This window comes from Roseburia lenta, assembly GCF_014287435.1.
Lineage (GTDB): Bacteria > Bacillota > Clostridia > Lachnospirales > Lachnospiraceae > Pararoseburia > Pararoseburia lenta.
The window spans coordinates 1-115,343 of sequence record NZ_JACOPG010000003.1 but is presented as its reverse complement, the minus strand read 5'-3'; the positions used below and the strand labels follow the sequence as shown (position 1 = coordinate 115,343).

The window sequence follows — 115,343 nt, the reverse complement described above, 5'->3', positions numbered from 1 at the left end:
CTTTTTCAAGCCCTTCTGGCGGATCAAGACATCGGTAACGAAATTGTAACGTCCCTCCTCATTACTCTGCTCTAACAACTCGATCAGGGTTCTGCGGCGGATCACATAAACACCGGTAGATACGATATCGGAGTCTGCAACCATAGGCTTTTCGTCAAACTCCATGATCCTGCCTTCCATATCCAGCTTGACCAGGCCGAAACGCTTTGGATCTTCCCACTCCGGCAGTTTTGCACAGACAACGGTAATGTCTGACTGCTTTGCGATGTGATATTCCAGGATCTCATTGAAATCCATCTTGGATACACAATCACCGCTGGCGATGACTACATATGGCTCATGGCGTTTCTTGAGGAAATCAATATTCTGCCACATAGCATCTGCCGTGCCGCGATACCACCAAGAGTTGTCTGAAGTGACGGTCGGTGTAAAGAGGAAAAGTCCTCCCTGTTTTCTACCAAAATTCCACCACTTAGAGGAATTGAGATGCTCATTCAAAGACCGGGCATTATACTGGCTCAGGACTGCCACCGTCTGAATGTTGGAATTGGTCATGTTACTGAGTACAAAATCAATACAGCGATAACTGCATGCTACCGACATTGCAGAAATGGCTCTCTTTTCTGAAAGGTTCTGCATTCTGCTGCTATTGCCGCCCGCTAAAATAATTCCTAATGCTTTCATGATGTTTCACCTGCCTTAATGATGTATCCGCCGCTTGGAAGTGCTGCGTCCGGATAATCGTCCATTGTTGTCTTACCCTTGATGGCTGTATTCTTTCCGATCTTTACATGCGGCGGAATCACAGAATGTTCCCCGATCGTCGCCAGTCCAAAGGCATAGATCTTTGCATTTAACTTGCTCTCGGCTTCTTCTCCCACACCGATCTCATCGCCCTCACCGATCGTACAGTTCTCTGCGATGATCGCCTTTTCCACATAGGCGTCCCTACCGATATAGGTATTTTTCATGATGATGGAATCCTTTAACACGGCTCCCTCTTCTACGGTAACGCCGGCACCAAGCACACAGTTGGATACCTGTCCGTAAATCTGCGCTCCTGCACCGATGATCGAGCGTTCCACCACTGCATCCTTTGCAATGTACTGTGGCTCGATGATGTCCTGCTTGGTGTAGATCTTCCAATATTCTTCATATAAGTTGAACTCCGGGATCAGATCGATCAATTCCATATTGGCTTCCCAATAAGATCCAAGTGTTCCGACATCTTTCCAATAATCATTAAATTCATATGCAAACAGTCGCTTGCCGCCCTCATGACAATAAGGAATGATGTGCTTGCCAAAATCACAGTTGCACTGATCTTTCATGGCGATCAAAGAATCCCGTAAGACCGGCCAACTAAATATGTAGATACCCATAGATGCCAGATTGCTTCTCGGATGCTCCGGCTTTTCCTCAAACTCTGTGATCTGCTTATCCTCGTCCGTCAAGACAACACCAAAGCGGCTTGCCTCCTCCATAGGAACCGGTATGGCTGCGATCGTCACATCCGCATTCTTTTGCTTGTGGAAATCCAGCATAGCCTCATAATCCATCTTGTAAATATGATCGCCGGATAAGATCAGAACATATTCCGGATTGTAACGCTCCATGTATTTGAGGTTCTGGTAAATGGCATTTGCCGTTCCTGTGTACCATTCACTCGTATCGCTCCTCTCATATGGCGGCAGCACTGCCACGCCACCATTGTTACGATCCAGATCCCACGGAATACCGATACCGATATGTGAATTCAGCACCAACGGCTGGTACTGGGTCAAAACACCAACGGTATCAATCCCCGAATTGATACAATTACTCAGCGGAAAATCAATTATGCGGTACTTCCCCCCAAAGGACACCGCAGGTTTTGCCACGTCAGAAGTCAGCACTCCTAATCTGCTTCCTTGTCCACCTGCCAGAAGCATGGCAATCATCTCTTTGCGAATCATAGTCTGTCACCTCACGTCTTTCCTCATGTCTGTCAGCTCACTTTATAGCCTTCCCTAAACTACAGGTGTAATTTGTATATAAAGTATAGCATATTGACTATTTTTTCTGCAACAATATTCCTAAATTCTTGTAATTTTCTGAAATTTTTTGGATAATTTATACAATTACAGGAACATCATTCCATATATCTCTCCTAAAATATGTTGATCCTGTCAAAAAAATGATAGGTTGTTGCAAATTAAAGAGAGAAAGTTATAATATAAGAGCAATATAAATAAGAAATCAAAGAAAACGGACGGTCAAAATTATGTATACAATAGATTTTTCAAAACCAACTTCAGTACACTTTATCGGTATCGGCGGTATCAGCATGAGCGGACTTGCAGAGATCCTTTTAAAAGAGGGCTTTCGTGTATCCGGTTCTGACAGCAAGGAGTCTCCTCTAACTCAGCATCTGACAGAACTGGGCGCACAGATCGCTTATCCGCAGGCGGCTGCCAATATCCCGGACGATACCAAGATCATCGTCTACACGGCTGCCATCCATCCGGACAATCCGGAGTTTATCCGCGCCAAGGAATTAGACGTGCCTATGCTGACACGCGCGCAGTTACTCGGACAGATCATGGCTCACTATGCCCGCTCGATCGCGGTTGCCGGAACCCATGGCAAGACAACAACGACCTCTATGATCAGTCAGGTACTCCTGTGTGGACAGGAAGATCCTACGATCTCTGTCGGCGGTATCCTAAAGGCGATCGGCAGCAACATCCATGTTGGCAACTCTGACCTCTTTATCACAGAGGCATGCGAGTACACCAACAGTTACCACTCTTTCTTCCCGAAATACAGCATTATTTTAAATATAGAAGCAGAACATCTGGATTTCTTCAAAGATCTGGCAGATGTGCGTTCCTCTTTCCACAAGTTTGCAGGCAATACCAAGGCAGACGGTGCTTTGATCATCAACGGTGAGATCCCGGACTATCAGGAGATCACAGAAGGTCTTTCCTGCCAGGTCATCACCTTTGGCTTTACCGATGCCTGTGATTATTATCCAAAGGACATTACTTATAATGAACTGGGTTGTGCCACTTTTACACCGGTACACAAGGGCGAGGATCTTCCTCGCGTGGCCCTTTCCGTTCCGGGTCTGCACAATGTCGGCAATGCCCTTTCCTGCATCGCGCTTTGTCAGGATATGGATCTTCCTTGGGAGCAGATTGCAGAAGGACTGCATCGTTTCGGTGGTGCTGACCGTCGTTTCCAGTACAAAGGCAAATTCCATGGAGCGACCGTCATTGACGACTATGCACATCATCCGACAGAGATCCGCGCATCTTTGAGTGCAGCGCAGAACTATCCGCACGAGCGTATCATCTGCGTATTCCAGCCGCATACCTATACACGTACCAAGGCATTCTTATCTGATTTTGCAGATGCACTTTCCCTTGCAGATGTAGTCGTACTGGCTGATATCTATGCTGCAAGAGAGCAGGACATTTACGGCGTAAGTTCCAAGGATATCCTGCGCCTGCTGGAAGAAAAACAGGTAGAAGCCTATTACTTCCCTTCTTTTGCGGAGATCGAGGACTTTTTAAGAGAAAAATGTATGAACGGCGATTTGTTGATAACTATGGGTGCCGGAAACGTTGTAAATATTGGAGAAGACCTCTTAAAATAAGAGTTATCCACATAATCCACAATTTTTGTGGGTAAGTTATCCCCACAGAATTGTGGATTATTTATGCCCTTAAGCCCGCTCTTTTTTGTACTTATCCACAAAAGTCAAGTTCCCGCCAACCCTTGATTTTACTGGATTTGTGGATTACTTTTTTCTTCTCAACCCATATTTTATATGCTATAATTCTGATTGCTAATGAAGAGAGGTTATGATATGACAGACATACAGATACATGTTGCCACAAGTCATCAATCCACTTGTGTGTCAAATACATTTATAGATTGTTTTATGCCGGATGCCAGCGGCGAGTTCGTAAAGATCTATCTTTACCTGCTTCGGGTACTTTCCTCAGGTGACAGACACTTTAATCCTTCTGCCATGGCGGACAAGTTCCACTACACGGAAAATGACATCCGCCGCGGACTTTCCTATTGGGAACAGATGCATTTATTGCAATTAGAATACAACGATGCCAATCAACTGACAGGCATCTGTCTTTTAGAACCGGGACAGGATGAGCATAAGGCTTCTGCGCCTACAGAGTCCTCTGCCACCATCAAGATGATGCTGCTTCCTTCTGACAGACAGGACAAGTCTGCGGCAGACCTAAATGTGCATCAGCCTAAGACAGAGGAAAAGGCTTTGCAGATCCCACCGGACGAGCCACGCCACTATTCGCCACGTCAGATCGCCGCTTTCAAAAAGCAGGATGATGTTGCCGAACTCCTCTATATCTCAGAGCGTTATGTCGGACATCCGCTCAACCTGACCGAAGTAGAAAAAATCCTCTTTTGGGCAGAAGAATTGCATTTTCCGGTTGATATGATCGAGTATCTTGTGGAATGCTGTGTAGAGAAGGGACATCCAAACTTCCATTATATGAACAAGGTTGCCCTGAATTGGAAGGAAAGTGGGATCTCCTCTTTGCAGGAAGCCAAGGATTCCACCAATATCCATTCACAGTCTTACTATGCGATCATGAAAGCTTTTGGTATTTCCGGTCGTAATCTGACCGAGCGCGAGACTGCTTTTATCAACAAATGGACAAGTTCTTACGGCTTTTCGCTGGATATCATCCGCGAAGCCTGTGAGCGCACGATCCGCAACACCGGCAAAGTCAATTTTGAATACGCCGACTCCATTCTGGGCAGTTGGAGCAAAAAGGGCATCCGCCAGTTGGATGACATCGCCCGCTTAGACGAGGCATTCGCTTCCGCCAAGCAGGCAAAGGTGGCTTCCGCTCCGGTCGCACGCACCAAGACCAACCGCTTCCACAATTTTGAACAGCGTCAATATGATGACGACTATTACGAAGCATTAGAACAACAATTACTGCGAAAGTAGAAGGATGGATCCATGGCACTGACCAATGCACAATATGACTCGCTCATGCGGGAATACAACAATAAACAAATGCGCAATCACCAGATCGTGATACAGCGTGAAGAAGAACTCTACCGGGCAGTTCCGGAATTGTCCCGATTGGATGATGAGGTCAGCCGCTTATCGGTTGAGAGCATAGACAGGCTTTTAAATGGCGATGCTGCCGGCTCTGCCGCCCTCAAGGAGAAGTTAGGCGATATCCGCAAGCAGCGTGAAACTCTTATCCAAGAGCATGGATATCCTCTGGATTATCTGACACCGCCATATGATTGTCCGCTTTGTCAGGATACCGGCTTTGTGGATGGCAAACGCTGTCGCTGTTTTGTGCAGGCATCCATTGATCTGGTCTACTCCCAGTCTCATTTAGACGACATTTTAGACCAGGAGAACTTCGACGTTTTCTCTTTCGACTACTACTCCAAAGACATCGTAGATGCCAAGTCCGGGCGGTCTTCTTTGGATTTTGCTAAGGATGCTTATGAAACAGCACAAAATTTTGTGCAGAATTTTTCTACAGAAGGTGGTAGTCTACTTCTGTATGGCGATACGGGGACAGGCAAGACCTTTCTTTCCAACTGTATCGCTAAGTCTCTGTTAGATCAGGGACATTCTGTGATTTATTTTACAGCCTTCCAGTTTTTCGATATCTTTGAAAAAGATGTCTTCCAGAAAGATGAAGACGCAATGGAGGCTCATGAGCAAATATTCCAATGTGACTTGCTGATCATTGACGATCTGGGTACGGAATTTTCCAATTCCTTTACGACATCCCAGTTATTCCTATGTTTAAATGAGAGACTATTGCGTGGCAAATCCACTGTGATCTCCACCAATCTTTCCATGAAACAACTGCGTGAGATCTACTCAGAACGTACATCTTCCCGCATTTTCAGCAATTATCAACCTTGTAAACTTTTTGGTGACGATATTCGCATCAAGAAAAAATTATCCAATAAATCATAACAAACAAAGGAGTAAAAGATTCATGCCAAACGAAGAAATCTGCTTAAAAGAAAGCACACCTGTAGGTACTTTGGGTATCATCCCACTGGAGAGTTGTAAGGAACTCGGTGCCAAAGTCAACAATTACCTGGTGAATTGGAGACAGGATCGCGATGCTGAGCATTACGATCACATCACACTTGCCGGATACAAGAGTGATTCTTACATTGTAAAGGCTGCTGTTCCGAGATTCGGTTCCGGCGAGGCCAAGGGTTCCATCTTACAGTCTGTCCGTGGACTGGACATCTTTTTGATCGTTGATGTAACCAACTACAGCCTGACCTATTCTCTCTGTGGTCAGACCAATCACATGTCACCGGATGATCACTATTCTGACTTAAAGCGTATCATCGCTGCTATCGAAGGTAAGGCAAAGAGAATTACCGTTATCATGCCATTCCTCTATGAGAGTCGTCAGCATAAGCGTTCTTCCCGTGAGTCCCTCGACTGTGCTATCGCATTGCAGGAACTGATCAACATGGGTGTTGACAATATCATTACCTTTGATGCACATGATCCTCGTGTGCAGAACGCTATCCCGCTTCATGGATTTGAGACAGTACAGCCTGCATACCAGTTTATCAAGAACATCTTAAAGAACGTCAAGGATATCCAGATCGACAACGACCACCTAATGATCATCAGCCCGGATGAAGGTGGTACCAACCGTGCCGTTTACATGGCTGGCGTGCTTGGTGTAGATATGGGCATGTTCTACAAGAGACGTGATTACAGCATGATCGTAGACGGACGTAACCCAATCGTTGCTCATGAATTCCTGGGATCTTCCGTAGAAGGAAAGGACGTCATCATCGTTGATGATATGATCTCTTCCGGCGAGAGTATGATCGATGTAGCAACCGAATTAAAGAAGCGTAAAGCAAAGAGAATCTTCGTTGTGGCAACCTTTGGTCTTTTCACCAATGGTCTGGAGAAATTCGATGAAGCCGTAGAAAAAGGCATCATCTATCGTGTTGTAACTACAAACCTGACCTATCAGACACCGGAACTTTTGAGCCGTCCTTACTATATCAACTGCGATATGAGCAAGTACATCGCTTATATCATTGATACTTTGAACCATGACTGCTCTATCTCCGGATTGTTAGATCCATACGAGCGTATCCACAAGGTCGTAAACAAATACAACAATGGCGAACTGTAAGATTCGTCCTTATAAGGCAAATAAAGAGGGCATCCCGGATATGGGATGCCTTCTTTTTGTCTGCATTTATATTCTTTAATTCTGTGAAGATTCATCGTCTGCTTCCAGATCATCCTCATCCGGCTGCTCTGCGCTTCCCGGCGTATCGGATACATAATTCGGATCTACGACCGTGAACTCATTGGATTCACGGAAGATTGTATTGCTGGATCCTACCTGGCATACCGTGATGGTATCGCCATTTTGTACCGCAGATGCCTTGATCGTCAGGCACTGCCCACTCTCGTAATTGGTCGTAACCTTTTCTCCATTGACATAGACTTTACTCCACTTGGTAAAGTTGGAACCATAAATGTGCAACTTGCCGTCAAAGAAGTATGCACGGTCGATCACAACATCAGATACACCCATTTCCAGATCGGTGGCAGGATATTTATCCTCGCCGTTATAAGCGTAGCGCTTTCCGTATAAGATATCATACTGCAGGGCTTCCAGATCTGTCATATATTCCGGTGTTCCGGCTCTGACACCTGCTGCTATCTTGCTCTGATGATAATTGGTCATGGTACCTTCATGGATACCCAGACGATTGAGATATTCAGAAACCAACTGATAAGAAGTCAGATCCTGATCCTCTTTTGACATGCCAAAGTTGTTCCAGGTGAAATATTTGGTCTGGAAAAGATCTCCGGTAGCCACTTCGCTCTCAGTCAATCCCATGGTCGGCAGATGATCGCCAAACATGATGACCAATGTATCTTCATCACGTTTACTCAGTTCCTCGATATAGGACTGGATAAATTCATCTACGTTGTGAATCTGGTTGATGTAATATTCCCAAGCATAGGTCTGTTCCTGGGTTTTACCCTCGCAGGTAACACCAATGGCAGGATTTTCAATGACCTTGTAGGTCGGATAATCACCATGTGCCTCTACGGTAATGGTATAGACGAAATCCGGTCCCTCGGTAGAGTCCATTGCCTCTGTGGTGGCAGGTGTTAAGATATCATCGGTCGGCCAGGAGCCCAGCGGTGTATAATCGGTAATATCCAACATTTCCTTACTCTGGAAAGTGTCAAAGCCCATCATGGAAAAGGCATTGGCACGGCTGTAGAAATTACCACCGTTATTGTGTACGACATGGCTGCTGTAACCAAGGTTGCGCAGATCGCCTGCAAAACTTTCACAGTCTGTCTTCTTTAAGATCGTCTTTTGCGGATATTCACCAGGTCCAAAGAAGCGGCAGGACATACCGGTCAGAACTTCAAACTCGGAATTGCAGGTGCCGGCACCGACAACTGGCACTGTCAGATGCCCGGTCGAGAAATTCTGTTCCAGATAATGCACATATGGGATCGGGTCCTCGGAAGTCTCGATAAAGTTTGCCTCACTGACATCAAAGAAAGACTCCAGAAGGATAACGACGATATTCGGTCGGTCTTCTTCCTTGATCGTGGATGCGCCCTGCTTGGTCTCGTCTACGATCGCAGAAATGGACTCCTGATCATAATTCTTAGGCTCGGACATACCACGATTAAAGATACTGGTAGAAAATCCATACAGATATCCATAATCCAGATAGCCCTGTGCTAAGTTACCAAAATAACAGGAAAGTACGCCCTGGCCCTGCAAAGTAGAAGTCGTCACCGGAACACTGGCAAAACATCCCACGATAAAGAGCAATTTGACCCAATACGGAAAACGCGGCTTTAACTTTTTGCCTTTGATAAAGATGCGAACCATCCAAAGTGTATATAATAAAAGTGCTACTACCGAAATGGCTGCCTGCTGCGAGGTAAAATAATTGGTATTCTGCATGGTAAGCAGATCACCGATCATGGAAATATCCGTAAATCCAAATGGTGTTACACGGTTGAGCAGGATAATGCAGTTGGTGATACCCAGTGCAACAAATACGGCACTGATACACATACGCATAAAGGTCTGTCTGCTGATAAGGTAACATAGAGAATAACACACAAAGATCAGATAGGAGTTATACAGATAGGCTCCGGTATGATTGGTGACAAATCCCCACGCTTCTATAAAAGAGTGACGAGACAACCATTCCATGACAAAACACATGATCAAAGATAATGGGATGTGCTCGATCAGAGAATAGCGGTTCAACCAATCGTTTATCTTTTGCAACCGCTCGTTTTCACGGATCTTTTGTACGAATTTCGGTGTCGGTATCCTGGACTTGACTGCCGACCACTTATTGCCAAGAGATTTAAAGAAACCTCCGATTTTTGAAAATACTGCTTTCATATTGCCTCCAAACAAAAATACTCTTTTGCGTCACATCTTTTAAGTATAGTTAAAAATGTGACAAAAATGTGAAAGTCCAAAATCGAACAAGACACATTTCGCAAAGAGTGATAAAATTATAGCATGTTGGCTTGTCATTTGCAAGGAAGCCAGCGAAACTAGAACATTGGCCCCCGGGTCATAGAGCATAAAATAGGGATAAGGAATTATGAAATTAAATTTTAGAGAAAAAGGTATACCAAAATGGATTCGTCATAGATTGTTGGTATTATTTCTTATATTTACAGGAGCACTGATCGTTTTCCAGATCCTCCTGAATTTGGGCGAGGAAGAAAAAAAGGTCACGATGGCAGAAGCTACACTTCCTCTTGTTGGTGTGCAGACTTACGATCACACCATGGGGGAACTGCATGGCTACCGTACCCAGATGGACGCCTGCTATATGCGTGATGCCCTGATTCCGCTTGACTCCAAGCGAAAAATGGATCTGACCATCAACACCTATGGCTATGATGTGGACAGCGTCTCCTATGAAGTGCGCAGTCTGGATACCCAGCGCAAGATCGCAGACACCAAGGTTTCCGATTGGAACAAGGATGGCAATACCTGGACCAAATCTTTACAGATTGAAAATCTGGTGGATGAGGGGCAGGAATACCTCTTTATCCTAAAATTACACTGTAAGAGTGATGATCTTTACTATTATACCCGTATCACGCTGCCTGAGGAGACCTACGCCAAGAAGTGTCTGGAATTTACCGATAGTTTCCATAACGTGTCCATGAGCGACCAATACGAACTCCTGGCATCTTATATAGAGCCAGCAGACTATACAGACAAAAACGATCTGGGTAACGTCAATATCAATTCTTCCATCGATCAGATCGGCTGGCGTGGATTTGCAGGCAAACAGGTGGGCGATCCGCTGGTATCCTTTACCGACATCAACGACACCTACGCTTCCCTTGTCTATACCTACCAGATGGCTGAGGAGGCTGACGGCGCGACCAATTATTATAATGTAGAAGAATATTATAAAGTCCGCTATACCGACCAGCAGATCTACCTGCTGGATTATCAGCGCAGCATGGAGCAGATCATCGATACGGCATCTGTGAACGTGAGCGGCAATATCTTATCGGTCGGCGTGACCAGTGATACTACCGGGTACCTGTCCAATGAGACCGGCACGATCGTTAGTTTTGTGCAGTCCGGTCAACTCTTTGAATACAACCAGAACAAGCAGACCTTTACCAAAGTCTATGGCTTTATTGATGATCCGACAGATGCCAGACAAAGTTACGGACAACACAATATCCGCATCTTAAATATTGATGAGACCGGAAATATGGACTTTGTTGTTTACGGCTATATGAACCGCGGTCAACACGAAGGCGAAAGCGGCATTGATCTCTACCATTATGACAGCATCAAGCAGGAAGCCATTGAACAGGTATTTATTGCGACCACACATTCTTATCAGATCTTAAACGCAGATTTCAGTGATCTGCTTTACGAAAATGCTGATGGTGACTTTTATATCATGATGGGCGGCACCCTTGCCAAAGTCGGTCTGGATGACCTGTCCACCAAGGAACTGATCACAAACCTGAAATCCGACCAGTATGCCGTGTCTTCCTCCGGCCGTTATGTAGCATGGATGACAGAAGATGATGTAGCAGACCAGATCTCCATCATGGATCTGGAAACAGAAAAAGTACGCACGATCGATGCTGCCAAGGGAACCAAGATCAAGCCACTGGCATTTATGACAGAAGACTTTGTATACGGGATTGCAAACGAAAGCGATATTTCAACAGATGCAGCCGGAAGTGCCGTCTATCCAATGGCAAAAGTCGAGATCATCGATACGTCCAGTGACAATTTCACACAGTTAAAAGAATATGCCAAGGACGGTATCTATGTGACCGGTGCGACCAAGTCCTCCTATACCCTTTATCTGGATCGCGTAACAAAACAGGATGGCACATATGTGACAACCACCCAGGATACTATAAAAGATACTGCAGGCGAGCAGAATAAGACGGTATCCCTGGTAAAGACTGCCAGCGATACGCAGGGGCTGGCTACAACCTATGTCATGGCAGATCTGGAAGATGGACAGTCTATCCATAGTCTGGCAGCCGGGGATGCAAGCCTGGCGACCATCAACGACACCAAGAGCATTTCTATTTCTACGACCGAGGAACAGGAAACCTACTTTGTGTATGTCGGCAACCGTGTTACTCTGACAACGCAGAACCTGAACAAAGCCATTATGGCTGCAGATGCGGATATGGGACTGGTCGTTGACAACCAGCAGCGCTATATCTGGAACCGTGGCAAGAAATCCTACGTCAACGCTTTCAACGACATTGAAGCCAGCGCATCCGACCGAAAGGCAAGCACATCCGCCGGCTGTATCAGCGCCATCCTGCAAAGCGAAGGCATCAGCGGCGAAGTACACGCTCTTTTAGACCGAGGCGAAACACCAATGTCCGTATTGCAGACTTCCCTCAAGGATAAACTGGTCTTAGACCTGACCGGATGTACCTTGAGCCAAGCATTGTATTATGTCAGTCAGGGAACGCCGGTCTATGCGAGAACCGGGGATGACGCCGCCCTGCTGATCATTGGCTATGATGCCGCCAATATCATCGTTTATCATTCCGATACCGATCAATACACCAAGATGTCGACAGACAATGCATCTCAGGTCTTTGAAAGCGCAGGAAATGTATTTATTAGTTATGTAGATTAAAAGAGAAGGTTTGGCAAATAAAAACTTTGTCAAACCTTCTTTGTATTTTATATATATTTACGATCGATATTGATTGCTATAAAGTACTCTTTGCCGATTTGCTCCGAGACTCTCTTTTGCAGTTGCACTGTGATCTCATGTTCTGTCATCTTGACCTGATAAGGCACGACCACATCAAAGACCAGATTCGTATGCGTATGTCCGAAAACAACTCGAAAATCGTGAATAGAAGCCTTTTCATTCCAGTCCTCCACGATCTTTTTTACCGACTCGCGTAACTGATCCAAACGAGGATCATCGGTCACTACCGGATCCATATGGATAACTGCCTCGCAATGCAATTCTTCTTTCAAAATGTGTTCTGTCCGATCGATCACATCATGCGAGATCATAACATCTACGCTTGCCGGAACTTCTGCATGTAGAGAGATCATAAGGCGTCCCGGTCCATAATCATGTACCACAAGGTCATGCACACCTATGATTCCATCTTGCGCCATTACAATCTCCTCTATGCGATCAACAAAGCCTGCTTCCGGCGCCTGCCCTAAAAGTGGGTCTACGGTCTCCTTCCCGGCAGATAAACCTGCCCAGATAACGATCAGGGCAACAATCAAGCCGCAATAACCATCAATATGTAAGGAACTGAATTCACAAAAGATCGTAGATACCAGGACAATAAAAGTTGCCAGAGTATCACTCATACTGTCAGTTGCCGTTGCTCTCATGGCAGCAGAATCCAATTTATCTGCCAAGGATCGATTATAATACGCCATATAGAGTTTTACAGCAATGGACACAAGCAGGATAATGATCACCAGCGGTGAAAAATCCATGTCTTGTGGATGGATAATCTTCTCTACAGAATCCCTCAAAAGTTCAAAGCCCATGATCACAATAATGGCTGATACCAATAGGCCTGACAGATATTCGAGTCTGCCATGTCCAAAAGGATGTTCGGGATCCGGATCCGCAGACGATAATTTAAAGCCAAGCAGGGTGATCACGGAAGACCCGGCATCAGATAAGTTATTAAAGGCATCTGCTGTGATCGCAATCGAATGGCTCATCAATCCTGCAAAAAATTTAATCCCAAAGAGCATGGCATTGAGCAGGATACCTACACAGCCACTCAGTATGCCATAACGTTCCCGCACATTTATATCTTCGTAGTTTTTATAATCTTTGATAAACATCTTTGCCAATAGTCTGACCATATATTTTCCTCTTTTCTATAGGATATGCCTGTTTATCCATCCTGCATCTCCTATTGCGTCGGTTGACTTTCTAATGAACTACTGCTATACTAACAAACGACAAAAAACAAATCAATACAAAATCTATGCTAGGGGTGCCTTTTGGGGCTGAGAGATGTCTTGACATCGACCCTTATTACTTGAACCGGGTAATACCGGCGTAAGGAAGCTTAGTTCCTGACTGATCTCCTAGCATGTACAAATGAAGGGAGATTTTTTTATGAGTTTTTTTGTAACAGCAAACGCAGATGGTGCTTATGATCTCACCACTGCCGGCTACACCGCGCTGATCTTAGTATTCATTGCACTTCTTCTCGCAGGTGCTGCTGTCTTTGGCACCAAGAAGAAGATGAGCACCAAGCAGTTGGTATTTTCCGCTATGGCGATTGCACTTGCTGTAGTTACCTCTATGATCAAATTATTTGACCTGCCTATGGGCGGCTCTGTCACACTCTTTTCCATGCTCTTTATCGTCCTGATCGGTTACTGGTATGGATTTGGCGGCGGTCTTACAGCAGCCCTGGCTTACGGCGTATTACAACTTCTGATCGATCCGTATATCCTGAGTTTCCCACAGATGCTGGTTGATTACATCTTAGCATTTGGTGCTCTTGGTCTTGCAGGTCTTTTCCACAATTCCAAGCACGGGCTCATCAAGGGTTATATCGTCGCCGTATTAGGACGTTACTTCTTCGCTTTCCTGTCCGGCTGGATCTTCTTTGGCATGTATGCACCGGATACCTTCCCAAATGCCGTTGTTTACTCACTGGTTTACAATGGTTCTTATCTGGGAGCAGAGGCAATCATCACTTTGATCGTGATCGCTATCCCACCGGTTGCAAAGGCATTGGAAACCGTGAAAAAACAAGCCATTTCTTAATATGTTTTCTATAAAGACTCTGAAAAAAGAACTTCCCACAATATGGGAAGTTCTTTTGCTTGTGTTCTATTCTCTTAAAAGGCTGCAAAATATAAAATGCTGATATCAAATGCCAAAATACCATAATAATAAGTTGCCAGATTTAAATAGTGGATCTTGCCACGATTTTCCGGCTTACGGAACTTGTAAAAGTACAAAAAGATGATCGTAAAATCGGAGATAAAAAAGGCGATACCTCCAAAGCCGATCCAGCCGGAAGCAAGTCCCGGGCAGAGTGCCATATATTGTGTGCTCTTGGATAGCATGAGCGACAGAAAGACGCAATATATCGCTGCCGGAATCGCCAGTCTTCCCATGTGCAGATGCATCAGACGCTTCACAAAGAAGAAGGCTGCCAGCGATACGACCGGCAGGAAGATGTTCCACCATGTGAGCCTTGCATCTATACGGAAGAAGCAGATCAAAAATCCCATATGTGCCAGAAGAAAGACAATCATGCCTGCTAGCATATGCTTGCGCCTGCTCCTGATCTGGTATAGCCCCATAAAGAGATCTCCGACCGCACACAGAACCAATGGCACCAGCATCATATAAAAATACTGCATATGGTCGCTGACAAAGGCAAACATGACTGCGATCACAACAAAGGATACACTACACAACATCTTGACCGGTACATAGTATTTCTGCTTGTAGCGCGGCAAAGCCGCTACCAAAAGCCCGGCAAATTCCAGCGTATAGATTATTGTCACAATCCCTTGTGCCATCATTCTTGTAAACATGTTTATGATCTATCCTTATGATTCTGGCTTAAATATTTCATCTTGTTGAAACGGCTGTATAGAATAACCCCAATACCACCGGCAAAGATTGCAATGCAAAGGAAGTATCTCGGATCAATACCATCTGCGGTCGTTGGTGTCGCATCTTTTGTATGGGATGCAGTGCCCCCGTTTGTCGCGCTCTTGATCACTCTGCCGTCTGCGGTTGTCACAGAACCGTCTGCGTGGGTAATGGATCCGTCCGGGTTCACAACATCGCCGTCGGAAGTACCATTATTGCTGCCGTTGTCTCCATTATTGGCACCATCGTTGTTGCCATTATTATCGCCGTTGGTGTTACCACCGCTATTATTGTTATTATTATCGTCATTATTGTCATCGTTGTTATCATCATCCTGGTTATCTCCCAAGACAACAAAGACAATATTGTTATCCTTAGCATACTTTTCTGCTGCGGAACCGGAAACACCATAAATAGTAGATGGTGTCCACGAACTCTGCGCCGCGATCGATGTCACGGATGCAGGGATGGTGATAGTCTCAACACCACTGTCAGTAAAAGCATTGGCTTCGATCGTGGTCACACTATTTGGAAGGGACACGGTAGAAATACCGGTGCAGTCCTGAAGCGCGCCTGTGCCGATCGTTGTCGTGCCTGCTGCTATTGCCAAAGAAGTCTTGCCTTCCGGAACTAACAAAAGGCGGGTCTTTGACGCATTGTATAAACATCCATCCGAAGATGCATAAGCACCATTGCCGGATGCCACTGAGATATTGGAAAGATTGCCGCATCCGCTGAAAGCATCCGTAGAAATACTGCTGACACTTGCCGGAATGCTGACAGAACTAAGCGATGCACATCCGTAAAAAGCATTGCTGCCGATCGAGGTTGCACTATCCGGGATCGTAACAGATCCAAGGGATAAACACTCACGGAAGGTCTCTTCCGGGATCCCATTCAAAGAAGAACTGAGGGATACTGACGCAAGAGAAGTACATCCGCTAAATACACCTGTTCCCATACTGGTCACCGAACTCGGCATAACAACCGATGTAATGTCTTTTGATGCAAAGACTCCGGCATTGATTGTAGTCACACCATCCGGGATCGTAACGGCTCCGCCATTTCCTGTGTAATCTTCCAGAACTGTGCCATCATCACTCAGCACCAATCCGGATTCTGTCGCCTGGCTTGCATCTGAACTCTGACTGACGATCACCCAAACGGATAAGATCACAGACAGTGCGATCAGAAACCATCCAATTTTTGTACCTCTTTTCATTCTCTTATCTCCGTATAACTCTATTTCGAAATAAAAATCTACAACATCTAGTATATTATACACCTATTGTACTTGTTTGGCTACTACAAATAATCGTCCATCCTCGGTATAACTGTTACAGGTCGACAAGGTCAAAAGTTTATCCTGTAGTGTCAGACCATCCGCATTTCCATATACGGCAAGGGAATCTACATTTTGGATAAAATCTTCCAGATCCTGTGCGGAAGTCGAGGTGATGAAATCATAATAACGGTAAGCATCTTCATCCTGGTATTGGACTTTGGACAGCCCTACCGCAACGATCTCATAGGTTCTTTTCTCGTAGATGGTATTAAAATTGATGTATTTATGAGCATCCAGATAACCCTCTTGCAGATAATTTTTCAGCCCACCAAACATCATCCCGCTTTTCATGTTATGCCCATAGATAATGGTATTGATTGTCGGTTTTAAGATACTGCACCGCTCGTCCATGAAAATACTGCCGTTGGAGTTGGTCGCCTGGTCAAATCCATGGGTCAGATAGTAGGTGTTATCCTTCTGTACGACCGGATAATTGATCTCGGTATCGTCAATGGAGAGCCAGCCTACCATTTCCGGGTTCTGCTGTAAGAGTTCCGCATATTCTGGCAAAACACTTAAATTCTGCGTCTGCTCTTCCTGATCGGATGACGTATCTCCATTTTCTATAGAAGTATCTTCCTTCTTGGCATCGTCATTTTTGGAAGCATTATCCTGACTCTTTGGTGTTTCCACCTGATCTGCCAGTTTCTGCATCTGCCTTGTCGTCACAATGTCCCGGATCTCAGCAATTCCAAACACAGCAAAAGAGACAAGTGCCAAGATAATAAATGCAACACCAAGTATCTTCTGGTATTTTACCTTGCCCTCTGCCTCTTCTACAACGGCTTTGTCCTCCAACAGATCTACGGACTTATCCGCAACGATATCTGCCAGATGCGCAAAAAACTGATCGCCGATCGGTGACTTGAATACGATCTTGCCGCTTCGAATGTCATTGTAAAGACGCACTGCCACCTCGGGATCCTGTATATTTAATTCTTTGTTGATACATTCGATCTTGCGAACATCTTCCTGACCATCACGATATTCGTGAAAGGTCTGGAAGGTGTATTCGCCGATCTTATATTTTCCTTGTTCCTGCATGAAATATTCCTACTTTATAGTGATCGCTATTGTCTTTGAGTAATCTCCATAAACATAAGAACCATCCACCGGCTTGTATGCACGTACCTTGTAATAGTAAGTCTTGTTGCTGCCTACCTTGGTATCGGTATAGGCACCCTTGCCATTTGGTACAACGGCGATCTTCTTGTAAGTACCGTCTGCACTTGAACTACGATAGATCTCATAACCTGCTACCGTGTTGCTGCGGTTCCATGTAAGCGTCGCACTTCTCTTTGCCGTTGATGTGCCGACAAGATCATTGGTAGACGCCACCTTGGTATAAGCCGTTACCGACTGCATTTCGCCATAGGTCGTATTTCCACCTGCGGTCACATAAGATCTCACATGGAAGGTATAGGTCGTTGAGTTCTTCAAGCCATTTGCCACAAAGGATGTAGCCGATGTTGAGCCGTACTTGGTACGGTTGTCCTCACTGTAGATCTCATAACCGGTAGCCTTTCCGTTTTTCAGCCATGAGATCTGAATACCTGTCTCACTGGCTGCCTGAGCCTTTAATCCTACCATGACCGGGGCGATGATATTGAATTTCAATACGCTGGTTCCTGTGTAGTTGCCAAGTCCCTGTACGGTTGCTGTAGCAACGCCAGGATTTACATTGTTGTTGTAAGTAACACTGTATTCTTTTCCCTGGATCAACTCTTTACCATCATACAACAAGGTTGCTTTTGGTTCAATGGCTTTTCCGGTGTAGGTATTCTTGTTCAACTGAATGATATTGCATGCGTTGATATTCTTTGGAATGATCTCATAAGTTGCCTGTAAGACTTCTTTATTGCCGGCAAGTTCTACCGGAATAAAGGCTGTGATCGTTCCGACCGCAATGCAATCATCATTTGTAACATCCGCAATATCGGTCGTCTCCGCCTCTTCTGCACTCATACGTCCATAGACGATCTGGTCTGCATCATAAGCCACCTGGTTGCCGCTCGGATCCTCGATGACAAAGTCCGGTCGGATCGCTTTTCCGGTGTAGGTGTACTGGTTTGCATAACCTTTGACACGAAGCAGTGACATATCTGCGCTGATGGTGTAAGCACATCTTGCACTATCACTATAGTAAGATACCAGCGGTGTGATAATGACATAACCGCCTGTCGTGTAATTGTCATCAGAATAGTAGTCTACCTTGTAATCTACATCCTGCTCCAATACGTTGCCGCCACATTCTACGGTAACCGGTGGCTCTACTGCCTTTCCGGTGTAAAACTGTGGTTCAATGGTGACAATGGCATCTTTTAAGGATGCTACAATGTCAAATTCCTCGGTCACCTGACCTGTGTAATTGCCCTTTGCTACGGCTGTTACCGTCGCATGACCAGCCTTGGTATTATCTGTCAGTTCCAGATCATAATCGACGCCTGCCACCAAGGTCCATACCGGATCCACACCATTGTCATAGATCACGGATACGTCCGGTGTGATAGCACTTCCGGTGTAGGTAACGCGTTTATCATTTAATACCAGTTTAAAGTCTGAAATATCTTTTGCCCCAATGATGAATGCCTGGCTCTTGGTCTCAGATCCCAATGCATAGTTGCCTTTCAGAGAAACCACCACAAATGCCGGACTGTTAATATTTCCGATATTCTCATTGTTGACATAAGTAATACTATAGTTGACCGGATCAATCTCTGTCTTTGTGGAGATCGCGGTATCATATACCTTTACGCCCGGTGTGATGGCACTACCGGTGTAAGTCGTCACATAATTGCCATCCTCGTCCTGTGGCAGGTCTAATACCACATTGATCTCGGATGCCTTTGCGACCTTTTGGTTGATGCGGTAATAAGTAAACGGCTTGCCATAGTAATTGCCAATTCCCTTGACCGCCAAGGTCTTTGTACCGGCATTGACACTATCCTCAATGTCGATCATTTCATAATCGGCACCTTCCTGTAATAAAGTGCCGTCTGAAAGATAGACTGCATAGGTCGGTACATGAGACTTACCGTCATAGGTAAATTCCTGCTGATCCTGTGCAATACGCACCTGTGCATCTGCGAGTGATCTACCGATATTGAAAGTCGCCGTTCTGCTGTCTGTGTAGTTGCCCTTACCGGTGATCGTTACCGTCGGCGCTGCGTCTGTATCATCCTTAGATGCGGAATTGATGTTATTCTTGAAGGTCAGGTCATAGTCTGTACCCTTGGTCAACTCCACGCCCCTTGTCGTATCCGTCACAACTACTGCCGGTTCTACCGCAGAACCACTGTAGTCCATATCCGGTACCGTCACGGTAATATCATCTTCTGTGATCGGCTTCGGTTCTACCGTAAAGGTAGGATTTAAAGAGCCATAGAAGTTATCTTTTCCAACGATCGAAATATTGTACTTTCCGGCATCGCGGATACCATTTCCATAGGAGATCGTGTAATCGGTACCTTCCTGTAAGATATAGGTCGTACCATCACCAACCGGACAAGAAACTTCAATTTCCGGTGTGATCACGCTTCCGGTATAGACTGCTGATGTCTTATCCAGTTTGACGGTTCCGCCGGCAAGATTTACCTTGGTAACTTCAAACTGTGCACTTCTGGATCCTGTGTAATTGCCAATTCCTGTAAATATAACAGATGCTTTGCTGTCAACAGAAACCTGCTCATTGTTGGAAAGTGTATAAGTGTAATCCACGCCTTCCTGCAAGGTATGTCCGTTATAAGTCAGGCTCATCTGCGGAACTACCGGATGTCCCCCGGCATAACCGGTGTCTGAAACCTTGACATTAATGTCACTTGCAGAAAGATCTTTCTGTGTGATCGTAAAGTATTTTGTCACGGCACCATAATAACTTCCTGCACCACTGATGGTCACAGATGCGGTTCCTACATTGAGGTTCTCTGCATAACTTACATTATAGTCCTTGGTCAGTGTCAGTGTCTTGCCACCATAGGTCACAACTACATTGGGCTGGATGTAATCTCCGGTGTAAGTCGTAGTCAGACCGGACAACTGACCGTCTAAGGTAATGTTCATGCCCGGATCTGCCAGATTGATACCCTTGATCTCGAAGTTTACAACCTGATTGCCGATAGATGCGCCATCTATGCTATTGATAACCACGGATGCTGTACCCGCGTCGATATTATTGGTATAGGTAAGACTATAGTCAACGCCTTCCTGCAAGACTTTTCCTGCACATGTTACCTGTGGTATCGGCTTGACCTCGCTGCCGGTATAAGAATAGGTATCATTCAAACCGGTAACCGTCGCCTTGGACAGATTATAATAAATATTAAAACGTGCTGTCTTGGAGCCGGTATAGTAAGTATCTGTACCGGAAACCTGGCGGATCACAATACTACCACTATTCGTACCAACATCTACATTGTTGCCGTACTCTATGGTATAATCTTCGCCCTCTTCCAATACCTGTGAACCAAACTGGACGATCGGTGTCGGCTTGATCTGCTTTCCGGTATAGTCATACTGATCATTGACATTGATCACTTCCACATTTTTCAGATCTCCAACAACCCTGATCGGGATCGTCTGACTTCCGATGCAGTAGTTCTTTCCGACAAAGATCAGTTGTCCCTCACCCGGTCTGTCACAGTTATACTGCTGGATCTCATAATTGGAAGAATCCAGATACATGGTATTCATATTTCCCGAACTGTCTACATTAGACTGGTTCTGATAAGTAATGCTGATACCGGCATCGGAGAACTGTAAGGTTCCGTTTGCCTGTAAACTATAGGTGGTCTGATATCCGCCAATGGTAAACTGACTGGTATTGCTCAAATTACCAATGATATTAAATCGCGCCGTCAGGGTTCCGCTGTAAGCACCTATTCCTTCAATCGCAATGGTCGCTCTACCCGGATTGACATTGTTACTATAAGTCAATGTATAATCTGTATTTTCTTTTAATACCACATCCCCATACATAAGGGAAAGGCTTGGCATGATCTTATCTCCGGTATACATCTGATCCGGGATCGCCTCTACTGTCACATTATCAGAAATACTCTTGGTAACAATAGAGAACTTCAAGTTGATCGTTCCGCTGTAGTTACCAATACCCACAATCATAACGGTAGGTGCATCTGCATCGCTCTTATCTGCAATGTTGATATTGTTCTTGTAGCCCTGTACCTTGTAATCCACATCCTGTTTCAAGACAGTTCCTGCGGTATTTGTGATTGTAATGCCACTGATATCCGGCTTGATCTCTTTTCCGGTGTATGTATAATCCGGCAGGGTGGTTGCGGACGGTGTACATGCGCTCAGGTCACTTGCCACGATCGTATAGGTCTGGCTCAGGGTTCCGCTGTAATGTCCGATACCCTTTGCCTGTACGGTATATGTACCAACATTTGGTCCTACCTCCGTCGCCGTGAACTGATAATCGGTCCCCTCAACCAACTGAATGGTCTTGCCGGATGCATTGTAGGTCACCTGGATCTGTGGTGTGATCTTATTTCCATCATAGACATACTCAAAGCCTGCCTCCGGATGGTTCGGATCAATGTTTGTAACGGTTACGGAAGACTCATTATCCAAAACAACCATGGTCACATAGTAGCGCTTGGTAATGGTTCCATAGTAGTCGCCAATACCTGTATAAGTGATAACAACGCTCTCTGTAGATCCCATACCACCGGCCTCGGTCGTATAGGTGACGGTGTAATCGGTATCTTCTTCCAGATCTGTTTCCTTGCCGTCTGCATCCGTGTAGGTCAGTTTCGATACCGGTTTGATGCTGTTGCCATCTGTATCTCTGCCCCAATATGGTACATAGTAATCCCCGGAAGATGCCGGTTTTAGGGTAGAGTCATCATAAGGGTTATGCAGTTCTACTGCTCCGCCCAGTGCCAGATTGCTTCCGATCGTATAGGTGATATTTCTGCTTCCGGTATAATTGCCAATACCTGTGATGGTTGCAATCTTTCCCTCGCCGGAAGTCTTACTGTCCTCACCTACGGATACAGTGTAATCGGTATCCTGTGTCAGAACCTTATTATTTAAGTTGGTGTTTACTACATTTACAACCGGCAGGCGATAGTCACCATTCTTAACCAGTTTCTGTGTATCTGTGATCGTAACACCGCTTGCTTCGGATGTAATGTCCTTTGGTGCGATCGTGTAGTAAATGGTCACGGTAGAGCCACCATAATTTCCTTTTCCGGTCACCACGATTGCCGGTGTCTTGGATGTGTTATTCTCATCATAACCTGCCGCGTTGATCGCATTCACGGAACTTGTCTTATAGTTTCCGCTCTTAGCGACTGTAGCGTCCCCATCCTTAACGGTCAGACTTGGCGAGATCGTTCTTCCTGTATATTCTGCAACATAGGTTGCCAGATAAGTATTCTCTGCAATCTGCTTGACCTCCTGTCCGCCCAGGATAAAGGTCAGATTTGAAAGCGACTTGGCAACAATGGAGAAATACTCGTCTCGTTCCTCCGTCAGGTTCTTCTCACCTGTGATGGTGATGGTTGCCTGACCAATGTTCTTATTATTACTGTAAGACAAGGAATAGTTTGCGTTTGAAATTTCACGCTTCGTTCCATCATCATCCTGATAATATAAGGTAATATCCGGTTTGATCTGATTTCCGGTATAAATCTGATCTGCGATCTTTTCCGGTTCTACAACCACATGACTATCTGTCAGACTCAGTTTTTGGATGGTAAAGGTAGCCTTTACACTACCGGTATAATTGCCAATACCATTTGCATAAACAGTTGCTGTTCCGGCATTGGTGTTATCCTCGTAGGAAAGTTCAAAATCCTGTCCTTCGACATAGGTCTTACCTATCTTGGTCAGAGTATATTCACCGGAAGATAAGGTAATCTCTTTTCCTGTATAGGTCTTCTTTGTAGAAACATTCAAAGTACCACTGATAGTCTGTGGCTTGATGGTAAAGGTCACGCGGATCTCTTTACCACTGTAATTGCCTGCACCCTTGATGACGGCAACCGCCTTCTGGTCATCTGTGCTTGCATTGATATTATTCTCATAGGAAACGGTATAGTCTGTTTTTGCTTTTAGCCAACTGCTGCCCATTTTTACGGAGACCGTTGGCTGGATCTCAGAACCTGTGTAGGTTGCTGTATAATCACTGGCATAACCATCATCATATGTGACGCTGTTATTTCCAATGCTGACAACCGCAGCCGTCTCAAAATCACCAAGGATCTGATACTGCTTTGTCACAGTACCCTGGAAGTTATTTCCGGCACCTGAGATTTCCACACTCATGGTACCAATGGCTGTATTCTTGCTATAGGTTACTGTATAATCCTGATCCTGAACCAGGGTATAAACAGAGTTGTCACGTGTTAAAGTAACTGTCATGACCGGCTCGATCTTCTTACCGGTATAGGCAAATGTAGTAGCAGCCACGCCATCGATGCTTGCCGTAATATCCAGTTTATCATCATCCTGTGCCTGCTCCAGATCACAACGGTTGATGTCAAAGCCTAAAACGATCGTTCCGGTATAGCCGTTTGCTTCCTTACCGGTGATGGTCACAGTTGCCCTGCCAACTTCTACATTGTTGGTATATTCAACATTACAATTATCGCCAAAGCCTTCGATCGCTTCGTTTGTTGTGGCATTCTTAAAGGTAACCGCCGGTTCCTTTGTCAAGCCGTCATAAGTATAAGAAGTCTGTGACAACTCAGCGCTTACGATCTGGCTGATATCAAACTTATTGTCAGATCCTGCCTTGATCTCATAATTATTGTAAATCTGTGCTCCTGTATAATTGCCAATACCGGTTACGGTAATATCGTACAGATAAACCAGTTGTCCGCTTTCTACCTGATTTCCTTTTAATACTGCTTCTGCTGTATAGTCCGTTCCAAAAGTAAGAGTCTTGCCCTCATCGGAATAGATACCGTTAGTGACCGTGTTGGATGCAATATCTACACTAAACTGTGCACCCGCATCCTTTGGCAAAGCCTTTGTACCGATCGTATAGGTCAGTTCCTTGCTATAGCCTGCATAATCACCAATACCTGTGATCTTTGCGACTGCTTCCCCTGCGCTGGTACTGCCATTATAGGTCACATTATACTGACTTCCCTGTGTTAAAACTGTACTACCGCATTTTACAGTAACTGCCGGTTCTACCGCTTCTCCTGTATAAGTATAAGTTCCTTCTGCGATGGATGCCTCTAAGATATTGACTTTGATACTTGCAGTACTGCTTGTTCCGACTGCTGATACTGTCACATTTCCGCTGCCACTGGTCACATCGGCATTAAGAGAAATCGTTCCATCTGCATTTACCGTAAATGGCGCACCTGCATCTACCGTATAGATAAGTGTACGTTTCAAGGCTGGTGAAAGGCTTGCCTGAACCGCTGTCTGTGTGTCCGTTGCGTCTATGGCGATGGTAGATTGACCGGCAGTGACAGTGGTGTTATCTGAAACTGCATCCGCGCCTACATCAGAAAGCCCGGTCTCTATCATACCGTCACGTCCATCCCAGGCGCTTTCATAATAATAGCCGCTACCGGATGCCGTATAGTAATAGATAGCATCGCTGACACTGGTGAAGTTAAAGACAACCGCATAGGTCTCACCGGAAGATAAATAAATTCCCGCTCCGCTCAGATCCAGAGAAAGTTCTCTTGCAGATGCGCTCTCCGATGTTCCATCCATATGCTGCTGGGCACTGGTATAGCGTAAGACTCCACTGGTCGGATCACTGGCATCTGCCAGATTTTGATAGACCGAAACGGTATAATCTACGCTCTGCGCCACATCCATGTCCACTTTCATGGCTGCACGATCCAGCCTCTGATAATCTTTTGTCGCGCTGCCAATCTGTGCATATTGTCCTTCTTCCAGCAATGTTTCGCCAATATTTGACGTGTAGTCCGCGAACAGATTGCTTCCAATCGACAGTGTCGAGACAACCATCAGCGCCGCCAGCACTCCTGCTAAAATTCTTTTCTTTACATCCTTGTACATACTCATAGAGCCCCTTTCACCAAGTTCTTCTCTATTTTTCACGCCCATCCAAGGGCATAGTTAGACTTATTCTATTTCCATATCGACCTATCCTATTCAAAACTTTACCTTTTTCTGTAAAATTATCTTCCACAGCAAATAAAAACCATGCCGGAAGCACAAAGCCCCTGACATGGTTCCTATGGTCATTTCTATTATGCGTTCACGATCTTTCCGGTATATAACTGGTAGTATTTACCGCCCTCGGCGATCAATTCGTCGTGGTTACCGCGCTCAATGATACGTCCCTGGTCTAAGACCATGATACAATCACTGTTTCGGATCGTTGACAGACGATGGGCAATGACAAAGGTCGTTCTGCCTGCCATCAATTTATCCATACCATCCTGTACGATCTTCTCTGTTCTCGTATCGATCGAACTTGTCGCCTCATCAAGGATCAGTACCGGCGGATCTGCAATGGCTGCTCTAGCGATCGCCAAAAGCTGTCTCTGCCCCTGACTCAAGTTAGCACCGTCACCGGTCAGTACCGTATCATAGCCATTCGGCAGTTTGTGAATAAAACTGTCTGCATTGGCAAGTTTTGCTGCTGCATGCACTTCCTCATCCGTTGCATCCAGTTTACCGTAGCGGATATTATCCGCCACCGTACCGGTAAAGAGGTGGGTATCCTGCAATACGATACCAAGTGAATGACGCAGATCATCTTTTTTGATCTTATTGATATTGATACCATCGTAGCGAATCTTGCCGTCTGCAATATCGTAGAAACGGTTGATCAGATTGGTGATCGTCGTCTTTCCGGCACCGGTCGCACCGACAAAGGCGATCTTCTGTCCCGGTGTCGCAAACATCTTGATATTGTGCAATACCGTCTTGCCCGGTTCATAGGCAAAATCAACATCATCAAAGACCACATCGCCTTCCAATTTTACATAAGATGTCGTGCCGTCTGCCTGATGGTAATGTTTCCAAGCCCACATACCGGTACGCTCGCTTGTCTCAACGATCTGTCCGTTTTCTTCCTTGGCATTGACCAGAGTAACATAACCTTCGTCATCTTCCGGCTTTTCATCCAAAAGTCCAAAGACACGTTCTGCACCCGCCATAGCCATAACGATAAAGTTCAACTGCTGGCTGACCTGCATGATCGGCATATTCAGACTCTTATTAAAGGTAAGGAAACTTGCCAGACCACCCAGGGTAAAGCCGCCAAATCCACCGATAGCAAGGATACCGCCGACAACGGCAACGATCACATAACTGACATTACCAATCTGTGCATTGGCAGGTCCCAACATATTAGAATACATATTTGCCTGATAAGCACTGTCAAAAAGTTCATCATTCAAGGCATTAAATTTTTCGATTGCTTCTTCCTCGTGGCAGAATACCTTGACAACCTTCTGGCCGTTCATCATTTCCTCGATGTTACCATTGACACGTCCCAGGTTTCTCTGCTGCTTGCCAAAATATTTGCCGGAATTTCCTGCCAAGAACTTTGTCACCAAAAGCATGATGGCTACCATGCCAAGTGTGACCAGGGTCAGCGGGATACTCAGTCTGATCATGCAGACGATAACACCGATAACGGTGACGCCGGAGTTGACCATCTGCGGAATACTCTGGCTGATCATCTGACGCAGGGCATCAATATCGTTGGTATAGATGGACATGATATCACCGTGCTGATGGGTATCAAAATAGCGAATCGGTAATTCTTCCATATGAACGAACATCTCATCACGCAGGGCGCGCAGTGTACCCTGTGTCACCTGTGCCATGATAAAGTTGTAAAGGAAGGCACATACCACGCCCAGTGCGTAAAAGCCTGCCACGCGTCCGATTGCTGCCAAAAGTGGTCCAAAGTCCACACTGTGTGCTTCGACCATCGGTGTAATGTAATCATCGATCAAATTCTGCATGAACATGGTTCCCTGCAAAGAACAGAGCACACTTGCCAGAATACATACTAAAACAATGATCAAATGGATGCCGTACATCTTAAAGATGTAGCGTGCCAGTCTGCCCATAATATGTTTGTTTACCTTGAGGCTTCCCTTGCCTCTCGGAGCCGCCTGTTGTCTTGGCATATTACTCACCCTCCTTCTCATCAAAATCGCCCGAACCGCCGCCGGTCTGGGATTCATATACATCACGATAGATCGCATTGCTTTCCAGTAATTCCTCATGGGTGCCAATGCCATCAATGCGGCCATTATCCATCACAACGATACGGTCTGCATCCTGTACGGAGGAGATACGCTGTGCGATGATCAGTTTGGTCGTACCCGGGATCTCCTCACGGAAAGCCTTACGAATCTTGGCATCTGTCGCCGTATCGACCGCACTGGTACTGTCATCCAAGATCAATACCTTGGGCTGCTTCAACAAGGCTCTGGCAATACAAAGTCTCTGACGCTGTCCACCGGAAACATTGCTGCCTCCCTGCTCGATATATGTATCATAGCCGTCCGGGAAACGCTCGATAAACTCGTCTGCACAGGCAAGTTTACAAGCCTTTTGGCACTCCTCGTCCGTCGCATTTTCACTTCCCCAGCGCAGGTTCTCATAGATGGTTCCTGAGAAAAGGACATTGTTCTGTAAAACAACAGATACCTGATTACGGATGACTTCCAGATCGTAGTCGCGCACATCAATATCGCCGACCCGGACTTTTCCTTCCGTCACATCATACAGACGCGAGATCAGGTTGACCAGTGTAGATTTGGCACTACCGGTTCCACCCAAAACGCCGATGGTCTCACCACGTTTAATATGAAGGTCGATATCTTCCAACACAAATTCTTCTGCATCCTTTTTGTATGCAAAATTGACATGATCGAAATCAATATCTCCGTTTGGCACTTCCATGACCGGATTTTCCGGATTCACGATCGTTGCTTTTTCATTTAAGACTTCTGCCACACGGTTGGCATTTGCCACACTCATGGTGATCATAACAAATACCATAGAGAGCATCATCAGACTGCCCAGGATATTCATACAATAGGTAAGCATACTCATGAGTTCACCTGTGGTAAAGGTAGAGGTCACGATCATCTTTGCTCCCAGCCAACTGATAAGCAGGATACAGGTATAAACCGTTGTCATCATGACCGGTGCATTGCAGGCAAGAATACGTTCTGCTTTTAATAAGAACTTGTAGATATTTCCACTTGCCTTCTGAAATTTTTCTTTTTCAAAATCTTCTCGCACATATGCCTTAACAACACGGATACCGGAAATATTTTCCTGCACGCTGGCATTCAAGTCATCATATTTCTTAAATACATAATCGAAGATCTTGGTCACGCGTGAAATGATCAAAAAGAGGACACAAGCAAGAATCAAAACTGCGATCAGATATACACTTGCCAGACGCGGGCTGATGTATAAGGACATGATCATGGCAACGATCAGACTTGCCGGTGCACGCATACCCATACGCAGGATCATCTGATAAGAGTTCTGTAAGTTTGTCACATCGGTTGTCAGTCTGGTGACCAGACCCGCCGTAGAATATTTATCGATATTCTCAAAGGAGAAGGTCTGGATATTGGCAAACATGGATTTACGCAGGTTTCTGGCAAATCCGGCAGACGCCCTTGCTCCGTATTTTCCTCCCATCATACCAGCCCAGAGTCCAACGAGGGCTGCTAAGATCATGTAAGCACCGATGACAAAGATATGGTGCATATCTCCCTTGTTGACACCTTCATCAATGATGGATGCCATCAATAGCGGGATGACCATTTCCATTGCCACTTCCACAAGCATAAAGATCGGTGTCAGTATCGAATCTCTGGTAAATTCTTTTACCTGTGCAAGTAATGTTTTTAATACATGCATTATTTTTTCCTTTCCTTTCCTATTTTTTCTCCATCGGAAGCGATCTCCGCCTCCAGTTGTTTCTTAATCTGGCTCAACATGGCAAAGAGATCTTCCTTTTGTTGTTTGCTCAGCCCGACCACCAGTCTTTCTTCCATGCTGTCAATACTGATCTCAATATTGTCATGGAACTTAATCCCGGCCTCGGTCAGTTCAATCTTTTTCAGACGGGCATCCCACTCCACAGAAACACGCTTGATGTAACCGTTCTTCTCAAGACTCTGTAAGGCTGCTGTCACAGAGGACTTTGCCATATGAAAATCAGCCTCCATATCCTTTTGAAAAATCTCCCGATCCCTGTGATGATAAAGATAACCGATCATCCAGCCATGTGTGGCTGTGACCGTATCCACACCGGCATTCAGGATGCTTTTCTGCCAGATATTCTTATCCAAAAGACGACTTAATTCTTTGATCTGATAGCCTATCTGTTCTTCATTTCTCACTTTCTCCTCCTTGATGCCAAGCACCCGTTTCTTAATCTTTGTTAATAGTTCAACACCAAACTGTTCGTTTCTGAACTGTTCGGTTTCGAACTATTATAGAGCGATTGCCTTTTCTTTGCAAGAGGATAATTTCTACAAAAACTTATTTTTTCTCCCTTGTCTCTTGGTCAAATTGCCATAAGCCCCTGTCGGATTCTATACATTTCTTTTTCTTATGATACTTTCTACTCACTTGTTGTATATTTGGGCAAAATAATGTATAATGCCTATATTATTATTTGCAAAATGCAGGAGGGGTACCAATGGAACACACAAGCAAGGACTTACGTGTCCGCAGAACACTGAAAGCCATTCGTAGTGCATTTTACGAGTTGGTATTGACCAAGAACTATTCTGACATTTCCATTACCGAGTTGACAGATCTGGCTGAGATCAACCGCAAGACATTTTATTTACACTATTCTTCTTTGGACGATCTGGTCAAAGAAGTAGAGCAGGAGATCGTAGACCACATTTTACAAAATGTCCGCATGAGTGCAGAGCAGATGGATGTTGCAGGCTGTGTCGACAATTTTTATCACTATCTGGATGAATGTGATGAGGTACAGCAGAAACTCCTCTGTGATTCCCATTATTATTTCTTCTATGAGGATGTCACAGATGCTGTGTTAAAGAGCAATGCCTTTTCCAGGTTCTTTGAGATGACAAAGCACCCGGATATCGTTCGTTCTTATTCAATCTGTATTACCTTTATCTACCGTAACTGGTTAAAGAACGGCAGACCGATTCCGCTCGACGAACTCATCGAATACGCCAGCATGATCATTGCCAAAGGCTACAGCGGCATCATCGAAAAAGAAGCCTAAAATTCTTACATAGACAAACGAAACCCCACAGATCTGATACAATCTGTGGGGTTTTTAAAATCGGCGCGACAGGATTTGAACCTGCGACCTCTGCGTCCCGAACGCAGCGCTCTACCAAACTGAGCCACGCGCCGTCTTGTATATGCAAGACAGTCCTTATCGTGAACTGCCTTGCTATTATAATACATCTAAAAATAAATTTCCAGCCTTTTTCCTAATTTTTTTCATTAAGATAAAAGCATACGAACGGCTCCATAGATACCGGCGTCATTTCCAAGCGTTGCAAGTACGATCGGTGTGTCCTTGCAGGCATGGAAGACCTGTGCCTTAAACGGCTCCTGCAAAGCGTCGATCAGAATCTGTCCTGCGCGGGATACACCGCCTCCGATGATAAAGGCATCCGGGTTGACAACGCAACCGATCTTTGCCAGCGTTGCGCCAAGCATACCGCAGACCTGGTCAACCACGTCGCAAGCCACCTTATCTCCTGCTCTTGCACAGTCAAAAACATCCTTTGCGGAAACAGCTTCCCCAAAAGTGCGAAGTTTACTGCCTTCTGACGTTCCGGCAAGGGCACGCTTTGCCATACGTACGATACCGGTTGCAGATGCATACTGCTCAATACAACCGTAATGACCGCAGTTGCACGCCTCGATCTCCTGCTCATTGACAACGATATGACCGATCTCTCCTGCGGCTCCGTTTGCTCCGGTAAGGATATTGCCGTCGATGATGATACCACCGCCAATACCGGTTCCCAGTGTTACCATAACAATGCTGTTGTAGCCTTTTCCACTGCCCATCCAGTTTTCACCCAGGGCTGCCACATTGGCATCATTTCCAACTTTTACTTTCATACCGGACAACTTGCCCAGTTCCTCAGCCAGCGGTACGATATCCCAGCCAAGATTGACGGCACGGTTGACCACGCCATCCTTGTCTACGGCTCCCGGTACACCGATACCGATACCCTCAACCATATCCTTTGTCAGATCATTTTCTACCATCTTGCCATGTACTGTGGCTGCGATATCCTGTAAGATGTGTGCGCCTTTTTCTGTCGTATCTGTCGGGATCTCCCACTTTTCCACTAAGGTGCCATCCATCTCGAAAAGTCCCATTTTGATCGTAGTTCCGCCTACGTCTGCGCCAAATCCGTATTTTTTCATGCTATCTTCCTCCGTCTTTCTCACTCATGCCTTTCATTGTATGTCATTCGCCCGTCTCTGGCAAGGCATTTTCTGTTGTATCCGTCTGTCCCAGATCGGTCAGGGTCTGATCCAGCGGATGCACAAAGTCGATCGGCTCCAATCCCTCATGCAGCCAGGACATAAAGGAGTACCAGATCTTGCCCGGATAGGTGCCTCCGCCCAGTCCCGGCACTTCTTTTGGGATGTCATAGCCCACCCAAACACTGGTCGTATAGTATGGCGTGTAGCCGACGAACCAGCCATCCTTGTTATCGTTGGTCGTTCCCGTCTTACCGGCGCATGGCATATTGCCAAGTGAATAGCCCCGTCCGGTGCCGGAAGTGATGACCGTCTGCAGCATATCCGTCATCTGACGGCAGGCGTTTTCTTTATAAACGACACTGGCGGTCTGGTCTGCCTGATAGAGCACCTGTCCATCCGCATCCGTGATCTTGATGATACAGGTCGGATTGCGGTAGCCGCCATCATTTTTGATCGTTGCATATCCCTTTGCCATTTCCAGCGCAGATACCCCATTGGTAAAACCGCCCACAGATGCCGGCAGACGCTTGTCATTGGCATCCAGATTGGAAAACTGCATGGATTCCAGATAGGAGATCCCCACTTCCGGTGTGATCTCTTCAAAGATCTTCCAGGCAATCGTATTCTTGGAAAGGGCAACCGCCTGCCGGAGGGTCATTGCCCCGGAATAAGTACCATCGCCATTGACCGGTCCATTCTCGATCGGTTCGTCGACCACAATGGTATCCGGTGTATAGCCCCGCTCCAATGCCGGCGTATAAACAATCAAAGGCTTGATCGCACTTCCCGGCTGTCGGAAACTCTGAAAAGCGCGGTTTAATGTATAGCCCTCGACATCATCCTGACTGCGCCCGCCCACAATAGCACGCACCATGCCGGTCGTATTGTCAATGCAGACCGATGCCCCCTGCAAGGTATAGATACCCTCATCATTTTTTTCATCAAAGCCACCTAAAATATAGTCGATCGATGCCTGCAGCCGGCTCTGCGCCTCCAGATCCAGTGAGGTATAAATGCGGTAGCCTCCGGTAAATAATTTGGCATTACATTCATCATAGAGCGTCTGATACTCGCGGTCGTAGGCTTCTTTTTCCGCATCATCCGAAAATACCGTCTGAAACTCAAAGCCCTCCAGTTCCATCAGCGCGCGGGTCGCACAATAATAGGTAAAGGTCTCCGCGTAGTTATTCTTGATCTCATCCTTTTGCACCGTCTCGATCTTTTCCGCCTTTGCCGTCTCGTAGGAATTTTCCGAGATGACCTTGTCTTCCAGCATGGATTTTAAGATACGATCCCGTCTTGCTTCCGTCTTATCCGAGTTGGTCAAAGGATTGTATAAGGTCGGATTGTTGGGAATGGCGCACAGATAGATCATCTGTGAAAGGGACAGATGGCTGACATCTGTGCCAAAATAGCCCTGCGCCGCCGCCTCGATCCCATAGTAACCATTGGCAAAATACACATTATTGAGGTAGAACTCCAAAATATCCTCTTTGGTATATTTCTTTTCCAGTTCTACCGCAATATACATTTCCTCGATCTTTCGTTCCCAGGTCTTTTCGTTGGAAAGAAAGACCGTACGCGCCAACTGCTGGGTAATGGTACTTCCGCCCTGGGTCACCTCACCGTCCTGGATCATGGCGATAATGGCACGCATAATGCCCCGGTAATCAATTCCCTTGTGCTTGTAAAAGCGCTTATCCTCGGTACTGATGATTGCCTGCTTGATGTAGACAGGAATGTCTTCGTATTCTATGTAGTAGACATCCTTTTCCCCTTTGAGCACCGACAGGGTAGTACCATTGACATCGTAGGCAATACTGGTCTGGTTCTTGCGGAAAGTATCCTTGGAGGAATGGGAAACCAGGCTGACCGCCTCCGTTTTCATGGCACTGACCTTGGCAGCATAGCCTCCCGCATAATAATAAGCCACTGCCGCTACCACCAGCAGCATCAATATCATTTGAAATTTTAAAAAGCCCCATATCTTTTGGGAACGTGTTTTTTTCCTGCGTTTTTTCATGCTCTTATTTTACACGTTAGCCCCAAACGACACAAGGCATTAAAATTAGTCTTTTTTACAGATGATCTTTGTCTTTGATGGGTCGACCTTATCTTTTTCCAGGATCAGTTCGTCGATGGATTCTGCTGTGATCTGCCCTGATGTCGGGTTGATCACACTGTCGATCTTGCTGGTGATCTCTGCGTCCACCGTAGAATATTCAAAAGCAAGCGTCGTATGCAGAAGTTTGCAGTTCTTCATGACCAGATTGTCAATATAACACATACCCTGTAAACTCTCGATCGTACAGTTGATCAGTGTCAGATTTTTGGCATTCCAGCCCAGATATTCTCCTGAGATAAAGGAGTCATAGACCGTGATATTTTCACTGTTCCAAAAAGCATCCTTAGACAGGATATTAGAATTACGGATAGTCACATTGTGACAGCCGTCAAAACTATAATTTCCGACCAGATGCAAGCCATCGATCTCCATATTGTCGGTTCCCATGGCAAAATAATCGCCTTTGGCGCTGACCTGGTTCATGACAACATGATCGCAGTTCCAAAGTGTCTCCTCCGCATGTGGGAAAAATACATTATTTAAGGTCACGTCATTGGCGCGGCGCAAATTCTTCGGTGCCTCAATGGTCGTATTGGTCATGCTGATATGATCGGTATACCAGATGCCTGCTCTTGCCATGTCATACCAGGTACAGTCCTTGACTTCGACATTTTTACAATACCAGAGCGGGTATTTCCACTGGAACAATACATGCTCTAAATACAGGTCGGAACTCTCCTTGAGCGGCGATTCACCTTCACCGAATACCGTATCGTATATGTTGACATGATGGGAACCGAATAAAGAACGTTCGCCCTCATAATATGCCTGTCTGATCTCTTTTACATCACTCATTCTTTCTACCTCTTTTGTCTTTTCTATCTTTCTTATCTTTGCTCTTTATAGGATAGGACACCTGCTTTTAAACGTGCCAGTCCATCCAGAAGCGTCGCTTTCGGGCAGGCGATATTAAGACGCAGGAAGGATCTTCCGTCCCCGCGGTACTGGACACCGTGGGAAACAAAAAGTCCGGTCTCCTCGCGCAGATAATCTGCAAATTCCTGACTGTCTGCCGCGATCTTACTGCAATCCAGCCACAAAAGATAGGTTGCCTCCGATGGCAGCAGATACAGATCCGGTATCTGATTTTCCACAAATTCTGCGACTGTTTTCTTATTTTCATAAATGTAATTCCGCAACTGATCCAACCAGTCTGCCCCCTGGTCAAATGCTGCTACAGCCCCTGTCACCGCAAATACATTTGGCTCAGCGACTTCATCCGTATTGATGCCACGCCATACCTTATGACGGATCCAAGGATTTGGCACGACGATAGCAGATGTCTGCAAGCCTGCCAGATTGAAAGTCTTGGTCGGTGCGATACAGGTAATGCTATTATCCCGGCATGTCTCATTTACGGACGCAAAAGGAATGTATTCCTTGCCCGGATCGGTCAGATCGCAGTGGATCTCATCGGAAACCACAAGCACACCGTGCTTGGTACAAAGTTCTCCGATACGCGCCAAGGTCGCACGATCCCAGATGATGCCTGCCGGATTTTGCGGATTGCAAAGGATCATCATGGACGTCTGCGGATCTGCAAGTTTTGCCTCCAGATCTGCAAAGTCAATATGATAGGCTCCATCTTCATAAACCAGAAGGCTCTCCAGTGCATTTCTTCCATTATTTAATATAGAAGAAAAGAAATGATTATAAACCGGTGTCATGACGAGAACATTCTCCGCCGGTGTCGTCAATTTGCGCACAATGGACGAAAGGGATGGCAGGACTCCTGTAGAAAAAAGCAGCCAGTCCTTTTCGATCGTAAAGCCATGGCGTCTGCCCCACCAGTTGATATAAGCATCATACCACTCCTCCGGCAGATCGGCATAGCCAAACACTCCATGATCCAGGCGTTCCTGCAAAGCCTTGCGGATCTCCGGTGCTGCCGGAAAGTCCATATCTGCGACCCACATCGGCAGTTCATTTTCTTTTACATTCCATTTATAACTATTGGTATTTCGTCTGTCTACCACTTGATCAAAATCGTACTTCATCGTAAACCTCCTCTGTTCCTTGCCTATATAGGTTTGCCTGCTATTTTATCAGCACTTTATACTATACCACAACTATAGGATAACAAGGCTACGAATTTTTCTATATGTCCGTCCTAATCTTCCATAATACTGCCCAAAAATTCGGCAGTCGTGCGTACCAAAGTGATCTCCAGGGAAGAAATCTCATCCTGCCCCAAAAGGACAACGGCACCCATGATATCCCCGTGCACATTGACAACGGCAATCGCCTGCTCGGCATATTCCGTCTGGGCTTTGTCAACCAGTGGAATGACATCCTCTGCTTTTTTTGCATGATAATCCTGCCGTCCTGCGATCAGGCTTTCCAACTCTCCCGTGATGGGCTGGTTCTCATATGCCTTCTTGCCATTGCCAGCAGCCGCGATCACATGATCCATGTCTGTGATACAGACCAGTTTACCGGTCGTCTCCGCCAGCACCTTTGCATACTGGGCTGCAAAATTTGCCAGTTCTCCCACCGGAGAATACTTTTTCAAAATGATCTCACCCTCACGGTCCGTATAAACTTCCAGCGGGTCGCCTTCCCGGATCCGCAGCGTTCTTCTGATCTCTTTTGGCACAACAATTCTCCCCAGTTCATCTATACGCCGAACAATACCTGTGGCTTTCATCAACATCTTCCTCCAACATCCAAATTTTCTGTGTTATCACTTTTGCGTTAGTATGTGGAAAAAATGAGAATATATGCTATGATATGAATAGAAAATAACAGAAAGGTTATGACCTTATGAATTTTAAATTACAATATGGCGAAGATTTTGACGAAAATTACCTGAAACGCATCATGGAGATCGACGAGATCGTCTATGCAGAAGATGGTTATGTCGGCGAACTGAAAAACATGGTTGCCCGTTATCTGGTCGATCCCCGACAGTTTGTATGTATCGAAGATACCGAGAGCGGACGTCTGGCGGGATATATCAATTTTATCCCCTGTACCAAGGCGCTCTACGAAGATATCCGCTACCAAAGCGAGCATATCCGCGATGACGATATCAGACCGCAGGAGTTAGAACCCCTGAAACAGACCGGCAATGATCTTTTTATCATATCCATTGCCCTGCACCCGGATTTCAAGGATACCGATGCCATCAAGGATCTGTCCAACGGCTGGATCGACTATCTGAACCGCTTGGAAACTTCCGGCTATCCGATCACAAGCATCACCGCAACCGCCGTATCGCCCGATGGGCGCAAGGCGCTGCACCGCATGCAGTTTGAACAGGAGCGCATCTTAAGAGAGGATGGCAACATTGTTTACGTCTGTGAGGAACAAAACCTCCAAAAACTAAAGAAAAAGGAATTACGATTACATGGCCAATTACGAAAATGATATTTATCTGATGCTCCCGCTGGCGGACAATCAGAAAAACTGGCGTTTGGACGAACTCGGGGTCTTAAAACAGGCATCCTTAGATAAGCAGACAGCATATGCAAGCGTGCCTGATGACTTCTCCCGAAGCCTTTTAAACAATTTACAATCTTATCTGGAATATGAATGCAACAACGTGGTTGTGGATGAGTTGCGAATGGCATATCTGGGACAGTACGAATTTTTACATTCTACGGATGACTATCCCAAGCACGGGGAAGATCCAGATGTGGTCGGGACATCTACTTGCCAGTTGATACTGACGGCACACCAGCCAACCCATATGTATATTCTTACTGTGGTTCTGCCAAAAGATACTGTCAAAGATTTTTCCACCACACAGGTGCTGGATCAGTTGAGCCACGAAAGCCTGTGGATCGCCTGTCCCAAGGATGCCGGGCAATATTTAGGCATCAACACAAAAAAATATGCAGCCATCCCGGACTACGTCGATCTATACGACTACCTCAAGTATAAATACGGACTGCTCAAATGCGGTTCCGGCAAGGCTTTTCTCCTGCTTTCCGATCGCCCGGAAAAGGAAGACGAATTTCGCTGTATGATGGCGGGCGAAACCTACGACAGCCAGCATCAGGATTTCCATATCGCCAGCGACAATATTTCCCAGATCTGTCAGACCAATCATGCACAGTATGACTATTATCAGGTCTATATGTCAGAAATGGTCGTCGCCTGTATCATGGAAAACTTTTCTGAAAATATGGAAGAAAGAATTGATATCACGGCAACTTATGCCTTTATCGTAATCCTCGCCATGTTCCAGAATACTTCGATCGAAAAGGTCAATATGCAGATCTCCAATGCTCTGGCCAATGACGGCGACATTTCCCACCAGGAGATCCTGGGACTCTACCGCAATTTCGGAAAGACTGTCCGTTTCTGGGAAAAGAACAACTATAAGTATTGGGGGACACAACAGGAAGCCCAGTGTATCGTGGAAGCCTTTGGCAATAAAGAACTAAAAGAAACCTACTACGAACATCAGGAATTTTTGGAACATATCGTTGAGTTAAAGGGTGCGCAGACAGAAGAACGTAACGGCACCATCTTAAACATCGTTGCCACCATCCTTGCCGTAATCCAGGTACAGGATTTTGTTGTAGAACTCTTGGAAGGTTTTTACAAAAAAGCCGGAATTGACGTTACATACGCCGGCAGCACCTTTTCTACCCTGATCATCTGCGGTACCTTTTCCTTTGTTCTGGTACTCATCATCATCAACCGTATGCGCAGCAAGATGCGTAAAGGCAGCATGCATATAAAGGAGTTAAAAGACTATGACATCTAAAGAAAAAGGGATTTGGAACAATAAGCCCTTCTGGTGCATCCTTTTATTCGGACTGGCTGTCCTTTGTTCCAGTATCAAAGTTTTGGTCCTGCCACAGGGCGGAAGTCTGACCTATTTCAGCCTCATGATCCTTTGGCTTATGACCTTTATCTACGGACCACGCTATGGTCTGATCGCCTCCGTTTTATTTGGCTTTGTCCGCTTGGGCATCACCCATCTGACCGGAGAATATATCAATCCCAACATCTGGTCTATCCTATTAGAATACCCGATCGCACATGGTGTTTTCTGTCTGGGTGGATTTCTACAGGAACGAGGGCAAAAGAACGATTATACGATTGACGATCACGAACGGATCCAGGCGGAACCATATAAATTACGCATGGGATATGTCATCGGCGTAGCCGCCATGCTCGCCTGCTATGTCATTTCCGCAGAACTTTTCTATCCGCCTTACCGCGATGGATTTTTCAGCAACTTATTTTACAATATCGTCTATGATAGCAGTTATCTTTTGATCGAGGGCAGTTTTTCCCTGCTCCTCTTATGTGTCCCAAAAGTAGCAGATGCCATCTACTACATCAAACATGTGGCGACACACATTGATGAGGATGACACCTTAGAATGTTTCTAAAGCAGGACATCTGCCATCACTTTTCAGTCCAGATTATAAGACCATAACCAGTGTGCCCACGCCGATCAGGATACAACCGATCAAAGATTTGGCTGTAAATTCCTCGTGCAGAAATACAAATGCCAGTACCAAGGTGATAACGACGCTCAACTTATCGATCGGTACAACCTTAGATGCCTCTCCCATCTGCAAAGCCCTGTAATAGCACAGCCAGGATGCACCGGTTGCCAGACCGGATAAGATCAAAAACAGCCAGGACTTCTTGCTGATCTCCGTGATCCCACTCTGTGTATGGGTCAAAAATACCATCCCCCATGCCATAGCAACGACCACCATGGTACGGATTGCCGTCGCCAGATTGGAATTGACTCCATCAATACCGATCTTTGCCAAAATAGACGTCAAAGCTGCGAACACTGCCGAAAGAACTGCAAATACTGCCCACACAAAAATCATCTCCTCTTACTTACATTTAACTTTTCCTCTTATCTGTAAATAATTATATGCCTATTTTTCCAAATGAACAGCGTTTATATAAAATGCTTTTCTTTGCAATAGTGATAGATCTCCTGCTTCTGCACTTCCGCAAAATCTTGGGCAACCTCCACTTCCATATTGGCAATGGCATAATAATCTACCAGATCCCGGTCTTTTGTTGCCAGAGAAACCGGTCGTCCCATCAATATCAAAAAAGATAATCTTAGCCATATCCACTTTCTCCTATGCTTCGTTTAAGCAACCACAGCAAGCAGGCGATCCAAAAGTCCGGTTGACTGTAGGAAGAGAATTACCATGATGAACGGTGCCACATACTTGATCATAATGTTGTATAAATGCTTTCTGGAAAACTTGCCGTTCGGGTGCTCCATCTCCTCTGCGATCCATTTTGGACCGACGATCCAGCCGACCAATATGGTAGAAAATACCGAAATGAGCGGCATTAGGAAACTGTTGCTGATGTAATCCATAATATCAAGTAACTGTCCGGTCGAGCCATTCGGCAATTTGACTTCGACATAAAATACACTGTAGCCCAGTGCGATCACTGCTGTTGCAATCAGGTAAATGATGGTAAGGACGCCTGTCGTTTTCTTTCTCTCAGTGTGAAATACTTCCATGCAGTTTGCCGTGATGGCTTCCAAAACGGAAATGCAGGAAGTCAGCGCCGCAAATGCTGTCAAAAGGAAAAATACCAATCCGATCACATAGCCCGCTTTTCCCATGGTGTAAAAGGTCTTTGGCAGTGCCACGAACATAAGGCTAGGTCCGGCAGACATGCCATCAATACCGGAAAATACAAAGATGGCAGGAATGATCATCATACCGGCAAGAATAGCAACGCCGGTATCCACGATCTCGATCTGTGCAACCGATTTATTGAGATCCACTTCCTTTTGCACATAGGAACCATAGGTGATCATGATGCCCATGGAAACGCTAAGGGAAAAGAACAACTGGCTCATAGCATCCAAGGTGATCTGCAGGAAACGCGATAGCGTCAACCCAGACATATCCGGCATCAGATAGACTTTGAGTCCATCCAGACCTGTCCGCACGGCTCCACTCTCATCCCCTGATCTTAAAGTCAGGGAGAAGATGGCAATACCAACGACCAGCACAAGCAAGATCGGCATAACAAATTTGGAGCATCGTTCAATGCCGCCCTCAACACCATTATAAACGATAAAGCCAGTAAGCAGCATGAAGATCAAGCCAAACCAGACCGATGATGGGTCTGTGATAAAATCTGTAAAATAATCATCCTTTGCTGCAGCCGCAAAATCGCCTGTCAGATAGACCGTAAAATATTTGAGGATCCATCCTCCGATCACGGCATAATAAGTCATAATGAGCATTGGGACGCAGAAAGTCAGAATACCCAGTTTTTTCCATCCCGGCCGCATAGTCTCATAAGCCGCTATGGCGGACTGTCCTGTCTTTCGTCCGATCGCAATATCTGTCGTCAGCAGGGTAAATCCAAAGGTCAGCACCAAAACGATATAGATGATCAGAAACAGACCGCCACCGTCTTTTGCCACTAAATAAGGAAAGCGCCATAAGTTTCCTACGCCTACGGCACTTCCTGCTGCCGCCAGAACAAATCCAATCTGGCCGCTAAAACTACTCTTCTTTTTCATCTTTTTAATTTCTCCTGTTTTTATCGTTATTTTGTATTTTTCCGAAATAGAAAATAACCACTGCGTAAAAATACACAGTGGTTATATTATAGCAAGAATATTCTGTTGTGCCTAGGAATTTCTTCCTTAATTTCCGTTAATTTCCACTACATCCGTGCTTATCTTCGCCACAAGAATGACCACCACAAGAATGACCTTCTCCATGACCATGATGTGAGCACTCTACATTTGGGTTGTATCCCAGATTATTTGCCAAAAGTGCCTCTACTGCTGCATCACAAGATCCTGCCACTCCACCGTACAACTGGATACCAGCCTGTGCCAATGCATTCTGTGCACCGCCACCAATACCTCCACAGATAAGCACATCTACCTTTGCACCTGTAAGAAATCCTGCAAGTGCTCCATGTCCCTGTCCGTTTGTATCCACAACCTGGGTATTTACAATCTTACCATCTTCTACATCGTAAAGTTTAAACTGCTCGGAATGTCCAAAATGCTGAAAAATATTTCCATCCTCATATGTAACTGCGATTCTCATTTGCTTTTCTCCCTTCTCTTGAAACCGGGCACCATACTTATGTCTCTGGCAACCGCCACAATGACATACGTCTTCCTTGCCTTCACAAAGGCGGTAGTCTCCTCCCTCAATACGAAGGGGCATGCCTTCTACGAGTGCTGTCGCAATTTTTGCTCTGGCAGTATTGTAAATCGCCTGCGCTGTTGTCCTTGCCACCTGCATATAACTACTGCATTCTTCCTGTGAAAAACCCTGCTCATCAATCAAGCGGATTGCTTCAAACTCATCAACCGTCAAAACGACTGTTGCCTGATTTTCATCCTGTCCTACAGGCACAAAGTTACATACCTTTGGCATGTGGCATACTTTTCTGCACTTTCTCGGTCTTGGCATGCTACGGCTCCTTTGTTATTGGCATATGCCAGTTAATATTTCCATTCTTACTCTACTCTCATTTATGGCATATGTCAATTACTATTGTAAGTATTTTCCTCTTGAAATGAATATTTTTTACAAATGTTTATCCGTGCAATCCTGCGGACTGACGGATCATATCCTCGACTACGATATCGTAGATTTCCCCGATACTATTACAGTATTCCAAAACCTTCCACGGCTCATTTGTGTGAAAATGTATCTTGATCAGATCTTCGTCTCCTGCTGCGATCAAACAATTTCCTTCAAAATGATCAGTTATATAATCTGCGATCTCATCTTCATCCAGATCCTCATCTCTGCGGTCGATCAGAAGCTGCGTATCATAACGATAGGCAAACTGATCATCCTCTACATCAACACTATGAATCTCTCCCATGTCGTCCTCCTTCATTATCTTTCATTCTTCTGAATAGGAAGATACCACAAAATCATCCTGAGTGCAATTTTTTCCGCTATTGCCCTGTGTTTATGATCCATACGCTTTAACAAAACTTTAACATCAGAAAAATATTTGCGAAACAGGAAGTGTGTATTCTTTCATCATCAAACAACCGTGTAATCCCACACAAAAATTGTTGAAATACGGAAAGGAAGGTTTATGATAATGAAAAAAGTACATTTATAACTATGCTGTTGGGAACACTCGGAGGCCTGCTTTTTGCCATCTTATGCTTTCTCTTAGTGGTAGCGTTATCAGTCTTATCGTACTTGGCATGGCATTTTATATGATCCTCCATGCATCGCGCATACTAAAAAAACAGGTCTGATCATTCCAGCACCTGCTTCCAGATAGAAACCAGTCGTTCCACGGAGTATGCCGCATTTGCCGGGCTGGTGGAGGGAAGCGTAACCGCCTCCATACCAAGCACATTCTGCTGGTACTTCTTAAAATATTTTCCCGAGATTGCACCATTACAGTAAACCCTTTTGATCTGCGATTGCTCAATGATGGGCTGCAGGTCTGTCGGCGTGACATTGCGGATACTGCTGTCGCTCGATCCAATGATATCGCAACTATAGATGGTATCCCAAAGTGCAATATGATTTTCATGCAGCATTTTCTTTTTTTCGTCTATGCTGATTGGGACTTCCACCTGTAATACCGCAGCCATCACTTTCCAGAAACGGTTCTGCGGATGCCCATAGAAAAACATCTGCTCTCTGGATTTCACTGAGGGAAGACTTCCCAAAATCAAAATCTTTGATGCTTTGTCATATAAGGGCGGAAAGGGATGTACGATGTGTTCATAATTTGTATTCATGAGTGATCCTCCAATCCATGCAAATCCAAACGATATATGGTCTGTTCCAGTGTTTCCTCTTCCAGAAACATAATCATATAGATAGGCAAATACACCTTTTTCCCTGCTCTTTGCTATTAAAGTAATGCTCCTTAAATCCTTTTGCCAACAACTCCTGCGCCACTACATTCTCAAACAAAGCGCCATTGTTGATGGCTTTATCCTTATTTAAAATGGACATTTCCACCTTAATAATACATTGTTTTTTTCAACTTTTCCAACCGGATTTTGCGATTTTTTTCAACTTTTCCAACTTTTCACATGCCAATCAGATCAAATGCTTCAAAGGAAACTACAACCTGATAATCCCTGTGGATATTCGGATACTTGATCTGGACAGATTTTAAGGTCTGGCTATAGTACCAGCCACTCTCTGCCGCCTCATAGTCCGAACGATTGAGAAAATGTGGCACCTCCATACCATCGACCCTAACCCAGTAAGGCGACTTTTCACGATGCACCATATCAATATGCATACGCTCGACCGGACTTTCATAACTTCCTGTCTTTACAAAGTTAAGTATGGTCTGCTCTCCCGCTTTCATCTCAATATGTATATTAGCGTAGACGCCCTGCTCATAGTCCATGCTTGCGCCGTCATCATCATAGAGATCAAAGGCTGCATCCTGATCCGGCACGCAGAGGATCTTTAAGCCTGTCACCTTTTCCGTCGCCAGATTATAGATCTGATTTTCTGCCATTGGCAGGATGGATCCGCTCTTTAAAAACATTGGAATACTTTCCAGTGTAACCGGAATGCTGATGGTCTGCCCGCCCTCGTAGGCTTCCCTTGTCTTGTAATCATAAAAGACCGTGCCCTTTGGCAGATAAATCTCACGCTCTGTGACACCTTTTTCTACCACATTTGCCACCAGAAGCGAATCGCCCAACATAAATTCCACTCCTTCGTTATAGCAATTCTCATCCCGCTGAAATGCATAGACCAGCGGCTCCATGATCGGCGCGCCCGTCTTTGCCGCTCTTGCCATGAGCGCATACATATAAGGAGACAGGCGATAGCGGAACTGGATAGCATCGCGGATCAGATGCTTGGTGCCGCTATACATCCAAGGCTCCGTTACCGTGTTGTCCGTATTGGTCGAATGGATGGAAAAACGCGGCTGGAAAATGCCATTTTGTACCCAGCGCACAAAAAGTTCTTCCTCCGGTGCCGTGCCGTAAAATCCGCCAATGTCACAGCCCTGATTTGCCACACCGGAAAGTCCCATGCCAAGGATGGTCGCAATGTTGTATTTCAGGCTCTCCCAACAGGTCAGATTGTCCCCTGCCCAGGTCTGGGCATAGCGCTGGATACCGGCATGACCGGAACGGCACACAGCAAAGGCTCTGGTATTAGGAAATACTTCATGTACTGCCTCCTGCGTCAACTGACACATAAGATTGCTCATGACCGGCTTGACCTGCCCGATCGTAGCCCCTTTTCCCTCAAAGAACACGCGGGCATCCTTATCCACAAGCCCTTCGTATTCGCAGTTGTCATTCCAGACGGAAGTCACACCGTAAGACAAGAGATTTTCCTTTAAATATTGCTTCCAGTCCTGACGCACGCTCTCCTTGGTATAGTCGATATAATTTCCCATACCGCCCCACCAGAGTCCGACTGCCGGCTTATCTTCCTGAGGGTCTTTGACAAACATGCCCTTTTCTTCCATATCTTTTTTATAAGGATGGGATAAAAGCATTCCCGGCTTCACATTTGGCGAAACCGTAATCCCACGTTCTGTCATTTTTTTGAAATGGTCTGCCGGATCCTTGAACTTGTCCTTATTCCAGGTGAAGGTATAACGTTTCATACCCTCCCCGGCATCAATCTCGCAATAGCCGGAGGACAACTGGAATCCATCGATCGGGATTTCTTCTGCCTTTGCAGTGTCGATAAATCCAACGATCGCATCATCCGCATCTTTCGGCAATTCCGGATAATACATGGAAGATCCGAGATATCCCAGTGCCGTCTTTGGCAGCATAACCGATTTTCCTGTCAAATCCGTATAGCGCGAAACAATTTCTTTCATCGTCGGCCCCGCAATAAAGAAAAGATCAATGTCACCGCCATCTATGCGAACGGTGCTGTGGTGCTTGGTATAATTGCTGTGGGATCTTCCCATGTTAAAATCACATTCCCAGGTCGTATGATAAAAATAACCGACTGCCTTTTTCGTCTTTTCATTCAGTTTCAGATAGAATGGGATGTGCTTATAAAGGGCATCTGTCTTTTCCGGGTTATAGCCCATGCAGTCTCCCGGTGCCGTCTGCATAAATGCTTCTCTCTTGTTGATCTGCCCCGTACGCTCGCCAAAGCCATAGTAATCATCTTCTGCTTCCATGACACAGGTATGGATACGCCGTCCGTTGCTGTCACAGAGCCAACCGCGATATGGGATATCCTCATGCAAAAGACTGCCCTCTGCATCAAAGATCTGTAAGATAAAAGGATCTTTCTGTACGACGATCCTTAATTTTTTGCCCTGCAAAATAACTTTATCTCCATCCTCTGACATGGCAGCGTCTGCCGGTGTGATCCTGTGGCGATAGTCCTTTAAGATGCCATCCATGCGGTCCTCCCAAGCCGTCATGACAAGTGAATAGGATTCCTCCGTGAAATCCCCGTCGAAGCCTGCGCGGATACGCACAATATCATCTGTCAAAAAGAGGATGCGCATTTCCACTGCATTGGTAGACAGGATAAAAGCCTCTCCCCTTTTTTCTATTCCCAATAATTTCTCGATAATCTTCATGGTAAATCCCCTTTCCCATAGTTTTTCTATATTTTCATACTAGCAAAGAAAAGACAGCAAATCCACACGAATTCTGCTGTCTTTTCAAACATTTCTTTACATATCTTGCTATCTCATTGATTTATGGTAGTTTTTAGTTTTCATTGCGTGCCGCAAGCGCATCTACATTATTTTTGCTCATCTTCCTTTTCCTCCCAATTACTGTAAAAGCCAGTCTAAAATATCCTGAATGTACTTATCCCAGAAATTCCAATCATGACCGCCCTTGTCCTCTTTGTAGATCAGATCTGCGTGTTTTGCCTCCAGGACTTCTTTTACATGCAGATTGGACTGGTATAAAAAGTCCTCCGTGCCGACTGCCTGATACAACTTGGGCACACAGCCACCTTTCACATCCTGATCATAAAGGGCAAAGAGATCGTATTTGCTTCCGGACAATTTCTTCGGATCTCCGAAAGAATCCTCCCAGGAAAAAGGATTGTTCTCATTTTCCTGAATAGTCGCACTCTCATAAAGTCCTGCGATGTCTAAGGCTCCCGACATGCTCGCCGCCTTGGCATAAAGATCCGGGCGGCTGAGTCCCAGATACCATGCCCCATAACCTCCCATGGAAAATCCGGCAATATAGGTCTTTTCACGATCCTTTGTGACCGGGAATACACTCTGTATGAAAACCGGTAATTCCTCTGTAAAGAATGTCTTATACTTTTTACCGCTCTTTAGATCCTGATAAAAAGAATTTTCTGCGGATGCCATGACGACAACCATGCCACGCTCCTGCGCGTAGCGATCGATATTACTGTAACGCACCCAGGAAAACGCATCCCCATAGGCACCATGCAACAGATAGAGTACCGGAAGTCCCGCCTCATAATCATACTTTTGGGTATGGTTGATCTGGGTGATCTCCTCACTGCTTCCCGGCGTTGGCACGAACACATTTAAAGTGATGTTGCTTCCCAGAGAGAAACTGTAATAATGTGTCTCCATCAATGCCATCTCATCTTCACCTCCTCGTTTTTAACAAGTTCCCTTTCAGAATTTGTCTCTTGCGTTTCTGGGAAAATGGTAGCAAAATGGCAATAGCAAAACTACACCATTTTTGTTTTGTGCGTGACATTTTTTTACAAATCTTGTTGTTTCGCGACAGATCTGTAGATAAAACTAACAATTTTTCTTATGATGATGCCAAGTTTTTGGGTAAAAATTTGGGTAAAAAGGAGGTCAAAAATGATCGATCGTGCCGCTATCTTAATGGAACAGGGTGCCTCCATTGCCTGTCATCGCGTGGAGGGCATGAATGACAATATGTCACATTCCCATTACCATACTTACTTTGAACTCTATTTTTTAGAGGGAGGCGAGCGTCACCACGTCATGCAGGATCAACAGTGTGAAACCAAGGTCGGCTCTTTTATGATCTTTGCACCTTATATCATGCATTATTCTTTTTCCGATCATGATGTATCTTTCAAGCGGACAGTCCTCTATTTTAAAGATGAGGCAGTCGCATCCCCGGTGCTTCTGGATCTTTTAAAAAACGGAAGCGGCTTGTATGAACCGGAGCAGAAGATCTCCTCCTCCATTCATTTTTTATTAAATGAACTGCAAAAAGAGCAGGAACAGGAAAGGGATGATCCTTTGCATGAAACAGTTATGGAAAATCTGCTCAATACTCTGCTGCTTACCATCATGCGCAGCACCCAGGCATCGCCAAAGCCGGAGACCCAGAGCCGTATGGCAAAGGTGATCTCTTATATTGAGAAAAACTATCAACACGAATTGCGTTTACAAGATATCGCGGCTGAATTTTATGTGAGCGAGTATTATCTCTGCCATGAATTCAAGAAGTACACCAACCGCACCATCGTCCAGTACACCAATGCCCTGCGCATCCTGCACGCCCAGCGCCTGATCACAGAAAGTGACCTGAATTTTACCAAGATTGCCGAGCAGACCGGATTTTCTTCCCTGACACATTTTAACCGGACCTTTAAATCCGTCGTGGGAACCTCACCATCTGCCTACCGCAAGGCAAACCCAAAACATGAATAGATCATAAGAAAAAGGAGTGACGCACAAATGCAGATTTGGAAAAGCAGGCGGACACAGTTTCGGACTGGGAAAGGGACTTGCCGTAGAAGGATGGCTGGAAGATGCTCTGGCATTCTGGCAGTCTCTGCCCTCATAAATCTATGGCAAAATAGCAAGTCAGGTATTGCATCCATTTCATATATTCATTAAAATATACATAAGTATAAGTTGATCCAGAGACCGTGCCAACTCCACGTTTTTGGTCCACAAAGGAGAATAAATATATGGAATACGACGAAAACCTTTTTAAAGCAAAAGCGAATCGACGAGCGCGCAACATCTGGCTTGTTTTTTCTCTCTTGCTGACTGCCAACTATGGTGCTGATGTTGCTAACGGTCTGAACACACCGATCTATTATCTGATGTTCTTACTTCTCTGCTGGGTGCCATTTTTATCCGGTCAGATCCTTATGAAAGTAAAGGGTGCCGACACCGACCTCTATCGCTATGATCTTGCGATCGGTTATGGCATTTTTTATCTCTTTGTTATCTGTACTACAGAGTCACCGATCGCCTTTACCTATGCCCTTCCGGTGACCAGCCTTTTAGTACTCTATAAAGACAAAAAATTTATGAAATACTGCGGTATCATCAATACCGGCATGGTCATCTTCAGTTGCGCATATCATTATCTGCACGGTTTTAACTCCGCAGCAGACACCAAGAACTACCAATTGCAGATTGCCTGCATCATCCTCTGCTATATATGCTATGTCCGTTCTATCCAGCATCTGAATGAGTCAGACGGAGCTATGACCGACAGCATCAAGTCAGATCTGCACCGCGTTGTTACCACAGTGGACAAGGTAAAGTCTGCCAGCAACTCTATCTTGGACGGCGTGACGGTTGTCCGCGAACTTGCTTCCGAGAATAAGCACGGCGCTGATGTCGTTATGCTGGGCATGAACGAATTAACCGGCAACAACACACAGTTGCAGGATCGCACGACTTCCTCTATGGATATGACGACCGACATCAATGCACAGGTACAACATGTTGCCGCCATGATCGAGGAAATGGTGGAACTGACCCGCGAGTCCGGTGTCCATGCACAGAGCAGTTCTTCCGACCTGGATAGTTTGATCGAGACAACGCAAGTCATGTCCAACTTATCAAACGAAGTAGACCATATATTACATGATTTCAAAAGTGAATTTGAGATGGTAAAGGAAGAGACCGGTACCATTGACAATATTTCCAGCCAGACCAACCTGTTGGCTCTCAACGCTTCCATCGAAGCAGCCAGAGCCGGAGAAGCAGGCAAAGGTTTTGCCGTTGTTGCCGAGGAGATCCGCAAGTTGAGTTCCGAAACCAGCGCATCTTCCGGTCAGATCCAGAATGCTCTGGTCCGCCTGGAAGAGACCTCCGCCAAGATGATGACCTCCATGGAAAAGACACTGGAACTCATCCAGCAGACCATGGAAAAGGTGACACAGACCGGCGAGAATGTCAAAAAGATCAACGAAGATTCTTCCCAGTTGGGCGATCATATCCAGGATATCGATTCTGCTATGCGTGAGGTCGAGACATCCAACTCACAACTGGTAGAGAATATGGAGCAGGTTTCTGACATCATGAGCCATATGACCAACTGCATCAATGACTCTGATGAGACCAGCAAGCGTATGCTCAGTAAATACGAAGAAAGTGCCAACAATATCAATTCCATCGAGTCCGTCATTGAAAGCCTCATGTGTGAACTCGGTTTTGGTGGATTTATGGGAATCGCGGATGTGGAAGCCGGAATGAAAGTTCTCTTTACCTTAGAGGGAGAGACTGAGCCGCATCACGGCGAATTGGTAGAGCAGACACAGGACGGACTCCTTATTAAGACAAGCGAGATCCTTAGCCTGCATAGGGTTACCGGTTGCGAGGTTCAGGTCGTTGTCGGCAATGTCCTCTATTGCTGGAACAAGGCAAGTCTGGATCCAAATACCGACCACAACCGCAATTACAGCATCCGCATTACCGGTCGCCCACGCATCAACAATCGCCGTAAATATCCGCGTATTGATGCCAGCAACACCTGTACGATCACCATGGCTGACAGCGGAAAGACCTATTCCGGCAAACTGGACAACATCAGTGCCAATGGCTTTGCTTTCCTGTCCAGCGATCCGGTCTTTACCGATGCCAAGGGACAATCCCTTACCATCACGATCAATGACTTTGCACTGGCATCTCACAACGTGTTGGATGGACGGATCATTCGCTGTTCCGATCACGATGGCACCTACATCGTTGGCTGCCAGATGCCTGACGACAATGTTTATATCATGGAATATATCGAAAGTCGTTTGCGTGATGGGGCTACGAGTTTTCAGTAAGTCTTCAGACTTCCTAAATATCAAAAATGTGCTAAAAAGTCCGGGATAACCTTTTTTCTTACGGTCATCCCGGACTTTCTTACAGCCACAACTTCTTAACAACGCGTTTCAAATGGAATAGCAGGAATTCCTGCTGCATTAAACAAATTCACCTGATACCAGGCATCTCTTGCAAAACGAATCTGCAGAGATTCTTCTGTCATTTCTTCCAATCTCAAAACCAGACTGTCTCCGTCTACCAAAGCCTGATAAGGGATTTCTCTGCCATTCTCAAGCACTGACAAGGCATTGATGGAATCTCCTGCGATCTCAAGTCCATCTTTCGCATATGCCATCTTTATACGGATCGTATCACCCTCACGTTTTATCCCTTCCGGTCTCGGTGCCTCGCAGAGGATATCCTCTCCATATAGATATTTTCTTGCCAAAAGCGCCAAGCGATGTCCCACCGTGCGCTTATCTTTCGGATGAATATCATGTTCTTCGCCGACATCAGAAATAGACGCCATATAGAGGCCATCCACTGTTTTTGATGCTTCTTCCTGACAGCGACGGATTGTAGCATAATCCAGATTGGTCTGCATCATCCAGTCTCTCCATCCCGGCAACTGCACCTCAAAAAACGGAAGTGCTTCGTCCTTCCATAATTTGCGCCAATCACTGACCAGTCCCTTCATCATATCGGTATAAAGTGACTGCAAGCCCGGCACATCATCGCTCTCGCCCTGATACCAAAGTACCCCGCGTGCGGAAAATGGGGCAATCTGCTTTACCATGTGTTCATATAAAATTCCCGGCATAGTTCTGGCGTCTACATATTCTATGCGATAGGCTTCCATTGTTTTTGCCATCATCTCCTGCAGCGATGCATTCTCATCGAGTCCCAATGCCTTTTTCTGCTCTGCCAGTGCCTCAGGTGACATACTTTCCAGCCCCTTTTGTGCCATATCCATCATGGCTTTTCCGATTTCTTCCATGGATGGTGTTCTCGGAAGAACCACCTGATCAAAAGGACTCAGGCAAGGCTTTCCTGCATCGCTCTGCGGATCTGCCTTCCTCTCCGCCCAGAACTGCTCCATATCCTTGCCTTCCACTGACTTTTCCCACTTTTCCATCCATGGTTTTCCTACACGTTCCACAGTATCCTGGTCCATCCATGCACAACTGTAGGTACCGCCCCAGTTGCATCCTATAATACCGACCGGAACGCCGACCTTTTCTCTGATCTCCTTGGCAAAGTAAAAAGCAACCGCAGAAAAATATGCCAGATTCTCCTCTGATGTGGCTCTGCGCCATCTGCCTACTGCACTGTAATCAAAGTCGCTATCCTGTTCCTCATAAAACTTCTTTGGTACATCAAAAAAGCGCAACTCATGATCATCCAGCCCCATGACCTGCTCATGATATTTTTCATAGCGCAGAGGGAATTCCATATTAGACTGTCCGCCGGCAATGTAAACCTCACCGATTGCTATATCTTCCAGAGTCATTGTCTCTATTCCATCACTCACCTGCAGCACCTCTGATGCAGATGCCACGAGTGGCTCCAGTTTCAGGCAAAAATGACCTGTTTCATCTGCCATTACCTCAGCGCTCTTTCCCTGAATCTCAGCCCTTACCATCTGATTTGGCTGACTCTCTCCCCAGATATATACTGGTTTTTGTCTCTGTAAAACCATCCCATTTGAAAATACTTTTGCAAGTTTCATTTCCTACCTCCATCTGACTCTATTTGTGTGGTATCTCCACCTTAATCATACAATACTGATCTTTACTTGTTCGGAATCTGACGCAATTGCTCATCCACCTGATCGATCAAATCTTGCGACATTCCCGCATAAGTAACAGCATAGGATAACAAATGTCGCAGGGTCATAAGTTTTAACGCCTCCATCATGGCTGCTCCATCTACCTGGGCTGCCTGCTCCTGACCTTGTCCTGCACTCATATGCATAATTGGCTCAATGATCTTCATCGCTTCCGGCTTTCCGGACAAATATGCCATAGTACAGTCAACGTTTAAGAATGGCTCACGATTTCCATTGATACTTTTTGAAAAACGTGGCTGCTTCATCTGCCCATTCGCAAAATCTCCCATAATATCCTTAAGCCACTCGATAGAATCTGCCACCCAATGCGGCACACGATTGCTGTATGCTTCCGGATCCGCTGTCACAGATGTATTGCAGACGCTAAATCCATGCGATCCATGGGAATAAATATGACTTTCAAACATAATCTCATGCTTCTCAAGAGCATCCAACAGATGTATCGTGTTCTTTACCGGTACCACATTGTCTGTTCTCGTTGCAAACACAAAGCAAGGACAGGTGTTTTCATCCACTGCTGCAATAACATCCGGCGCTGTCTTCTCATAAATCTTGGCACAATCTCCTTCAATAACAGGATAACCCAGAATCGCCGCATATGGACGATGCTGACTCATCGTTGCCGCACTGGCTGCCAGATGTCCACCGGCGGAGAACCCGATTACCACGATCTTATCCGTCAGGACTTTCCACTCATCTGCTCGCTCCTCAATCAAAGCCATGGCCTGCTCATAATCATCTAATGGATTCGGCCAAACAGAATCCTCTCCCACCGAATAGCGCAGGATAAAAGCCTGATAGCCTGCCTCAAGATAAGGAAAGGCTACCGGATCTGCCTCTCTGTCAGAACACATAGAATAGCCCCCGCCCGGCAAAATCAACACAGCAGGCCGCTTACTGATATGATTAAATTCTCCTTCCACCGGCTGTGTGTATGCTGTCAGCGTCACATTTCTTTCCCCATTCAATACGATTTTTTCTACGTCCATTTTCTTCTCCTTTTCGTTTTATAAAATGAATTAACATTATATTAACTCGTTTTACACTCTGTTTCAAGATATATTTGTTTTTTTCACAAGAAACGTGTTATACTAATGTAGAATTATAGGAATTTTATACAAAATCACACATTTTCCAAAAGTTAAAAGGGGATATTATATATGGATCAAACTGCTTATTTTGAACAGATGCGTCAGAAACGGCGCAGTGAAATCTTAGAAACGGCACGCCGGATGATACTGGATCAAGGGCTTTTTTCATTCTCTATGCAGGGATTGGCACAGACGCTGGATGTATCTACGGTCACATTGTATAAATATTATAAGAATAGTATTGCGATCATTGAAGACCTTTACCAGGCAACCACCGGCACCTTATTCCAGTTCCCGGATCTTTTCCCCACACAAAAAAAGCCAGAAGATCTGGTTTTGGAGTATATTTCCCTGATCCTTGACGACATGATCTGCCGCCGGGAGGATTTTCGTCTGGTCATGACCCTTGGTCTCTACATCTATCCTGCCGATCCGGTAACAGAGATTCTGCCGGCAGAGCCTTTCTTGCAATACCTGCAAGAGACTCTGCCGCCGGAAGTCTGCGCTCTTTCGCGTGATAATTCGGACTTTCTCTCCTTTGCCACAGATGCCTGCCTATCTTTTATGCAGTCTGTTGCTACCCAGAGCAAGCCGGATCTCAGGCAGATGAAAAAGCAATTATTATTGTCTTTGTCACTGTGGTTTTAGCGCACAAAGGCATAACTTTACTGCTCTTTCATTTCTGCAATATTCTTCTGTACCTGAACCATACGATCTTTGTCCAGTTCGTAAAACTTCATGGCAACGATATTACACAACCAACCGATAATCGGAAGTCCAAAACTTAGAAACATTGCCATCCAGAAAACACCACTTGTAGCCTTATCGCCCATCTGCGGCATGGTATTCTTATAACCGATGGCTGCCACACAAAGGGTCGCAATGGTCGTAGCAAGTGCTGCCATCAACTTATCAATAAAAGAATAGACACCACCTACCACTGCCGGCATATACTTTCCGGAACGCTCCAACTCATAGTCAACAACATCCGAACGCATGGCACCTGCTGTGGTCGTCAAAATCATACGCGTTGCAGTCGTTGCCAACATAAAGATACAATAAATAATTGTTGGCACAACAGCCACAGAAATCTGACTCATACCATCTTTTCCTAAAATAATACAGAAGCCACAAGTCATAGCAGCAACGCCAATGGAAACCCATGACCAGAAAGTAGTTGACTTCTTAACACCATGCTTGGATACATACATACCGCCCAGGAAGGCAAATGCAATACCTACAATCATAGTAAAATTATTGATCATGGTCGTTGCCTTGTAACTGCCGATCAGAATACCATTTAACAAGGTAAGAATAACAGACTGACTTGCTGCGGTCTGCGCCAGTTTGTCCGTTGCAAAGGATCTCATTTATGCACTCAATAAGATCAAAACAGATAAAGTAGATATGGATCAGTTTGTTTCCCAACTTTTCCGGTTCAAACGTCACGCTCTCCATCCCTCACATGGAGGAAGCACTTTGTCACGTTTTTTTGTACTCCATAGGAATTATCGAAAAACACTGTGAAGAGGATGCTTTTTCCTATGTCATGGATACTGCAAAACAAGCGAAAGAAAGAAAAGAAAACTACCAATAAAAAGATCGCTTAGGCTTGTTTTTATAGGCTTAAGCGATCTTCTTTATGCTATGCAGGATATGCTAATCTATTCTGCTTGCCAGAACTGCGATACCTTCTTTGCCCGGCATTTTAACGTCAAATCTTCCACTGACGCCGGTCATAGTTACATCGCGCGTCATATTCCACATATCGATAATCTCTATCTTATACTGATGGTCTTCCGGCAGCTTCCATGGGGCAATACCATTACAATGTCTGCCATAGTAACCGATGTAATAATCCTCACCCACGTGACCAAAGGCATTGTAGTCTTTCATCTTAGAAACAATGTCATCAACCTCATTCGGATTCATAAATCGACTTATCAGGGGACTATTCTGTAATTCTTCCATGCTCTCCAGATGATGTTTTTCCATGTATGCCTGAATATCAAAATCATGATATTCCTGCCACGGCTCGATCGCTCCCGGAATGGCATCTACGATCTCCTTCAGATAGGCAATACGCTTTGGGCTTTCTCCCTTGAGGACACCACCCTTTGCCCACCAGAGCACTTCATCATCGGATAAGAATACTTCACCATGTGTTGCATATGCCCCTTGACAGACAGCCATCCAAAAACGGTTTGCCATTTCCCAGCCGGAAATATTGCCCCAGGTCAAAGGCAGGTTTCCTTCATAACAGCACTCGTCATAGCAGAGCGGTTTTTCAAATTCCTTCATCCAATCAGCCGCCTTTTGTACCAGGATGGTCTGCACGCACTGGTGGGTAATATTCTCTCTGGAGAAATCATAGAATCCAAAACAGTTATGGTTGCTGAGTAAATGATGGTATGGATCATTTTCCACAATAAAGGACTCTATATCGTACCAGTCTTCCATCGTCCGATCCATAACAAGATCATACTCATTTGCCATAGACCACCAGATCTGCGGAATGGCTGCAAAACGACGGAGCAGGTAATCCAGATAGATGAGATTTTCCTCCATGGTCATATGAGAGAAGCCCCACTTATCGTATGGATGGAAAAGGATCAGATCTGACTGGATCCCCATGTCTGCCAGCGTAAAGATCTGTTTTTCCAGATGCTCCCAGAAAGCAAAACAAGGACGGTTGACATCCCACTTGCCATCGGCATCCTTTTCAAATGCATATAATTCCGGATCATTGTGGTTGTAATCATAATGTTTCGGGAATACGCAGTGGCGCACCTTGTTAAATGGTGCAGTCGATAAAGTTTCCATGGTCTGTGCGATTCTTTCTTCTTCCTGATGACTCAAAGCATAAATGGTCGTTCCAAATGGTTTGAAGATCTCCCCGCCATCATAGACAAAATGTGTCCCCTCGGCACGCACGATACCGGCCTTTTTATCCTCATTCGGCAGACATACCAGACTGCCCTCTGCCTGCATCAGACCGCTCACACGATAGGTATAAGCGCCTGCCAGACTTGGGTAAAAGCGCACCTTGTAGTTTCCATCCCCGGCATAAAAGCCCTTGACCTTGGTAGTCTGACCGCCGCAGGTAAATTCTGCCGTCACATCTACCAGAGCCTGCGAGCCCTGTGGCTCCTCTCCTTTGATGGTCAGTTCATACATTTCAAATTGTTTCATTGTCTCGTCCTCCTTTTTGAAATTCATTCATATACACATTTATCACATTACTTTTTAACGCAAGACTTTCTCCATGGCATTGCGCCAGCCCTGCCATTTTTCCTGTCGCTTGCTTTCCGGCATTTTAGGCTCATAAACCTGGCACGCTCTTAAATCAGAAAGCACCTTGTCATCATAAATTTCGGCTTTTTCTCCTGACAAAAGTGCTGCTCCATAAGCCGATGCCTCCTGACAGGCAGATACTTCTACCTTTTTCTGCAAAATATTGCTCTGAAACTGCATGAGATAAGCATTCTCTGTGGCTCCTCCATCGACCCGAAGCACTGACTTTGACATACCTTTATCATACTGCATTCCTTCCACAATGTCTGCAATCTGATAAGCGATGGATTCCAATGCCGCACACACGATCTCATTTTTTCCGGTTGTACGGCTCATGCCATATAGCATCGCCTTAGCATCTACTTTCCAATAAGGTGCGCCCAGACCGCTGAACGCCGGGATGAGATATGTCTCATCGGTCGGATTTGCAGCAAATGCCATCGCCTCTGTCTCACCTGCACTTGTGATTATCCCCAGATTGTCCTTTAACCAACTGACCGTTGCCCCGGCATAATTGATATTGCCTTCCAAAACATAAGATACCTTTCCATCCATGCCCCAGGCGATCGATGTTACCATACCATTATCCAAGACGATCGGCTTATCTCCCGCATGCATCATGACAGAAGAACCCGTCCCATATGTCGCTTTTACCAGTCCCTTTTCCCGACAATTCTGCCCATATAAGGCTCCCTGCGAATCACCGATCACTCCCAGAATCGGGATCGGCTCCGCAAAAAATCCTTCAAAGTCCGTCTTGCCATAAAAAGCATTGCTGTCTCTTACTTCCGGAAGTGTTTTGGCATCCACGGAAAACCAACCGCATATCTCTTCATCCCACTTTAAATCCGTGATGTTAAAAAGTTGTGTGCGTGATGCATTTGATACATCGGTTGCAAAGGCTTCTCCTTTTGTCAGTTTAAATACCAGCCAAGAGTCGATCGTACCCAGACAAAGACGATTTTCCTGTTTGGCACGCGCTACCTCCGGCTCATTTTCCTGCAGCCATGCATATTTTGCCGCCGGAAAATAAGGAGATAACTGCATGCCGGTCTTTTGTCGAATGGCTTCGCCGACACCACCGGATGCCTTCTGCTCCTGCTTGGTATCCAGAATAACGTTATTTTCTATTCGTTTACAAATATCCTCCGCACGCGAACATTGCCAGACGATTGCTTTCGCCAGCGGCTCTTTTGTCTTGCGATCCCACGCAGCTGATGTTTCACGCTGGTTGCTGATGCCAAGACAGGCTATTTCTTCTTGTGCAATGCCAGCCTCTGTCACCACATCTTGCACGACCTGAAGCGTATTTCGATAAATCTCATCGAGATCATGGGAAACCCAGCCTTTTTCATTTACGATCTGCTCATGCGCAATATCACGCCGACAGATCAATTGCCCTTCTGCATCAAACAGAATACCTTTGGTTCCCTGTGTACTCTGATCGATTGCCAATACATACTTTTTTCCTGCCATTCTATTCCCTCTTTACTCAGCAAAAAGCGCCTGTCTTGCTGACTTTGCAATACCTTCGCCATCCATGCCATAGTAGGCAAATACCTCTTGGGAGTTACCGGTAATGACAGGTGCATCCGGCAAGGCAATGTTGATGACTTTCTTTGAGCATTCCGCGGCAACCACCTGGCTCACCATAGATCCAAGCCCGCCAAATGGCGCATGTTCTTCCACGGTAACTACAAGTTTTGTATTCTGTGCCGCCTCAACGACTGCCTTTTTATCCAGCGGTTTCACACAGTACATATCAATGACACTTGCACTGATACCCTCTTTTGCAAGGATTTCTGCTGCATCCACTGCTTTTTTTACCATTTCACCACAGGCGATCAGGGTCACATCGCTTCCCTCTTGTAAAATCACAGCCTGATCCATGGTAAAGGGGCAATTTTTCTCATCGTAAATATCCCCGACCGGATTTCTCCCTACACGAACATAAGCCGGTTCTTTATCCTGTAACAGATGCTCCATCAGTTTTTTTGTCTGGAAACGGTCGCTCGGCAGATAGACGCGCATCCCCGGGATAGCACTCATAGCGGCAATGTCCTGCGCAGAATGATGACTCATGCCAAGCGCGCCATAGGAAATGCCTCCACTGATCCCAATGAGTTTTACGTTGGTATGGGAATATGCCACATCAATCTTGCACTGCTCATAGGATCTGGTAGAAAGAAAGCAGGCAGGCGAAAAAGCGTAAGGCTTCTTTCCACAGTGCGCCATGCCGGCTGCCACCGAAACCAGATCCTGCTCCGCGATCCCCATCTCCACAAACTGGTCCGGGTAGGCATCCGCAAAAGGTGTCATGGAAGCAGAGCCTCTGGAATCACTGCAAAGCACCGTGATCTGCTTATCCATTTTTGCATGTTCTAACAATACATCGCAAATGACCTTTCGATTTGCCACAGTATTCTTATCTGCTGTCATTTAAACCGCCTCCTCTCTCTTTTTTAGATCTGCCATGATCGTCGCATATTCTTCCTGACTCGGCACATGATGATGCCAGGATGCCTTATTTTCCATGACCGGCGACCCCTTGCCCTTAATGGTATTGGCAATGATGACCGTCGGCTGGTTCTTGGTATTTTTTGCTTCTATAAATGCCTTTTGCAAAGCATCAATATCATTTCCATCGGAAACATCTATGACATGCCAGCCGAAACTTGCGAAACGGTCATGCAGGTTTTCATGACCCATGACATCTTCCGTATTACCGGAGATCTGCAAGTGATTACGGTCGATGACTGCACAAAGATTGTCCAGATGATACTGGTGTGCCGCCATGGCTGCTTCCCAGATGGAGCCCTCTGCCAGTTCTCCGTCACCCATGACCGTGTAAACGCGGTAGTCTCTGCCATCACGTTTCCCTGCCATAGCCATGCCGACACAGACCGGAAGCCCATGTCCCAGAGAACCGGAATTCATCTCAATTCCCGGCAATTTGTTGTTGGGATGTCCGATATAGGGGGAGCCAAATTTAGAAAACTGATCTTTTACCTCCTGTAAAGGGAAAAATCCCTTTTTTGCCAGAACACTGTAATAGGCTTCCACCGAATGTCCTTTGCTAAGGACAAAGAGATCCCGATCCGAGTCGTTCTGGTTTTCCGGAGAAATATTCATCTGGTCAAAGTAAAGTTCCACCAGAATTTCCATAATAGACATATCGCCGCCGATATGACCGCCGCCCCCTGCCATAATGATATCCACAGTATCCTGACGCAGTTCATAGGCGAGTTTTTTTAATTCTTTATTTTTCATTTCCCTGCCCTTCTTTCATTCCCCACGCAAGTAGGCTTTGACTTCTTCCTCGATTGGATCGTACAGATCCGGTTTGACGCCAATGTATTTGCATGCTTCATAAAGCACCGGAACAACATCCTTATGAATACCCACGCAGTGATGGATATATGGTCCTTCCACCAGTTTTGCTTCCAGACGCTTGATGTTATCCACCTCTACCCAAAGATAGGTACCCATACCCTTTGGTCCGTCAATGCCCTTGGCATGTCCAAGTAACAAAGAATACTGCCCCAGATCTCCGTCAAAACGCACCAGTGAGACATCTCCGTGTTTTGCCTCCGCGGTAATACTTCCCGGATGGTCAAATGCCAAAGGATAGGTAATGGTCGGCTTTTCGCCTGCCACAGAGATCGGCCATGGTCCACAGTGCTGCAAGAGTTCTCCGTTCGGACAATCCGGATGACGGATGGTCCAATCCGCAAAGAAAGACCGCACCTGCCCCATGCCTGCTGCCTCTACCAGAAGTGCTGTAATGGCTCCGTGAATGTCCGTCTCACAGACCGTCGGAATACCCTCTTCGTTTAAAAGCGCACTTGCCGCACATGGCATGATCCCAAGTTCCGTCTGCAACTGATTCCAACACTGGATAGCAATGGCATTGCAGCCATATTTTTCTGCAAGATGTTTCATGGCTACCTTCATGGCTGCCACTTTTTCCAGTTCATCGTCCTTGATGGCAATATTCATATTGGCTCTGCAATAAGTCATGACTTCTTGTGTCTCGGCGACATTTCTCAGATTTTTCCTGACTTCGTCCACCAATTCGCCCATAGGAATGGGTGCCAGTTGGATATTGAATTTTTCCAGAAGTTCGCCTTCATTACACATGGTCGACCAGAAATCAAAAGGTCTGGTCGAAATCTGTAAGATACGGATATGGCGGAAGGTCTTGACTACGTTGCAGACCGCCATAAAGTCACGAAGTCCGCGCTCAAATACCGGATCTTCCAGACGGCAATTTGTCATGTAGGTAAATGGCACGCCAAAGCGTCTTAATACCTTTCCGGTTGCAAATAGCCCGCACTGGGTATCCCGAAGTCGTGTACCATCCGGCTCCGGGCGCTCATCCAATGGTCCCCACAAAAGCACCGGTACCCCCAGTTCCTTTGCCAGCCTTGCACATTCGTATTCCGTCCCAAAATTGCAGTGTGGTAAAAACAGACCATCTATTTTTTCTGCCTTAAACTTTTCAGCGATCTTAAGCATATCGGCATCATTATAAAGAAGCCCCTCCTCATTGATGTCCGTGATATCTACAAAATCTACGCCAAGTTCTGTCAGCCTCTGTGCGGTCAGTCCCCGGTACTTGATCGCGTCCGGTGCACTGAAAATACTGCGTCTGGTCGGCGCGTAACCCAATTTAATATGATCCATAAAAATGCTCCTTTCCTCCGATTTACGACTTTTTCTATAAAATACCTTGTCTCTTTCTTTATTGAAATGTAAAATAAAGTAAATATAACTTTATTTTTACTTTATTTATGAAATCGATCAAAGAAGGTAGAATATATGGGGATCACAGGAAAAGAACTGGCTGAAAAATTAAATATCTCGGCTACCGCCGTTTCAATGGCTTTGAATGGAAAACCAGGCGTTTCTACCGAGATGCGCAAACGCATTATCGCAGAGGCAGAAAAAGCCGGCTATGACTTTAGCCGACTGCAATTAAAGAAAAATCATTCGGGGGATATCTACTGCATCATTTACCGCGCCCACAACGCCATCCTAAATTACACGCCTATCTTTTCCGAACTGACGGAAGGGATCGAAGCAGAGTGCCGCCATAAGGGCTATGGTCTGAAAACTTTGCAGGTCTATGAAAATACGGATGACCTGACACAGGTTGTGGAGGAACTGCGCATTTGCGGTTGTGTCGGCATAATCCTGCTCGGCACCGAACTCTCAGCAGGCATCTGCCGTCGCTTTCTCGAAGCATCCCTGCCTATGGTGCTTTTGGACGCCAGTTTCGATGCCATCGACTGTAGCAGCGTCCTTATCAACAACGTGCAGGGGACTTACCTTGCCACCGGCTATCTGATCGACCGTTGCAACGAACAGCCCGGTCACCTTTGCTCCTCCTATTCGATTGCCAATTTTTCCGAACGCAAGACCGGTTTTCAAAAGGCAGTGCGCGAACACGGCATGTCCGTCAGCAAGTCCCTTTCCCATGAATTAGCCCCATCCATCGAGGGTGCCTTTTCGGATATGCTGGAGATCATTGACAGTGGCACACCGCTTGCCAAATGCTATTTTGCGGACAATGATCTGATCGCCATCGGCGCCATCAAGGCTCTCAAACTGCGTGGATACAAGATCCCGGATGATATTGCCATTATCGGATTTGACAATATTTCCGAGGGACGTATTTTAGATCCTTCACTGACGACCATTGATATTCCAAGACGTTTCATGGGTCAGACCGCCGTCGACCAGTTGATCCGCCAGATGGAAGATCCTGCCAGTCATACCGTCAAATTGCAGATCTCCACATCGCTCATTAAGCGTTTTTCGGTGTAGGCCGCTATCGTTTCTGCTTTTTCCTATCAATTTAAACAAATTTCTTATATAAAATTTATGTAAAGTTTCCAAGGATCAATGGTTCTATTGCCTCTCTTTTTATGCTAAAATAGAGCAAGGTCGAGATGCTCTGGGGAGGGCATCTTCTTACATTTATCAATAGGGGGTATTTTACATGAACAAAACACTCAAAAAGGTTCTTAAGACCATCCTCATCATTCTTTTGGTCTTGGTAGCCGCAGTCATTCTTTTTATCGGGTATCTGACCATCACGGAGTACAAGCCGAAGGATACCGAGTCTCTGGACATTGACGGATCTTCTTCCGAGACACTCGCCGCAGGTGATGACTTTACCATCATGACATGGAATATGGGCTATGCCGGACTTGGCGAAAACGCTGATTTCTTTATGGATGGCGGTGAACACGTCCGCTCCTGCACCGAGTCACAGGTCAATGACAATATTGATGCTGTTGTGGCACAGATCCAGAAGGAGGATGCTGATGTTGTCTTTTTACAGGAGGTCGATCGTGATTCCAAGAGATCTTACGGCATTGATGAATTAGAAAAGATCACTTCTTCTCTGGATGGTTACAATTCTACCTTTGCCAGAAACTACAAGGTAGCCTACGTTCCTTATCCGCTTCCTACCATTGGCAAGGTCGATTGTGGTATCGCCACTTTATCTGCTTTTAGCGTAGATGATTCCCAGCGTATCTCTCTGCCATGTCCGTTCAAGTACCCGATCCGCCTCGGCAACCTCAAGCGTTGTCTCATGGTCGATCGCGTTGCCATTGAGGGCAGTGACAAAGAACTGGTGCTGGTCAACCTGCACCTGGAGGCCTATGACGATGGCGAAGGCAAGGCTGCACAGACCAAGCAGTTGCGCGAACTCTTACAGGAAGAAGCAGAAAAGGGCAACTATGTCATTGCCGGTGGTGATTTCAACCAGGCATTCTCAAACTATGACAACAGCGCTTATCCGCTTGTCAGCGAAGATATGTGGACACCGGGTGTCATTGATGTCGATGAATTTAGCGACAATCTGACTTTTGTAACCGACAACTCCACACCGTCCTGCCGCTCTCTGGATCGTCCACTTGCCGGCAACGACAGTGATCCAAGTGTATTCCAGTATTACATGATTGACGGATTTATCGTTTCTGATAATCTTACCATCAACACAGTTGAGACAAGAGATCTTGGATTTAAGAACTCTGATCATAACCCAATCGTTATGAACGTAACCGTAACCAAATAAGAAATGACAAAAAGGCGAGAGCACATTTGCTCCCGCCTTTTTACTATGGTAACATTTCATCTTCTATATTAGTTTCAACCTTCAACATGCGATATCCAATCCCTACGTGGGTCTGAATATAAGAATTTGAATCATTTCCCAGTTTTTTTCTCAAAGTTGCCATGAATACTCTAAGAGACGCAACATTGCTATCCCATGCACTTCCCCAAATTTTCTGCGTTATATATTTGTGTGTAAGTACTTTCCCTGTATTTTTTGCAAGAATACATAACAATTTATATTCTATCGGCGTAAGCTTTAATTCTTCATCATCTTTGTATGCACATCCTGCCACATAATCAATTTTAAGCTTTCCATTCGTATATATTGAACTTTTGTTTACATTATTGTCTACTTGAAGTAACGCAATTCTGCGTTGCATAACTCTTAGTCTTGCCAACAACTCTTCGACAGAAAATGGTTTTGTAAGATAGTCATCTGCCCCTGCATCTAAAGCCTCTATTTTATCTTCATCTTCACTCCTTGCGCTAATAACAATAATAGGCATATTTGACCATTCCCGAATCTTTTTTATAATTTCAACTCCATCCATATCAGGGAGCCCCAAATCCAAAAAGACAACATCAGGATCATGCGTTGATGCCTGTATAATAGCTTCTTCTCCATTTTGCGCCAGCAAATATTTATAATTATGTGTTTTCAAGGTAGTTGCAATTAAATTTCTAATAGGAGCATCATCTTCAACTACAAGTATCTGAAACTTATTCATTTATTATTACCTCTCCTTTTTTTAAGTAAAAAGTAAATATACAGCCAAATGGAATATTATCTTTTACTTCTATACTTCCACCATGTGCCTCTACTACAGATTTACACAATGCAAGTCCCAGGCCCATGCTTCTCTTACTATCAGCAATTTTATTTTGTCCCGTATAGAACATATCAAATACATGTTCCTTTATTGTATCATCCATTCCTGGTCCATTATCTGATATATTAACATAAACCATGTCATTTTTATTTCCATATGCAATCTTAATAATCGAACCTGCTTGTGTATATTTTATTGCATTATTCACAATATTTATAACAACCTGCATAATCAACTTCGCATCGATATTGGCGATAATCAACTCCTCTGGACGACAAACTTCTATATCATGCTCCACCTTATTTCTATCAATGTGTTTTAGCGCCTCGTCTATGACATCATCCATAATCTCTATTGATTGATTCAATTTCATTTCACCATTTTCAATACGAGTGACAGACAAAAGATTTTCTACAAGTTGTATCAACCATTCCGAATCGTCATATATATCCGAAAATATTTGTTTCCTGGTTTCATTATCTAACATTTCATAATGGTTACACAAGTTACATGCATTACCTGATATAGAGGTAAGAGGCGTTCTTAAATCATGTGATATCGTACGCAAAAGATTTGCTCTGAGCTTTTCCTTACGGGCAATCATTGATGCCTCTTCCTTAGCTTTCTCATTATCAAGATTTACGAAAGCCAATGCACATTCACCTAAAATTGATAACAACACGCTATATTCAAAAGAACTCAACGATTCATGTTCCACTAAAATCCCTAGGATTCCATATACAATGTCATTGTTCCGAACTGCCAGATATAAATGTTTGGCTTCTGAAAATTTTTCTGTTGTAGCACCTGCTCTCTTTTTATTTTTCAACACCCACTGCACCACTTCATCTTCTGAATCATCCATATATATTTCACTATTTCCATATACTTCTTTTGCATAAATATAACCATTGTCTATCCTTCCATTTTTAACTGGATAAATGACGATATCTTTGTCCAATAACAGAATCACCTGATTTGCCATTACTTGTAATACATCATCATACGTTCTACTTTTCTGTAGAAGTTGATTTGTGTCAAATAATACTTTTGTCCGATAAGCAGCGCGAGCAGACTCTCTTGCGCTGTCTTTCAGGCGATATGCCAATGAGCCTGTGAGTAATGCGGCAAGTAACATGATAATAAACGTCACATAATATCCCGGTTCATATGCATGAAAGGTATATCTCGGCTCCGTAAAAATATAATTAAAAAGAAGTACACTACACAACGAACTAATTAAGCTGCAAAAATGACTTTTTGTTAAGACAGCATTAAGCAAAACCCCAAAGATATACACCGTAATAATGTTAGCCTCTGTAAATCCGCTACGACTAAAACACAATCCCAACACTGTCGTAACCAGCAACAGTGTTACGGTAATAAAAATATCCTTTTTGGTTGGTATAATATACTCCGTCAGTCTTATCTTTCGGTTTTCCTTTATGTCCATTTTTGAATCCGGGATAATATAGATGTCTACATTAGGAGCAGTCATAATGAGTTGCTCGGTTAAAGTCTGCTTCTCCCAAAAATAAAATTTTTTTGTGTTGCTTCTACCAATCACAATTTTTGTGACACCAGAGATTCTGGCAAATTCCGCTATCTGAAATGAGATATTTTCCCCAATAACAGTCGTAATTTCCGCTCCTTTATCCTCTGCATATCTTATGTTATTTTGTAATCTCTCCCGATCCACCTCATTGAGTGAATTCTGCCTTACATTTGATACATATAAAGCTGTAAATTCTGCATGAAATGCATTTGCAAGATTTGCCGCTTCATCAATAATCCTTTTGTTAGAAGGTGACGATGACAGACATACCAGGATATGTTGCTGTTTTTCTCTTACTATACTATCATTTTGACTCATTCAGTTTATGCTCCAATTTTTTCTTACATCATACCACTTTTTTCTATTAAGATAATCTCAAAATTTATATGATCCTTTCTAAACTTGTCAATTTCCTTGTCAATCTCCTCAAGTGACATATTTCCAGATAAACGAACGACCAATGGCTTCCTTTTTTCCATTTCTTTTGTCATTCTTCTCTCATTTTCTAATAGAAAACGATCTACAGCCCTCATCACATAATATCCAAAAACAAAAATTGCCGTAATTACCAATACTACTATGATATTTCCCAATCAAATCGCCTCATTTCATATGTGAAAACATTTTTGAATTGCTTTATGTTCGCCAACCACAAGAAGTGTTTGTCCCTCGTTCAAAATATCATCTGGAGATATAGCCAATTTCATACTCCCCTTCTCCTTAATTGCCATAATATTAATCCCATATCTCTGCCTGAGATTGACTTCTCGTATATTCTTTCCAATCCAGGCATCTGGCAGTTCCACTTCGAAAATCGCATAATTATCATCTAACTTTACATAGTCCAAAATGTAATTTGATGTATACCTTATTGCTGTCCACTTTGCAATTTGTTTCTCCGGATTCACTACTTCATCCGCGCCATTTCGTAAAAGAAATTTTTCCTGAACTTCACGATTTGCCCTTGAAACAACCATCTTTCCACCAAGTTCTTTTAATAGCGATGTTGTTTCAAGAGAACTTTGAAAATCATTTCCAATAGTTTCAATACATACATCGTAGTTATTAATTCCTAAAGATGCCAAAAAGTTAGCATTCGTACTATCTCCTATCAACGCATTTGTTACATATGGCAATGCCTCGTTTACTCTGCTCTCGTTCTTATCTATAGCCATGACTTGATGTCCCAATTCATGAATTTGTTTCACAATCAACATCCCAAAATTGCCAAGCCCTATTACCAATACTGATTTCATTTTTTCTCTCCTTATCCTACTGTAATGTTTTCTATTGGATACTTTAATGTACTTGTATCCTTATGCGAAAAAGCTGCATATATAATTGTCAAACCTCCCACACGTCCAAAAAACATAAGCAAAATCAATATGATATGCGAGGTTTGTGAAAGGCTTGTCGTGATTCCAAGAGTAAGCCCTACTGTACCAATAGCTGAAAAGCTTTCAAACATACAATCCAATATCGGCAAGCTTTCAACCATACTGATGATAACAGCAGCTGACACTGCAAAAAACTGATACATAAACATAATGGTTGCTGCGCTTTTTACAATGGAATCATCTATTCTTCTTCCATAAAAATTTGCATTCTGCCTTCTCCGAAATACTGCAACAGCATTTGCAAATAAAACAGCAACCGTTGTTGTTTTCATTCCTCCTGCTGTAGAACCCGGAGAACCACCTATTAACATTAGAATCATTGTAAGCGTTTTTCCTGCATCAGACATTTTTGATAAATCTGCTGTATTAAATCCCGCCGTTCTTGGCGTTACAGCCTGAAAGATAGACATACAAACACGTTTTTCCAAAGGATTGTCATAAAATTCTACAAAAAAGAATAAAATCGCGGGTACGAAAATCAATATTATTGTCGTTACCAGAATTACTTTTGTCTGTATTGCATATTCCTTAAGGCGTGTTTTCTTCGTTACAATATCCCTCCATGTAAGGAATCCCAGCCCTCCCAGAATAATCAAAATACATACCACCATATTTAGATATACATTTCCTGAAAATGAGGTTAAAGAACTAAACTTTCCTGTCTTATCTCCCATAAGATCAAATCCTGCATTGCAGAACGCAGATATAGAATGAAAGACAGATAGCCATATTCCTTTTACCCCATATTGCGGCACGAATACTGGAAATAGCAATAATGCGCCAATCCCCTCAATTGCAAATGACGTCAAAAAAAGGAATCGTGTCAGTTTGACAACACCACCAACCTGTGGTGCGGAGAGTGCATTTTGCATGGTCTGACGTTGCATTAAACTGATTTTTCTTCCTGCAATCATAGAAAGAAATGAAGCTACAGAGATAACTCCTAGTCCACCAACTTGTATCAGTATTAAAATCACTGTTTGTCCAAAATATGACCAATATGTAGCCGTATCATATACCACTAGTCCTGTAACACACACCGCAGATGTGGCTGTAAATAAAGCGCTTCCAAAGGAAGTAACCTCACCTGTTTGCGACGAAATAGGCAACATCAATAACATTGCTCCTAACAAAATCACCCCAACAAATCCTAATGTTATAATTTGAAAAGATGTTAACTTTTCTTTTATTCTTACAAGGTCTGACACCTATACTTCCTCCGTTCTTTCTTTTTCTACAAATATTTTACGTCATAAAAAATAAGGTGCCATAAATTGTTTTTTTCTGATATAAAGATTGTATAAAGATGAAAAAAGCCATCTGGTCTAACCCAGATGACTCTTTTTACATCTTAATATATCCACTGTGTGCGCCCCGGCGCCAAGCAGCTCCGGACGTTCACATGTTGACAAGTGATACTCGATAAATTTCGCAAACATCTCTTCCGACATAGCATTTAATTCCCTGCGCATATAGTCTGCCGGTCCATCCGCAGAAATTGTCTGCACATGCTCCAGTCCTGCTGCATCACGCAGTTCTTTCATATCTTCCAACCGCACATAGTCGTACAGGTCTTTTTCCGTGGAATGACAATGGAAGTTATCGTCCAATCGTCCGTCTTCGATACACGCAATTGCATTCCCTTCTTTAAAACCATAGGTGAGCACACCATATTCGTTCATCAGATAGGCGACCAGAATATAACCCCCCGGTCTTGTCACACGTTTTGCCTCTGTCAGCGCCTGCAACTTATCCTCGAAGGAATACAAATGGTACATGGGTCCAAACAAAAGCGTCAGATCAAAGGTATCCTCGGCAAAGCGTTTTAGCTTTCTTGCATCGCCCTGATAAGCCTGCAGCAAAAATTCCTTGCCAGCCTCCTGACATTCTTTTTTCGCCACGTTCGCATTCTGCTTTAAACGTCCCAGATTATATTTCACATACTCCACAGCCGTCACATCATGGCCTTCTTTTGCCAGTTCTACTGCGTAACGACCTGTTCCTGCCCCGATATCCAGAATCTGTAATGTTGTATCCTTTGCGTTTTCGCCTTGCAGAATCTCCAGATACTTATGGATATATTTCATGGAAGTAATATACTCCACCTGCCCGTGCCTGCGCATCAGGCGCTTATCCTCATTAAATTTATTATAATGAGCCGTCAACTCATCCATACTCAGTTCATCTCCAATAGTTTATCTGTCAGTTTGCGCAGTGGCACAAGAGGATCCCATTTCTTCTTAAAGAGCAGGATCCATAGGAAGATCGTTGCAAAAATGCCAATAAGTGTGACGATCATGCCCTCTTTAAAATATGCGTAAACGTAATGGATCCGTGTTGTTCCAGCCTTAACCGTGATCAGTTCATTCTTTACACCGAATTTCCGGTCAGACACAAAATTGTCCTGGTATGCTACATTGGTGCATACATCCTGGTCCGTCTTGATCGTCATGCCATTTGCATCATAAGTGATCGTCAGCGGAACGATCTCATAAGAAACATTGGTATCTGCCTCTTTCATGGCAAACATCTTTTCCACCAGGGTCCGCAGATCTGCCTGTGGGTTCTCTGCCAGCATATAAGGCAGGCTCATGCCCACGACATGAATATTCTTGTCGTAGGTCGCAAAATATCCCAGTTCCAAGCCATCTGTCACAAAATTTTCCATCGTCACGTCATCATTGCTGCTCGTCAGATATTGGGAAACCCACTTATATGGCAGATCAAATGTATAAGTATCATCCCCATACCGCCACTCGGAAACCTTTGTCAAAGTGATATCCTGAACCTCAATACCAAAGAGATTTCCTATACCATAACGATTCTTCGGAATACTTCTGGCATCGATATACACCTCTGTCCCGGCATCTGCCAAAGATGTCAACAATTCCTCGAACTTTTGTTGATCACTATAGGTAAATCCGGACAGATAGATCTTTTTGTACTGTTTGAGATCATCCAGAGAATAGTCGTCCAGATCCTCACTTGCACCAGCCACAAAGGACGGATACATGTAGGAAACATACAAGGCAGACGATCCGATCGCCAGATTGTCAGCCGATATATTCACACCGAACTGTCCGTCTACCCCCTCCAGATCAAAGAGGATCACATCTGCATTTTCGTCCACAAAGGTATAGCCATATCTCTTTGCCGCCGCTACAATGTCCTCTGTCGAAAATCCCTTTGGCAGGATAGATTTTTTCAAAAGCGCACTGTCACAGCCCAATTCCAGCAATTCCTGGAAAGTATAATCATAATATCCATAGCGCGCTGCCTCCGTCATATGCACGATCCGCACATTGGTCGTCGCACCCTGAATATCCCAGCCCTGCACATAATCCACATTCTTTTCCAGTACAAAATAGGAAACATAGGATTTCAGCGTACTTTCATCCACAAGGCCCATACGGTTTGAAGTCAGGTCTGCCGCCTCGTCCAAGAGGTTTTCCCCGGATACCGGCTCCTCGATCTGGGTAAAATAGAAATAGGACGGCGCCGTATCTAAAAGCACCGCAACCAGTGTCAGCCAGATCAGCCCCTTCTTCTTAAATTCCAGAAAGCCCCACTCATAGCAGATCAAAACATAGCACATCTGCACATAACGCAGCATCCACCATGCCTGCGGCAAAGGCATATGACTCACTAGTGGCAAAAATGCATCTGCCGATAAAACAAAGAAGATCAGACCAATAATCGCGCCCGCTTTTCGCTTACCAAAGATGATAATGACAATGGCGATCGCAAACATCGCCAGCCCAAAGGTACAGGATGTCTCGCCCTGCTGTCTGGTTGTCACACTTAAAGACAAGAGCAGGTTCTGGCTCCAATCCGACATACGGTTTGCCGTCGAAGAAGAGGATCCCGTCACAACGTCGCCCAAAAGCGCTGGCAGGAGAACGATTCCGGAAGTCAGGATTCCCAGTACAAAAGCTAAAGGTCCTAAATACCATGTTCCTTTTTTTGCTCCGGCAAAAATACTATACAGTGAAAAAATAATGGCACACATAGCAGTCAACATGATATGAGTCGCAACAAACAAAAATACCATGATCACTGTCGGAATCAAAGATTTTTTCTTTTCGATCAGATTCGTATAAAAATAAAAGAAAAGCGGCAGCATACCCGACATAAAGGCACGGGCAAGATTTCCCTCACCAAACATCAGACGCACGTTATCCGGCAAAAAGAAATAACAAATGCCGATCACGATAAAGAAAAACCGTTGCTCACGATTGGCGATCAGACAAAATCCGATATAACCAACCGCAAAAATGGTCACAAAGAGCAGATAGTAAGATAAGAGCAGACTACCTGTCAGCAGATAGCCGATCGCCATCACATAATAAGCAAAGATCGGCCAATAGCGGAACATCTGAAATCCATTGTACCAGTCCTCTGTATAGAGGGGAAAAAGCACACCTTTTTTGATGTTTTCTCCTAAGAATTCCACCTTATACAAGTGTCCATAGACATCTTCTCCTGCCGGCTGATAGCCTCTCAGATACAAGAACAAAAAGATCCCGAGAGAAACCAGTATGCCTACCAAAATTTCAATGGCAATATATTTTTTATTGTGGTTCTGTTCTTTGTTTTTTTGTTTCATAAGCCTCTAAACTCGTTCTAATTGCTTTTTTCCGTGCTTTCTTACACCGATCAATAACAGTATCGCTGACACAAGTGCTCCCGCAGACAAGAGCATACCCTGCGTAAAATATGGATAATACAGGATGATCGTCGTCGTACCTTTGTTGACATAAACCTGATGCCCATTGATGTCATAATCGTCAGATGCAAGCATATTATCCGTGTCGGCAAGTGTCGTGTTGACATTGTCATATTGGGATGTGATCGTCACTTCCTTATTTTGCACATCTACGGTCAGCGGCACGATCTTATGATCCGGCTCCTTGGTCACATAAGAACCGATCAGATCGTCTATGATCTTTTTGCTGCCATCCTCATCCAGTGTCCGGTAATAATGATATGCCAGACTGATACCGATAAAAGTAATATTTTCATTCTTGGCTGTTCCGGCAAACGCCATCTGTACGCCGTTTTCATACAAATAACCCTTGACGTTGGTCAGACCGTTCATACAGACGGTCTTCCACTCTGTCTCGTCTTTCGGGAAGAGTTCGCACAGAACTTCCTGATCGTTGTAATAAAGGATAGGATAACCATTTTCAAACTTGACACTCTGACAATCCACACCTAAAAATTCCTGGATACCCGTGTAGGTATCGGTTGGAATACTGCTGGCATCGACCACGACTTTAACCCCTGCCTTTGCCAGTTTCATGACCAGATTTTCCGCGCTGGTCTGATCGTCATAGGTAAAACCGGACAGATAGACCAGTTTATAGTCCTTTAAATCAGCAAAAGAATAATCGTTTAAATTATTTGATTTCCCTTGGATCATATCCGCATAGGAATAGGTCAAAAGTTTCCCCGACGTGCCGATACTGATAGCATCATACCGGCTGACAACACCAAAGGTTTCCGGTGTGCCCTGATGGAAAAGATAATATTTGCCCTTGCTGGCAACCAGATCATAGCCACAACTTTTCGCCGCCGCGATCACATCCTCCATATCTTTTGCGAGATACTTGGTCGCATCCGTATAGATCAACACCGTATCATTTCCAAGTAAAAGGAGCCGGTCAAATAAATAGGTGTAGTGTCTGGCTCCAACCGCTTCGTTCACATCCATGATATTCTCGGATGTTGCCGCATACTGCCAGCCATTGCCTCCGCTCTGTGCCACTATGCCCTGTCCGTCATCCGCTACCGTTGCCACATAGGCTGCACTTGCGCCATAAATATCACCATCCAGAAAATACATGCGCTGCTTTGTGATCTGTCGTGCCTGATCCAGCAAAGTCGTCTTTTCAAAAACATCCAACTGGTCTGTCGCATCATAGTATGCCTGCCCCTGATTTACCTTGATCGATGGATAGGCATCTATGACAAGCACCGCCACACAGGCAAGATAAAAGATCTTTTTCAAAGATTTCCAATAAACAAAACTAAGCAGGATCATACACAGGGCTATGGAGATATACTCTGTCATCCAGAAATATCGTTTGCCCGGCATATTGGATAAAACAATATAGGCGCTGCTGGTCGTTCCCAGAAAGAGAATAATGCCTGCCACATAGCCAACACGTGACTTTTTGGAACCTGCAAGCACACCAAAGACTGTCAGTAAAAAGGCAGCCAGCCCAAAATAATAATGCTGGTCATTTCCCTGCAAACGATAGACCGGATTTAAAGACTGCAAGGCGCTCTGGAAGTAATTTTTCATGACTGTGACATTGTAGGTATCCGATCCGTCCCCCTGCAAGGATGGATAAAGCCATACGCCCAGAAGCAGGATGCCAAGCACCATGGCTGCAACTGCAGGTAGGATACCCGGCTTCTTTTTATACATAAAATGTACCAAAATGCCAAACAGCAGGACCGTGATCGCCACAAAAATACTGTAGCGCACACTGCATGCCACGATCAAAAACTGACTGACGATCATACCAGCTAAAGTTCTGCTCTTTTTGACCTCCGTAAAAAACCACTCATAGGTAAAGCCGATCAATACCGGCAAAAAGATCATGGCACATGCTTCTGCCAAATTTCCCAATAAAAAGAGGGTATGCATATTATTGGGCATAAAGAACCAAAGCGTGCCGACCAGAAATCCGGTCTTCAGGCGTCCGATCTTCTTTCCGATAAAGATCCAGCCGACCGCGCCTGCAAAATAGAGCAATCCCACAAAAAAGAGATAGCCTGTATTGGCATCGCCGCCCACAAGAGCCTGACACGCTGCTATAAGATAGATCGGCAGAGGCTCCACATAACGGAGTAACTGCTCCCCATTAAACCAATAAGGATCATAGAGAGGAAACCCGTTTCCCTCACCTATGCCTTTGAGAAGCATCTTTGCACGATAGATATATTGTAATGTATTTGTTCCTGCGGGATAGTTTCCACCGCGATAAAGCATATATACAAGGCCAACTGCGATCAGGACATAAAGCACCAGCATAACAGCGATCGTGCATATCGTCTTACCTCTTTTTTTCATGGTCAGTCTTCCTTTTTCTGCGCGATCCGGTCAACGACTGCATCAATTTCCGCATCCATGCTTTCCTTGCGTCTGTTTCTGATCGTTTCCTTGAAATCCTCGTCTTCCTCGAAACTGATGATGTAACTTCTGGTCGGCGTTTCGCTGCTCTCCATCTTGATCAGTTTGGCATCGCCAGCCTCTACAATATCGCGGATATCTAAGATAAACTTTTCGGACATGTTTTCCAGGGTTGGAATCACAGTGTCAAAAGGTTCAAAATTGTTCATGATTCCGTTTTGATACTTGGCAAAATACTCGCTGATAGATTTCTCGTAAGTATTAAATTCCACGAACTCATCATTTTTGATCATGATGTCAATGGTAAATTCCCAAGTGTGGGGATGTGTCTCGCCCTCCACACCGTTGATGATGATATAATGATTCGCATTGAGATAAAATTTAAAACGATAGGTACGGTTCAACTGTAATGCCATGAATTACCACTCCTTTTCTTCCGCTTCCGCGCATGCCTCTGTAATGGTCTTTTTGCTTTCCTTAATATCTTCCATGTGGCGGATCTGATCGACCGCTCCCACATTATGGATCACGCGCCACGCCATTTCATAGGTATAGTGACACATGAGGAGAATGATCCCTGTGTCATCTTTCTTAAATCGCAGGATCTCATCATCTAATTTGGTCATAGAATCTGCCAAAAACTGTTTGGTGTCCGCCTCCGTTGCAAAACGCAGCACCGCAAGCACTGCCTGATCCACATTTTTCTCATCCAATTTGCGGGCAAATGCAGGAAGCACTGCCTCCTGATAAAGATTTAATCTCGTATCGTAGGCATCCCTCTCCTTTGCTTCGCGCTCCAAGCGCTCGATGTGCTGGTTCTGGATCTCCAGACGGCTATGCAAAAGATTGTTATCAAGTTCCCGCTTCTTTACCGTCATTTCTGCTCCCATGGCTACCAAAAGCATGAGTACCATAATGATGATGACATAAATATACATACTGATACGTGTTGACAAAAATTCGTTGTTATCTAAGATAACGGTCTCATCGGTCAAAAGACACAGGGTATATTGTGTGTCATTGTAGGAAAAGATCACACCGGATGCCACATAACGGGATCCGTCCATCTTGATCAGTTCATGGGTCACATGGTTCAAGCGCAGGGATTTTACAAATTCATCTGCCGAACTTGTGTCATAAAACTTATCCAGTGAAGTCCCCTGATATTTGTCTGTCTCTGTAACATTTTTGACAAAAAGGATATTCTCCTCTTTTGACAGGGTCCAGTAATGTGTATTTCCACTATCCAGAGTCTCTATAATATCAGAAATGATGCTTTCCTCGGTTCCATTTTCCTGTAAATTGATCTGATCCAGCACCAACTGCACATAGTTATCCTGCTGGGTCGCATAAACATTCATAATTGTAGTCGTATAGCGCTTCATCAGATAATGTCCCATCGCCGACATGGCTGCCACCACGACCAGGGTAAGGATCAGTATATTCCGGAATTTTCTTTCCAGTTTCCTGATATCTGTCTTTTTATTCTGCCATTCTGCTGTCTGTCGCAGTTCTTTCTTTTTCAAAATCCTGCCTCCGTTTATCATCATATCTTACGGTCATTCGTCTTCCATCCCCGGCACATTGACAAATGCACGGAACTTCTGGATGGCTCCCCGAATACCGGATGTATTGCCTAAAAACTCATCTTTAAATGCCTGCTTTTCTTCGGTAAAATTACGTGTTTTCCATGCACTGCTGGTATTGATACTGTTGATGATCCCTGCAAAGCGGATGAAAAATACCAAAAGGTTAAAGAATGGCAAAAGGAACACCACATACCACTGCTTCCTATAATACTTCTGCAATTCCTTAAATGGCTTTAGGAATACCACTGTCGAAAAGAAATAGAAAAATCCCACGACAAAGTAGCCCAAAAACAGGATCGCTACCGAAAACAAAACCATCTGCATGGAGTAATTCATAAACAGCAGGCAGATCAATGCCAGATACCAGATCATGCGCGGGAAAGCAAAGGTATGATCGTAGACCAGGGTGCGCACGGTCGGGTCAGAAAACATGCGGTTGACCTTCAATTTGTCCTTTAAGAACATGGAAGAAACTTCCAGACTTCCGCGCTGCCAGCGCTGTCTCTGCGTATATAACTTGTTCATATCATCGATCGGGTCAACAAAAAAGATGGCATTCTCACAGATCTGCACCTTTTCTTTTTTATTGTAGCGCATCTGGAAAGTCAGTTCCGTATCTTCACAAATGGTGTCCGTATTATACATATGCGAGTTTAACACGGCCGACTTACGAAAGGCAGAAAAAGCCCCCGATAAGGTATAGACCGAATTTGTCTCGGATGCATAGTTTCGCCCTGCCAAAAATGCCTGCGCGTATTCCATGAACTCTGTCTTGCGCAATAACTTTGGAAATACCCAAGGATACTCCTCGATCAAGCGCGGCTCGATCAAAATAGCCCCGGTCATGACCTGGATCTCCGGGTCTGCCTCAAACTTGGCGATCAGATTTTTCAATGCCGACCTTTCCAAAATACCGTCACTGTCAATATTTATGATGTATTTGCCCTTGCTGTTAAAAAGCGCCATGTTCAGCGCCTTGGACTTACCTTGTTCTGCATTGAGCCACTGCATGATCAGTTCCGGATACTTGGACTGACATCGGCAAAATACCTGAAAACTGTTATCCTTGCCCTGATTATTGATCAGATAGACATTGATGCGGTCATTTGGATAATCACTCTCATAGATCGATCGGATGCAGGCTTCCAGTGTGCACGCAGAATTATACACAGGGATCATCAGAGTGATCTCAGGATAAAATCCCAAGTTCTGCTCCTCTGACTCCTTTGTTTTTTGTTTGATACGTTTGTGTTTGCGAAATAATATAAAGATGTTACCAATCGCCGGGACCATTTCCATGATAAATGGAATGATGATCCACGCAGCCCAGAAAAGAAAGGAATTTAACACGCTATTTATCGTGACCATACGCAAATCCTCCCACTTTTTGCCGGATAATCTGTGCCTTGGTAAATACAAAGAAATACAATATTACAGTCAGTGCATAGAACACCAATCTGCCCACAATGGTATGTGCTATATGATAGGCACCGATACCATTGAAATAGATAATGGTACAGATGACGGCAATACGCAGTGCATTGGCAAGGATAATGTAAAAAATGCCAACTACACTTACAATGATACGTTCAAAAATGTTGTATGCCTCAAAAAAGACAAGCAATGCCAGATATGCCATAATCTCCAGAATACCGGAACATTCAAAGTCGATCTGGAGCGTGATGGCTCCGTCGGCGGCATTGACAAATAATACGCCATACTTGAAGAATGCCGTATACATACCTGTGATATCACCAAAAACACCAGCCACTGCAGCAACTACTTCTGCCAGTGGCTGGGTCATGATAGGTCTTACCCATACCATCATGATGATAAAAAGTCCGCAGGCTCCCCAGAAATACTTCCAGGCTTTGAGCTGCGCTTTATGCATCAGATAGTAAATATAAATCCAAACTCCGATTAAAACGAATCCAATGATATTTTTCATGCTAACCTTCCGGTGCGTTTTTTACGATATACCTGTGCGATCACAACAACTGCCAGACACAGGAGAATACCTAAGATCGGTCCTGTAGATGTACCGCCACAGGATATCCACTGCGATCCGATACGAACATAGTTCACATGGAATGTCTTCATGTCGGACTGCTTGAGATTCCAGTCATAAGCACCCCATTGCTCCGGTGCCTTATTCACAACCTCTACCAAGGTTGGAATATCAATGTAGTATTCCATCTGTGCCCTGCCGGTCTTATCGACATGGATATAGGCTCTGCCATATGTATAAGTCCATGGATCATTGATGTTGCTAGCAGATCCTACATATGCTGTATCAAAAAGATAAAATTCATAATCTCCGGGTCCAAGATTGGTTGCATCCTTCCACTGCTGCACATTGCCATTGGCATCTACGCCACGCAGGGTGAAATACATGGTATTTCTGCTGTTTTGACCGTTTACACTCAAAGTAATGAAATTGAATGCATCGCGGTAGTAAGCACCATAATAATCTACATAGCCAAAGAGAATGTCACCGTCCGAATACAAAGCCCCGGAAGCATCTGCCTTGGTATTGTAACCGATGGATGTCTTCTGATAGCCTTCCCAATCAGAAAAATCATAGTCATAGGAAATCTTTTTGAGCGTTCCTGTCGTCGTATCATCTGTATCAATGCCTGGTGACTGGTTGACACAGCCCTGTGCGATATAGATCGGTGTCGTATCCGTCATAATACCGAAATTGAGGGATGTGATCTTGTCATTAAAACCTTGCAGGCTGGATACCGGCACGGCAATCTCATACTCATGATTGCTATAGCGGAAGTCCAACTCACGCAACTCTTTGCCGGATCTGACATAGGCAGCTGCATTGCTGATCATGATATTGGTCTTGGTACCATCACTCAGTTCAATGCAGTAAGTACCATTATTCCATGGGCCTACCTGTGTTGCACAGCCATCCCACCAGTCCTGCTCACGCAAATAGAGGTAAACGTAATCTCCGATCCATACAGCCGCACCTTCCTTCAAGGCGCTTGCCGGGTTCTGCGTTTTTTGCACATTATTCCAATCCGAGAAATTGCCATCGATCGTAATGCCGTTTGCTGTAGTCACTGCCAGATCAGCATTTGCGTCCTCTGTAGTATCTTCTTCATTCTCATCAATGGCTTCCACGGTCTCCTCTGTGGATGCTTCGGAAGAATTACCATTGCCGTAGCCCGTCTCATCCTTCGGCTTTTCCAGTACAGACGCACCGTCGATCGTTGCAATATCACTGCCGGAAACGGAAACACCGGCATAGGCTAAAGTAAAGTCCTCAGATGGGAACCAGGATCTTGGAATAGCAACTTCAGCGAAGGCAGAATCTACATTGTAATCTGTATTGCCGCCCTCAAAGACCAACTGCGCCCCGGATATATTGTTGTTCCAGCCATCCTTGACAACATAAGATCCACTGCCGTCTGACCAGTCTTGTACAAATTGAATGGTGCTGTAATTGGCATTGTAAAGTTGACTGTCATTGTATGTAAGGCTCACCTTGGTATTGCCGATCGCCTCGCCATATGCCCCGGTCGGATTCTGCGCTGCATATAAATACAGATAACTGCCCGATACACAGGTCTTCCAATCGCTGACAGAGCCATCTGCAGAACCACGGCTGGCGATACTGCCCCAATCCGCGCTATTGCCATCGCATACGACACTGTCCGATGCCAGTACATCCCTTGCCTGATCCGGCAACAGACAGACTGCCGATGCAACAGCCATACTTCCTGCTAATAATAATGAAATTATTTTCTTGCCCTTCATGCACCTCATCCTCTTATCATAAAAAACTACACTAACATCTTTTATAGTAAAACATTATACCCACTATATGCCCATATTTCAAGAATTCTGCCCTTGAAATATATGTCAATCCTGTGCGTTTTATACTGAATTTATCGGTATTTTCCTCTCAGATTTCAACCATTATCCCAACTTCTTCCAGGTATTTTTGGAAAGCAGGATCATGATCGGGAAAATTTCCAGTCTGCCCGCCAACATATCAAAGATCAGGATGATCTTTGACAGAATGCTGAAATCATGGTAATTGCAAGTCGGTCCGACGCCATCCAAGCCCGGTCCGATATTGTTAAAGCAGGCAATGACCGATGTCATGGTTGTTGTCAAACTCTTACCATCCAGACAAATCACAAGGAAACTGACGATGGTGATCATCACATAGGCGATCAGATAAGTGTTCAGATTATCCAGCACCTTCTCGCTGACGACCTGACCATTATTTCTTACAACTAAGACCTTTTGCGGATTTAGGGTCTTTTGCAGATTGCGGTGCAGGTTCTTGAACAAAAGCAGGATACGACCGCACTTAAAACCACCGCCGGTACTGCCCGCACTCGCTCCACAGAACATGAGGATAATCAGGATCGCCTTGGAAAAGGTCGGCCAGAGGTCAAAGTCCGTGGTTGCAAAACCGGTCGTCGTGATGATGGTCGCCACCTGGAAAAATACCTGCTGAACAGTCTCTCCCAGACTGTGGAACATAGATCTGGTATTGATGGAGATCAGGACCACGCTGGCAAAAATAAGCCCAAGATACAGTTTCAGTTCTTCGTCCTTTAAGACATCCTTCACCTTGCCTAAAAGGAGCATATAGTAACAGGTAAAATTGACCCCAAAGAGGATCATAAATACCGTACAGACATTCTGGATGTAGACGCTGTAACCTGCCATACTGTCATTTTTTATACCGAATCCACCCGTGCCGGCGGTTCCGTATGCAGTACAGATCGCCTCAAAGGGTGACATACCGCCGAAAAGCAGAAACACAAAACATAAGATCGTCAAGGCCACATACAGGGTATATAAGATCGTCGCTGTCTGGCGCATACGTGGCACCAGTTTGCCGACATTTGGTCCCGGACTTTCTGCTCGAAGCAAATGCATGGTAAAGCCGTTGCCCTTGCCACTGGCAGGAATGACCGCCAGAAGAAAGACCATAACCCCCATACCGCCCAGCCAATGGGTGAAACTACGCCAGTAGAGCATGCCATAGGACATTGCCTCCACATTGGTAAGAATGGATGCTCCCGTTGTGGTAAAGCCGGAAACCGTCTCAAAATATGCATCAATAAATGCCGGGATCTCACCGGAAATAAAAAACGGCATACAGCCGACCAGACTCATGATCGCCCAGCCCAGACCCGCACTGACCAATCCTTCTCTGGCATAAAAACGCATCTCTGCCCTACGACAGAGCATAAACATAAGCAGTCCTACAAGGATCGATCCTATGATCGTTGTTGCAAATGCCGTAATGGAAGTCGCCTCGCCGTGGATCAGACTAATGATCCATGCCGGCACCATAAAGACCGCTTCCGTAATGATCACGAGGGACATGAAACGTCCCACCATCTTATAGTTCATACCAAACCTCGTTACTCTAATTTATATTATGCAAACATATCATTTAATGTGTGAAGAACCACATCGCCGTTCGTTACAACCACTAAGGTATCGCCAACGTCAAAGGTCGATTCTCCATCCGGGATGACCGGCATCTTTCCACGCGTGATACACGCGATCAGCACATTTTTGCGCAACTGCAGTTCCTTTAACGGCTTGCCACAGTTTCTCGTCTTTTCATCCACGCGAAATTCCAAGGCTTCCATCTGTCCCTCTGCAAAAGAATGTACGGATAACGCCGCACCTGTGGTATTTTCCATAGCACGCACATAACGCACGATCTGGTTACAGCACAACTCCTTCGGACAGACAACGCTTCCCAGGTTCAAGATATCCTGGATCATGGAATTCTCGGTATGATCCACCTTGGTAATCACCTGTTCCACGTTACAATTTTGTGCATAAAGCGAAATGATCATGTTCATCTCATCATAACTTGTCATGGTAACCAGAGCGTCACACTGCTCTAAGCCTTCGCTCTCCAAGAATGTCTGATTGCTGGCATCGCCCCAGATCACGGATACGTCCGGCAGATATTTTGCCAGTTCCACGCAACGGTCTCTGTCCTTCTCGATCAAATGTACATCAATACCGGCGCGCGACAACATCTGGGCCAGATAAAAACTGACTTTTCCGCCGCCACACAGGATCACACGTTTTGCCTTATGGGTGATGATGCCAAGATTTTTCAAAAGGCTTGTCAGTTCCTTGGCTGCCGCCGTTACATAGATACGGTCGCCCTCTTTTAAGACGAAATTACCATCCGGTGCACTGACCACGCCGTTTCTTCGCACAGCACACACCAAGACCTTACTCTTTACGATCGAGTTCAGGTCATTCAGTGCAATGTTGCAAAGTTTGGAATTTTCTTTTATCTTCAATTCTACGATCTCTGCTCTGCCACGCGCAAAGGTGTCTCTTCGCAGGAAACCCGGATAATTCAAGAGACGGTCAATCTCAAGTGCAGCCTGTCTCTCCGGATTTACCGTCATAGAAAGCGCAAAAGTATCTCTCATTTTATAGATCTGATCTCCATACTCTGGGTTACGAATACGGGCGATCGTATGAATATCAGGATTCATGCCATGTGCAGTCATGCAACATAAGAGGTTGAACTCATCCTTTCCCGCAACAGCGATCAAAAGATCCGCCTTTCGTATATTTGCCTGCTCTAAGACCTCCATAGAAGCACAGTTTCCCTGTACACTCATAACATCAAAACGGTCAGAACATACTTCCATCACCTGTTGATTATTATCAATCAGCGTAACCTCATAACCTTCTGCCAGCAGTTTTTTGGTCAGCATACAGCCAACTTTTCCGGCACCAGCAATGATAACTTTCACTTTTAACTCCTCCTAGCAAATCAAATTCGCTCATACTCCAATATAGTTGTATATCACTTGTTCCAAAAAGGCAACTGTTTTATCATGTATTCCTCTGTAAATTCTATAAAAAGTGTATCAAAATCTGTCTCCACCCTTGTTAATGCAATGTCACTGATTTTATGGATTTGTGATATCAAGCTGATCTTTTTAACTGAAAAAAATTAAATACTTATATATGTAACAAAACTCCTGCTATCTCACGTAATTCAGAGACAGCAGGAGTTTTCTTATTTATAAAGTTTTTGCAGGTATTATGATAATGCAATAACCTGACCTTCCGTAATGCCATTTTCATTGAAAGCATCCACGCGGACAAAGTAATTCTGTGTGGTAACAAGTGCCTTAATCTCTTTCTCGGTCACGCCAAATACCATATAACTATGATATAACTTGTCTGCCTTATGTCCCCAGAGGATGTTGTAACCTACGACATCATCACTAGGACTCTCGATCGTAACTTTCATGTATCTGCGGTCAGCCTCACGTTTTGCTGCAAATGTAGGAGTCTTTGGCGCCTGTCCATTCCCCCTACCAAAGACACGAAGTCCGCTGACGCATGCTTTCTGGTCGTATGGCACTTCGAGAACTGTCAATTTCAGGTAACGTATCTGTAAGCCATCCTCTCTTACCACAAGATCATGTGGCAGGTTTGTTGTAACTTCTGACTTATCCTCAATCATAAAGTAATCTTTGCCATCCACGGATCCTTCCAATGTCCAGCGTGTGATCAGATCGCGCTCCTCAATATAACGCTTTCCGGTCTGATTTCCACGAAGTTCTCCCGGTGTTGGGATTTCGATCTTGTCGTCTGCAAAGTTGACCTGGATCGCATGTACATCCATAGTCTCGCCCAGGTCTACTTGTACCCATTCACCCGGCTTTTCGCTTGCAGCACGCCACCATGTACGGACATTTTCCTCTGTAACCTTATCCGCACCTTTTCCTTCTTCTGCAGAAGATGCGGTCGCGTTCTTTCCATAACTTAAGAGCATCCACTCCGGATTCTTCCATGGGTCCTGCTTATCACCGCTGACAGCCTGTGGCCAGTCACCATATCTCTGATTACAGAATAATTCGCCGTCTGCATCAAAGCCCGCCGGCCATACACCGACACGACGTTCAAAATTATGATTGATGCTGATACGCATGGTAGAAGTATGCCAAAGGTTATCCTTCTGATCGCGCATGGTAGAACCGTGTCCGGCTCCCGGGATAAATCCGCCTGGTTTGTAAGAATACGGATTATTCTGTGCCAATTTGAAAGGTCCCAGCGGGGAATCCGATACATAAACACCATCCGCATACACATTATACTGTGCACCAGGGCAGGCATACTGGAGATAATATTTGCCATCATGCTTATCCATCCAGGCACCCTCGATGTATGGGCGACCGCTGACATAACCCTTTAACATGATAGCCATGCCCTGCATCTGCGGTGGCAGATTATCCGGATCCATTCCTTGCATCTGCATGAATCCACGATATTTTGCTTCCAAAGCATCGTCTTCCAAAGGCAGGTCGCAATGGTCTTCTCCACAGACTTCATAACCATTTTCACTCCAATTACCATGCACAAGTTCGATTCGCTCCGTCTTTGGCTGCATGGTCTCCGGATCCATTTCCACGCCCCAGATTGGCGTCATATTGGCACATCCCCAATAAAAATATACTTTTCCATCATCATCTACAAAAAGGTTTGGATCCCAGAAATCAAAACTTCCCTTGATCTCCTCATAAGGTCCTTCCTCAATATTCTTGGTACGATAAAAATTACAAGGCTCTCCTCTTTTGGAAGCAGAGAAATAAACATAGTCACCTAAGACGCGTACATCCGGTGCATAGTCATAAAATGGCAGATTGTCCGGCAGACGCTTTGCTTCCCAATTTGCCATATCTTCAGATACCCAGACACCCAGTGTCATAGATGCAAAGATATAATACTTTCCTTTAAAATAAATCATAGATGGATCTGCCGCTTCACGCGATACTTCGATCGCACCCTCACCCAATCCCGGCATAACCTGCTGGTTGAACTGGTAACGGTAATCCACATTTAACGGATTACAAAAATACTTCATATTCCTTTTCCTCCTTCTTATATGCACATTCCAGCGCGAAATTATCTATTCTTATTTTGTATCATAAGGCAGCCTTTCTTTTTTCGATATCAAAATTTTGCTTTTTTTACAAATTTTTATATATCTTTTTGCATCTGATCTTTCTTGGCAAAAAACTGATACAAAAAAATCAACTACTTTACATGGTAATGCAGGTATCTTTTGCTATAATAAATCTAACTTGGCAGAATATTGCCAAAAACCGATTTGACAGGAGGTATTTACTTTGGAAAAACATGTATGGGGACAGACACCCGATGGAGAAGATGTTGTAGTTTACGAACTGACCGGAACCAATGGCATGCGGGCAAGCGTGATGAATTACGGTGCCAATCTTTTGACACTCTTTGTTCCTGATAAAAATAGGGATTGCAAGGACATTGTACTTGGCTATGAACATTTAGAAGACTATTTTACCAACGATGCTTTCTTTGGATGCAGCGTCGTTCCATGCGGCAACCGCATCGGTGATGCCAAATTTACCTTGAATGGCAAGACCTACGAACTGGATAAAAATGACGGTGTCAACAATTTACATAGCGGCTTCCATCCTCTTTGTCGCCGTATCTGGGATGTCGATGCCGTATCCGAAAACAGCATCACTTTTTCTTATAAGAAGAAGGATATGGATATGGGATTTCCGGGAAACGCAACCTATACCGTGACTTATACACTGACAGAAGATAGGGAACTGCGTCTGGACTACACCGGACTTTCTGATGCAGACACAATCTTCAATCCTACCAACCACTCTTACTTTAACCTTGCCGGACACGATGCCGGACTTTCCGCTATGGAGCAGAAGATCTGGATCAACGCCAGCCGTTTTACCCAGACAGACGACGCTTCTATCCCAGACGGCGTACTTCTCGATGTTGCAGGCACACCAATGGACTTTACAACACCTAAGCCTATGGCACCAGAGATGGATGATGCTTACGAGCAGCTTGCATGGGCAGGCGGATACGATCACAACTTCGTACTCGACAAACCATTGGGTCAAATGGGAATTGCTGCTTCCTTCTATGATCCGGCATCCGGTCGCAAGATGGAAGTCTACACAGATCTGCCGGGCATGCAGTTATACGGCGGCAATTATATCAATGAGGGACTAGTCGGCAAGGGCGGCTGTACTTATGGCAAACGCTATGGCGTAGCCTTTGAGACACAGTATTTCCCAAATGCCATCAACATCCCATCTTTCCCGCAGCCGCTAGAAAAGGCAGGAGAGACGGTCAAGACTTCTACCGTTTACAAATTTACGACAGTATAATTATCTAAAAATCCCCGGGACGACTCGATAATCAGACTTCTGACTATCATGCATCCCGGGGATTTTTCTTTTTACACGATTAATTTTTCAGATATTTTCGCATGGCTGCCCCCTGCGCATACTTAGAAAGCGGTGCACGATAGACCAGTTTTGCGATCAGATATTCCAGTCCCACACCAACCAGCGCACTTGCATAGGCAAAGAGGATGACTAGCCCGGGAGATGCCGGAACAAAAGACAAGACAAAACTGCTCTCCCCTACAGATTGATAGCCCATAACATAGGATATCGGACAGATGATCGCGAATAACAATATGATCGATAAAGCATAATACTTATACACCAAAGCCGTGTAGAGATGCAATATAATCATGATCAGACATAAGATGACAAAAGCACTTAAGACAACTCTTGCATGGTCCGGATATACCTTTACCTCCACAATCTTCAAGACAACCAGAATACTCATGGATACCAGAGTGGTCACAAGGTCGCCGAGACACGCCAGTGAAGTCTGAATCTGCTTTCCACGTGGGCTTGCCGCAACCAGCCCCGACATACAGATGCTATAGAGGGTCTGCGTCACAAAAAGCGGTGACATCATCATAAAAAACATGCCCAGCCAATAGGTTCCATGCGAAACTACTTCCATGACAAGACCGATCACATACATGATGAGCATGCTGACCAGTTGTGTTTTCCTCTGAAAACCATATTTTTGAAATTCATATATATATTTAATCTTCTCGATCATAATAACTCCTTTCCATCCTTCTAACTGCCAATCTGGCTTCTAGGATCGTTGCAATAATCGCCAGCAGCAGGGCTACGCCCCATTGCAGGATCAGATTACCCTCATAAAGACAAAAGACAAGGATAACCGCCAGAACCGGGGCCAGATAAGAAAACAGCAAGTTGCTGACATAGCCTGCAAAAAACCGGCTTCCTATGATGGCAAAAGTCGCAACGGCTCCCATGATCAAGCCCGATGCCACCGAACACATACAAATGCCTGCCAGGATACCAAAGTAGAGACACCTGCGAACGCCGTCTACGATCAGCATCTGCCCATACAATTTCATGCCGTTTGTCGATGCCTTCACTAACTCAATCCCGCGAAATTCTTTGCCATATATACCGCTAAAGTTCCAGCTATCTGTAAAGACTTCCAGCAAGATATATCCGATAAGTATACCAAAACCGATCACACTAAACTCCGGATCAGGGCCATCAGATGCAGATAATACCGGAATCCTGCTGGTAAAGATAACAACAAGTGGGATGAGCAAAAGCGCTGTGATCTTGTATATGAGTGTTGTATTATTCCAATACATTTTTATCGCTTTCATCATAAGCCCCCTTACTGTAGATGCACCTTGCTGGATTTTTTCATGATCGCCACACTGATCTGGGACAAGGTCGGTGTCTGAACGGTAACATCTAATCCTGCCAGTTTATCCATATCCTCTGCCAGACAAATACCTTCGTAGCCGTAATTATTTTTTGTCATGCTGTACATAAATTTCTCTGCCGTACAGACATCTTTCAATTCGCCTTTGACATAGACATATTTTTCTTTTAAGTCTTCCACAAAGCCTTTTTCCACCACCTGTCCATGCTCTACAATCACCGCATAATCTGTTACGTTTTCCATATCTGCAATATTATGTGTGGAAAAAAGAACCGTCTTTTCTCCAGCACCTTCCTCCAAATAGCCACGGATCATATCGCATAAAACATCACGCATCAATGGGTCCAGCGGAGATGCCGGTTCATCCAAAAGAAGCATCTGCGTCTCTCTGGCAAAAACGCCGGAAAGCATAAGTTTCATGCGGTTTCCATCTGATAAGTCATTGACTTTTTTCCTTTGCCCTTGTTATCTTTCGTTGCAACCTGCAACTGTTGGATGTAGTTTTCAAATTTGTTGCAGTCAAAATTCTGATAAAGCAGGTCGGTGATCTCCTCTACCTGTTTGACCGTCCACTGCGGAAGATAATAATTGTTTGGTCCAACGTAGCCGATCATCTCCTTGACAGGGCAATCGGCATTTTCACGCTCCTTATCATCCCACTGTCCGAAAAACTCCATGTTGCCCTTATAATCGAGCCGCACACCTGCCAATGCATTTAAAAGTGTTGTCTTACCGGCGCCGTTCTCTCCGATCAGGGCTGTCGCAAAGCCCTGCGGGATCTTTAAGCACGGCACATCCAGTGTAAAGCCCCTAAACTTTTTGCTGAAATTATTTATTGAAACTGCTGTCTTTACCTCTTCCATTGCCTCTCTCCTATTCCTGCATATTCCATAGCAAATCAAATGTCTTCATTACTTCGTCTCTGGAAATCCCTGCCATCCGCGCAGCCTTGATCGCGTCCGTAAGACTGTCCTCGATCCTGCGCATGTGCTGTTCCTGCAGCATCTGTGAATCCTGTGCGTTGACACAGAAGCCTTTGCCCTGAATGGCGGTCACCAGCCCCTCCTCTTCGAGGAGTTCATATGCCTTCATCGTTGTAATGACACTGATCTTTAGTTCCTTTGCCAGACCGCGGATCGATGGCAGGTACTCCCCCTGCTGCATCTTTCCCGAAAGAATGTCACTGCGGAAAGCATCTGCGATCTGTTGATAAATCGGTATTCCTGAATTTTGTATCAATTTCGTAGACATCACCTACCTGTTTTTTAACTGTTATATAACTGTTTATATGTTATATATACAGTATATGCAGTTATATGTCAAGGGTTTATGGAAAAATTATGTAAAAATGTACCTTGGCGCCACAAAAAAAGACTGACATCTGCCAGTCTCTTCTCCGGTCGGAATATTCTCTCTTTTCTGCCTCTACTCCTGCAAAACACGCAGTACATTCCCAATCAATCCCACTTCCAGAACCAAAAATCCAATCAATAGCGCCCGTAATTCCAGATGCTGGTTCAGATTCATATATGTACACATGACATAAATCAAAGCAAACATAAGTCCCCATGCCAAGATCAATATGAACAAGCATTTACGTCTTGCTTTTCCTATCCTCATCTGTGCATATGCCAATGCCTCCTGCAATACTTTCTCAGTCCCCCCTTTCTCTTCTTCCTTTTGATACACATGACATTCCAGCAATTCTTGTAAATTCAGTTCCAGTGCCACTGCCAGTTCCTGCATATTATCTATGTCCGGCAAGCCCCTTCCATTTTCCCACTTGGAAACTGCTTTATTTGTCACATGTATTTTTTCTGCAAGTTCCGCCTGCGTCATATGGAGTTCTGTTCTTCTTTTTGAAATAAATTCTCCTAGTATTACCGTATCCATGTGCATCCCCCTTCCTGTTTGTCAGAATCGTAACATAAAATCTATCTGTATCGCAATCTACGTTGCGTAGACATCTATAGAATCTTCAAAAGAACATGTGCGTAATATCCTATTACATAAAAGCGCAGCAGCCTTTAGACTGCTACGCTTTGAACGTTTCTTTTGACATCCCCATAATCATAGGCGGGATATCATACCTTATTTTATACGTTTTATGTAATATTTCTTGGCAAATGCCAGAGGTATCAAGGTCAGAAGCACCAGCACAGCTCCTACGATGAGCAGGGTATGGGTCGGCAGATACTCCGTAAATCCATAGGAATCTACGAACTTTCCGCTGCGCATGATAATCGGATTGGAGATCATCGGTGCAACGATCATCGGGATTAGGACAAAGAATACGATACGAATGCCCTCAAATTGTCCTCTGGCATCCTCCGGATACAACTGTTTGCCCCAGACGGTAATCGCCTGTAAAAAGAGCATATAACCAAGTCCCAAAACAAAGATACCTAAGAGAAGAACCGGATTCCAAAGCGTCTGCGTATTTACATTTTCCGGTCGTACAAAAAGCCCCAACATACCAACGCCAATGCAATTTAAAAAGACTGCTACCTGACACAAGCCCGGAATTTTTCCCTGATTGATGATCTTCGTTGACGGAATAACGGCTAACATGGCAAGCACCAGTCCGATACCTTCCATATATCCCATCATATCGGCAGTAAATCCCAGATAATAGATCATATAATTTCCCAGATGGGTAAAATACATGTTAAAAGCGATAAAATAGACCGCCAGTGACCAGTTTACCCAGACCAGTTCTTTTAACTTTACATACTCTTTTACATTAAAGATGGAAAAGAACTGCTGTCCGAAACTGCCACGTTTACTCTCTTTGAGTCCCGGTGCATCTTTCATGGCAAAGAGACAATAAATGCCAAACAGGATCACAAGGATCCCCATAACAAGAAAGAGCCGCATATAATTGTCATCTGCACCGACAAGCATACCACCGAGCACTGTTCCCGCGATCGTTCCTATGACCGGCTGCGTTGCGAGCGCTCCGCCTAATTGCCCTCTGTTATCATCATTCATGTGATCGTTGATCCAGGTATTGAAACCGACATCATTTCCCATGGATCCAAAGAAACTCATGACTGCATCCGCGATCACGACCGCTGTTCCTGCCACGATAAGGACGCTTCCCGTGCTATTTCCACTGCCATCCGTCATGTACTGGGTCAGTCCAAATACAATGGTAAAAATCCCCCACAAAATATAGCCCAGAGCGATAAAGATCTTTCGCTTTCCCTTACGATCCGACACACATCCAAACAAAAATGTCGATATGGTCGTTGCGATCGCCGATATGGCGACCATCCACGAAATGATCGTCGGGTCTTTCGCGATCTTTGCATAGACAAAGGTGTTGAACCATTGATTTTCCATATTCCAACAGATCTGTCCTGCAATTCCCAGCCCCCAGACTAAAAACCAAAATTTTGCCCCCTGTTTCTTTTCTTTCATGCCTTCCCCTTTCCGGTGTCTTTTACACCTCAAAGTCCATGCAAGAACGCGTCGCCGTGTATGGACGCACCTTGCCATCTGCAACTGCTACATGCGCCGGATGCACACTATACCCCTGCAATGCCTCCGCGCTTTCAAATGTCGTATCCAACATGATATCCACATTAGAACTTGGCAGACTCTCTGTCTGCACATGAATCTCAAGCAAACCCGGGATCTGCCCCGCCAGACCTTCCAAGCCTTCCTTGATCCCTGCCTTGATCTGCTGCTTTTCTTCCTCTGAAAACTCTTCCTTCAGTGTCCACAAAATCACATGTTTTACCATTTTTCCTCACCTTTCTTTTTATCATTTTCTTTATCATTTTTAACTAAAATATATTTCATGTGCCAAAAGATAGCAAGCGTTTCACACTACTTTTTCTATCGTAACTCCTGCTCATGAAATAGTGCATCTACAGCTTCCTGATACGCAACCAGCCGCTCCGATTTTTTGATCTTTTTCAGGTATTTATCCGCATTCGTAAAACAATCCCCAAGATAAAACCACAATTCTTTCATACGGAATAATACATTGCGATCACCCGACATGATCTGTATATAACCTTCTAAGATCTCTTGATGAAAGGCATAGAGGCGTTCTTTTTTCTCCTGCATATGGTCGTGCGCCGCATCATCCGCCGTTTTCCTCCCTACATCATCCTCCGTCTTACTCATTTCGATCAAAAAAGGATTACACAAAAGTCCCCGTCCCAGCATGACGCGATCCAAGTCCGGGAAACGCTCCTTCCTATCTTGTAAATCCTCTGCCGAACAGATGTCCCCATTATAGCAAAGCCTGTGCCCGCTCTCTTCCATCGCATAAGAAAAGGCATCGAGCCGCGGCTTTCCCTTATAAAAATCCTTGCGCACTCTGGGATGGATGATGAGTTCCTCCAATGGGTATTTCTCATAGACTGCCAGAATATCCTTCCACTCCTCCTCATCTTCCATGCCGATCCGCGTCTTGACCGAGATTCTGCCATCATAACCCGCAAAAATCTCATATAAAAAACGATCCAAGGTCTCCGGGTCTTCTAAAAGACCCGCGCCTCGTCCTTTGGCAACGACTGTCCCCGACGGACATCCCACATTGAGATTTACCATGTCGTATCCATATTGTGTGAGTTCTCCAGCGACAGCAAGAAAATGCTCACTTCGATTTGTCAAAATCTGCGGTATCACACACTTGCCCTCGTTATTCTCCGGCAAAATATCTCTACGTTCGCCACTGCTCATCTTTTTATTTGCAATAAAAGGGGTAAAATATCGATCCATCGGATAAAAAAAATTGTGATATGCATTGCGATACACATAACCCGTCAGTCCTTCCATGGGTGCCATATAATACTTCATCGTCATCTCCATTTCCATGTGTTTCTATTATTATACACCGAATCCCGACAATTTACCGAACCAATTTAGCGTTCTGTGATATAATTTGACTATTCCGAACATACTATGATCAGTTTGATTTTTATGAAACGAGGTATTTCCTTATGAAATTAGAACATGTAAATGAAGAACGTTTTGCCAAGAACCTAAGTCGCGCTATCCAGATTGCTACCATTTCCCACGAAGACGAAGCAGACACGGATTGGACCAAATTCAAAGAATTTCATGACTTCCTAAAAGAAGCATACCCAAAGACCTTCTCTACCTTAGATGTCGAAGAAGTCGGTCGTGCCGGACTGATCCTGCACTGGAAAGGCAGCGATGCTTCCTTGGATCCGATTGGATTTCTGGCGCATCAGGATGTCGTTCCCATTGCTCCGGGAACTGAGAACGACTGGACAAATCCACCATTTTCCGGTGCTAACGACGGGACTTTTATCTGGGGCAGAGGCGCACTGGATATGAAAAGTCATCTGCTCTGCATCATCGAGGCTATCGAGACTCTGCTGGAAGAAGGCTATGCGCCAAAGCGTGACGTCTATGTATGCCTCGACTACAACGAGGAAATTGTTGCAGGCAAGGACAATGGGGCCAAAAAAATTGCAGCACTTCTCCACGAGCGTGGCATCCACTTTGACAGCATCCTGGATGAAGGCGGCGGCTCTATGGATGTGCATGCCAAAAAACTGCTGGATGCCCATGTGACCATGGTTGGTGTCGCAGAAAAAGGCTATGCCGACTATGAGATCACGGTCAAAGGGCAGGGCGGACATTCCTCTTTCCCGCCAAAGCATACCGCACTCGGTCTCTTGGCAGAACTTATCACCAAGATTGAAAATCATCCGTTTGAGGCGCGCTTTACCAGTCCGGTCCTGTCTATGTTTTCCACCATCGGAAGCCATATGACTTCCCCAATCGGAACAATTTTAAAACATCCGGGCATATTAAAATCAATCCTTGCAAAAGCCATGAAGGGCAATTCCTTTACGGCATCCATGGTACAGACATCCACTGCTGTAACCATGGCATCTGCGTCTCCAGCGCCAAATGTACTTCCGGAATCCGCAAGTTGTGTGATCAATTTCCGCCTTTTGCAGGGGGATACGCTGGCTTCCGTACAAGCGCATTTGGAGAATCTGGCAAAAGATTACGACGCAAGCATCCGCCTGATCAAGGGAAAAGAGGCAAGTGCCGTTTCCCCGATCGACACGCAGGCTTTCCATACCATCGACGCTATTTTTGCCGAAGGCCAAGAAAATGCTTTTTGCACACCTTACCTACTGACAGCCTGCACAGACTCTTACCATTATGAGTGCGTTTGTGAAAATCTTTATCGTTTTTCGCCGTTTTCACTGCCATCAGAACTGACACATACACCGCATTCTACCAATGAGCGGTTCCCGATTGACCAGATCCTTCCGGGTGTTTCTTTCTTCATGCAGTATATCCGCCGTATGGATGCATAAAAAGAATGTGCCTATTATGTGAAAAATCCCAGACGCACGACACGTCTGGGATTTTTTTATATCTTCAAAATTCTTTCTGCATTCTTTCCAAGTATGGCGTCTTTTTCCATTGCTTCGATACAAAGTTCCTTTGCATTCTCCATAGTCGCTTTCTTTTCTAATCGCATTTGTTCTCCTCCTTCTAGGCGTTTTGATACACGTGTTGCTTTTTTGCAACTTCATTGAGGATCCTTACACACTTTTCCAACATGACTAAGCACAGCCGACGTCACGTTTTATGCCATTTATATCTGTCCATGCAGTTCTTCCTCAATGCGCAACAGACGATTATATTTTGCCACACGCTCACTTCTGCTTGGCGCACCTGTCTTGATCTGACCGGTATTCATGGCAACCGCCAGATCTGCGATCGTTGTATCCTCTGTTTCTCCCGAGCGGTGTGATGCAATCGCCCGATAACCCGCTTCATGTGCCAAACGAATGGCATCCAGTGTCTCTGAGACGCTTCCAATCTGGTTCAATTTTATCAGGATGGCATTGCCGCATCCCTGCGCAATTCCTTTTTGCAGGCGGTTGGTATTGGTCACAAAGAGATCATCCCCCACTAATTGTACCTTATCACCGATTTCCAGTGTTAATTTCTGCCAGCCTTCCCAGTCATCCTCATCCAGAGGATCCTCAATGGATATGATCGGATATTTTTCCACCAATTCCTTCCAGTGTGCGATCAATTGATCTGTGGTATAATCCACACCTGTCTTTGGCAAATGATAATACACCTGCCCACTGCTGCTGACAACAGTATCTTCATGAAAGCAGTCTGCCGTGCATTTCCATTCCGAAGATGCTGCATCCAAAACTATTTTAAAGTGTGTACCCATCTCATACCCGGCACGCTCCACTGCCTCCATGATCGTTTCGATCGCTTCCTCATCCGATGACAATTCCGGTGCAAAACCGCCTTCGTCACCTACAGAAGTCGTCATGCCCTTTTCCCGCAAAAGGGATGCCAGCGCATGAAAGACCTCTGCACACCAGCGCAGACCCTCGCGAAAAGAATCTGCCCCCACCGGCATGATCATGAATTCCTGCACATCCAGCCCGGAGGTCGGCGCATGTACGCCCCCATTTATAATATTCATCATTGGCACCGGCATGCGTCTGCCATAAGTACCCCCTAAGAAACGATACAGCGGAATAGCCTGTGCTCTCGCCGCCGCTCGACAGCAGGCAATCGATACGGCAAGAATAGCATTTGCCCCAAAATGAGACTTGTCCTCCGTGCCGTCCGCCTGCATCATGGCGCGATCAATCGCGTAGATATCTGAAGCATCCATGCCTTTTATGGTATCATTAATTTCATCGTTAATGTGTCCTACCGCCTGCAAAACACCTTTGCCACCATATCGCTTTTCATCACCATCACGCAGTTCTAATGCCTCAAATTCCCCAGTAGAAGCGCCACTCGGTGCTGCTGCGCGAGCTACCGTTCCATCCATAAGATGTACTTCCGCCTCAACAGTCGGATTTCCTCTGGAATCTAAGATTTCCCTTCCTACCACTTTTTCAATTTCTAAATAATCCATATCATTCCTCTTCTTTCCTCATTTTTTATGGATTATTTTTCCACAGATTTATTATTTTTATACAGCGCCAGAATAAACTCGTTTCCCAGCCTCCAACAATCGAATGCTCTTCTACTATGACAACCTTGACCTTTGCCGTCGTCATATGCTGATAAAGATCCGCATTGATCAAATAAAGTATAAGCCATGGAAAAAAATCTCCATGGCTCTTACTTTATTGTATAAACTTTCGTATCACTTCATATCGTTTCTCAAAAACTCTTTTTACAAGAGGGCTCTTTAAATCTGCATCAAATCCATGATAAGAGCCTGATATTACATTTAAATCTACGTCTACTCCGGCATTTTTTAACTTATTGGCGTAAACAATTGCCTCATCCCGCAAGGTATCAAATTGCTGTGGTTCTATATAAGCAGGCGGCAAATCATGTAACTCATTTTTCATAGGAATGGTATAAGTTTCCTTTTTGATCAAAAGAATGATAGGTATCCTTTCTGACTTTTGCTATTTTGCTCTTATATGAGGAGACCTGCTTATTTAAAAAACCGGCAACTTTTGCCAGACTACCATCTCTTATTTTTTTTTCCAGATCTATATTGCTAAAACTTATGGCTTTTTTCAATTCTTTACTATAAGGATATTTCGACTTCATATCTATATTCTCCACTTCCTACATCATGAACAGTACCATCCGGTAATTCGATCGTTGCAACTGTATTACATGGAACTACCGTGTGCAATGAAAAAATATTTTTCTTCTCAGATTTTGTTATATTCCATTCACAGACTACTGTACCCTGCTCCGTTCTGTAACTTCTGCTGCTAGAACGAATCTTTCCATCCGGCTTCGGTGCAATACGAAGGTGTTTAAAACCGGCAGCCTTTGTGTCAATACCTCCTACTGTGCGGAAGATCCAGTCTGCGACAGCACCAAATGCATAGTGATTAAAGCTCAAGTTACCAGGATTTCCGTCATCATCATAGCCATTGCAGTTTTCCCATATCGTTGTGCCGCCCGCATCTACCTCGTATAACCAGGAAGGCTTTTTTGACTGCCACAGCAGCGTATAAGCGAGATCTATTCGTCCGATTTTGCATAGTGCATCAAGCAGATACGGCGTGGTCAGAAATCCTGTATCCATGCACATATCGTTATTCTCAACAGACTTTACAAGATTTCCAGCAAAAGTCTCTTTATGTTCTTTCGGAACCAGATTGAAATAAATTGGAAGTACATATGCTCCCATCAGATCCGAAGGCATAGAACCATCTTCTTTTATAACACCTTTTTGAATGGCTTCCTTCATGCGATCTGCAATATCCTGATATTTTTTCATGTCAGACAAATATAAAATGTTGTCATCGGTCTCTTCAGAAAGAATTTCAGCAATCTTCGCAAAAGTATGAACCGAATTCCATCCGAAAATCGGAGCTGTGTAGCAAGAACTCATACTCATAATATTTTTCAGGTTTTTCATATCCAGACCATTTTTGCTCTGACTTGGAATCAACCATTCTCCATAGTGATAACCGGTATCCCAAAGATATTTCTCAATATCATCAGGGAGGGTACTGTCTTTTGGTTTATTGGATGCTGCCTGAAGAATGATATAGTCACACCAGCGTCTCATACAATAATACTGTTGTCTCAGGATATCTGTATTTCCTGTAATCTCATACATAGAATACGGAACAACCACAGCAGCATCCCCCCAGCCGGAAGAAGTTCCGGAACCTTTTACCCCATACATCATACTCATCAGTTTGCCCATAGATGGATAATTTCCATCCTGCGGAACTACCATGGGAATAATGCCATACTCATCCTGATCACATTCCATATTGTACAGCCAACGGGTAAAGAAAGCGGTGCAGTCTTCGTTCAGAAGAGCTGTTCTGGAATAGACAAGCATATCTCCTGTCCATCCTGCTTTTTCCCGCTGCGGGCAGTCTGTCGGCACAGAAAGCATATTAGCGCATTGAGACCATCTGATATTTTCGTAGAGACGATTCAGACGTTCATCTGATGTCTTAAAAGTACCGAGATTTTCCTTTTCTGTTGATACGACACATGCCGTAAAATCTTCTGCTTTTGGCTCAATTCCAGTCACACGCACATAGCGGAAACCATGGTATGTAAAATGAGGTTCATAAGTGGCTGAAGTTCCATCACATACATAAACATCCTTCTGGTCAACACCTTTTCCCACGCCGCCGGCTCCCTGAATATTGTTAAAGAAATTTCCCTGCTTGTCCAGTATCTCACAATGTTCTAAGGTAATCTGTGTTCCCTTTGGAGCATTTACCTTCATACGGACAAATCCTGCAATATTCTGTCCAAAATCCAGAATCCATTCTCCTTTCGGACTTTTCGTCAGTCGGGAAACAGGAAGTTCCTTCACGATCACGACGGGCTCTCCAATCTGAGATACCAGATTCTCATATCCATAATTTGCTTCCATGCAGGAAGTCCATCCGGAATCCACAAAGTCTGCACAATTCCACTTTTTTATCTGCTTATTCGCATCATAATATTCTCCTGCATACAAATCCGCAGACAGAACGGGACCGTTGGAACATTTCACATCCTCGTCAGAGATAATCATATCCATTGAACCATCCGGGTAAGTAATTTCCAACTGAAAGAGTACTGCATGTGCATAGTCCATTTTTTTCATATTGGGCAATGACTGAGGACATAAATACCATCCATCCCCCACATGCATGCCAATGGCATTCGAACCTTCTGTCAACTGCTCTGTCACATCATACGTCTGGTAGCACAGATATTTCTCATAAACGGTATGTTCCGGAGCTAAAAGACGGGAATCTGCCCGGCTGCCATTCAGGTATAATTCATATGTACCATAACAGGTAGCATACAGACGGGCTTTCACAGGTTTATCTTTTAGTGCAAATTGTTTACGAAAAAGAGTGGCAGGCTGCTGTTTCCCAAATCCTGGCTTTCTTTTTTTGCCTTTTCTGTGAGCCTTCACCCATTTTGCAGACCAGTCACTTTCTGATAAAAGACCTGTCTCAAAAGAAGATGTGGCAGTCGCAGTATTTCCGTGATTATCCGAAACACGCACAGTCCATAGATACCTCATTCTACTCTGTAATTTTGCTCCTTTATACGGAATATAAGCGTTGCTGCTGCTTTCAACAACCCCCGAGTCATATATGCAGTTTCCCGCAGTATCCTTTATTGTGAGCTGATAAAACTCCTGCATGGTATTCGGAATATCACTTTCCATCATCCAAGAAAAATACGGCACAACATCGATAGCGAGAGGTTTTTCCATGTGAAGCACTTTCAGATTTTTAACTAACATTTCAGCATTCTCCTTTCATTATTTGCTTCATTATAGTATAATTTATACATTGATTTTAGATGTTTTATTGCTGCATGACTATTGAAAATTGCTGTTTTTTAAGGAGGCATATATATGTTTGAACATATTTATTTCTTTACTCATCAGGCAGATGGAGAAAATCAGGAGGTACTGGAAGATGAGGCTTATCAGAAAATGGCGAAGAAGCACCATCTTCCTCCGGCAGAAGACACAGCATTCTGTATTGATGGAAAATCCTGTTATCTTCTGCAGCATCCACTGTCCCGGGAAAAGCAAAAACACTTAATGTATCTACAGTCTTTTTCTTATATGGACACAGGAGCTTCTTACTATACAAAACGCAGTAATTACCCATCCTTTCTGCTACTGTATACCTATGAGGGAATGGGGGAACTGATTTACAGGGGACAGCGTTATACGTTGAGAAAAGGAGACGGTTTTATCATCGACTGTAGAGAAGCACAATTCTACAAAACCATGGGCAATCACTGGTGCCATTCTGATCTGCACTTTTGGGGAGGTCAATCTGCGCTTTTTTACAACGAAAATTTTGCAAATAAACCACCTGTATTTCACTGCACACAGCAAAATTCTTTTCAAACACAATTAGAGAAAATTCTGAGAATGCAAAACGAACCGATGATCAATCGTGATTTTTATATTTCTTTTGAATTGGAGAAAATGCTCTTTCATATTTTAGAATGCCTGAAAGAATTTAAGAATACGGAAGAAATACCGGATACGATCAGTCTTCTTCAAAATTACCTGGAACATCACTTTGCGCAGGATATTACGTTAGAAGCCATGGCAGAATTTACAGGAATCAGTAAATATCATTTATGCAGGCAATTTAAGAAATATACAGGCTTTTCTCCCAGAGAATATCTCATACATCTGCGGTTGCTTCAGGCACAGATGTTATTGCAGTCTACGGAAATTTCCTGTTATAAAATCGGGATTATGGTGGGATTTGCAAATGAGGCAAATTTTATTCAGCATTTTAAAAAAGCATTTGATATGACTCCCGGAGAATACCGGAATACGATAAAAAATTGAATAAGGCGTATAAAATCAAACGATAACTTCCCGCCGCCACAACAAAAAGCGGCTGCAAATGGCTTTGAGGAATCCCCTCATATCAAGCCATCTGTAGCCGCTTTTAATATCCCTATTTTATATTTTATAAAAATGCCTTAACCTTCTTGTAGATACCTGCTGCATCCAGTTCATACTTCTCAAGGAGTTTTAACGCTGGACCAGACTCGCCAAAGCGATCTTCTACACCAATACGAAGTAATTTAGCAGGCTGCTTTTCTGCAATAACTTCTGCTACAGCAGAACCAAGTCCACCAATGATGGAATGTTCTTCAACCGTAACAACCTTGCCTGTCTTTGCTGCAGAACGTACAACTAAGTCTACATCAAGTGGCTTAATCGTATGCATATTGATTACTTCAACACTGATACCCTCTGCCTCTAATTTCTCTGCTGCTGCAAGAGACTCTGCTACTTCAAGACCGGTTGCGATTAATGTAAGGTCTGTACCTTCTTTTAGCACAACACCCTTACCGATTTCAAATTTGTAATCGTCTCTGTCATTGATGACCGGCACTGCCAAACGTCCAAAGCGAAGATATACCGGACCTTCCATTTCATAAGCTGCCTTGACTGCTGCCTTTGCCTCAATATCATCGGATGGATTGATGATGGTCATACCCGGAATGGTACGCATTAAAGCGATATCCTCGTTACACTGGTGGGTTGCGCCATCTTCTCCAACGGAGATACCGGCGTGTGTTGCACCGATCTTTACATTCAGGTGTGGGTATCCAACAGAGTTGCGGATCTGCTCAAAAGTACGTCCTGCTGCAAACATAGCAAAACTAGAGCAGAATGGCACCTTGCCTGTGCTGGCAAGACCTGCTGCAATACCGATCATATTTGCTTCCGCGATACCACAATCAATGTGGCGTTCCGGGAATTCTTTCTTAAAAATACCTGTCTTCGTAGCGGCTGCAAGGTCTGCATCCAGAACTACCAGATTCTCATGTTCTCTACCAAGACTTGCTAGCGCATTACCATAACTATCTCTTGTCGCGATCTTCTTTACTTCTGACATAATGCTTCCTCCGCCTTCTTTAATTCTTCCACTGCAATCGCATACTCCTCGTCATTTGGAGCCTTTCCATGCCAGCCTACGGCATTCTCCATATAAGAAACGCCCTTGCCCTTGACTGTCTTCATAACGATTGCTGTTGGCATACCTTTTGTCTCTCTTGCTTCCGCAAATGCTGCACGAAGTTGGTCAAAATCATTGCCATCCTCGACTGCAATCACGTGGAAGTTGAATGCTGCAAACTTGTCTGTGATCGGATATGGGGAATTAACTTCCTCGATCGTACCATCAATCTGCAAATTGTTATTATCTACAATGACGCAGAGGTTGTCCAGATGATGTGATCCGGCAAACATAGATGCCTCCCATACCTGTCCTTCCTGAATCTCGCCATCACCCAGAAGCGTGTACACACGATAATCCTCATTAGAAAGTTTTGCGGAAAGTGCCATACCTACAGCAACAGAAATGCCCTGTCCCAAAGATCCGCTGGAAGCGTCAACTCCCGGTGTATGCTGGATACATGGATGTCCCTGCAAGTGGGATCCGATATGGCGCAGTGTCAGAAGGTCTTCTACTGGGAAATATCCTCTGTTCGCAAGTGCGGCATAAAGCCCAGGTGCGGTGTGTCCCTTAGATAAAACGAAACGATCACGATCCGGCTTCTTTGGATCCTTTGGGTCGATGTTCATCTCTTCAAAGTACAGATACGTAAATACTTCTGCGGCAGATAAAGATCCGCCCGGATGTCCTGCTTTTGCAGCATGCACACCATCAATGATGCCCTTGCGGACTTTCACTGCTTCTTTTTGTAATTCAAGATTTGTCATTGCATTTATCCTCTCTATTTTTTGATATGCCGCAGTCTCCCACGGCAGTTAATAAAGTTCTCATACCAAAAAGGTCATAGAAAAACCTTACAGATAAAATTTTACTATGACCCCATTTTATTATCAATAGCAGAATTTATACAATTTTACGCAAATTTTTGAGTTTTCATGGGAGATACGCTCACTATGCCAGCCTGCACTCCTCATCCAGTGTCACTAAGATAATATTCTTGATCGTGGATGCAACGGTCTCCACATTCTCATGGAAACGATCCTTGGCACAGACCACGTAAAAGGCATCCCCCTCACGATGCATCTGCTTAGTCTTTTCAATCATTGACTTAACTTCCGCGACCTCAATCTCGCGCTGTTCATAGAAACACAGGGTAAAAATCGTCGCACTCTTGCCCTCGGTCTTACCCAGCGATACCACATCAAATCCATCGGTCGTCCCTGCCTCATCATCATTGGTCCACCAGTTACCAGAACGCTCGATCGTAAACGGCATCTGCCCTCTGCGGCTGCGTTCTTCCAGATGTTCTCTGCTCATAGCAATGAATACCTGCTGCATAAAATTGTCAAGATCCGGCACAATATATGTATTCCACAAAAGATCCCACTCTCCCGCTACATAAAGATCCATATGCGGCACGATAAAGCGATACCAAAATACCGTGTTGCTATTGACGATAGAATAGCGCGTTTTTTTGCGATTGGTCTCCTCTGTGATCGCCGTCTGCTTTGTGACAACACCGATCGACATCAGCGCATTCAGATAAGGAACAACAACATCCTTTGGCTTGCCAACCTCAGCGGATAACTGATTGACACGGTTCATGCCCTGCGCCATCGCCGATAAAATGCAATTATAATAGGACAACTCCCTGAGTTCCATCCCCATGACCTGTTCCGGCAGAAGTGCCGCCTGTCCCGGATTTCCGGCGAAGATTACCTCAGCCGCATCCTTTACGGACTTTCCCTGCATACGCAGGATCTGCGCCGGGATACCACCGCTGATACCATAGTAAAGTGCCAGATCTTCCCCTGCTGCCTCAGGGAAAAACTGCTTTGTCTCCAGAAAATCCATGCCGGTCAGATTCAGATGCAGATCGATCGTATCTTTCCATCTGGCTTTCTTTCCATAGAGATATTTCTCCATCAAAAGGAAGGCATCTCCGCAAAGGATAAGCTTGATCGGAAGATCCCGCCAAACTCTCGTCACATAGGAAAACAAGATTTCATCAAAATCGGCATCCGCCTTAACAAAATTCGGATATTGATCGATCACGAGCAAAAGTTTTTCCTGCTTTGCTATTTCTGTGATCGCATCTAAGAGGTTTTCTAATGATGCCTCACTTCTTTTTCCGGTATCCTCTCCCGCTGCCACGCCTGCTATATCTGCCTTTGCCAATACCTGCGTAAACATGGAAAGTTCCTGCTTTCCTGTTGTCTCATAAGCATGAAAATAGATTGCCTTTTTCCCATCTGCAAAATGACGCAAAAGTGTCGTCTTACCCATACCAAGCGCACCACTCACACAGGCAAGGGCTTCTTTATCTCCTTCATAAAATGCGTTTAACGCTTCCAGTTCTTTCTTTCGTCCAATAAACATCTGTCTGCTTTCGTCTCCCCGAAATTCTTCTATAAGTAATAAAACCTGCGCTTCTGTCTATAATCTGTCAAGAAGCGACAGGTTTTATTGTAATACGTTTCAACTAAACTTTCAATGCATTTGAAGCAAATAAAAAAACTAGTAGTTTACGCCATCTTTCACCTACAAGATATGGTGGGCGACAGATCGCTCCATGCTTATACTTCATCGTCACTTGCCGTCACATGTCTTTCCTTCACTAAGACTTCCTTGCCATCAAAGGCAAATGCTATTTCATAAATATTATTTCTCGCAATACCGGAAGCAATCAAATCTGACGCATAATTTTTTTCTTCTATCTGCTGCAAGGCGCATTCTGCTTTCCTATGAAAAAGAGACTGGCGTCTGCCAGTCTCTTTCCGGGTTGGGCTGTTATATATTTCAAATAATATAACCTGATTTAATTACTGAATGTCCTCGTCTCTGAGTCCATTAGATCCGTCTGCATGCTCGAATGCTGCAAGTTCCGGATGCTCTCTCTTTTCTTCTGTATAGTTCTCGTAAGAAGGCTTCTTGTGCTTCTGCTCTGCCCAGATACGATCTGCAACAGGTCCCCACTCTTCTGCATAGTGATCGCACTTAGAGCAAAGATGCTCAACGGTCTCCTCTGCCTCAGCGTTTGTTCCCTTAGCACCGGTCTTGTTTACCATTTCTCTTAAGAGTTTTGGATTCTCAAGCATTGGGCATGGACGCAGATGGTTTCTGTTAAATGGCTGTCCTTCATGATATGCCTTGAAAAGTGGGCTCTGTAACATCTCAAGGATTGACTTGTCATGGATGTTAGAGTCTGAGAAGTGGATAAATACGCAAGGCTCTGCATCACCCTGTGCATTGATGTGGAAGTAGTTACGTCCACCAGCGATACATCCACCAACAAATTCTCCATCATTCTGGAAGTCCATTGGGAAGAATCCGATATCATTGTCACCGGTACGAACCCAACGAATCTTTTTGATGATCTCTTCACGCTGCTCTAAAGTAGGCATCAATTCCGGTGCTGCATTCTGTCCTACAGGCATGTAATGGAAGTAGAATCCGAAACGAGCACCCTTGTCAGCGATGAAACGTAAGAACTTCTCATCGGTAACTGCCTCAACGTTGTCTCTGGTGTAGCAGATAGAAGTACCGAATACGATACCGTATTCTTTCAAAAGATCCATTGCCTTCATAACTGCTGCATAATGTCCTTCACCACGACGACCATCGTTTGTCTCTGGTGTTCCTTCGATAGAAAGAAGAAATGTAATATTTCCAAGTTCTACGATCTTCTTACATAACTCTTCATCGATCAATGTAGAGTTAGAGAAAAGACCAAACATACAATCGTTATGCTTCTCAGCAAGTTTTAAAATATCAGCCTTACGAACAGTAGGTTCTCCACCTGTCATAAAGTAAAGATAAGTTCCAAGTTCCTTACCCTGTGTAACGATCTTATCCATGTCTTCGTATGACATGTTGTTCTTATGACCATATGTACCAGACCAGCATCCTACACAGTGGAGGTTACATGCGTCTGTCGGATCAAACAAGATCAGCCAAGGAATGTTACAGTTGTACTTCTCACGGTTTGCTCTGATCGTCTTTGTTCCACGGAAAAATGCTTCATATCCTAAATTCAGAAGGAATTTCTTAGCATAGTTCGGGTTTGTCTCATCCAGAACACGGTTCACAAATTTTACCCATCTGTTCTCCGGATTCTTTACATACTCTCTAACCTTATCCAGTGTTGCCTTATCTGTGCCCTCTCCCCAGAAAGCCTCTGCCTTGTCAATAAGGTTAAGGAATGTTTCCTGTCTTTTTGCGATATCATCTGTCTTTGTCAACTTACCAACGATACCATTGACCATTATCTCAAAAGCTTTTCTTTCTGCTTTGTGCTGTGCGTTTTCAACTAATGAAGCCATGCTAACTTCCTCCCTCTTTTTCTTCTTTGTCTTTTACCTTTGCTAGTATAAGAAATAACGTGGTTTTTTGACATATACAATAGATTTTCTGTGTATGGTCGCATTATACATTTTCGCGAATTTGTATATCTGACCTGACAAAATCTATACTTTGTTTGCCACATTTTGTTTGTTCAAGTATAATTAAAATATAAATCTAAGTGCTCATAACAGCGGAAAGGAGCGCATATTATGCCAGGATTCGCCTCACATTACCTTTTTGGACAACAGTCACTTTCACATCTTAAAGAAGATCAGGAATATCATATCCTGTCCTTACATCCACATGCCTATAATCTGGGCTTGCAGGGACCTGACATCTTCTATTATTACCTGCCGGCATGGCTGCTTTATGACCACAATGCCGCCAGCCTGATTCACGAAAATTCTTCATTGCAATTTTTTATTGCTATGATCGATGCCCGGAATAAATTGTCCTCGCATAGCGAACGCATCATTGCGGACGCTTACATCTGCGGATTTTTGGGTCACTATACGCTCGACACCTACTGTCATCCATACATCTTTGACCGGACACACCATTTACAAAATAAAGACCGCAATGGTGGACTTTATGATTTTGGTCGTCATGTCTTTTTAGAGACCGGCATCGATCAGGAAATGATCTCACATTTTCTGCATTGCAAGCCGACAGATTTTCGTCCGGGAGATACCATTGCCCTTTCTACTAAGGAAAGCCGTGTGATTGCCAGGGTCTTATCTTTTGCCCTTGCAAATGTATTTCCGGATGCGGTCATGCCAAAATGGCAGATCCGCGGTGCCTTTCGCGCCATGAAGACGGAATCCCGTCTGATGCATGACCCGACTGGCATCAAGAAAAGGCTTGTCCGCCGTTTGGAAGCCATTTTTGTAAAGGTTCCTGTCATTTCACCTATGATCCCAAGTGACACGATCTACGCCTACAAGGATCCTTGCAATTTCCGCCACAAAACATGGCACAACCCTTGGAATCCTGACCAAAAGCGTACCGAAAGTCTTTATGACCTGTTTGATCTGGCGGCTCCGGTTTTTGCAGACCGCATACATGCTTACTTTGGTGCTGTCTGTGAGCGCGCCGATGTCTCCATGGAAGATATTTACCACGCCAGAAATACCTTCATGGAAGAACACGGCGATTTATCTTATAATACGGGACTTCCATTATCAATATGTTAAAACATCTTTAAGATAATATTTCTGTATATGAAAAAGCCGATCATTATACCCTGCTTTATTTTAATTTTCTTACTTTTTCAGGTTCCCTTTTTCTACGTGTTCCCGGATGATATGATCTGTCACCTCATACAATTTCTCAGATCCCAGCGTGGTCTTTCTCTGTCTGCCATAGACCTGCTCGGCACTTACCCCGTGTTCTCTCCAGTCACCGCCGCCATTGCTGTTATTTAAAAGAAGCGGCTGCAAATTATCCATGGCATGTGCAAACTTGGATTCCGCCGTTGAAAAATCCTCAAATTCATCAAAGAGCGCGATCAGTTCTTCCTTTTGATCCTCCGGTAAAAGAGAAAAGATCCGCTCCTTGGCTGCATCTTCCCGCGCCTTTTGTGTCTTTAATCCTTCTGCATCATATGCGTAAGTATCACCTGCATCAATCTCCACAATATCATGGATCAGGCACATGAGCATGACCTTGGCAATATCCACAGGCTCATTGGAATAATCGCGCAAGAGGTATGCCATGATCGCCATATGCCATGCATGCTCCGAATCGTTCTCTCTCCTGCCGTGCCCGGACAGATGCGTTTGCCGCAGGATATTTTTCTCTTTATCAATCTCCAAAATAAAATCCAGTTGCTTTTTTAATCTCTCGTCCATAGTGTCTCCTTTATACATAGGTAATTCTATCAGAATCTTTATGCCAGATCATCGTTCTATCAATTTTGTCCTCACTATTTTTCCAAAAACTCCTTGATCTGCCCGTAAATAATATCCATCAGGCGCACACGTGCCTCCACGGATGCCCATGCGATATGCGGTGTGATGAGGAGTTTTGTGCTGTCTTTGATATGGCGCAGCGGATTGTCCTCACTCATCGGCTCTGTATCAAGCACGTCAATCCCTGCCGCCGCGATAATTCCGCGATCCAGTGCATCTGCCAGATCTTTTTCCACAATGATCGGTCCGCGTCCCACATTGATCAGAATAGCACTCTCTTTCATCTGGGAAAGTTCCTTTTCTCCGATCAGATGCAGGGTGTCATCCGTCAAAGGTGCATGAATGGAGACAATATCGGATGTCTTCAATAAAGTCTGTAAGTCTACTTCCTGATATTGACTATCGTGGTTTCGTCCGGAAGTAGAGAAATACTGCACCTTACAGCCAAAAACGCTTGCAATCTCTGCTACACGTTTTCCAATCGCCCCAAGCCCGATGATACCCCAGGTCTTTCCAGCCAACTGATGAAAGGACTTGGCGAAATGCGTAAACATCTTATCGTTTACATATTTTTCCTCTTTTACATAAGCATCATAATATGCCAAATTCTCATATAGGTAGAATAGCAGGGCAAAAGTGTGCTGTGCCACGGTCTCGGTCGAATAGCCTGCCACATTGCGCCATGCGATCTTTCTCTTTTCCAGATATTCCTTATCCAGATTGTTGGTTCCGGTCGCTGTCACACAGATTAATTTCAGATTTTTGGCTCCCGCCAGCGTTTCCTCATTCATGTTACATTTATTTGTGATAATGATGTCTGCATCCTCTATACGCGCCGGAATTTCCTGACTTGTAGAAAAATCATATTCCACGAGATCGCCAAATGCATGGAACTTTGTAAGGTCAATATCCTCTCCTATGGTTTTTCGATCCAAAAATACTATCTTCATTTGTGCCTCCTAAACCTATCTTTCTATCATTGCTTTTCTACTGGCATTTTACCATAAAATCAGGCCTTCATTTTATCCATTTTTCATAAATCTATATATTCTATCTTCTTAAAAATACAAGAAAACACCCCGCACAAGATTTTCTCATGCGGAGTGTCTTCTCTCATAATTGGGGTAACGATCCTGTTGATCGCCTGTATTTAGGAAAGGAATTTGATATAAGCGTGTTATTTCTTAATCTTATTCAGCATAGCATTGATACCCAGTACCTGCTCCTTTGGAACGGCACCAAATCCAAGCATTCTCTTGACGGTGAAGCCCATCATCATCTTCTGTGCTGCTGCCGGATCGATCTGGCTTGCTAATTCTTTCATACCCTTCTGTGGATCATCATCGGATGGATTCTGGTTTCCTGCCTGCATCTTCGCCATCAGACCGCCCATCAACTTCTGTCCTTCCGGATTTGCCATGATGTCTCCCATGGTATCGTTGATAGAGAAATATCCTTCCGGTGCAGTGATCTCAAACCAGTTGATGACATCACCGGTCACCGGCATACGATAGTCCGGATTTGGCTCATCTACTTTCTTGATGGTTGCGTTGTCCTCGCAGTCTCCTGCTTTTGCGACCAACTTTGTCTCGCCAACATTCTTTACTTCAAAGGTAAAGAAGTGATCTTCTGCTGTCTGCTTTCCTACAGATTCTCCATTGACAAAAAGTTCTACCTCAGGAAGATTAGAATAAACCTTAACGGTCGTAACATCTTCATCACGTTCTACATAATTCTTGCTGCAAAGATGAACAAACGGTTCGTCGGATAACCATGCCTTGTAAGCATAGAAGGAATCCTTTTTGTACTTACGGTCAAAGGTAACCAGGCCCTTGTTGTTCATACCCTTGCATCCGCCCTCGTCTCTGGCATCTGCTGCAAAGTCAAACATATTCCAAACATGTGTAGCCCATACAAAGTCTCTGGTATAGAGCTGCTTGATGAGTTCTTCATGATAATGTGCCTGATATTCTTCTGAATAATCGCCCTGCTCCGGGTGAGAAGAATGCCACTTGTAGGCTTCTGCACCGTACTCACTCATACCGATCGGGATATTTGGATACATCTCATGGAAGGAATCCATAAATGGTCCGTTCTCCTCGATCTTTCCGCCGTACCATCCCAGATACTGGTTATAAGATACCAGATCAGGGATCTCTATATACTGGCTCTCTGAAATATCACACATGGAGATAACCGCCATAGTGGTAAGTCTTGTCTTATCCATTTCATGAACCATATCATTTAAGATATGATGGTTCTCTAAAAGGTCAGGATCCTTTGCACCCTTCATGGTGATCTCATTGGAAAGTCCCCAGAAGAAAATAGACGCATGGTTGTAATTCTGTACGACCAGTTCCTTCATCTGTGAAATGGTATTTTCACGTCCATTTGGCATATGCACAGAAATATATGGGATCTCAGCCCAGAGTACAAATCCTAACTCATCACACATATCGTAGAAGTGCTGGTCATGCTGATAATGTGCCAGACGAATGGTGGTTGCGCCAAGTTCATAAATGATCTTAGCATCTTCTTCATGCATCTCAGGTGTAAGTGCATTACCGATATGCGGTCTGTCCTGATGACGGGATACACCACGAAGTGGATAATGCTCGCCATTTAAGAAAAATCCCTTTTCCGGGTCAACCTTAAAGGTACGGCAGCCGAAACGTGTGCTTCTCTCATCAACGACTGTACCATTTTTCTTTAACTCTGCATGCATGGTATAAAGATGTGGATCCTTACGTCCATTCCAGAGATGCACATTTGTGATGGTCTGCTCTACCTCTGTCTTGTCTGCTGATACAGTCACGGTATCAACTACCGTGTCTCCATCTGTAATGGTAAATACCAGTTCTTCTGTACTTCCTGCGTTTGTCAGATATACCTCTGTTGTGATCTTGGCATCATCTCCTGTCACTTCCGGTGTTACCTTAATGGCAGGACTTCCGTAATAGTCCAGATCAAAGCGTGTCTCATCGACTAAAATCAGAGATACCTTACGATAGAGTCCGCCGTAGAAGGTAAAGTCTGCATTCTGCGGATATACATAATCATTTGGTGCATTGTCAACAGCAACCACGATCTCGTTTTCATCCTTTAAATATGGTGTGATGTTGGCTCTCCAGGTAGAATATCCGCCATCATGCTTTGCGACAGACTCGCCATTTACGAATAACTCTGCGGATGAGTTTGCTGCTTCAAACTCAATATAAACTTCCTTGCCCTCAGCAACCTCTGCCTTAGAAAGGTTCTTTGCATAGTAGCAGGTTCCACGATAATAATCGCTTCCACCGTCCTGTCCGTCCTCGCCATTCCAGGTATGTGGCAGATCCAATGTCTCCCAGTTTCCTGCGGAAGTTGTCTTATCAGATACTGTGACAGCATCTTTTGTGAACTTCCAGTTTTCATTCCAAGTAAATTTCTTGCTCATACTCGCTCTCCTTTTTGTAGTTTCTTTCTATATTTGAATGTGTAATGCTGACATTCTTCTTTGCTAACTACATCATAGAGCATTTTGAAGAAATCCCTATTCAAAAATTTGCTTTTTCATTCAAAATTTCTTGTTCTTTTGCGATTTTTTATTATTTACCAAACCGAGACGAGATACGCTCTGCAAATCTCGCTCTGATTAGCAGTCGTCATAACACAAAAACGGTAACACCCACACTGTGTAAATGCTACCGTCTTTTTTCTGTCTTATTTCCTTATATGCTACTTGCGCTTTAAGATCATCTTGACACCACGGATCTCGGATACGACCACCACCTCATCTACAGCATATATTTGCTCGTCATCCTCAGCACGTGCTGTCCACTCCATACCGTTATAAAGGACTTTTCCGCTTTCCTTGCGATTGTCGACTTCCTCGATGACACGCACTTCCTTGCCGATGCACTCCTCGTAGTTGGTCGCAACCTTTCGACTCTCCAGATACTTTTTTGCCCATGGTCTTGTAAAATACAAGAGGATAAAAGTCACAACAAAAAATACCGCGATCTGCAAGCCCGGATGTCCGCCACACAAACACACGATAAGCGCTGCCAGAGCACCACCGGAAATCCAGATAGAAGTCAATCCTACGGTTATGATTTCTATTACAGCCGTGATAACAATGACCGCCAGCCATAAATACATCCAATCACTTAATACTAAATTCATCCAAAATTCCATCTGTATCCTCCATTCCAGAAAATATTCCCCCATATACTCGATAAACTACAGTATACGCAAACGTCTTACGATATCCTCCACCTGGCGAATGGCATCTTCCACCTGATTTTTGGTTTCATTGATGCGATCCTGTACCAGCCAGTCTGCAATCAGTCCATCGAAAAAGAAATCTGCGAATGTGAGGAAATCTCCCACATTCAAATTAAGGTTGTGCGTCATATTTACATCCTGCAACTCCCTGCTAAAACTTTGCAGATCTAACTTAGCCTGCTCCATATAACGCTGGGCATTCCCCATCTTTGAGTGTTTCACAAGCCCACTGATCATCCCTCCACCAAAAAGATCAACCAGACCCCAATTTCCGGCAGAGCGAAGTTCCTCCCTTGCCGCGCGAAGTGATGTTAATGCGCGTTCGCCCGCAGCAATAGCCTCATTACGTTCCTTTTCAAAATCGTATGCCATGGTTTTCTCCTTATATAATATCTTATGCCATAAACATCTTTGTTTGCGTCTTATTATACATGATGGAACGACTTTTGTCATCGAAAGTCGCTTGAATTCGACAAATAAACGCTATAACAGAAACAGGTGCCAGCCTCAGCCGACACCTGTCATGCGCAGTTTTACTTATCTATAAATATTAGTCACCAAATACAGCACGATAATCTGCCTGGAACTTCTCAATTCCGGCATCTGTCAAAGGATGCTTTGTCATCTGCTCGATTACCTTGTAAGGTACGGTTGCGATATCTGCTCCTGCAAGCGCACAATCCGTAACATGAATCGGGTTGCGGATAGATGCTGCAATGATCTCTGTGTCATATCCATAATTATCAAAGATGGTCACGATGTCTTCAATCAGGCCTATACCCGGCTGGCTGATGTCATCCAGTCTTCCCAAGAACGGAGATACATAGGTAGCCCCTGCTTCTGCTGCCAGAAGTGCCTGATTTGCAGTGAAGATTAAAGTAACATTTGTCTTGATGCCTTCTGCGGAAAGAACTTTTACTGCCTTCAGTCCTTCTACGGTCATAGGGATCTTAACAACCATGTTTGGATGGATGGCTGCGATCTCTCTACCTTCTTTGATCATTCCCTCTGCATCTACGGTTGTAGCCTTTACCTCACCACTGATCGGTCCATCAACGATAGATGTGATCTCTTTGATGACTTCATTAAAATCTCTGCCCTCTTTTGCGATCAGGGATGGATTGGTCGTCACTCCACAAATCACACCCATATCGTTGGCTTTTCTGATGTCATCTACATTCGCTGTATCAATAAAAAACTTCATCCTGCATTCCTCCTAAATTGTAGTTTTCTCTCAACGTCCTCATTGTACGAGTTCAAAAGAAAAAGTACAATCCAGTTTCCTGATGATGATAAAAAAATGAACTAACTTCCTCAAAAAATCCACTCGATAAATAATGTCCTAGACAATAATGTCTGTTGTTGTAAATGCTATGACCTTGCGCAAGCCCTCTAAGGACACCTCCACCTGATAGCCGATTTTGCCTCCGCTAAAGATGATCGTATCAAAATCCTCTGCACTTTGATGAATGACTGTCTGAAAGAATTTCTTCATACCGATCGGTGAGCAGCCACCATGGATATAGCCGGTAAGTCCTAATAATTCTTTGGACTTTACCATGGCAATCGACTTTTCTCCTACCGCATTTGCTGCTTTTTTCAGATCCAGTTCTTCTGCCACCGGCACAACAAAAACATAGTGCTCGCCGCTTTTCCCCACAGTCACCAGCGTTTTAAAGACTTTATCCACATTCTGCCCCAAAACCTCTGCCACTTCTACACCACTGATGGCATCTGTATTTGCATAAGAATAATGTTTATATTCTACCTTTGCCTGTTCTAAAAGACGCATAACATTTGTCTTTTCTTCTTTTGCTTTCTTTGCCATTTTTACACCTGATTTCTTATTTTGATATTACAAGGGCTATGATACCGCCAATGATCAAGATCGGCAAGGCTATATAGATCAGCCCTCCCAGGAAAAGTCCAATGACTACGATCGGCAAAAATATAATATAGAAACCAATCTTTAAAAATCCCCATGTCATCTTGACCGCCAGCGCGATCACTTTCCACATAAACCAGATAAATGCAATAATAAATAATGCTGTCAGCATAAAATCACCTCTTTCATATTTTCCATATCATATAGCATTTACTATAGAAAGTAAACGCTTGTCATGACTTCTTAATAATTCTTTAATATTTCTATCTTTTACCACAATAAAAAATCACCTGCCGATGCAGATGATAAAACGGATATAAAAAGTGCCCAGTTCCGGAATCGAACCAGAGACACGAGGATTTTCAGTCCTCTGCTCTACCAACTGAGCTAACTGGGCACAAAATTGCGGGAATAGGATTTGAACCTATGACCTCCGGGTTATGAGCCCGGCGAGCTTCCAGACTGCTCCATCCCGCGATATTTAATTAGATGAGCAATGCTCAATGGGTGGTGGTGGATTCGAACCACCGAAGCAAGATGCAGCAGATTTACAGTCTGTCCCCTTTGGCCACTCGGGAAACCACCCATATTAAGTTATAATAACTTAACAAGCCGATGATCGGACTCGAACCGATAACCTGCTGATTACAAATCAGCTGCTCTGCCAATTGAGCCACATCGGCGTATGAAAAATGGGACCTATAGGGCTCGAACCTATGACCCTCTGCTTGTAAGGCAGATGCTCTCCCAGCTGAGCTAAGATCCCAAATCAATAAACGACCCAAGCGGGACTCGAACCCGCGACCTCCGCCGTGACAGGGCGGCGCTCTAACCAACTGAGCCATTGGGCCTGATTAACACCTTCAAAATTTCATACAGATTCTTTGAATCAAACCTTCTTGGTTAAGCCTTCGATCTATTAGTAACAGTCAGCTACATGTATTACTACACTTCCACCTCTGTCCTATCTACCT

General features: G+C 44.5%; 93 protein-coding genes, 7 tRNA genes and 1 riboswitch (1 of these 101 running past the window's edge). Of the genes, 19 read left to right on the top strand and 81 right to left on the bottom strand.

Translation table 11 applies throughout. From position 1 onward, the window contains the following. Together glgD and H8R94_RS08030 are read right to left on the bottom strand one after the other, a co-directional pair. Positions 1 to 684 carry the 5' portion of a glucose-1-phosphate adenylyltransferase subunit GlgD gene (gene glgD / locus H8R94_RS08035; protein ID WP_118281469.1) on the bottom strand. The gene continues 456 nt to the left of window position 1, outside the view, so 684 of the gene's 1,140 nt are visible here — the first part of the coding sequence; its start codon is at positions 682 to 684; the stop codon falls past the left edge of the window. Further along, complete coding sequence (locus tag H8R94_RS08030; RefSeq protein ID WP_186854356.1) at positions 681 to 1,955, bottom strand: glucose-1-phosphate adenylyltransferase; 1,275 nt, start codon at positions 1,953 to 1,955, stop codon at positions 681 to 683. The genes glgD and H8R94_RS08030 overlap by 4 nt, the downstream gene beginning before the upstream one ends. Before the next feature lie 308 nt (positions 1,956 to 2,263). Between H8R94_RS08030 and murC the strand changes: the two genes are divergently transcribed. The 4 genes from murC (at position 2,264) to H8R94_RS08010 (ending at position 7,190) form a co-directional block, all read left to right on the top strand. After that, positions 2,264 to 3,640 carry a UDP-N-acetylmuramate--L-alanine ligase gene (murC, locus tag H8R94_RS08025; protein WP_186854355.1) on the top strand — a complete coding sequence of 459 codons (1,377 nt, stop codon included), beginning with the start codon at positions 2,264 to 2,266 and terminating at the stop codon, positions 3,638 to 3,640. Between the two features lie 213 nt (positions 3,641 to 3,853). Further along, positions 3,854 to 4,984: a DnaD domain protein gene (locus tag H8R94_RS08020; protein ID WP_186854354.1), complete on the top strand. Its 1,131-nt coding sequence runs from the start codon at positions 3,854 to 3,856 to the stop codon at positions 4,982 to 4,984. A gap of 12 nt (positions 4,985 to 4,996) precedes the next feature. Next, positions 4,997 to 5,986, top strand: coding sequence for an ATP-binding protein (locus tag H8R94_RS08015; RefSeq protein WP_186854353.1), 990 nt, complete (start codon positions 4,997 to 4,999; stop codon positions 5,984 to 5,986). Positions 5,987 to 6,008: 22 nt separating this feature from the next. Further along, positions 6,009 to 7,190 (top strand): ribose-phosphate pyrophosphokinase, encoded by a 1,182-nt coding sequence (locus H8R94_RS08010; RefSeq protein ID WP_118281464.1) that lies wholly within the window; start codon positions 6,009 to 6,011, stop codon positions 7,188 to 7,190. Between the two features lie 75 nt (positions 7,191 to 7,265). On the opposite strand, the gene H8R94_RS08005 is transcribed toward H8R94_RS08010, so the two are convergent. Further along, positions 7,266 to 9,461 (bottom strand): LTA synthase family protein, encoded by a 2,196-nt coding sequence (locus tag H8R94_RS08005; RefSeq protein WP_186854352.1) that lies wholly within the window; start codon positions 9,459 to 9,461, stop codon positions 7,266 to 7,268. A gap of 208 nt (positions 9,462 to 9,669) precedes the next feature. On the opposite strand from H8R94_RS08005, the gene H8R94_RS08000 reads away from it, so the two are divergent. Further along, the gene (locus tag H8R94_RS08000; protein ID WP_186854351.1) at positions 9,670 to 12,222 is read left to right on the top strand and encodes a hypothetical protein; all 2,553 of its coding nucleotides are present in this window, start codon (positions 9,670 to 9,672) and stop codon (positions 12,220 to 12,222) included. 47 nt (positions 12,223 to 12,269) lie between these two features. Here H8R94_RS08000 and H8R94_RS07995 read toward each other — a convergent pair whose 3' ends face one another. Further along, complete coding sequence (locus H8R94_RS07995; RefSeq protein ID WP_186854350.1) at positions 12,270 to 13,439, bottom strand: cation diffusion facilitator family transporter; 1,170 nt, start codon at positions 13,437 to 13,439, stop codon at positions 12,270 to 12,272. A gap of 120 nt (positions 13,440 to 13,559) precedes the next feature. Next, positions 13,560 to 13,662, top strand: a riboswitch (TPP riboswitch). A gap of 36 nt (positions 13,663 to 13,698) precedes the next feature. On the opposite strand from H8R94_RS07995, the gene thiT reads away from it, so the two are divergent. Continuing rightward, on the top strand, positions 13,699 to 14,358 hold the full coding sequence (gene thiT, locus H8R94_RS07990) for an energy-coupled thiamine transporter ThiT (protein WP_118281460.1): 660 nt from the start codon (positions 13,699 to 13,701) through the stop codon (positions 14,356 to 14,358). Positions 14,359 to 14,432: 74 nt separating this feature from the next. Here the strand turns inward: thiT and H8R94_RS07985 are convergent, their stop codons facing one another. The 7 genes from H8R94_RS07985 to H8R94_RS07955 form a co-directional block, all read right to left on the bottom strand. Next, complete coding sequence (locus H8R94_RS07985) at positions 14,433 to 15,140, bottom strand: lysoplasmalogenase family protein (protein WP_118535453.1); 708 nt, start codon at positions 15,138 to 15,140, stop codon at positions 14,433 to 14,435. 2 nt (positions 15,141 to 15,142) lie between these two features. Beyond that, entirely contained in the window at positions 15,143 to 16,423 is a 1,281-nt protein-coding gene (locus H8R94_RS07980; protein WP_186854349.1) for a leucine-rich repeat domain-containing protein, read from the bottom strand. 63 nt (positions 16,424 to 16,486) lie between these two features. Continuing rightward, positions 16,487 to 17,590, bottom strand: a complete 1,104-nt coding sequence (locus H8R94_RS07975) for a class B sortase (protein ID WP_118281457.1) — start codon at positions 17,588 to 17,590, stop codon at positions 16,487 to 16,489. A 9-nt stretch (positions 17,591 to 17,599) separates the two neighbouring features. Further along, complete coding sequence (locus H8R94_RS07970) at positions 17,600 to 25,564, bottom strand: fibronectin type III domain-containing protein (protein WP_186854348.1); 7,965 nt, start codon at positions 25,562 to 25,564, stop codon at positions 17,600 to 17,602. Positions 25,565 to 25,752: 188 nt separating this feature from the next. After that, positions 25,753 to 27,651, bottom strand: coding sequence for an ABC transporter ATP-binding protein (locus H8R94_RS07965; protein ID WP_186854347.1), 1,899 nt, complete (start codon positions 27,649 to 27,651; stop codon positions 25,753 to 25,755). 1 nt (position 27,652) lies between these two features. Then, on the bottom strand, positions 27,653 to 29,410 hold the full coding sequence (locus H8R94_RS07960) for an ABC transporter ATP-binding protein (RefSeq protein WP_186854346.1): 1,758 nt from the start codon (positions 29,408 to 29,410) through the stop codon (positions 27,653 to 27,655). Continuing rightward, positions 29,410 to 29,895 (bottom strand): MarR family winged helix-turn-helix transcriptional regulator, encoded by a 486-nt coding sequence (locus H8R94_RS07955; RefSeq protein WP_186854345.1) that lies wholly within the window; start codon positions 29,893 to 29,895, stop codon positions 29,410 to 29,412. The genes H8R94_RS07960 and H8R94_RS07955 overlap by 1 nt, the downstream gene beginning before the upstream one ends. Positions 29,896 to 30,197: 302 nt before the next feature. On the opposite strand from H8R94_RS07955, the gene H8R94_RS07950 reads away from it, so the two are divergent. Beyond that, positions 30,198 to 30,761 carry a TetR/AcrR family transcriptional regulator gene (locus H8R94_RS07950; RefSeq protein ID WP_118281452.1) on the top strand — a complete coding sequence of 188 codons (564 nt, stop codon included), beginning with the start codon at positions 30,198 to 30,200 and terminating at the stop codon, positions 30,759 to 30,761. A gap of 60 nt (positions 30,762 to 30,821) precedes the next feature. On the opposite strand, the gene H8R94_RS07945 is transcribed toward H8R94_RS07950, so the two are convergent. From H8R94_RS07945 to H8R94_RS07920, 6 genes are all read right to left on the bottom strand, one after another. Next, a tRNA-Pro gene (locus tag H8R94_RS07945) sits at positions 30,822 to 30,895 on the bottom strand. Between the two features lie 93 nt (positions 30,896 to 30,988). Next, on the bottom strand, positions 30,989 to 31,930 hold the full coding sequence (locus tag H8R94_RS07940; protein WP_186854344.1) for an ROK family glucokinase: 942 nt from the start codon (positions 31,928 to 31,930) through the stop codon (positions 30,989 to 30,991). A 43-nt stretch (positions 31,931 to 31,973) separates the two neighbouring features. Beyond that, positions 31,974 to 34,016 (bottom strand): transglycosylase domain-containing protein, encoded by a 2,043-nt coding sequence (locus tag H8R94_RS07935; RefSeq protein WP_186854343.1) that lies wholly within the window; start codon positions 34,014 to 34,016, stop codon positions 31,974 to 31,976. Positions 34,017 to 34,061: 45 nt separating this feature from the next. Continuing rightward, the gene (locus H8R94_RS07930) at positions 34,062 to 34,913 is read right to left on the bottom strand and encodes a DUF3737 family protein (protein ID WP_118281449.1); all 852 of its coding nucleotides are present in this window, start codon (positions 34,911 to 34,913) and stop codon (positions 34,062 to 34,064) included. Positions 34,914 to 34,945: 32 nt separating this feature from the next. Beyond that, entirely contained in the window at positions 34,946 to 36,115 is a 1,170-nt protein-coding gene (locus tag H8R94_RS07925) for a MalY/PatB family protein (RefSeq protein WP_186854342.1), read from the bottom strand. 113 nt (positions 36,116 to 36,228) lie between these two features. Beyond that, a complete protein-coding gene (locus H8R94_RS07920) occupies positions 36,229 to 36,765 on the bottom strand; it encodes a stage V sporulation T C-terminal domain-containing protein (RefSeq protein WP_118281447.1) in 537 nt (178 codons plus the stop codon). A gap of 116 nt (positions 36,766 to 36,881) precedes the next feature. Here H8R94_RS07920 and H8R94_RS07915 point away from each other — a divergent pair, with 116 nt between their 5' ends. The 3 genes from H8R94_RS07915 to H8R94_RS07905 are packed head-to-tail and all read left to right on the top strand — an operon-like array spanning position 36,882 to position 39,469. Then, positions 36,882 to 37,487, top strand: a complete 606-nt coding sequence (locus H8R94_RS07915; protein ID WP_118535461.1) for a hypothetical protein — start codon at positions 36,882 to 36,884, stop codon at positions 37,485 to 37,487. Beyond that, on the top strand, positions 37,468 to 38,835 hold the full coding sequence (locus H8R94_RS07910) for a hypothetical protein (RefSeq protein ID WP_186854341.1): 1,368 nt from the start codon (positions 37,468 to 37,470) through the stop codon (positions 38,833 to 38,835). The genes H8R94_RS07915 and H8R94_RS07910 overlap by 20 nt, the downstream gene beginning before the upstream one ends. Next, positions 38,825 to 39,469 (top strand): energy-coupled thiamine transporter ThiT, encoded by a 645-nt coding sequence (locus H8R94_RS07905; RefSeq protein ID WP_186854340.1) that lies wholly within the window; start codon positions 38,825 to 38,827, stop codon positions 39,467 to 39,469. The genes H8R94_RS07910 and H8R94_RS07905 overlap by 11 nt, the downstream gene beginning before the upstream one ends. A gap of 33 nt (positions 39,470 to 39,502) precedes the next feature. Here H8R94_RS07905 and H8R94_RS07900 read toward each other — a convergent pair whose 3' ends face one another. The 8 genes from H8R94_RS07900 to H8R94_RS07865 all read right to left on the bottom strand — a co-directional run bounded on the left by H8R94_RS07900 (position 39,503) and on the right by H8R94_RS07865 (position 47,624). Further along, positions 39,503 to 39,916: an EamA family transporter gene (locus H8R94_RS07900; protein ID WP_118281443.1), complete on the bottom strand. Its 414-nt coding sequence runs from the start codon at positions 39,914 to 39,916 to the stop codon at positions 39,503 to 39,505. An 83-nt stretch (positions 39,917 to 39,999) separates the two neighbouring features. Beyond that, a complete protein-coding gene (locus tag H8R94_RS07895; protein ID WP_158573040.1) occupies positions 40,000 to 40,158 on the bottom strand; it encodes a hypothetical protein in 159 nt (52 codons plus the stop codon). A gap of 42 nt (positions 40,159 to 40,200) precedes the next feature. Continuing rightward, positions 40,201 to 41,607 (bottom strand): sodium-dependent transporter, encoded by a 1,407-nt coding sequence (locus tag H8R94_RS07890; protein ID WP_186854339.1) that lies wholly within the window; start codon positions 41,605 to 41,607, stop codon positions 40,201 to 40,203. Positions 41,608 to 41,743: 136 nt separating this feature from the next. Then, positions 41,744 to 42,520 carry a DUF134 domain-containing protein gene (locus tag H8R94_RS07885; RefSeq protein WP_118281441.1) on the bottom strand — a complete coding sequence of 259 codons (777 nt, stop codon included), beginning with the start codon at positions 42,518 to 42,520 and terminating at the stop codon, positions 41,744 to 41,746. 127 nt (positions 42,521 to 42,647) lie between these two features. Continuing rightward, positions 42,648 to 42,941, bottom strand: a complete 294-nt coding sequence (locus H8R94_RS07880; RefSeq protein WP_118281440.1) for a hypothetical protein — start codon at positions 42,939 to 42,941, stop codon at positions 42,648 to 42,650. Between the two features lie 391 nt (positions 42,942 to 43,332). Beyond that, the gene (locus H8R94_RS07875) at positions 43,333 to 43,827 is read right to left on the bottom strand and encodes a DNA-deoxyinosine glycosylase (RefSeq protein ID WP_186854338.1); all 495 of its coding nucleotides are present in this window, start codon (positions 43,825 to 43,827) and stop codon (positions 43,333 to 43,335) included. Between the two features lie 296 nt (positions 43,828 to 44,123). After that, entirely contained in the window at positions 44,124 to 46,625 is a 2,502-nt protein-coding gene (locus H8R94_RS07870) for a glycoside hydrolase family 31 protein (protein ID WP_186854337.1), read from the bottom strand. A 198-nt stretch (positions 46,626 to 46,823) separates the two neighbouring features. Beyond that, complete coding sequence (locus H8R94_RS07865) at positions 46,824 to 47,624, bottom strand: alpha/beta hydrolase (RefSeq protein WP_186854336.1); 801 nt, start codon at positions 47,622 to 47,624, stop codon at positions 46,824 to 46,826. Positions 47,625 to 47,855: 231 nt separating this feature from the next. On the opposite strand from H8R94_RS07865, the gene H8R94_RS07860 reads away from it, so the two are divergent. Together H8R94_RS07860 and H8R94_RS07855 are read left to right on the top strand one after the other, a co-directional pair. After that, complete coding sequence (locus H8R94_RS07860; RefSeq protein ID WP_186854335.1) at positions 47,856 to 48,680, top strand: helix-turn-helix transcriptional regulator; 825 nt, start codon at positions 47,856 to 47,858, stop codon at positions 48,678 to 48,680. Positions 48,681 to 48,943: 263 nt separating this feature from the next. Further along, positions 48,944 to 51,046 (top strand): methyl-accepting chemotaxis protein, encoded by a 2,103-nt coding sequence (locus H8R94_RS07855; RefSeq protein WP_186854334.1) that lies wholly within the window; start codon positions 48,944 to 48,946, stop codon positions 51,044 to 51,046. A gap of 95 nt (positions 51,047 to 51,141) precedes the next feature. On the opposite strand, the gene H8R94_RS07850 is transcribed toward H8R94_RS07855, so the two are convergent. Together H8R94_RS07850 and H8R94_RS07845 are read right to left on the bottom strand one after the other, a co-directional pair. Next, positions 51,142 to 52,755, bottom strand: coding sequence for a sialate O-acetylesterase (locus H8R94_RS07850; RefSeq protein ID WP_186854333.1), 1,614 nt, complete (start codon positions 52,753 to 52,755; stop codon positions 51,142 to 51,144). Between the two features lie 62 nt (positions 52,756 to 52,817). Further along, positions 52,818 to 53,864 (bottom strand): alpha/beta hydrolase, encoded by a 1,047-nt coding sequence (locus tag H8R94_RS07845; protein WP_186854332.1) that lies wholly within the window; start codon positions 53,862 to 53,864, stop codon positions 52,818 to 52,820. 171 nt (positions 53,865 to 54,035) lie between these two features. Between H8R94_RS07845 and H8R94_RS07840 the strand changes: the two genes are divergently transcribed. Beyond that, positions 54,036 to 54,614: a TetR/AcrR family transcriptional regulator gene (locus tag H8R94_RS07840; RefSeq protein WP_186854331.1), complete on the top strand. Its 579-nt coding sequence runs from the start codon at positions 54,036 to 54,038 to the stop codon at positions 54,612 to 54,614. Positions 54,615 to 54,631: 17 nt separating this feature from the next. Here the strand turns inward: H8R94_RS07840 and H8R94_RS07835 are convergent, their stop codons facing one another. The 6 genes from H8R94_RS07835 to H8R94_RS07810 all read right to left on the bottom strand — a co-directional run bounded on the left by H8R94_RS07835 (position 54,632) and on the right by H8R94_RS07810 (position 61,946). Further along, on the bottom strand, positions 54,632 to 55,336 hold the full coding sequence (locus H8R94_RS07835) for an MFS transporter (RefSeq protein WP_178009773.1): 705 nt from the start codon (positions 55,334 to 55,336) through the stop codon (positions 54,632 to 54,634). Positions 55,337 to 55,625: 289 nt separating this feature from the next. After that, complete coding sequence (locus H8R94_RS07830) at positions 55,626 to 57,158, bottom strand: DUF5060 domain-containing protein (protein ID WP_186854330.1); 1,533 nt, start codon at positions 57,156 to 57,158, stop codon at positions 55,626 to 55,628. A 54-nt stretch (positions 57,159 to 57,212) separates the two neighbouring features. Beyond that, the gene (locus H8R94_RS07825) at positions 57,213 to 58,736 is read right to left on the bottom strand and encodes an FGGY-family carbohydrate kinase (protein WP_186854329.1); all 1,524 of its coding nucleotides are present in this window, start codon (positions 58,734 to 58,736) and stop codon (positions 57,213 to 57,215) included. Positions 58,737 to 58,748: 12 nt separating this feature from the next. After that, positions 58,749 to 59,699, bottom strand: a complete 951-nt coding sequence (locus tag H8R94_RS07820; RefSeq protein ID WP_186854328.1) for a transketolase family protein — start codon at positions 59,697 to 59,699, stop codon at positions 58,749 to 58,751. After that, complete coding sequence (locus H8R94_RS07815; RefSeq protein ID WP_186854327.1) at positions 59,700 to 60,530, bottom strand: transketolase; 831 nt, start codon at positions 60,528 to 60,530, stop codon at positions 59,700 to 59,702. A 15-nt stretch (positions 60,531 to 60,545) separates the two neighbouring features. Next, entirely contained in the window at positions 60,546 to 61,946 is a 1,401-nt protein-coding gene (locus H8R94_RS07810) for an L-fucose/L-arabinose isomerase family protein (protein WP_186854326.1), read from the bottom strand. Between the two features lie 135 nt (positions 61,947 to 62,081). On the opposite strand from H8R94_RS07810, the gene H8R94_RS07805 reads away from it, so the two are divergent. Beyond that, positions 62,082 to 63,089, top strand: a complete 1,008-nt coding sequence (locus tag H8R94_RS07805) for a LacI family DNA-binding transcriptional regulator (RefSeq protein ID WP_186854325.1) — start codon at positions 62,082 to 62,084, stop codon at positions 63,087 to 63,089. A gap of 175 nt (positions 63,090 to 63,264) precedes the next feature. After that, positions 63,265 to 64,350, top strand: coding sequence for an endonuclease/exonuclease/phosphatase family protein (locus H8R94_RS07800; RefSeq protein ID WP_186854324.1), 1,086 nt, complete (start codon positions 63,265 to 63,267; stop codon positions 64,348 to 64,350). Between the two features lie 43 nt (positions 64,351 to 64,393). On the opposite strand, the gene H8R94_RS07795 is transcribed toward H8R94_RS07800, so the two are convergent. From H8R94_RS07795 to H8R94_RS07720, 16 genes are all read right to left on the bottom strand, one after another. Beyond that, the gene (locus H8R94_RS07795; protein ID WP_178009757.1) at positions 64,394 to 65,119 is read right to left on the bottom strand and encodes a response regulator transcription factor; all 726 of its coding nucleotides are present in this window, start codon (positions 65,117 to 65,119) and stop codon (positions 64,394 to 64,396) included. Then, positions 65,112 to 67,094, bottom strand: coding sequence for a DUF4118 domain-containing protein (locus tag H8R94_RS07790; protein ID WP_186854323.1), 1,983 nt, complete (start codon positions 67,092 to 67,094; stop codon positions 65,112 to 65,114). Before H8R94_RS07790 ends, H8R94_RS07795 begins: the two co-directional genes overlap by 8 nt. Positions 67,095 to 67,117: 23 nt before the next feature. After that, a complete protein-coding gene (locus H8R94_RS07785) occupies positions 67,118 to 67,369 on the bottom strand; it encodes a hypothetical protein (protein WP_186854322.1) in 252 nt (83 codons plus the stop codon). Between the two features lie 15 nt (positions 67,370 to 67,384). Then, complete coding sequence (locus H8R94_RS07780; RefSeq protein ID WP_186854321.1) at positions 67,385 to 68,032, bottom strand: potassium channel family protein; 648 nt, start codon at positions 68,030 to 68,032, stop codon at positions 67,385 to 67,387. 11 nt (positions 68,033 to 68,043) lie between these two features. Next, positions 68,044 to 69,381: a TrkH family potassium uptake protein gene (locus tag H8R94_RS07775; protein ID WP_186854320.1), complete on the bottom strand. Its 1,338-nt coding sequence runs from the start codon at positions 69,379 to 69,381 to the stop codon at positions 68,044 to 68,046. 117 nt (positions 69,382 to 69,498) lie between these two features. Continuing rightward, on the bottom strand, positions 69,499 to 70,347 hold the full coding sequence (locus tag H8R94_RS07770) for a class I SAM-dependent methyltransferase (RefSeq protein WP_186854319.1): 849 nt from the start codon (positions 70,345 to 70,347) through the stop codon (positions 69,499 to 69,501). Between the two features lie 2 nt (positions 70,348 to 70,349). Further along, positions 70,350 to 72,779 carry a 6-pyruvoyl-tetrahydropterin synthase-related protein gene (locus H8R94_RS07765; RefSeq protein WP_186854318.1) on the bottom strand — a complete coding sequence of 810 codons (2,430 nt, stop codon included), beginning with the start codon at positions 72,777 to 72,779 and terminating at the stop codon, positions 70,350 to 70,352. 6 nt (positions 72,780 to 72,785) lie between these two features. Further along, a complete protein-coding gene (locus tag H8R94_RS07760) occupies positions 72,786 to 75,254 on the bottom strand; it encodes a 6-pyruvoyl-tetrahydropterin synthase-related protein (RefSeq protein WP_186854317.1) in 2,469 nt (822 codons plus the stop codon). Positions 75,255 to 75,256: 2 nt separating this feature from the next. Further along, positions 75,257 to 75,730, bottom strand: a complete 474-nt coding sequence (locus tag H8R94_RS07755) for a 6-carboxytetrahydropterin synthase (protein WP_118281412.1) — start codon at positions 75,728 to 75,730, stop codon at positions 75,257 to 75,259. Positions 75,731 to 75,733: 3 nt separating this feature from the next. Then, positions 75,734 to 76,840 (bottom strand): hypothetical protein, encoded by a 1,107-nt coding sequence (locus H8R94_RS07750; RefSeq protein WP_118535492.1) that lies wholly within the window; start codon positions 76,838 to 76,840, stop codon positions 75,734 to 75,736. A 33-nt stretch (positions 76,841 to 76,873) separates the two neighbouring features. Then, positions 76,874 to 78,271, bottom strand: a complete 1,398-nt coding sequence (locus H8R94_RS07745; protein WP_186854316.1) for a TIGR03111 family XrtG-associated glycosyltransferase — start codon at positions 78,269 to 78,271, stop codon at positions 76,874 to 76,876. After that, positions 78,255 to 78,851 (bottom strand): exosortase family protein XrtG, encoded by a 597-nt coding sequence (gene xrtG / locus H8R94_RS07740; protein WP_118281409.1) that lies wholly within the window; start codon positions 78,849 to 78,851, stop codon positions 78,255 to 78,257. Before xrtG ends, H8R94_RS07745 begins: the two co-directional genes overlap by 17 nt. After that, positions 78,848 to 80,674 carry a Firmicu-CTERM sorting domain-containing protein gene (locus tag H8R94_RS07735; protein ID WP_186854315.1) on the bottom strand — a complete coding sequence of 609 codons (1,827 nt, stop codon included), beginning with the start codon at positions 80,672 to 80,674 and terminating at the stop codon, positions 78,848 to 78,850. Before H8R94_RS07735 ends, xrtG begins: the two co-directional genes overlap by 4 nt. A 162-nt stretch (positions 80,675 to 80,836) precedes the next feature. Next, the gene (locus H8R94_RS07730) at positions 80,837 to 82,294 is read right to left on the bottom strand and encodes a TrkH family potassium uptake protein (RefSeq protein WP_118281407.1); all 1,458 of its coding nucleotides are present in this window, start codon (positions 82,292 to 82,294) and stop codon (positions 80,837 to 80,839) included. A gap of 26 nt (positions 82,295 to 82,320) precedes the next feature. Next, complete coding sequence (gene trkA, locus H8R94_RS07725; RefSeq protein ID WP_118535495.1) at positions 82,321 to 83,679, bottom strand: Trk system potassium transporter TrkA; 1,359 nt, start codon at positions 83,677 to 83,679, stop codon at positions 82,321 to 82,323. 293 nt (positions 83,680 to 83,972) lie between these two features. After that, positions 83,973 to 85,802, bottom strand: coding sequence for a family 43 glycosylhydrolase (locus H8R94_RS07720; RefSeq protein ID WP_178009741.1), 1,830 nt, complete (start codon positions 85,800 to 85,802; stop codon positions 83,973 to 83,975). Between the two features lie 265 nt (positions 85,803 to 86,067). On the opposite strand from H8R94_RS07720, the gene H8R94_RS07715 reads away from it, so the two are divergent. Next, positions 86,068 to 87,114, top strand: a complete 1,047-nt coding sequence (locus H8R94_RS07715; RefSeq protein WP_118281404.1) for an aldose epimerase family protein — start codon at positions 86,068 to 86,070, stop codon at positions 87,112 to 87,114. Between the two features lie 79 nt (positions 87,115 to 87,193). Here the strand turns inward: H8R94_RS07715 and H8R94_RS07710 are convergent, their stop codons facing one another. The 9 genes from H8R94_RS07710 to H8R94_RS07675 all read right to left on the bottom strand — a co-directional run bounded on the left by H8R94_RS07710 (position 87,194) and on the right by H8R94_RS07675 (position 93,340). Beyond that, positions 87,194 to 87,868: a hypothetical protein gene (locus H8R94_RS07710; RefSeq protein ID WP_186854314.1), complete on the bottom strand. Its 675-nt coding sequence runs from the start codon at positions 87,866 to 87,868 to the stop codon at positions 87,194 to 87,196. Further along, positions 87,852 to 88,463 (bottom strand): hypothetical protein, encoded by a 612-nt coding sequence (locus tag H8R94_RS07705; protein WP_186854313.1) that lies wholly within the window; start codon positions 88,461 to 88,463, stop codon positions 87,852 to 87,854. Before H8R94_RS07705 ends, H8R94_RS07710 begins: the two co-directional genes overlap by 17 nt. An 11-nt stretch (positions 88,464 to 88,474) precedes the next feature. Next, a complete protein-coding gene (locus tag H8R94_RS12190) occupies positions 88,475 to 88,945 on the bottom strand; it encodes an ATP-binding cassette domain-containing protein (protein WP_243238489.1) in 471 nt (156 codons plus the stop codon). Continuing rightward, entirely contained in the window at positions 88,942 to 89,388 is a 447-nt protein-coding gene (locus tag H8R94_RS12185; protein WP_243238488.1) for an ATP-binding cassette domain-containing protein, read from the bottom strand. The genes H8R94_RS12190 and H8R94_RS12185 overlap by 4 nt, the downstream gene beginning before the upstream one ends. 10 nt (positions 89,389 to 89,398) lie before the next feature. Next, positions 89,399 to 89,764 (bottom strand): GntR family transcriptional regulator, encoded by a 366-nt coding sequence (locus H8R94_RS07695; RefSeq protein ID WP_330593040.1) that lies wholly within the window; start codon positions 89,762 to 89,764, stop codon positions 89,399 to 89,401. 186 nt (positions 89,765 to 89,950) lie between these two features. Then, complete coding sequence (locus H8R94_RS07690) at positions 89,951 to 90,418, bottom strand: helix-turn-helix domain-containing protein (protein WP_186854311.1); 468 nt, start codon at positions 90,416 to 90,418, stop codon at positions 89,951 to 89,953. A gap of 198 nt (positions 90,419 to 90,616) precedes the next feature. After that, complete coding sequence (locus H8R94_RS07685) at positions 90,617 to 91,948, bottom strand: MFS transporter (RefSeq protein WP_186854310.1); 1,332 nt, start codon at positions 91,946 to 91,948, stop codon at positions 90,617 to 90,619. A gap of 22 nt (positions 91,949 to 91,970) precedes the next feature. Beyond that, positions 91,971 to 92,273: a Dabb family protein gene (locus H8R94_RS07680; RefSeq protein ID WP_186854309.1), complete on the bottom strand. Its 303-nt coding sequence runs from the start codon at positions 92,271 to 92,273 to the stop codon at positions 91,971 to 91,973. A gap of 95 nt (positions 92,274 to 92,368) precedes the next feature. After that, positions 92,369 to 93,340: a tRNA dihydrouridine synthase gene (locus tag H8R94_RS07675; protein WP_186854308.1), complete on the bottom strand. Its 972-nt coding sequence runs from the start codon at positions 93,338 to 93,340 to the stop codon at positions 92,369 to 92,371. A gap of 143 nt (positions 93,341 to 93,483) precedes the next feature. Here H8R94_RS07675 and H8R94_RS07670 point away from each other — a divergent pair, with 143 nt between their 5' ends. Then, positions 93,484 to 94,845 carry a M20/M25/M40 family metallo-hydrolase gene (locus H8R94_RS07670; protein WP_186854307.1) on the top strand — a complete coding sequence of 454 codons (1,362 nt, stop codon included), beginning with the start codon at positions 93,484 to 93,486 and terminating at the stop codon, positions 94,843 to 94,845. Between the two features lie 284 nt (positions 94,846 to 95,129). On the opposite strand, the gene eno is transcribed toward H8R94_RS07670, so the two are convergent. The 4 genes from eno to H8R94_RS07650 all read right to left on the bottom strand — a co-directional run bounded on the left by eno (position 95,130) and on the right by H8R94_RS07650 (position 99,764). Beyond that, the gene (eno, locus tag H8R94_RS07665) at positions 95,130 to 96,431 is read right to left on the bottom strand and encodes a phosphopyruvate hydratase (protein WP_186854306.1); all 1,302 of its coding nucleotides are present in this window, start codon (positions 96,429 to 96,431) and stop codon (positions 95,130 to 95,132) included. A gap of 214 nt (positions 96,432 to 96,645) precedes the next feature. Next, positions 96,646 to 96,876 carry an alpha/beta hydrolase gene (locus H8R94_RS07660; protein ID WP_118281394.1) on the bottom strand — a complete coding sequence of 77 codons (231 nt, stop codon included), beginning with the start codon at positions 96,874 to 96,876 and terminating at the stop codon, positions 96,646 to 96,648. Then, positions 96,866 to 97,084: a hypothetical protein gene (locus tag H8R94_RS07655; protein ID WP_186854305.1), complete on the bottom strand. Its 219-nt coding sequence runs from the start codon at positions 97,082 to 97,084 to the stop codon at positions 96,866 to 96,868. The genes H8R94_RS07660 and H8R94_RS07655 overlap by 11 nt, the downstream gene beginning before the upstream one ends. Next, entirely contained in the window at positions 97,062 to 99,764 is a 2,703-nt protein-coding gene (locus H8R94_RS07650) for an alpha-L-rhamnosidase (RefSeq protein WP_186854304.1), read from the bottom strand. The genes H8R94_RS07655 and H8R94_RS07650 overlap by 23 nt, the downstream gene beginning before the upstream one ends. 114 nt (positions 99,765 to 99,878) lie before the next feature. Here H8R94_RS07650 and H8R94_RS07645 point away from each other — a divergent pair, with 114 nt between their 5' ends. Continuing rightward, positions 99,879 to 100,841 carry an AraC family transcriptional regulator gene (locus H8R94_RS07645; RefSeq protein WP_186854303.1) on the top strand — a complete coding sequence of 321 codons (963 nt, stop codon included), beginning with the start codon at positions 99,879 to 99,881 and terminating at the stop codon, positions 100,839 to 100,841. 124 nt (positions 100,842 to 100,965) lie between these two features. Here the strand turns inward: H8R94_RS07645 and H8R94_RS07640 are convergent, their stop codons facing one another. The 5 genes from H8R94_RS07640 to H8R94_RS07620 form a co-directional block, all read right to left on the bottom strand. Further along, the gene (locus tag H8R94_RS07640) at positions 100,966 to 101,904 is read right to left on the bottom strand and encodes a transketolase family protein (RefSeq protein WP_186854302.1); all 939 of its coding nucleotides are present in this window, start codon (positions 101,902 to 101,904) and stop codon (positions 100,966 to 100,968) included. Continuing rightward, positions 101,892 to 102,749: a transketolase gene (locus tag H8R94_RS07635; protein ID WP_256386608.1), complete on the bottom strand. Its 858-nt coding sequence runs from the start codon at positions 102,747 to 102,749 to the stop codon at positions 101,892 to 101,894. The genes H8R94_RS07640 and H8R94_RS07635 overlap by 13 nt, the downstream gene beginning before the upstream one ends. A 166-nt stretch (positions 102,750 to 102,915) precedes the next feature. Further along, the gene (locus H8R94_RS07630; RefSeq protein WP_118281388.1) at positions 102,916 to 104,343 is read right to left on the bottom strand and encodes an ATP-binding protein; all 1,428 of its coding nucleotides are present in this window, start codon (positions 104,341 to 104,343) and stop codon (positions 102,916 to 102,918) included. 197 nt (positions 104,344 to 104,540) lie between these two features. Further along, positions 104,541 to 104,690 carry a hypothetical protein gene (locus tag H8R94_RS07625; RefSeq protein ID WP_186854301.1) on the bottom strand — a complete coding sequence of 50 codons (150 nt, stop codon included), beginning with the start codon at positions 104,688 to 104,690 and terminating at the stop codon, positions 104,541 to 104,543. Positions 104,691 to 104,786: 96 nt separating this feature from the next. Further along, a complete protein-coding gene (locus H8R94_RS07620) occupies positions 104,787 to 106,286 on the bottom strand; it encodes a radical SAM protein (RefSeq protein WP_118535510.1) in 1,500 nt (499 codons plus the stop codon). Positions 106,287 to 106,517: 231 nt separating this feature from the next. Between H8R94_RS07620 and H8R94_RS07615 the strand changes: the two genes are divergently transcribed. Beyond that, positions 106,518 to 107,501 carry a zinc dependent phospholipase C family protein gene (locus H8R94_RS07615; protein ID WP_186854300.1) on the top strand — a complete coding sequence of 328 codons (984 nt, stop codon included), beginning with the start codon at positions 106,518 to 106,520 and terminating at the stop codon, positions 107,499 to 107,501. A gap of 69 nt (positions 107,502 to 107,570) precedes the next feature. Here the strand turns inward: H8R94_RS07615 and H8R94_RS07610 are convergent, their stop codons facing one another. From H8R94_RS07610 to H8R94_RS07545, 14 genes are all read right to left on the bottom strand, one after another. Then, positions 107,571 to 108,158: an HD domain-containing protein gene (locus tag H8R94_RS07610; RefSeq protein ID WP_186854299.1), complete on the bottom strand. Its 588-nt coding sequence runs from the start codon at positions 108,156 to 108,158 to the stop codon at positions 107,571 to 107,573. A gap of 74 nt (positions 108,159 to 108,232) precedes the next feature. Next, on the bottom strand, positions 108,233 to 109,168 hold the full coding sequence (locus tag H8R94_RS07605) for a D-2-hydroxyacid dehydrogenase (RefSeq protein WP_186854298.1): 936 nt from the start codon (positions 109,166 to 109,168) through the stop codon (positions 108,233 to 108,235). A gap of 227 nt (positions 109,169 to 109,395) precedes the next feature. Further along, on the bottom strand, positions 109,396 to 111,654 hold the full coding sequence (locus tag H8R94_RS07600) for a glycoside hydrolase family 2 protein (protein ID WP_186854297.1): 2,259 nt from the start codon (positions 111,652 to 111,654) through the stop codon (positions 109,396 to 109,398). A 281-nt stretch (positions 111,655 to 111,935) separates the two neighbouring features. After that, a complete protein-coding gene (locus H8R94_RS07595) occupies positions 111,936 to 112,394 on the bottom strand; it encodes an NfeD family protein (protein WP_243238487.1) in 459 nt (152 codons plus the stop codon). A gap of 45 nt (positions 112,395 to 112,439) precedes the next feature. Then, positions 112,440 to 112,856: a hypothetical protein gene (locus H8R94_RS07590; protein WP_118535514.1), complete on the bottom strand. Its 417-nt coding sequence runs from the start codon at positions 112,854 to 112,856 to the stop codon at positions 112,440 to 112,442. A gap of 178 nt (positions 112,857 to 113,034) precedes the next feature. Continuing rightward, entirely contained in the window at positions 113,035 to 113,688 is a 654-nt protein-coding gene (gene fsa / locus H8R94_RS07585; protein ID WP_118281381.1) for a fructose-6-phosphate aldolase, read from the bottom strand. Positions 113,689 to 113,826: 138 nt separating this feature from the next. After that, the gene (gene ybaK / locus H8R94_RS07580; protein WP_199649420.1) at positions 113,827 to 114,312 is read right to left on the bottom strand and encodes a Cys-tRNA(Pro) deacylase; all 486 of its coding nucleotides are present in this window, start codon (positions 114,310 to 114,312) and stop codon (positions 113,827 to 113,829) included. Between the two features lie 16 nt (positions 114,313 to 114,328). Then, the gene (locus H8R94_RS07575) at positions 114,329 to 114,541 is read right to left on the bottom strand and encodes a hypothetical protein (RefSeq protein WP_118281380.1); all 213 of its coding nucleotides are present in this window, start codon (positions 114,539 to 114,541) and stop codon (positions 114,329 to 114,331) included. Positions 114,542 to 114,693: 152 nt separating this feature from the next. Then, a tRNA-Phe gene (locus H8R94_RS07570) sits at positions 114,694 to 114,766 on the bottom strand. A 6-nt stretch (positions 114,767 to 114,772) separates the two neighbouring features. After that, a tRNA-Met gene (locus H8R94_RS07565) sits at positions 114,773 to 114,846 on the bottom strand. A gap of 27 nt (positions 114,847 to 114,873) precedes the next feature. Beyond that, positions 114,874 to 114,955 (bottom strand) — tRNA-Tyr (locus tag H8R94_RS07560). A 24-nt stretch (positions 114,956 to 114,979) separates the two neighbouring features. Continuing rightward, positions 114,980 to 115,052 (bottom strand) — tRNA-Thr (locus H8R94_RS07555). Positions 115,053 to 115,062: 10 nt separating this feature from the next. Beyond that, positions 115,063 to 115,135, bottom strand: a tRNA-Val gene (locus tag H8R94_RS07550). A gap of 11 nt (positions 115,136 to 115,146) precedes the next feature. After that, a tRNA-Asp gene (locus H8R94_RS07545) sits at positions 115,147 to 115,220 on the bottom strand. Positions 115,221 to 115,343: the final 123 nt, after the last annotated feature.

Bases quoted from the DNA above. Each gene is read 5' to 3' on its own strand.
- H8R94_RS08030 (WP_186854356.1), bottom strand. From the start codon at position 1,955: ATGATTCGCAAAGAGATGATTGCCATGCTTCTGGCAGGTGGACAAGGA.
- murC (WP_186854355.1), top strand. From the start codon at position 2,264: ATGTATACAATAGATTTTTCAAAACCAACTTCAGTACACTTTATCGGT.
- H8R94_RS08020 (WP_186854354.1), top strand. From the start codon at position 3,854: ATGACAGACATACAGATACATGTTGCCACAAGTCATCAATCCACTTGT.
- H8R94_RS08015 (WP_186854353.1), top strand. From the start codon at position 4,997: ATGGCACTGACCAATGCACAATATGACTCGCTCATGCGGGAATACAAC.
- H8R94_RS08010 (WP_118281464.1), top strand. From the start codon at position 6,009: ATGCCAAACGAAGAAATCTGCTTAAAAGAAAGCACACCTGTAGGTACT.
- H8R94_RS08005 (WP_186854352.1), bottom strand. From the start codon at position 9,461: ATGAAAGCAGTATTTTCAAAAATCGGAGGTTTCTTTAAATCTCTTGGC.
- H8R94_RS08000 (WP_186854351.1), top strand. From the start codon at position 9,670: ATGAAATTAAATTTTAGAGAAAAAGGTATACCAAAATGGATTCGTCAT.
- H8R94_RS07995 (WP_186854350.1), bottom strand. From the start codon at position 13,439: ATGGTCAGACTATTGGCAAAGATGTTTATCAAAGATTATAAAAACTAC.
- thiT (WP_118281460.1), top strand. From the start codon at position 13,699: ATGAGTTTTTTTGTAACAGCAAACGCAGATGGTGCTTATGATCTCACC.
- H8R94_RS07985 (WP_118535453.1), bottom strand. From the start codon at position 15,140: ATGTTTACAAGAATGATGGCACAAGGGATTGTGACAATAATCTATACG.
- H8R94_RS07980 (WP_186854349.1), bottom strand. From the start codon at position 16,423: ATGAAAAGAGGTACAAAAATTGGATGGTTTCTGATCGCACTGTCTGTG.
- H8R94_RS07975 (WP_118281457.1), bottom strand. From the start codon at position 17,590: ATGCAGGAACAAGGAAAATATAAGATCGGCGAATACACCTTCCAGACC.
- H8R94_RS07970 (WP_186854348.1), bottom strand. From the start codon at position 25,564: ATGAGTATGTACAAGGATGTAAAGAAAAGAATTTTAGCAGGAGTGCTG.
- H8R94_RS07965 (WP_186854347.1), bottom strand. From the start codon at position 27,651: ATGCCAAGACAACAGGCGGCTCCGAGAGGCAAGGGAAGCCTCAAGGTA.
- H8R94_RS07960 (WP_186854346.1), bottom strand. From the start codon at position 29,410: ATGCATGTATTAAAAACATTACTTGCACAGGTAAAAGAATTTACCAGA.
- H8R94_RS07950 (WP_118281452.1), top strand. From the start codon at position 30,198: ATGGAACACACAAGCAAGGACTTACGTGTCCGCAGAACACTGAAAGCC.
- H8R94_RS07940 (WP_186854344.1), bottom strand. From the start codon at position 31,930: ATGAAAAAATACGGATTTGGCGCAGACGTAGGCGGAACTACGATCAAA.
- H8R94_RS07935 (WP_186854343.1), bottom strand. From the start codon at position 34,016: ATGAAAAAACGCAGGAAAAAAACACGTTCCCAAAAGATATGGGGCTTT.
- H8R94_RS07930 (WP_118281449.1), bottom strand. From the start codon at position 34,913: ATGAGTGATGTAAAAGAGATCAGACAGGCATATTATGAGGGCGAACGT.
- H8R94_RS07925 (WP_186854342.1), bottom strand. From the start codon at position 36,115: ATGAAGTACGATTTTGATCAAGTGGTAGACAGACGAAATACCAATAGT.
- H8R94_RS07920 (WP_118281447.1), bottom strand. From the start codon at position 36,765: ATGAAAGCCACAGGTATTGTTCGGCGTATAGATGAACTGGGGAGAATT.
- H8R94_RS07915 (WP_118535461.1), top strand. From the start codon at position 36,882: ATGAATTTTAAATTACAATATGGCGAAGATTTTGACGAAAATTACCTG.
- H8R94_RS07910 (WP_186854341.1), top strand. From the start codon at position 37,468: ATGGCCAATTACGAAAATGATATTTATCTGATGCTCCCGCTGGCGGAC.
- H8R94_RS07905 (WP_186854340.1), top strand. From the start codon at position 38,825: ATGACATCTAAAGAAAAAGGGATTTGGAACAATAAGCCCTTCTGGTGC.
- H8R94_RS07890 (WP_186854339.1), bottom strand. From the start codon at position 41,607: ATGAAAAAGAAGAGTAGTTTTAGCGGCCAGATTGGATTTGTTCTGGCG.
- H8R94_RS07885 (WP_118281441.1), bottom strand. From the start codon at position 42,520: ATGCCAAGACCGAGAAAGTGCAGAAAAGTATGCCACATGCCAAAGGTA.
- H8R94_RS07880 (WP_118281440.1), bottom strand. From the start codon at position 42,941: ATGGGAGAGATTCATAGTGTTGATGTAGAGGATGATCAGTTTGCCTAT.
- H8R94_RS07875 (WP_186854338.1), bottom strand. From the start codon at position 43,827: ATGAATACAAATTATGAACACATCGTACATCCCTTTCCGCCCTTATAT.
- H8R94_RS07870 (WP_186854337.1), bottom strand. From the start codon at position 46,625: ATGAAGATTATCGAGAAATTATTGGGAATAGAAAAAAGGGGAGAGGCT.
- H8R94_RS07865 (WP_186854336.1), bottom strand. From the start codon at position 47,624: ATGGCATTGATGGAGACACATTATTACAGTTTCTCTCTGGGAAGCAAC.
- H8R94_RS07860 (WP_186854335.1), top strand. From the start codon at position 47,856: ATGATCGATCGTGCCGCTATCTTAATGGAACAGGGTGCCTCCATTGCC.
- H8R94_RS07855 (WP_186854334.1), top strand. From the start codon at position 48,944: ATGGAATACGACGAAAACCTTTTTAAAGCAAAAGCGAATCGACGAGCG.
- H8R94_RS07850 (WP_186854333.1), bottom strand. From the start codon at position 52,755: ATGAAACTTGCAAAAGTATTTTCAAATGGGATGGTTTTACAGAGACAA.
- H8R94_RS07845 (WP_186854332.1), bottom strand. From the start codon at position 53,864: ATGGACGTAGAAAAAATCGTATTGAATGGGGAAAGAAATGTGACGCTG.
- H8R94_RS07840 (WP_186854331.1), top strand. From the start codon at position 54,036: ATGGATCAAACTGCTTATTTTGAACAGATGCGTCAGAAACGGCGCAGT.
- H8R94_RS07835 (WP_178009773.1), bottom strand. From the start codon at position 55,336: ATGAGATCCTTTGCAACGGACAAACTGGCGCAGACCGCAGCAAGTCAG.
- H8R94_RS07830 (WP_186854330.1), bottom strand. From the start codon at position 57,158: ATGAAACAATTTGAAATGTATGAACTGACCATCAAAGGAGAGGAGCCA.
- H8R94_RS07825 (WP_186854329.1), bottom strand. From the start codon at position 58,736: ATGGCAGGAAAAAAGTATGTATTGGCAATCGATCAGAGTACACAGGGA.
- H8R94_RS07820 (WP_186854328.1), bottom strand. From the start codon at position 59,699: ATGACAGCAGATAAGAATACTGTGGCAAATCGAAAGGTCATTTGCGAT.
- H8R94_RS07815 (WP_186854327.1), bottom strand. From the start codon at position 60,530: ATGAAAAATAAAGAATTAAAAAAACTCGCCTATGAACTGCGTCAGGAT.
- H8R94_RS07810 (WP_186854326.1), bottom strand. From the start codon at position 61,946: ATGGATCATATTAAATTGGGTTACGCGCCGACCAGACGCAGTATTTTC.
- H8R94_RS07805 (WP_186854325.1), top strand. From the start codon at position 62,082: ATGGGGATCACAGGAAAAGAACTGGCTGAAAAATTAAATATCTCGGCT.
- H8R94_RS07800 (WP_186854324.1), top strand. From the start codon at position 63,265: ATGAACAAAACACTCAAAAAGGTTCTTAAGACCATCCTCATCATTCTT.
- H8R94_RS07795 (WP_178009757.1), bottom strand. From the start codon at position 65,119: ATGAATAAGTTTCAGATACTTGTAGTTGAAGATGATGCTCCTATTAGA.
- H8R94_RS07790 (WP_186854323.1), bottom strand. From the start codon at position 67,094: ATGAGTCAAAATGATAGTATAGTAAGAGAAAAACAGCAACATATCCTG.
- H8R94_RS07780 (WP_186854321.1), bottom strand. From the start codon at position 68,032: ATGAAATCAGTATTGGTAATAGGGCTTGGCAATTTTGGGATGTTGATT.
- H8R94_RS07770 (WP_186854319.1), bottom strand. From the start codon at position 70,347: ATGGATGAGTTGACGGCTCATTATAATAAATTTAATGAGGATAAGCGC.
- H8R94_RS07765 (WP_186854318.1), bottom strand. From the start codon at position 72,779: ATGAAACAAAAAAACAAAGAACAGAACCACAATAAAAAATATATTGCC.
- H8R94_RS07760 (WP_186854317.1), bottom strand. From the start codon at position 75,254: ATGAAAAAAAGAGGTAAGACGATATGCACGATCGCTGTTATGCTGGTG.
- H8R94_RS07755 (WP_118281412.1), bottom strand. From the start codon at position 75,730: ATGGCATTACAGTTGAACCGTACCTATCGTTTTAAATTTTATCTCAAT.
- H8R94_RS07745 (WP_186854316.1), bottom strand. From the start codon at position 78,271: ATGGTCACGATAAATAGCGTGTTAAATTCCTTTCTTTTCTGGGCTGCG.
- xrtG (WP_118281409.1), bottom strand. From the start codon at position 78,851: ATGAAAAATATCATTGGATTCGTTTTAATCGGAGTTTGGATTTATATT.
- H8R94_RS07735 (WP_186854315.1), bottom strand. From the start codon at position 80,674: ATGAAGGGCAAGAAAATAATTTCATTATTATTAGCAGGAAGTATGGCT.
- H8R94_RS07730 (WP_118281407.1), bottom strand. From the start codon at position 82,294: ATGAACTATAAGATGGTGGGACGTTTCATGTCCCTCGTGATCATTACG.
- H8R94_RS07720 (WP_178009741.1), bottom strand. From the start codon at position 85,802: ATGAAGTATTTTTGTAATCCGTTAAATGTGGATTACCGTTACCAGTTC.
- H8R94_RS07710 (WP_186854314.1), bottom strand. From the start codon at position 87,868: ATGATCGAGAAGATTAAATATATATATGAATTTCAAAAATATGGTTTT.
- H8R94_RS07705 (WP_186854313.1), bottom strand. From the start codon at position 88,463: ATGAAAGCGATAAAAATGTATTGGAATAATACAACACTCATATACAAG.
- H8R94_RS12190 (WP_243238489.1), bottom strand. From the start codon at position 88,945: ATGAAACTTATGCTTTCCGGCGTTTTTGCCAGAGAGACGCAGATGCTT.
- H8R94_RS12185 (WP_243238488.1), bottom strand. From the start codon at position 89,388: ATGGAAGAGGTAAAGACAGCAGTTTCAATAAATAATTTCAGCAAAAAG.
- H8R94_RS07690 (WP_186854311.1), bottom strand. From the start codon at position 90,418: ATGGATACGGTAATACTAGGAGAATTTATTTCAAAAAGAAGAACAGAA.
- H8R94_RS07685 (WP_186854310.1), bottom strand. From the start codon at position 91,948: ATGAAAGAAAAGAAACAGGGGGCAAAATTTTGGTTTTTAGTCTGGGGG.
- H8R94_RS07680 (WP_186854309.1), bottom strand. From the start codon at position 92,273: ATGGTAAAACATGTGATTTTGTGGACACTGAAGGAAGAGTTTTCAGAG.
- H8R94_RS07675 (WP_186854308.1), bottom strand. From the start codon at position 93,340: ATGAAGTATTATATGGCACCCATGGAAGGACTGACGGGTTATGTGTAT.
- H8R94_RS07670 (WP_186854307.1), top strand. From the start codon at position 93,484: ATGAAATTAGAACATGTAAATGAAGAACGTTTTGCCAAGAACCTAAGT.
- eno (WP_186854306.1), bottom strand. From the start codon at position 96,431: ATGGATTATTTAGAAATTGAAAAAGTGGTAGGAAGGGAAATCTTAGAT.
- H8R94_RS07660 (WP_118281394.1), bottom strand. From the start codon at position 96,876: ATGAAAAATGAGTTACATGATTTGCCGCCTGCTTATATAGAACCACAG.
- H8R94_RS07655 (WP_186854305.1), bottom strand. From the start codon at position 97,084: ATGAAGTCGAAATATCCTTATAGTAAAGAATTGAAAAAAGCCATAAGT.
- H8R94_RS07650 (WP_186854304.1), bottom strand. From the start codon at position 99,764: ATGTTAGTTAAAAATCTGAAAGTGCTTCACATGGAAAAACCTCTCGCT.
- H8R94_RS07645 (WP_186854303.1), top strand. From the start codon at position 99,879: ATGTTTGAACATATTTATTTCTTTACTCATCAGGCAGATGGAGAAAAT.
- H8R94_RS07640 (WP_186854302.1), bottom strand. From the start codon at position 101,904: ATGTCAGAAGTAAAGAAGATCGCGACAAGAGATAGTTATGGTAATGCG.
- H8R94_RS07630 (WP_118281388.1), bottom strand. From the start codon at position 104,343: ATGTTTATTGGACGAAAGAAAGAACTGGAAGCGTTAAACGCATTTTAT.
- H8R94_RS07620 (WP_118535510.1), bottom strand. From the start codon at position 106,286: ATGGCTTCATTAGTTGAAAACGCACAGCACAAAGCAGAAAGAAAAGCT.
- H8R94_RS07615 (WP_186854300.1), top strand. From the start codon at position 106,518: ATGCCAGGATTCGCCTCACATTACCTTTTTGGACAACAGTCACTTTCA.
- H8R94_RS07610 (WP_186854299.1), bottom strand. From the start codon at position 108,158: ATGGACGAGAGATTAAAAAAGCAACTGGATTTTATTTTGGAGATTGAT.
- H8R94_RS07605 (WP_186854298.1), bottom strand. From the start codon at position 109,168: ATGAAGATAGTATTTTTGGATCGAAAAACCATAGGAGAGGATATTGAC.
- H8R94_RS07600 (WP_186854297.1), bottom strand. From the start codon at position 111,654: ATGAGCAAGAAATTTACTTGGAATGAAAACTGGAAGTTCACAAAAGAT.
- H8R94_RS07595 (WP_243238487.1), bottom strand. From the start codon at position 112,394: ATGGAATTTTGGATGAATTTAGTATTAAGTGATTGGATGTATTTATGG.
- H8R94_RS07590 (WP_118535514.1), bottom strand. From the start codon at position 112,856: ATGGCATACGATTTTGAAAAGGAACGTAATGAGGCTATTGCTGCGGGC.
- fsa (WP_118281381.1), bottom strand. From the start codon at position 113,688: ATGAAGTTTTTTATTGATACAGCGAATGTAGATGACATCAGAAAAGCC.
- ybaK (WP_199649420.1), bottom strand. From the start codon at position 114,312: ATGGCAAAGAAAGCAAAAGAAGAAAAGACAAATGTTATGCGTCTTTTA.
- H8R94_RS07575 (WP_118281380.1), bottom strand. From the start codon at position 114,541: ATGCTGACAGCATTATTTATTATTGCATTTATCTGGTTTATGTGGAAA.